Source organism: Marinoscillum luteum (assembly GCF_044005705.1).
Lineage (GTDB): Bacteria > Bacteroidota > Bacteroidia > Cytophagales > Cyclobacteriaceae > Marinoscillum > Marinoscillum luteum.
Genome location: NZ_JBIPKE010000014.1, coordinates 115,344 through 230,686 on the forward strand (window position 1 = coordinate 115,344; position 115,343 = coordinate 230,686).

Consider the following 115,343-nt stretch of genomic DNA (forward strand, 5'->3'; position numbering starts at 1 on the left):
GACACGAAATGGAATGCTGTGCCTAGCAATACCCACAAGTGAAAGATGGCGTGATTGTATTTTACCTTTCCTAAAGAATAGAATATGGCACCAATGGTGTAACTGACTCCTCCCAGCACCAGGTACAAAAGTGCCTCTGACTGTAGGCTCTCATATAGGGGCTTGGCTGCAAACACAGCCACCCAGCCCATCAGCACATAACCAATGGTAGAGAGTCGGTCATACTTTCCTGTGTAAAAAATCTTGAAGACAATCCCGGCCAAGGCCAATCCCCAGGTAACCCCAAAGAGTACCCAGCCAATGGTGCCATTGAGCGCCACCAGGCAGTAGGGGGTGTAGGTGCCCGCGATGAGCAGATAAATGGCGGAGTGGTCAAAGACATTCAGTTTTTGGCGAAGGGTTTTCCTACGGGCCGAGTGGTAAAGGGTGGACGCCAGGTACAGTACCACCATGGTGCTGCCAAATATGCTGAAGCTCACAATGTGCCATACCGTGCCATATATACTGGCAAACGTGACCAGCAGGGCCAGTGCTGCCACACTGAGCACAAAGCCCAAAAAGTGAGTGATTACATTGAGAACTTCCTCTTTATGAGGGTAATAAGTGATGGGAGACTTAGTCATTTCTATGCTTTCCCCGGTTAACGTATTTGGTAGAGATTTGGTGCGTGGGTTAATCCTTCTTGAGCAGAATTTTGATTCAAGTCTGTTATGAGAAGGTCTATTTCAAGTGTGAAATGAGTTTAAGAGCTTATGGATCATGCAATATTCGCGTGAGTTAACGAAGAAGAATTTTCTTAAAGGAATTCCTCTAAACCTAAAATAGACACTCCTGATTGGAAAGAGCATAAAAAAGGCCGGAAGACCGGCCTTTTTTATGCTACTTGATTTCAGGTCTGTTACTCTGAGATCAATATTCGCTTAACCTGATTTTCGCCATTCAAATTAAATCGTACAAGGTACATACCCTTGGGAAGCGGAGCTCCTGAGATGCTCGAAGCATCCCACTCCAGCGTGTGCACACCCGCCCTACGCGGACCGTTTTCCAACTGGGCAATTACCTGACCCGATAGGTTTAATACAGAGATCACCACATGTGAATCATCGGCCAGTTCATACTCGACCAGCATCTTTCCTCTGACAGGATTAGGATAGATCTTGGAAACACGGCTTTGTAACAATAGTGCCTGGGATGGTTCTGCCTCGGATGTGGTCCTTGAGGCCGATCCTTTGGCGGATATCACTATCTCATCCAAATAGACATCATCGCTATCATTGTTACCATCACATCGGAATCTCACACGAGTTTGATCGTTGAGACCATAACCGAGTAGTTCAACAGATTCCTGATAGAAATTATCGTTTTGATAATTCGAACCATCGATCACCCAGGATTGAACTGTGGTGTAATTGGATCCACCATCGGTAGAGACCTGCAACCAAAAATCATGTCCATTATTCATGCCTACGGGCATAAACCAAAAATCCACTTTTAGGTCTGCATATGAAGCCAGCGACAAATCATTTGTTGTAACCACAGACGAACTGCTGTTATTCTCAATGTTCAACGCTGCGGAACCCTGATGCGCATAAGTCCCACCGGTATAAAGGCTGGCGTCTGAGCCACCATCATTCCAGATGCCCCAACCTGATTCAAAATCTTCTGAAGAAATTACCGTCCAGGAGCCTCCACCGCTTGATTCCACGGTGATAACACTTGTATCTGTAAACGCTCCATCATCGGTGGTCACCGTGATTGTGGCACTACCGGCGGAAACTGCCGTGACCAAACCACTGGCGCTGACTGTAGCGACCGAAGCATTGCTGGAACTATAGGTAACATCCTGATTGGAGGCATTTGATGGACTGACGGACACGCTTAACTGCTGCGTATCGTTGACCAGTATCGTGGCGCTGGCAGGTGTCACAGAAACTCCGGTTACAGGTACACTCTGGCCTGCACCTTCTGTACCAAACACCCTCAACTCTTCCAAACTGACCCAAGAACCCGTGTAGCTTGCTGCACCGGATACGGTGATTCTGACGTACCTCGCATCTACTGCAGCGAAGTTATCTGTAATAGGAGCTGAATTGGTTCCTGGTGTAGTATTACTACTTCTGTCAACAATCGTAGAGTAGGAGCTACCATTCGTAGACACTTCTATAATAAACTGATACGCCCTGTCGCTAAAACATACCAATTCGGTGCTGCTAATTGAATGGGTTGAACCCAGATCTACTTGTACCCATTGCGGAAAACCTGATGCAGACCATCTGGAATCAGGGTCTCCATCTACCAGGTTTGATCCCGGGTTGCTGGCCTGCTCGCTGGATACAGTGACCGATTTATTCAATGCCACATTGGCGGGTGGTCCGGTAGCAACTGAAATGGAAACTACGGACGAAGCCCCTGTAGCGCCAACGTTATCTGTTACTACGGAAGTCAGGTCATAGCTACCGGCACTTACGTTGTTCCAGGTGTACGAATAGGGAGAGGTGGTATCTTCTCCCAGCTTGGTGGCTCCCTGATAAAACTCAACCTTAGCTATGGTGCCATCTGAATCCGAGGCGTCAGCATTAATGGTTATGTTGTCACCTGCAGTGAAACTTGTTCCATTGGCAGGTGCCGTAATGGAGGTCGTCGGGTTGACGTTTGGCCCACTGTTTACCGAAATGGATACAATAGCAGAAGTACCTGTGGCGCCCAGATTGTCAGTTGCCACAGAAGTCAGGTTATAATTGCCTGCTCCCACATTGTTCCAGGTAAATGAGTAAGGTGCCGACAGGTCTTCTCCGAGCTTGGTGGCTCCCTGGAAAAATTCCACTTTGCTGATCGATCCATCCGAGTCTGAGGCACTTGCGCTGATGGTGATGTTATCACCCGCATTGAAGCTTGCTCCATTGGCAGGAGCGGTGATGGAGGTCGTTGGATCAGCGTTTGGTGCACTGTTTACGGTAATAGATACCGCCGAAGATGAACCGGTCGCTCCCCCATTGTCGGTGGCAGTGGCCGTCAGGTTGTAGCTGCCAGCCGAGACATTGTTCCAGGTAAATGAGTAAGGGGATGAAGTGTCTTCGCCAAGCTTAGTTGACCCCTGAAAAAATTCTACCTTGGTGATAGAACCATCGCTATCAGAGGCATTGGCAGTGATGGTAATGTTGTCACCTTCATTAAAAGTTGCTCCATTGGATGGAGCCGTAACGCTGGCTGTCGGAGCGCTGTTGCCAGCACTTGAGTGCGTGTTACTCAAAGCAAAAAATGACACCTGGGCATAGTCTCCAGAGTTTCCGGAGTTGTTTTGATTATAACATCCTGCCTTGAAATACATCCAGTCATTGGCGAAACCGCTGTTACTCATGTCTACAATTTCCACCACATCGGGTTTGCCCGGTCGCGAAATGGTGACCGTAAGGGTGTTTCCCACGACTTTGATTTCATAGCTAAATTGTTCACCCAAAGCTATTCCATCTGCCGGGTCAGAGGCACTGCTGCTTCTGCTGCCGATCATGTCATACCATTGCTCAGGGTTACCGTTTCCTGGCTCATGGGCGATATAGATCGACCCTTTAGTATTGCCAGGGAGTTTACGGTAGTAAAGTCTGCAGGGCTCGTCGGTACCCGCATGGATTTGTCCGATGATCACCCGACCGATCATGCTGGAAGTTCCTGAAGTGGAGACATGATCCACCGCAACAGTAGCAGTGAGGGTACCATCCACTCCGCCAGATGCATCCTGGTTGGATTGACTGGAAGTCGAAAACACCCAGTTGTTCAGGCCTATGCCAGAAGTGCTGATGCTTGTGTTTCCGGCGCGAAGCATTTCACGTAGCTCGCTCCGGGGGTAAGTACTCCCTCCGGTTGCTCCATTATTGGGGCACCTGAAGACCATGGCTCCCGTACTGGGATCGGTATAAAACTCATTGGGGCTTTCAAAGCCACTGGAAAGTTGCTGTTCCTTTATTTCGGTTTGGTCAGGCAATGTGACTTTCCAGTCGATTAATTCAAAATTTCCACTCGGTGGCAGATTGGGATCCTGCGCCCTTAATTGTCCGCCAAAAAAAACGATTTGGATCAGCAGTAGCAAGGCTACCTTACCGAGTGATTTTGATTGTCTATGCATGTACCTGGACAGGCATGACAAGTTGATAGAAGTTTGGTTGGTTTTCATAATATGGTTTAGGTATATGGTTTTTTCGATAGTATTTCGTTCAAATAATTAGAACTATAGTCAAGAGGCCGTCTCAAAAGTGCTTTTAACGGCCTCTTGTCTTTTTGTAAGCGAGAGAATTGAGTGATACAAATCAGTTGATTTTAAGTGTGTTGACTGGTTAGTCGGCACACTCGAAAGGTTGGTCTGGTAGGTGTTGATTTTCATTGGTTTGATTTTAGTTGTTAAATGCTTCGACATATGATATCGTCAAGGTTTAACCTGGCATTCCCTACTCTCAACTGCTGCAAACTTCACCTGGCTCAACGCTTGGTGGCGCGATAACTAATTCATAACCTTTAAACCCCAAATTGGGATACAATAGCTTGGAACTCTAATAACTGGTTGACCAATTTATGAGATAAATTTATTGGAACCAAATGAAAATTTCAATTTTTTGAATAATCGGTAGGATTATGATCCTATTTTTATCAAATTTTTAAGAGGTGTGATTTCCCAAAAGAACCCTGATTTCTGTTGCCTGCTGTGAATTGATTAGAATAGCATGCCTTCTGAAGGCTTTGACATTTGCCTTTAGTCAAATGAATTGATTGATGACTGAAATAAATACGGAGGTTATTTAGAGGAATCCAGTAAAAATGACTTCCCGTATTGGCATACAGACTAATCAGATGCATATTTGGGATCGAGTTCAGCACAAAGTTTATCGGTTGGTCAGGGATGCATTAATGGGATGTGGCTTGAGCCCATCAACCCTTCTTAAAGTAAAAATGGCTTTGGCTAAATACAGACATCATGCCTTTTATCAAAGTATATGTCCACTTCGTTTGGAGCACTAAGAACAGAGAGCCACTCCTCACGTCTGAAAATGTGAGGAAAAAAGTATGGAATCACATACGTGAAAACGCCAGAGAAAAAGGAATATTCATTGATCACATCGGCGGATATCAGGAGCATTGCCATTGTCTAATCTCACTGGGTTCAGATCAAACTATCCAAAAGACCATGCAACTAATCAAGGGGGAATCATCCTTCTGGATCAATAAGCAGGGTTTGACAACCAAAAAATTTGAATGGCAGGAAGAGTATTTTGCTGCATCCGTTTCCGAATCCATGCTGAACAGAGTGCGAACATATATTAGAAATCAGGAAGAACATCATAGGAAAAAGTCCTTTCAGGATGAATATAATGATTTTATGATTCGGTATGGTTTTGAAAAGAATTCGGATTTAGGCTAAAGCCAAAATGAGAAGGAGGATTATATAATCCTCCGGATGAATCCAGAGGCAATTCAGAGGAATCAGGAGACAATTCAGAGGAAATCATTAAAGAAACTCCTCAAGGCTAAATTAAATAAGGCCTGCAAAACCGAGCTGGCAAGCAAAATTGGGATGGGCTTTAGCCCATCCTTCTGGGATAAAACATCTTGAGGGGCTTTAGCCTAATACCTTGGCTCAGGTTTTGGCTAAAGTCAATTTTGCTGATAAACTAATTGTAAGCCTCCGGATGAATCCGGAGGCAAATTAACTGAACCTAACAATTAGCTTCAGGCTTGAGCTCTTCAACTTTTCTTTATCAATTCCCAAACAACGCCAATAGTCCAATACTCATTAGCTCATCTTTGGAGGGGCTAATCGTCCGTTCCCCATTTTGGTAGGAAAAAAATGCCTTGAACTCTGTATTTGGCACATCATAGCCCATTGTTAGCTTATAGTAGTTCTTCAGCTCCTTATCAGCATTGATAGTCGTATTGAAGTCATAGAAAAGCTGGCCTTCCACGATTGCCGTAAATGAATGGTAAATGGGTATTACATAATATAGGTTGGCAAAGACCATTGCAGATTTCTCATTTTGCTGCTCCGATCCATCCGCGTTCTTTCTCCTATTGTCCCCTTCGGCATAAGCCTTTAGACCTGCCTGTAGTACGGGCTTGAGCCTAAGTCTATCGTATCCATAGCTCAGGTCAATCAAATTTGGCAGGAGCATATTCTTGGCCAAATTGATGGCTCCACGGTAAGAGGAAAGATCCTGATTCCCTTCTAAACCAGCAGTAATCAGCCACTCAGTTGTTTTCTCCAAATCCAAATTACTGTAGGATACCGGGTATATGGATAAATAGTTAAGTGAGTCTTTTGGATTAGTAGATACCTGGCCCTCAGCCATGAAATAAGCGGTGCCAGTAAAGATCTCCACACCTTTATAGGCATTGCGATATGCAAACTTTACACCATATTCTCCCTCATCTGTATCACTCTCTGCTGCAGGCACATAGAACATCTCAAAGTTGTTATTGATAAAGGAAAACTCCCCGCCTCTGGACACTGTGTATTGTTTCACCTGATCCTCAGTGAAAGTGATTTTCCCCTTAGATAATTCAGAGATCTTTGCCACGCTGTATTCATAATCTCCCTGGGTAGTCTTGATGGTCAGCGGACGATTAAAGACAATGGTGAAGTCACTCGAAGCAGTAGAAAGACCAAGCAACTTTTGTTTAGAAACATCATACATATCCAGATCAATGGACTTTCTGCTCACCGCCATGGAAATCCGCACATCGCTCCCAAAATAGTCAACCCCACCCTTATCCAGTTTAAAGGTATAATCCACGGGTGAGTTGGCATCCATGGTTTGTCCTGAATTCAGTTGAGGTAATATGGAAATTCTCAGGTAGGGTTTCCCTACAGTGTTTACATTAAGCTCAAAGGCCAACTCTGGGTTCTGTCCGAATGCAAACCCACCCCACAGCATCAATACACAAAATATTTTTATCGTTTTCATAGCCTGTTTCGGTTTGCAGTATCTTTTGAATTGTGCCTGTCATATATATATTGAATACAATCATCCATGGTCGCCCACTCGTCAATCAATGAATCATTCAGCAAAATATCATAGTACTTATTGGGTGTAGGGTGTTCATGAGCGTTGGTAAACAATTTCAGTGCGCTTAAAAAAACCTTCTTATGAAAGTCCGCGAAGTGCTGAAACGTGTATGAAGTAATGTCACCGTTAAAATCCGCTACCTTGTGAAGGGCCGGACTAACGATGTTGTCAATTATCTGGGGTCTAGTAAGAAATGACATATCTTTTAGTGTTTAGAATCATTATTAGAAATACAAATTGGTTAAAGCTCAAACCACTTAGCCAGTGCTTCTTTATTATCCTGAAAGAGCTTTTCTCCGAGCTTCTTCAGTGCAGCCATATTGGCTGGGGTCACATTGTCCATCTCCGGATCCACATCTCCAGGCATTTTGGAGTTGATCCGCATGTACTGGGCGGGATTCTCGGTGGTTTCAAATATTCGCTTCAAGTAAAAGTCGTCCACCTCCACACTGCCAGACATCATGATGTCGATAACCGGCCGCACCCACTGAGCCATACCCCATTTCCTGGCCTGGCGGTACAGATAGTGTTTTTTGGTAAACCCTGTACCCAGCGAAAGGATCTTCATGTCTTTGGCAGCAGCGGGCGCTCCTTCCACATTCTTAAAACCATCTCTGATCTCAGCATAGGCACACATGGCCGGATTGTTCACAAATACGCCCCCATCCACCAGGGTGAATGAATCCCCCAGCTTATTTTTCACACGGGCACAATTGAAATAGGTGGGTGCCGCAGAGGTGGCCCGGGACACCTCCCTGATCAGGAAGTCATAGGCCTCCTTTTCTTTGGCATCATGCTGGGCAAAGAAGTGCCCATTGCGATTGGTAATATCGTAGGAAGTAATCACTGTGGGCTTCAGCAGCTGACTCAGCCACACTTCCCCAAAGTATTCCTTCAATGCTTCATCGATACCCCGTTCTGGGAACTTGGCAGAGATAATCCCCCAAATGGACATGAGCTTATGCATGAAAGGGTCATCGAATATTTGCTTTCCTTTATTGAAGTATAGCCCCACCACCTCCTCGGCGCTGAATTTGGGTTTGGTGGCGTCAGTGTCAGATGGGCAGAGGTAGGCACAGGTGAGAATCCCTCCGGTGCTGGTGCCCGCGATGAGGTCAAAATAGTCGGCTACTTTGATTCCAAATTCTCTCTCGGCTTCTACCATGATGGTGCCCGGCACTATCCCGCGGATACCGCCTCCATCGATGGACAATACTTTTAATAGGCTCATGTTTTTGTTGGTTTAGGTGGTACGGATGGGTTGCTTCCTGCACCTCTCAGATTCACCAGCTTGTTGAGCGTCTCGAACCAAAAAGGCGCTCCCAGAGAAACCGCAAAACCGGTAATCAGCCAGCCCCCAATCTTTTTCAGCCAGGCCCCTACAAAATCCCAAAAAGTACTGAAGGTGGGCCAGGTGGTCAGCACAGCCTTTTTTACTGGCCAGCCAATGGGCAGCTTCAGGTCGATGAGTGATTGCTGAAGGCTATCAATTTCATTGACCTGAGTTTTGATTCTGGCGATTTCCTCCGCCACATCATAATTAGAATCCGTCGGGATTTTGGCCAATGACTTCTGGTATACACTGTCTTTAAGGGCCTGACGACTGGCCTCCACGAGACTCTCTCGTGCTTGTGGGTTTTCGTAAAGAAACTCAGCCAACTGAAACGTGTCTATGTTGAGAACTCCTGCCAGCACCAGGGAAACCACCAGTATAATCTGCTGGGTGTATTTCTTAAACTTCCCTCCGATTCTACTCATCGAATCATCAAACCAGCCAGAAATGGAAGCCCTGAATGCATCCAGGTCTTTTTCATTTTCACTCAGGTACTGGAGAAATGAGCGCTTCATATCCTCGGGAAGCAGCGTGGTAGATTCCAGACTTTTTTTCAGCGTTTTGGCGTCATAAGATTTGATCTCTTTGTCCTCCTGAGAGTGGATAAGATCTAGCAAAACACGCGAGAAAATGTCTGGAGGAATGTAAGAGGGGATGCGGCCACTGGTTGTCAGTTTTTTGATCAGGCTGTGCTCATGTATCAACTCGCCCACGGTCTTGTCTCCCACTTTTTCATTGAATGAATCCGTTAGCCACTTCTGAAGACTCTTTGCTCTAACATTTCGGGTCCGCGAAATGGTCTCCATAATCGATGACGCGGCAATGCTTAAGATGAAATAAATGAAAATAAGACCTATGACCAGGTCGAGAATTTGTAAAAACATAGGCTAGGCGTTTAATATGGTGTTCAATAAATTCTTTGTTTTAGGGCCATACACACCATCGGCCTTGAGTCCGCCATTGGCTTGCAGTAGTTTGATGGCAGCATCCATTTTGGCCCCAAATACCCCATCGGAAGTGCCCACCTCGTAGTTGGCAGCTTTCATAGCGTCTTGTAGCTGAACCACCTTCTCCCCGGTATCCCCTTTGCGCAGCACACCCTCCGGAAGAGAGATAATGGCGGATTTGGCGAGCCTGCGAAAGCCCAGCAACCGCTCGGCACTTTGTGCCGATATACTCACCTGATTGCCCTGATTTCCCCCAAGACAATAGATCCGTTTCAAATCCTGTGAATAGCCCATAAAGAAACCCACGTGACCGCTGGTGCCTAGCAAACTCTCCCTCCAGAAGACCACAACATCTCCGGGCTCCGGCACATTCACGGGCGTACCTATGTGCAGCCATGATCTGGCAAGGGCACTTTTGGAGTAGTTCAGTCCCGCTTTAAGGGCACACCACCCCACGAACACCGAGCACCATGGGGTCTCATCATCGTTGATCCAGGAGAGGCCAATCTCTTTGGCGTAGTTCACAATGGCAGGATTATCTTCGGGACCGGAGATTTCTTTTTGTCCAAGTTGGGACGTGGCGATTTTCAGTAATTCACTCATAGCTGCTTTTGTCTATGTTCAGTCATATTTTACTCAAAACTGAATGACAACATCTAAGCTAGTGATTTGAGAAGGCTAAGTCAATACCTCAAAAGAGTGATCACATAAAAAAAGGTGGCCCAATAGCACTATGGGCACGTTAAATAGAACTATTCCTATACGCCTAGTTGCGGCGGGTAATGCAGGTGAGTTGCTTCAGCCATTCGCGGCAGGTATGGTCGGCGGGTAGCTCGGTGAATGACAGACTCACTTCCAAAGGAAAATCCTCTAGCTGTATACCCTCGTTCACAAAAAAGTCTCTGAGGATGTCGTTGTACTGAATCCTGAGCGTATCCCTTTCGTCACTGCTGACAAACTGATAATTACCTCCACAAATCCAGTAAGTCTGATCCTGCGCTACAAGGGTATAGTCCACATCACAATTCACCTGAACGGTTTCCTTCTGACAGGAGGTCAGCACTACAATGAAAAATGGGATCAATAATTTTCTCACATCCCTATAGACCTGCATCCTCAGGAATTGGTTGTTTCTGTGGGATTAAAAAATGTTAAAAGCCACACTGGAAATTCTCAATTTGACTTTCAAAAAATCATTCTTAGAAAAAAGATCAATTCAGGCCTTTTTCAACCGACTGAAAAACAAGTGCTTAGATAAAAACACTGTTTTGGCAACACTTTTGTCTTATGCCATGCAGGCTGTGATAGGCCCCGCCATCTTTTGTTCACTGGCAGATTGATTTTTGGTATGGGGCCTATCTTTTTTACACTTAAAAAAAGATAATATGAAGACTCAATTTCTAGTAAGCCTCCTTGCGGGAGTCTTGATCCTGGCAAGCTGTGAAGAAGGTGCTAATGACTCTATGAAGTCCGTCCGAGGCAATGCCGCTATGCGAATAGTACTGGTGGATGACCCGGCAGCATACGATGCTGTACTGATAGACGTGGTTGGACTGGAGTACAAACATGAACTGGATTCAATAGAGGATGAGGACCTTGAAGATGAAGAAGGAAATTCCGAAGATCAGGAGGAATCAGAAAGTCACTGGGTAACGGTGGAGATAGAGCCCATGGTTTTTGACCTGCTGGAGCTCAACAACGGCAACGAGGCCCTGCTGGCAGACATTGATATTCCTGAAGGCGAACTCAAAGAAGTGCGGCTGATCCTGGGTGCCAATAATCACCTGGTGGTAGATGGGGACACCGTGGAGCTGAAAGTGCCCTCAGGAAACTCCTCAGGGCTCAAGATCAAAATAGATGCAGACATAGAAGAAGGAAAAGAATACAAACTGGTGCTGGACTTTGATGCCTCCAGATCCATTGTAAAAGCCGGCAACTCTGGCAAATACAACCTAAAGCCTGTCATTCATGCCACGCTTCTGGCGCTTGACGAAGAGGATGAGTATGGCGCGATCGAGGGTATGATCTGGCCTGACACAGTTTCTTCCGTAGTTTATGTCATTCACGATGAAGACAGTGTATCCACCATTCCCGAAGAAACGGGTTACTTTTTGATTGAGCTTTTGGAAGAGGGGGATTATGAAATAGTGGCTGTCCCTGAAGAAAACAGTGGATTTAACGTCACTACCATGAGCGGAGTGAATGTAATGAGCGGGGTGGTCAGCGACATAGACACGCTAACACTCGAACATCAATAGCACAGTTTTCCTTTATATAGATCAATTGAGTAAACCGGAGCGGCCTGTGGCCGCTCCGGCTTTTTTGTGTCTCGCTTAAAACTTCAAGTGCTTCACTGTTTGAGCGTTATTGATCAGCTGCTTCAGTGAATCGATACCTATCTTCAGGTGCTGCTCCACAAACTGAGCACTCACCTTCTTATCACTTTCGTCTGTTTTTACGCCCTCCGGAATCATGGGGATGTCCGATACCAGCAGCAGAGCTCCGGCCGGCATTTCATTGGCAAAAGCCGTGGTGAAGATGGTAGCCGTTTCCATGTCTATGGCCATGGCACGAATCTTCTTGAGGTATTTTTTGAACTTGTTGTCATGCTCCCACACCCGACGGTTGGTGGTGTAGACCGTACCTGTCCAGTAGTCCTGGCCGTACTCCCGGATGGTGGTGGAGATAGCCTTTTGCAGAGCAAAAGCCGGCAGAGCGGGAACCTCAGGTAGCATATAGTCATTGGAAGTACCTTCTCCCCTGATGGCGGCTATCGGCAAAATAAGGTCTCCCACTTCGTTTTTCATTTTGAGACCACCGCATTTCCCCAAAAACAAAACCGCCTTGGGTTCAATGGCCCCCAGTAGATCCGAAATAGTAGCAGCATTGGCTGAGCCCATCCCAAAGTTGATAATGGTGATGCCATCTGCTGTAGCGCACTGCATGGGGTGTCCAGTGCCCACTACTTCCACATGGTTCCACTCAGCAAAGAGCGTCACGTAGTTTTTAAAGTTGGTCAGCAGAATGTATTGGCCAAAGTTTTCCAAAGGTAAACCTGTGTATCTGGGTAGCCAGTTTTCGATGATCTCCTGTTTTGTTTTCATACTTTCAAATTTGGGTTATTCTGAATGAACTCTTATCTTAAACACAATGGATGAAATTACGCTGGTCAATTTACTGAATAAAATATGTGAGAAAAATCACGAACTGACCTGGAAGCTTAATTGCAAATATCATGATGAACTCCACACCTCCGTCATGCAAATCCATTTTCTCCAATCCAGCAATCTGGCGGAAACCACAAAGATCACCTTTAAAATGGAAACTGGTCAGGTCATCGAGGGCAAGCACCGAGGATTTCTGGGGTTCAAACAGCCGACCATGCTGATAGACGCGCTACTAGATATTTTGATTTACGAAGACAGCCGCATCGGCTCCCTCACCACCAACTAATCCCTCCGCTGTTCCTGATAGGCCGCTTCAAACAAATCTTTCCCCAGCTCTATCATCTCCTTGGCCTTATAAAACTCAAAAGTACTACACGCCTCACGGGAAATATTCACCAGCAGGTCAGGCTTATATTTTTCCAGCAGCAAGGAGGTAAGTTTATCCTGCATCAGGTCAATCGATTCATTCAGCAAATCGAAAAATCCAAGTTTTTTCTCCGTCTCAGTGTTCCCGGGAAGTAGCTTACCCCATCCGTTGATAAAGGCCTGGATTTTCTGATTGTAGGTAGCACTTTCCGCCTCCAACACCTTGTCCTCCTTTACCTTCACAAAAGGCATAATGGCGTTTACATTGGACACCACCAGTATATCTCCTTCAGTGCGGTGCACGTGCTCTATGGGAATGGGGTTGGTGACACCTCCGTCTATATACTCCCTACCATTGATCATCACCGGCTTGATCACCGTAGGAATGGCCACCGAAGCTTTGATGGCCTGATACATGCTTCCTGTCCTGAATACCTCCTGGGTTTTGGCTTTGATGTCTGTCACCAAAGCCGCAAAAGGAATCCGCATGTCTTCAATGTTCTGATCAGGGATGATGGTTTTCAAGGTCTTGAACACCCGCTCTCCTTTCACAAATCCCTGCACCGAAAAGGTAAAATCAATCAGTTTGAATACATCGTACCGATCCAGGTTCAGTGCCCACTCTTTATACTCCTTCAGCTTTCCGCAGGCGTAAAAAGCACCTACCACAGCGCCCATCGAGGAACCAGAGACGGACGTGATCTCATAACCTTTCGCCTCCAGGGCTTCGATCACCCCTATGTGGGCCAACCCTCTGGCACCACCACTGGATAGTACTAACGCTACTTTCTGAGACATTTTTTTACTTACAAGGATAAGTTGATGACTGTTTTGCAAAAAGAGGAGAAGACGGTCAATTCCCTGGTTAAAATGGCTTCCAAAATATCGAGATTGAGTGTTGCGTAATCATGTACTGCCAAATTTCTGAAGCCCACCATTTTTTTCATATTTTCAGAAATAGTCGAATCGATAATCCCTGCATTATTCAGAAGGTCAAATGCTTCACGGGTGATTTTGGGTAGGCCCAAATGCTTCTTTCTCACAATGTGCAAAGCACAATCAATAGCAGCCTGACACGCACGCTCCAGATTCAGAAGTAAGGCATCCTGATGGGTGAAATTATTTTTCCAGTCATGAGATGCCTCTTCTTGAATGCGCTTGAGGCATTTTTCGATTGTGGCTACTTTCGCCTGAATAACATCATCCATAAATGGTCTTGTTTTTTTCTATTTCTTCAAGAATTCCTTTACGGTCATCATTGAGGGTGAGATACATACTAAATATCAGCGTCTCATACCGCTCCGAAGCGAGCGGTTCGGAGGAGTAAATGCGAACTCCGCCTGAGACCACCTGCATAGCCAGCACCGTGTTAGCCACTGATAAATCCACCAGATCCACTTCACGTCGCACCAAATCGCTCAACTGATTTTTGAGTTCCCAAAGTACCTCCGTGGCTATCGGCTTTTGAGGCAATAGCGCCAGATCCACGTCGCTTTCATCGGTGTAGCCCGTCCCTGCGCCACTTCCAAAGACATAAATGCCTTTCACAACACCTATCTGTTCGGTGACCAGGGTAATTACCTTTTGTATTTGCTTGGGTTGCAAGATCATGTACCCCCTAAAATAAAGGAAAATACCATCATGCACGAATACTTTACTTCAAAGCCTCCCAGATAATCTCCACCGGATGTTTGGCCACTCTGCCGGTGCCATCCTTTACCTGATGACGGCAGCTGGTACCTGCAGCAGCAATGATCACCTCCTCTGGCTGCTTGCGCACGGTAGGGAAGAGCACCAACTCTCCAATTTGCATGGAGAGGTCATAATGCTCCTTTTCATACCCAAATGAACCGGCCATTCCACAGCACCCGGAAGGAATCAGATGGACTTCATTACTTCCCATTTTTGTCAATATTTTTTTGACAGGTGTCAAAGAGGAAAGCGCCTTTTGCTGACAATGTCCATGCAGTTTGATGAGTTGTTTTTGCTCCCTGAAAAGCGACAAATCGATGTGACCAGCCTCCAATTCCTTAGCTAAGAACTCCTCTACCATAAAGGTGTTAGCAGCAATAGTTTTGGCGGCTTCTTTATCCTCACCCCTCAGCAGGTCAGGGTACTCATCCCTGAAGGTGAGAATGGCCGAGGGCTCCACCCCGATCAGTGGAGTCTCTTCATCAATCAGGTTTTTGAATAAATCCACATTGGCCCGTGCTAATGATTTGGCCTTATCCAGCAGTCCTTTGGACAAGAAACTACGACCAGACTCCTGATGCTCAATGTATACCACTTCATACCCAAGCTTATCCAGTAGTTTGACGGTAGTGATTCCAATCTCCGCTTCATTGTAGTTGAGCAACTCATCAATAAATAGATAGACTTGTTTGATAGGCTCACTCACCGTAGGCTTAAATTCCTTTTTGAACCAGCGTTCCCAAGTTTGCTTGGAGAGCTTTGGCATGCTTCGTTTTTGGGCAAATCCCATCACCGACTTGGCCAGGGTAGAAGTGACCTGATTGCCAAAAGTGAACCGATAGCCCCAGGGCACCCATGATGCCAGCTTCATGCCTCCGGCGAAGTTCCCAATGAGTCGGCTCCTGAAAGGCACGCCCTTTTCTTTGTAGTATTGATACTGCCACTCCTGCTTGAGCTTACCCATGTCTACGTTGGAAGGGCACTCAGACTTGCAGCCCTTGCAGCTCAGGCAGAGGTCCATCACTTCCTTGATCTCCTCATGAGCAAAAGGATTGGCCTCCTCGGACCTGGTGAGCATCTCCCGAAGGATGTTGGCCCGGGCTCTGGTGGTCTCCTTTTCGTTGCGGGTAGCCATGTAACTCGGACACATCGTGCCTCCGCTGAGCTCGGTTTTTCTACAGTCTCCGGAGCCATTACACTGCTCTGCGGCCCGCAGATACCCCTCAGTATCAGAAAAATCCAACACCGTCTCAAACTCCCGGGTTACCTGATTCTCTTCATACCGCAGGCTGGTATCCATCGGAGGTGTGTTCACGATCTTACCCGGATTGAGAATGTTCTTAGGATCCCAGGTCTGCTTCACCTTTTTGATCAGCTCATAGTTGTGCTCACCGACCATCTGTGGAATAAACTCTCCACGCAAGCGTCCATCTCCATGTTCACCGGAGAGTGACCCCTTGTATTTCTTCACCAGCGTGGCGATCTCCTCAGCTATGGTTCTGAAAAGCCGTCTTCCATCTGCTGTTTTAAGGTCAATGATCGGGCGCAAGTGCAACTCCCCCGAGCCTGCGTGGGCATAGTGCACACAGAAAAGGTCATGCCTGGCCAGTATCTCATTAAATTCTGCAATGTATTCAGGCAGGTCCTGCACATCCACAGCCGTGTCTTCGATCACCGGAGCAGGCTTGGCATCTCCGGCCACATTGGACAATAGGCCCAGCCCAGCCTTTCTCAATCCCCATACTTTTTTGATATCCTCTCCGGCAATTACCGGAAAAGAGTATCCATATCCTGCGTCCTGCAAATCTTTGATCAGGGCGGCAGCAGCCACATCAGCGGCCTCCTCCGAATCGTGGGTGAGCTCTGCCACCAATATGGCCTGTGGATCACCTTCCACAAAAAAGCGATAATCGCGATAGGTAATATTTCTTTTGGTGGCCTCCAGCACATAGTGATCCATCAGCTCACAAGCCGTGGGCTGATGCTTAAGGGCTACCAGATTGGCCCGCAAGGACTCATCGATGGTATGGCAGTGGATACATACCAGCCGCCTATGTGGTGGAGCGATGGGCGTCAGCTTGATTTTAGCGGATGTGACAAATGCCAGCGTTCCCTCTGAGCCTGCTATCAGCTTTGAAAAATTAAAAACCGCACCATTTTCTTTGAATGGAACCATTTCTGCCAGCATGTCGATGGCATAGCCTGTATTTCTACGGGGGACAGAAGCCTTCGGAAAGCCCTCTTTGATGGCTTCCAGGTTCTCCTGATCCGATAACATTTCCTTGATCTGAAAGTAGATCGATGCCTCCAGTTCACCGGAGGTACTCATGCCGTTGCATCGCCCCAGGAAGGCATTCATATCCAATGGGCCAAACCACGCCTGGCTGCCATCTGCCAGAATCGTATTCACTTCCATCAGGTGTTCACGTGTACTGCCGTAGACGATGGAATTGCTGCCACAGCTGTTGTTACCGATCATCCCGCCGATCATGGCTCGGTTGGCTGTGGAAGTTTCCGGCGCAAAGAAATAGCCGTAAGGCCTCAGTGCGGCGTTCAAGTCGTCGCGCACGATGCCTGGCTGCACCCTGGCCCAGCCTTCTTTTTCGTTGATCTCAAGTATCTGATTGAAATGCTTGGATACATCCACTACGATGCCTCCGCCTACCACCTGACCGGCGAGAGAGGTGCCGGCCGTGCGGGGAATGACCGAGGTGCCATGCTCATTGGCAAACCGAATAAGTGCTATAATGTCCGCATCCGACTCAGGAATGGCTACAGCCAGAGGAATCTCACGGTAAGCCGAAGCATCCGTAGCATACAGCTTTCTGGTGGTCTCATCGGTGAAGAGTTCTCCCTCTAGTTGCTTTTCAAGCAGGTCAAAATTCATGATACAAGGTTAAAGAATACCAATTTTACATCCATGTGCCAGTCTCTGGCCAGTCGGATTAGTGTTGCTTTGGGCTTACCATTAATGCCAATCACTTTCCGGTCAAAATTAGGGAGTGTTACTTAGAAAGTGCGGGTATTCAAATGTCTTTTCGGCATGTCGGAAACATATTATTTCTGAAAGGCTTCACTTCGCAAGACAATCGCTCACTTAAATGCCAATTCACAGTATACTGCAAAGTGATCAGAAATATACTTTTGATCATTGGAGTCCGTAAGAACGGCATACTTCAGCGCATCAAACCGTTCGTTGATAGCGATGTAGTCTATTCTCTTCTGGGGGGTTTCTTCAAATTTAAAACCATTGAAGGTGGCATCCGGACCAAACGTCAGCTTGGCCACTGCACGTGTGTCGGCGAGCTTACTGGTCATCTCCAGAATGGGTCCCTCGGTGGGTTCTACATTCAAATCTCCCATCAATACAGCTGGCAGTTTTTGCTCGTTGAAGCGCTCCATCTGATCCAAAATCAACTTCATGGAATTGACCCGAGCCTCCACCCCAATGTGATCAAAGTGGGTATTGAACACCCAAAATTTTTGTCCGTCAGATTTCTTTTCGAAGAGCCCATAGGTACAAACACGAGGCAGTGCGGCATCCCACCCTACTGATGGTTTTTCGGGTGTGGTAGACAACCAGAAGGTGCCACTTTGAAGTAAATTGAATTGCTCTGCCTGGTAATAAATGGCACTAAACTCACCTTTTTCGGCACCATCATCACGCCCCACACCTACATAGGCATAGTCGGCAAGTGCCGAGTCGAGGTATTTCACCTGATGGGGTAGGCCCTCCTGAATTCCGAAAATATCAGGCTCATAAAATCCGAGCTGTGCCACCATGTTAGCCTTGCGCATGTCCCACCTATTTACCCCATCACCGGCATGGTCCAGGCGGATGTTGTAGGTCATGACGGAGAGATCCTGGGACCATCCTGTCCCTAGAATAAATGCGAAGCAGACTACAAAAAACGCTTTCATTATTTCACCTTTTTCAATACTATGGCCACTCTACTAGGCAGGTACACACTCAAAAAATGCTCCCCAAACAAAGCCACTGTAGGGTAGGTCATTTCATCATCAATGCGGTCATGGCCGCCAAACTCCCCTTTGTCAGAGTTCAATATAATTTTGTATTTGCCCGGTACTGGTACCTTGAACCGATAATCCGGAACGGAATTGGTAGGAGAAAAATTAAACGCAAAAATCAGGTTGTTGCGCTCGAAGATGATGGCCTTATTGTCCTCGTCCATATTGAGCTGCTGAGCAGGCAAGGAGCCCACAATTTTCTCGTCATTGGCCATCTGCACCATAGCCGCGCCAAAGTTATACAGCTGCTTGTACCTCAGATCAGGGTGCTCCTGCAGATTCCATTGTCGCCGCGCGTATTTGTAGCTCCAGCCATTGCCCTCCCTTGGGAAATCTACCCACTCGGGATGGCCAAATTCATTTCCGATAAAATTCAACCAGCCCTCTCCACCAAGACTCAGGGTAAAGAGACGAATCATTTTGTGAAGGGCAATGCCCCGATCGATAATCAGGCTGGGAGTATCCTTATGCATATGGGTATACATCTCCTTATCCATCAGCCAAAAGGCAATGGACTTATCCCCCACCAGTGCCTGATCGTGCGACTCGGCATAGGCAATGGTGCGTTCTCCGTATCGTCGGTTGGTCAGCGTATCCCACATTTCGTGGATATTCCACTGCTCGTCATGTTTGTGCTTCAGCAACTTGATCCAGTAGTCAGGGATACCCATACCCAGTCTGAAATCAAACCCCATTCCCCCTTCACTCACCGGTCGGCAAAGGCCAGGCATTCCGCTCATATCCTCCGCAATGGAAATGCCTTTAGGTTTAATCTCCTTGATGAGATCATTGGCCAACTGAAAATAAGTAAGCACATCCCAGTCTACATCCTTGAAATACTTTTCGTAGTGGTCAAAGGATATATCACCATGATGAAAATAGAGCATAGAGGTAACCCCGTCGTAGCGGAAGCCATCCATATGAAACTCTTCCATCCAGTATTTTACATTGGAGAGCAAAAACCTGAGCACCTCCTCTTTTCCATAATTGAAAAGCTTGGAGTCCCACAGGGTATGAAAACCACGTCCTCCCGGGTGGAAGTACTGATCGTCAGACCCGTCAAATTCATTCAGCCCTTCGGCCAGGTTCTTCACGGCATGCGAGTGCACAATGTCCATGATCACGGCAATGCCCAACTTGTGGGCAGTGTCTACCAGGTATTTCAAATCATGAGGCGTACCAAACCGACTACTTGGAGCAAAGAAATTGCTCACATGGTAACCGAATGACCCATAGTAGGGATGTTCCTGCACGGCCATCACCTGAATGGTATTATAGCCCTGTTCTTTTATTTTGGGGAGTATCTTATCCGCAAACTCACGGTAGGTACCCACACCTTCCTTCTCCTGAGCCATGCCCACATGACATTCGTAGATATAAGGATTGTCATAGGATTGATCCGGAGCAAATTTCTTATCTGTCCACTTATAGGGCTTCTCGGGATGCCAGAGGCGGGCAGTAAAATCATAGGTTTTCTCATCCTGAGTGACATACCTGGCATACGCAGGAATCCGGTCCACCCCGCCTTTGTCGGACACCACGTGTACCTTCACCGCAGCCTCATGGGTGAGTTTGGAGCCATATAGTTTGTCCTCCAAAAAAATCTCCCAGATTCCCCGATCGTTTTTTTGAAGTGGGTGAGCAGATCTGTCCCAGTTGTTAAAGTCACCGATCACACTGAGAGCGCTGGCATTTGGGGCCCACTCTCTATACCACCATCCTTTTTTCTTAGTATCGTAGTTAAACCCCAGGTAGTTGTAACCACTGGCAAAAGCATCAATGCTACCATATTCTGACTCCAGCTGCTTTTTGCGAGCTTCAAATCGCTTCATCCTGTCCTGAATATCTGACTCAAAGGGAGCAAGCCAGGGATCATTTTTGACTAAAATGGGTGTGTTCTTTGAAGGCATACCTCTGTATTAAAATAAGTGCGCATGCAAGTTAGTGATCAGACCTTGCGGAAGCAAATATTTTAAATTAATACGCTGTTTCATTAAAATATTCACAAATAATAGGGAATAAATTTATGAATAGTGGTGTTTTTGTTAGGTTATAATGAGTGATCTGTCAGCGAAAAAATGGAGTATGGAGCAGAATAATTTCTTAAATTCCTTTGTAACCTATTACATATGGGTCGGTTTGCCTCATTGAAACTATGACTTGATGTTGAATTCACTGGATGATCATGCAATCATGCTGAAAGTAAAGGCCGGGGACGTGGAGAAACTCGGCTTGCTTTATCACCGCTATAGCCGGAGGTTATTTGGTTTTTTTTACCGGATGACCAGCGACTCAGCGACCAGCGAAGACCTGGTGCAAAATGTCTTTATGCGGATGCTAAAGTATAAACACAGCTATTCGGAGCGTGGCAACTTTGAAGCATGGACGTTTCATATGGCCCGCAATGTGCACAAAGATCATTTGCGAAAAAACAAGCGCTACACCTGGCAGGAGGACATGTCGGGATGGGAGGCTCACCTGAAACACAACGACACACAGGAGGCCTTCCACCAGAAAACCGACGAACTGGAATACCTGTCCCGGGCGATGCAAGCACTCTCTGAAGACAAACGGGAAATTCTGGAGCTCACGCGTTTTCAGAAAATGAAATATGAAAAAGTGGGTGATCTGCTGGGGATCACCGAGAGTGCTGTGAAAGTACGTGTCCACCGGGCACTCAAGGCGCTCAAGGAAAATTACCTGAAGCTGGATGGGCCGGCTCTGGGCTCCATGAGTAACCAGGCAGGTGCAGATTAGGTGAAAGTTTTAAGATGAATAAAATCGCAGAAAAATGAAACTGAATAAGGATTTAGCTACAGAATGGTGGATGGACAACCTGGAAGGTCAACTGGATGCTGAGCGCAAGCTTCAGCTGGATGCCTACCTGAAGGAAAATCCTGAACTGGCCATAGAGCTCCGGGAGACCACCGCTTTTTGGATGCAAATGGAAAACCTGGAAAGCCCGGCTCCCAGTGAGGCGATGGACTTGAAGTTTGAAGCGATGCTCTCGGGGTATCAGTCTGCTGCCAACAGAAGGGTTTTTGATTGGGCACCATTGACGCAGTGGTTTCGTGCCAACTGGCAGGTGGGCTTTGCCGCGCTCATCATCGGGCTGGTTATTGGCACGCTGGTCATTCCCAAACCCACTCAGGAGGTTGACCAACTGGCGGCCGAGGTGCAGGATATGAAAAAAATCTTAATGCTCACCCTCATAGAAAAACCACAGGCCCAGGAGCGGATCAAGGCCGTGAATATGGTCAGTGAGATGCCCCGCTCTGATGAAAAAGTAATCGAGGCCCTGGTATTCACCCTCAATCAGGATCCCAGCAACAACGTCCGGCTGGCGGCGCTGGAAGCGCTGATGGTTTATGGCAGTAATTCGAGCGTACGTGAAGCTTTAGTGTCGTCCATTGCCACACAGGAATCTCCACTCCTGCAGGTAGCCCTGGCCGATGCGATGGTCCTGCTACAGGAAAAATCCGCTGCAGCACAGTTCTCCAAAGTATTGAGCTCACCGAAAGTTGACGACAGCATCAAGTCAAAACTGGAATCAACTATTCAAACACTAAAAGAAATCTAATCATGAAAATATCATTATTTAGTTTAATCATACTTGGTGGCCTGCTTTGTCAGGCACAGGTGAAAGAGGTACAGCTGAAGGATCGGCTGCCCATCACACCAGACAGGCCAATCACCGTGGTGATAGACAATGTATTTGGCGCCATAGAAGTGACTGCCTCCAGTACGCCCACAGTGAGTTACGAAGTGTTAAAAACCATCAACGCAGATCATGAGAAGGCACTGGAAAAGGGTCTCGCGGAAGTCAACATGAAGGTTGTTCAGAGAAACGACTCCATCATCTTCTATCTCACCGCGCCATTCATCTGTGATCACTGGAGTGGCTGCTACCAGCGCGGCAGGTGGATGGATGGCCCGGAGGATTACAGTTTTACCTTCGACTACCAGCTACAAATCCCGGCTTCCGCCAACCTGAAAGTGCAGACAGTGGATCAGGGAAATGTGACCATCGCAGGGATCACAGGGATGGTAAGTGCCGAAAATGTCAACGGGGATGTGGAAATCAAAGGGGCTCATTCAGTCACCAGAGCTACTACAGTCAATGGAGATGTGGAAGTCACCTTTCAGAAGCGTCCCAATCTGGATGGCAGGTTCAGCACCATCAATGGTACGATCAATCTGTATTGTACATCGGATCTGAGCGCATCGGTCACTGCTAAGACTATGCACGGAAGCCTGTACAGTGCCTTTGACTTTGAAACCAAAAAACCCGAACTCAAAAAGGTGGTTTCCAAAAAAGGGACTTCCACCACATATCAACTCAACGAAACTTTTGGGATAGAAATAGGAAAAGATGGGCCTACACTCAGCTTTGAAACCCTCAATGGGGACATCTACCTAAGAAAACTTTAAACCAGACTCATAGACATTAAAAAAATAGCATCATGAAAAAATCAATCATTATATGCATAGGCCTCTTCGCAGCAGTAGCCGCTTTGGCCCAGGAAAAATTCTCAGAGCAGTTTACCATCCCACTGAGTAAGCCGGGCGCTCCCGCCCGCATCGAGCTGGATCATCTGAATGGGGACATCACGGTGACAGGCTACAGCGGAAGTGAAGTGATCATCACCGCCTCGGCTTCCGGTAGTTCACTACAGCACGGATGTGACGACTGTCATGAAGATCAGAAGTCAGCGCCTCCCGGAATGAAGCGGGTCAATGCCAACCCAATGGAACTCCGCGCCAAGGAAAGCAACAATGTCGTGAGCATAGAGTCCGACTCGTGGAAGCGTCGAATGAACATTGAGATCAAAGCGCCCATCAAAGCCGACCTGGACCTGAACACTGTACATGGTACCATCACGGTGAAGGGCATCAACGGCACCATGGAAATCTCCGGCGTGAATGGTGGCATTGCCCTGGAAAACATCTCCGGGTCAGTAGTGGCCAATACAGTGAATGGGGACGTAAAGGTCACCTTCAAGTCTTTGACCGCCGGTGAGCCCATGTCTTTTGTCACACTCAATGGGGACGTGGATGTGACCCTGCCGGCCAATGCCAAAGCCACCACCAAGCTGCGCTCGGAACGTGGTGAGATCTACACCGACTTTGACATGGCGCTGGAGCGATCCAAAACCAATGTGAAAAAAGAGAGTGGCGAGTATGAAGTGTCTATCAATAGCTGGGTCTATGGCAAAATCAATGGGGGTGGCCCTGAGTTTACCTTCAAAAACATGCACGGGAGCATCATTGTGCGGAAAGGAAATTGATTGAAAAATGATCCCGACCCGTGAGGAGCGGGATCATCTTATTCACTTAACACTTTGTTAGATTTAAATTGTCCACCTTCAAGAACGATACTGCTATAAGCATATTTACAAGCTTCACTTACCAATTCGCATCAAGGTTTACAAAAGAATACTAACTGCGTGCTTCTCTAGCCTTTTCCGCAACGATATGATTACCGAATACTTCAATTCCTACGGAATCACCTCTACCTAGAACAGAAGGAAAGAAGCAATTTGGATCACACGTATGAGACTTATTTCGCTCCAACTCTCCAGTAACAAAGTGAAAAGTCTGTTGACCAATATTTGATAACCCGGAAGGTGCTAATACTAAACTTAACAACTGTAAAACCTCAAGTGATGCGACATTACTACTGAACGGAAAAACATTTTCATGAACTTCCTGAAACTGAGATTTATCCAACCCTTGTAAGTAACTAGGATCATCAAGCTTTCCATCCTTTTCCAAAATCGCATTAGATGTCTTATACTGTCCAAGACATTCTAAGCAAGGACGTCCTTTTCCAACTGTATGAACTTTCCAGTCTGCCCCAATTAAACGAGTATTGTCTTTGTTACTTCGAACTAAAATTCCCCCATCAATTGCGGGGATTAAGTGACCATAGCTAATAAAATTAATCACTTGCCTAGGCCAAGGTCTATCAACACAACTGAATATAACATCGCAATCCAATGAGGCATAGAATCCCTCTTTTTCACAAATACTGTATTCAATACATCGAACGTCCAAACTTGGTGAGGTTGCGGATCTGATTATCGCATCCTTCATTGCAAAAACTTTTGCCCGTCCAACATCCTCTTGAAGAAAGGTTGTTCGATCAAGGTTTTTCTCCTCAACAGCATCAAAATCGATAAGAACAAATTTTGAGAATCCAGTTCTTGCTAGAATCTCTGCAACAATGCTCCCCACACTTCCCAAGCCAACTATTCCAATTCTCAAACGAGAAAGGTCTTCTTGTGTCTTTTGACCCCATGCAGAAATTGTGCGAAGTTGCTTTCCGGCATCAAAGGATGGTAACAGAAGATTATCATTGAATGTAACCGATAATCTATCGCTTAGAACTCTAACACTTTCGCACCAGTTTCTATCATATTTCCTCTTTTCGGTTTGTGATTTAGTCCAAAATCTTGCGCTCCAAGCCTGATCCGTACCAATTGTCATTCCTAACAAAGGAAAACCCGTTGCCGCCTTAGAAGCAGGGGCCATTCTTTTCTCTGCAACAATGTCATCGTGACTCATGTCCTGCCATCCTGGAAACGGGTGAGAGTGAAGAAACACCAATCCTTCTTTTCTGGAGCGAGCAACCCGAATAGCTCTTTCAAAATAATTGGCTTTGAAGCTCACATTACCATGAACTTCCCTTTCATCTGCTTCAGGTAATATTACTGTCGAGATTATTCCAGTCAAACGTTCTTCACCAGAACTTTGATTGTACGTTGCAAAACATAAATCCTCCTGGCCATCTAGTCGAAGAAGATGTTTTTGCAATACCTGATGACTGTCATCAGGTACCACAACACTATACTGCCTCTTCATAAATTTGCCAAAAGATTTTTAAGATGAGCAAAATATGATTTTACTGTTTTCTGTGTGCGATTCCAATCTGGAAACGGACGACTCCAGTATCGCCACCCAGTACCTAATGGACTCGCATGGATATTTCGATTCGGCTCAATCCAACCTGAAATTTCCGTTGACTTAAAGTGCGGTCCTGGTGGGCAGTTCATAGGAAAATCTCCAGGAGGCTGTAAAGCCAGCTCCACAGACCTACCAGAATTCTTACCAATTGGAACAATGTATTTAATTCCAATCATCTCATGAGGGAGCTCTTGGGTACTATACCCAAGAGCTTTCAACTGTTCAACAAATTCAGTCCTTCCCATGATTAAGATACTGGCATTTCACCTCTAAAAACTGAAACAAACTTTGAACCAGGACACTTCATTTCAATTGGTGTATCTGGATTTTCCTTGTGAGGAATCTCTCTTCCAGAATTATCAATCTCAATGAGGTAGTAATCCTCTACAGGCTCTATTCCGCCATTCTGCAAAATCTGATTAGCTGACAGAGTTTTACTATCCGTAGTTTCAGGCTCTTCATCCAGTGTATAATGAAATACTTCAGGAGGTTTAATTGTGAATTTTTCAATTCCAGGATTAGCCAAATCAACCACTTCATCCAGACTTATCTTTTCAAAGTCACAGCCTTTCAGCTTTTGATAAAGTGTATGACATTCCGGTGGAGTCTTCCCGACTTTTATCAGAATTTCCTCACCAGTTACTACTGATTTATTAAACTCAAACTTGTCTCCATCGACAAGTACTTTGTATGATTTGTTTTTGGGGGGTTTCTCTCCCCTCTTATTAATGGTACTCATGATAAACTATATTTATTAAGTTAAACCCCAACTAACTTGGGAATCGCTTGGGATACGATTCTAGCAGGTGCGGAAGCTTGCATAGTTCATCACAAACACATACTTTTACTTCACTAAAAAGGGAGGTACTGAGATGATCAGTCTCAGTGAAGTCGTCCAAAACTTTATCCCTAAGGCCCAATCGACGAGCACCACTTGCAGATTGGGTTTTTTTTGATCAGCCTTTCATTTAAGTTTTAACCATCCTTTAATACTTCTTGTCTCTTGGAGGATTCGGATCATTACCATAACTATCCTTATCCCGAATTTTGCCATCTCGTCCATGTATTACCACTTCTGATTTCTGATTCTTCGCTATCTCCCTAGCTACCTGAATCGCTTGCTTTTGGGTAGATGTGGTCTTGGTCGCTTTTTGATTACCAGCTCCCTTAACAGACCATCCACTACCAGTTTTAACTACATGTTGGTTCTTCCCCATAATTCTAGTTTTTTAATCTGCACTACAAATATACAAAAAATCTAATTATATCAAGCAACATAGTAAATTCATCAAGTAAGTATTTAGAGTCCTGCTTGATATTCTTAGATTTTTGCGCTAAATTTGCCCTGAATCAAGCCTTAAGAAAAATGAAATCTTTAGGAATTACTCTAAAAGAAACCAGAGAATCAATATCCTTGACTCTTAGGCAAGTAGAAGAAGCAACAGGGATTTCCAATGCATACCTTAGCCAACTTGAAAATGATAAAATCAAGAGACCTTCAGCGAATATTCTGTATAAGCTTGCTGATGTTTACAAAATTGATTTGAATGTGCTTTTAAGCGCTGCTGGTATCATTAAAAAGTCCTCTCTGGTGAAAAGCTCGGTAAACAACGAATGGTCTAACCGAATCGCATTTTATGCCGAAAACCTTGGGAAGAATGAGAAGAAGGATGTTTTAAAATACATTGAATTTCTTGTAAACAAGAAAAAATGATTGAGCTGGCTTCAAAAGAGGATATTGAAAAAATTTCGCTTGATCTGTTGAAGCAAAGTAAATCATTGGATGTATTCCCTACCCCAGTTGATCGATTAATAGATTTCTCTGAGCTCGTTGTTAGCAATGAGGTGGATCTCGGGGTTGTTGAGGAGAGTTTCTTCTCAAAAACTTCACAAAACGTTTTTGATTTTATGCAGAAAGTGCGAGGCTTTCTCGACCGAAGAGAGAAGATCATCTACCTAGATTTAGCACAATCGGTTAACAGGCAGAACTTTGTTAAGCTTCATGAAACCGGACATGGAGTTTTGCCTTGGCAAAAGCAAACAATGGAGTTCCTTGATGATGATGACTCACTGGATCCATTAACGAATGAAGAATTCGAGGCAGAGGCAAATTACTTTGCCTCGATTACTTTATTTCAGCAGGACAGATTTGATTCTGAAATTTCGAAACTACCGCTAAGTCTCGAAACAGTCACTCACTTGTCTAAACAGTTTGGAGCTTCTGTCCATGCCACTTTCAGAAGATATGTTGAACGCTCAAACAAAAGATGCGCATTATTGGTCCTTCAAAACATCACTCCCCAAGGTGATAAACCAAATTGTGAGCCTCGGAATTACTTCCATTCAGAACCTTTCAGGCATGACTTTGGAAATCTACAATGGAAGAATAATTTGGGCTACAAATGGTTATTCGTCCAAGATTATTATTACGGAAGGAGATTCAAAACAAACGGTGAAATCACATTAGACACGCAAAACGGCAAAGTTGAGTTCAACTATCATTTTTTCAACAATACTTACAATGCATTTGTGTTTTTCTTTCCGAAAGGGGAACGTATAAAGTCGAGAACAAAATTTATTATTTCTGGAGCATAGCGCCCACACCCGGCAGTTTCCTTCTGAGAAATTTACCATGGTCTGGGATTGTCTGAAAATGGACGGATTCGAGCTATCTGCGCGGCGAGAGTGGGTCGCCTGTATGCAAAGTGAAAAGGGACAAATACTCAAAGTCATTGTCATTTCGGATAATATAGCCATTCGGGGAGCCGCCTACCTCATGCTCAAATTATTCACCTTCGAATCCCTGGTAGTCAAATCGCTGACGGAGCTCGCCCAGCGAATGTAGCGCTCCGATATCCTCTGGCCATAAATTTCTTTCGGTACCCTTTGCAACCTTTCTGTACTTGCCAAGTACTTTCTCTATCTAGTGTCCAACAAAACCCTGACCACACATGATACGGAATTTCCTGAAAGTAGCACTCAGAAGCATCCAACGAAACAAAGTTTACAGTCTGCTGAATATCCTCGGACTGGCCATTGGACTGGCCTGCGCCATGCTCATCCTTCTATGGGTGCAAGACGAAATGAACTACGACAGCCACCACCAAAATGTCAAAAGTATTTACCAGGTGATGGAAAACCAGCATTATGCAGATCGCATAGGCACCACCTTTTCTACCCCCGGGCCACTGGGACCCTACCTCAAAGAAACGTACCCTGAGGTGAAGTATTCCAGCAGGCTCACCTGGGAGTCTGAGAATCTTTTCACTTATCAAGAGCAGTCATTTTACGAGCAGGGCCGATTCGTAGATGCCGACTTCTTCCACATCTTCACCTTCGAGTTTTTGGAAGGAAACCCACAATCACCCTTCACCGACAAAACCTCCATGGTGCTCACAGAGAAGCTGGCGCAGAAGTACTTTGGCAACGAAAGCGCTGTGGGCAAGGTGATCAAAATGAACAATGAGACCAACTTCACTGTGACAGGCGTCGTGAAAAGCTGGCCAGCCAATACCACCAATGGCGATTTTGATTACCTGATCAATTTTGACTACTTCTGGGAGGATAACCTCACCTGGCTGGACCGCTGGGGCAACAACAACGTTCGCTGCTTCATACAGCTGCAAGAAAACATTGAATCAAGTGACTTTGAGGGCAAAATCGCCCACCTGCTGGATGAAAAAAATGAAGACAATGCCATTGTACTCTTTCTTCATCCACTCGAAAAGATACACCTCTATTCCAGCTGGGACAATGGAGTGGCAGACGGAGGCCGTATTCGCTATGTGCGCATTTTTACCATCGTCGCCTTCTTTATTCTCCTGATCGCCTGTATTAACTTCATGAACCTGGCCACCGCACAGGCCGTCAAACGTGCTAAGGAGGTGGGCTTGAGAAAAGTAGTCGGCGCCTACCGAGGCAACCTGATCGCTCAGTTTCTGAGTGAGTCGGTGATCTTTGCATTTTTAGGTGGTGTCCTCGCCCTGCTGCTGGTATTGCTGCTGCTACCGGCCTTTAACACCCTCACAGAAAAAGCCATCCCCTTCGTACTCAACCCAAGCGCCCTTGTCCTCCTCACCACCCTGGTATTTGTCACCGGGCTGCTGTCGGGGAGCTATCCCGCATTCTATATCGCCAGCTTCCAGCCAGCCAGCGTGCTGAAAGGTCAGATGAAAAGTGGGAAAGGAGCTTCCCGGTTTAGAAAAGTATTGGTCACTACCCAATTTGTGCTTTCGATCATCATGATTTTCTGTACCATAGTGGTCTATCAGCAGTTGGTCTTTGTGCAAAACCAGGAAACAGGATTTGACAAACAAGGCTTAGTCTACGTGGAAATGCACCAAAACATGCGTGACAAATTCCAGGTCATCAAGCAGCAGTTGTCGCAAAACCCGGCCATCCAGTCTGTAGCGGCTATGAGTCAGGCACCGCTGGGTTTCAATAGTTCCACCTGGGGTTTTGACTGGCCCGGTAAAGACCCACAGTCTAAAATTCTCTTTACCAACCTCTCCATTGATAACACCTTTACTGAGACCTTCCGGATCCCACTGGCAGCGGGCAGGAGCTTCGACCCACAGTTCACCACCGACACCCTCCACTTCATGATCAACGAAGCCTCTGCTGTAGCCATGGGTTTCAAGCCTGAAGAAGCGGTAGATCAACCAGTCACCCTCTGGGGCGACCGCAAAGGGAAGGTCATTGGAGTATTCAAGGATTTTAATTTCAGCTCATCAAAGAGCAAAATCAGACCGCTCCTCATGCTGCACGATCCCGACTGGTACAATCACATCGTGGTGAGGGCCAATGAAGGGCAAAATGCTGCAGCCATTCAGGCATTGGAAGAAATCTATCAGGAATTCGCTCCGGCATATCCTTTCGAATACCAGTTTGTCGATGACAAATGGAAGGAGTTTTATGACAATGAAGCCCGCACGGCCAGCCTGTTCAACACCTTCGCGCTGGTGGCTATTTTCATTTCATGCCTTGGCCTGTTTGGCCTGGCAGCTTTCACCATCCAGCAGCGCACCAAAGAAATAGGGGTGCGAAAGGTGCTGGGAGCATCGGTGTTGTCCATCATTCAGATCACCACCCGCGAGTTCACCATACTGGTTCTAATGGCAGCGCTCATTGGGTCACCGGTGGCCTGGTACCTCATGGACATGTGGTTGGAAGATTTTGCTTTTCGGATAGACGTCACCTTCTTCATTCCGTTGGTGGCTACGGCCATTGCCATCAGTGTAGCCATCGTCACCGTGGCCTATCATGCCTTCATGGCCAGCCATACCAATCCGGTGGAGGCACTTAAGTACGAATAATCTATTTTGACAGAATAGACACTTTTTCTGGGTATCCGTTAAGATAATTTCAACGATCAGTCTGATTATTTGTGTTTATCTTGAATGATTAATGATTATTTTTGTTAATCTTCAAATAGCATAAATCAGCAGGCATGTCCATAAAAGTAGCAGTCAGGCATTACACCAAATACACCTACGACAAGCACATCGAGCTGAGCCCGCAAGTGATCCGTCTTCGCCCTGCTCCGCATTCGCGTACTTTCATCAAGGGGTATTCGCTCAACATCAAGCCGGAGGGGCATTTCATTAACTGGCAGCAGGACCCCTTTGGCAACTACCTGGCTCGGATTGTCTTTCCAGAAAAGGTAGACCACTTTGAAGTGGACGTGGAGGTGATTGCTGACATGGTGGTGATCAACCCGTTTGACTTTTTCATTGAAGAGTATGCGGAAAAATTTCCTTTTCAGTATGAAGAATACCTGAAAAGGCAACTCTCTCCCTACCTGGAGGTCACTGAAAATGGGCCCCTCCTGATGGAACTGGTGACACGCGCCAAAGAGAAAAAACTGGAAGAGATGAACACCGTGGATTATCTGGTCGCCCTCAATCAGATGGTCAATCAGGCGCTCTCCTATAACATACGCATGGAGCCCGGGGTACAATCCTGTGAAGAAACACTCCAGTTGGCTTCCGGTTCTTGCCGGGACTTTTCATGGGTTCTTGTGCAGCTCCTGCGACATGTCGGACTGGCCTCCCGGTTTGTATCTGGCTACCTCATCCAGCTCAAAGCTGATCAGAAAGCCCTGGACGGACCTTCGGGCACCGAAGAAGATTTTACCGACCTGCATGCCTGGGCGGAAGTATACCTGCCGGGTGCCGGGTGGGTAGGGTTGGACTCCACTTCAGGTCTCTTTGCGGGAGAAGGGCACATACCCCTCGCCTGCACCCCAGAGCCGCAAAGTGCAGCACCCATTTCAGGATTTGCAGAGCCCGCCAAAACGGAATTCTACTTTGAGAATACCGTCAAACGAATTGAAGAGACACCCAGGGTGACGAAGCCCTATTCCGAAGAGCAATGGGCCCAGATCGTGGCAGTAGGAGATCAGGTGGATGCGGATCTGAATGCGAACAACGTGAAAATGACAATGGGTGGCGAGCCCACCTTTGTGTCCATAGATAACAACGACGCCCCTGAATGGAACTCAGAAGCAGATGGTGAGCACAAGAGAAAGCTCTCCAATCAGCTATTTCACCAACTGAAAGAATCCTATGGAAAGGGAGCCTTGATGCAGTACGGACAGGGTAAATGGTATCCCGGAGAGCCACTTCCTCGCTGGAAACTGGCCTGCTACTGGCGCCTGGATGGCCAACCCATCTGGCACAATGACGCCCTGCTGGCAGATATCTCTAAAGATTATGACCTCAAACACACAGATGCCGCTAAATTCATAGAAGCACTCACCTCCGAACTGAACGTCGACAAAGCCAACATCACTCCGGCCTATGAAGACCCCTTCTATTTCATCTGGGAGGAAAGCAAAGTGCCCGTGAATGTGGATCCCCTTAAAATAGACCTGAAATCTCCACTGGAAAGGCAAAAACTGGCCCAGCTACTACAAGATGGACTGGACAAACCAGTGGGATACGCGGTGCCTTTGTCATGGGATTTGGAGCACACATCCTGGCAGAGCTGCAAGTGGAGCTTTCGCAAAAAGAACCTATTCCTTGTACCCGGAAACTCACCCATCGGGCTCCGGCTACCACTGGACTCTATCCAATATACCGACTCGGAAGACGAGGAAATCCGTCCGGAGCGAGACCTTTTTGAAGAAACCGACGCCTTGCCCTTATCAGGTGAAGCTGCTTCTTTCGAACCCGACAGCAGGCCGTTCAACAACTCCGACAAAATCTTTAAAACCTCATTGCTTACTGAAATTCGGGGCGGCAAACTCTTTGTCTTTTTCCCACCGGTCACTCATTTTGAGCACTACCTGGACCTGGTAGGGGCCGTAGAGCGAACAGCCGAAAAGCTGCAAATTCCGGTTTTGATAGAAGGGTATGACCCGCCTGCCGACAACCGGGTGCAAAAGCTCATGATCACACCCGATCCGGGAGTGATAGAAGTCAATATCCATCCGGCCAAAACATGGCGAGAGCTCCTCAGCAACTACGAAATCCTTTATGACAAAGCCCGCGAGTCGCGCCTGACTACTGAAAAATTTAACCTGGATGGAAGGCACACCGGCACTGGTGGCGGAAATCATGTAACCATTGGGGGCAGCAAGCCAGCAGAAAGTCCAATCCTTCGCCGACCCGATGTGTTGAAGAGTTTTATCACCTACTGGCAGCACCATCCGGCACTTTCCTATCTGTTCTCCACGCAATTTATTGGGCCCACCAGTCAGGCCCCACGTGTGGATGAAGGCCGGGATGATATCCTTTATGAGCTGGAGTTGGCTTTTCAGCAAGTACCTAACCACAAAGAAGACGATGTGCCATATTGGCTGGTAGATCGCATTTTCAGAAACCTGTTGGTGGACATCACAGGCAATACCCATCGGGCGGAGTTCTGTATAGACAAACTCTACTCACCAGACTCCAGCACGGGGCGTTTGGGAATTTTGGAGTTTCGAGGCTTCGATATGCCACCACACTACCGCATGGGGATGGTGCAGTTTCTGCTGATCAGAGCCCTGCTTAGTTGGTTTTGGAAAAACCCATATGATCACAAGCTGGTCAGGTGGGGCACGCAGCTCCACGACCGGTTTTTACTGCCGCACTATTGCTATAAAGACATGACCGAGGTGGTCAATGACCTGCGCAATGCCGGGTATGACTTTGACATCTCCTGGTTCGATCCGTTTTTCAGTTTCCGCTTTCCCTTTGTTGGGGAGCTACAGGTAGATGACATCCATATCGAACTGAAAATGGCGATAGAGCCCTGGCATGTACTGGGTGAGGAAATGTCCAGCTCAGGTACAGCCCGCTTTGTGGACAGCTCTCTGGAGCGACTGCAAGTGAAAATTTCGGGGATGACAGACTCGCGCTACCAGCTCATGTGCAATGGCCTGAGGATTCCACTGAAAAACACTGGCGTGCAGGGAGAGTATGTGTCGGGTATTCGCTATCGGGCATGGCAACCACCATCTGCGCTCCACCCCACTCTGGGTGTGGATACTCCGCTGGTCATAGATCTGTACGACACCTGGACCAAGAAATCTGTGGCCGCCTGCAAATATCATGTGGCCCATCCGGGGGGTAGAAATTACAACACCTTCCCAGTCAATAGCTTTGAGGCAGAATCACGAAGGATCTCCAGATTTTTTGACTTTGGTCATTCTATCAACCTGGTGGAGCCCACAGTGGAGCAACCCACTTCGGTAGGCAGGTTTATCACCAAAGTGAATATCCTCACCAACTATGAGGCGACGGGTGAAGTAGTGAACCCGGAGTTTCCACACACCATGGACCTCAGAAGATACAAAAGCGTGAAGTAGCCTTTTATATTCAGGAAAAGGATAATTTTACTGGTATGATCGAATCATATCTTGTTGATCGCATGTTCAACAATGAGCCGTTTCTGGACGAGCTGGCTACATCTGAAAATAAAGTCTCCTCACAGTGGCAAAAACTGGCCATGTATTATGAGCGGCTCGGCCCTGAAAAGCTCGGTCAGTATCATGAGGAGGTGAGCAGGCAGCTCCGTGAAAATGGTGTGACCTATAACATCTATGGCGATCCGGAGGGGATGAACAGACCCTGGACGCTCGATCCCGTTCCAATGATTTTCAGTGGACAGGACTGGGCTGTGATAGAAAAAGGGCTCATTCAGCGTGCCGAGCTCCTCAATCATATCCTTTCGGATATCTACGGGAGCCGAAGCCTCATCAAAGACGGATTCATTCCCTTCGAGCTAATCTACAATCACCAGGGATTTTTGCGGCAAGTCGATAAAATCAAGCTGGACGGCGAACAGCAACTGATCCAGTACGCAGCGGACCTGGCCCGCGGACCAGATGGTAAAATGTGGGTACTACACGACCGAACAGATGCCCCGTCAGGTGCAGGCTATACTTTTGAAAACCGGGCAGCCATGACACGTGTTTTCCCGGATCTGATCAGAGAAAATGAGGTCAGGAAGATTTCTACCTACTATCAGACCCTCAAAAATACACTGGTCAATCTTTCATCCCGAAACAAAGAGAACCCGCGAATCGTGCTCCTCTCCCCCGGGCCAACCAACGAAACTTATTTTGAGCACGCATACCTTTCTTCTTTCATGGGCTTCACACTGGCCCTGGGTGAAGACCTCACGGTGAGTGATGGGTATGTATGGCTAAAAACCATCAAAGGATTAGAAAAAGTAGACGTGATCATCCGGCGGGTGGATGATGTGTTTTGTGATCCGCTTGAGTTTCGAAGCAATTCACACCTGGGCGTAGTGGGACTCATGGAAGCCGTACGTCAAAAAAAGGTGATCGTGATCAACCCCCTGGGCTGTAGAATACTTGAAAATCCTGGTTTAATGGCCTTTTTGCCAAGGCTTTCCCGACATATCCTGGGTGAAGAACTTATCCTCCCCTCTGTGGCCACGTGGTGGTGTGGGCAGGACAAAGAGAAAAAATATGTGCTCGATCACCTGGAGACGCTGATTATCCGCAAGATTTATCGGAGTGCAGATAACCGGTCGATATACGGAGGCTCCCTTTCCAAAGAGGAACTAAACCAGCTAAGAGCACAAATAGACAGGAGCCCCTACCTCTACGTGGGGCAGGAGTTGGTCAACTTCTCCACTACTCCGTCCTGGATCAATCAGAAGATGGAGGCGAGAAACGCGGTGTTCAGAAGCTACATTGTGGCTGATACTCAAAACAGCACGTACTCGGTGATGCCGGGTGGCCTTTCTCGTAGCTCTGCGCAAAAAGGAGCCTTTATTGTATCCAACCAGCAGGGGGGCATCAGCAAAGACACCTGGGTACTCGGCAAGCGGGAAGAATCCAAAGTCACACCTGTGACAGAGGCTGGTCTACGGCCCGAACTCAAAAGCGTGCTTCCCAGCCGAACTGGTGAACACCTTTTCTGGATCGGGAGATACATGGAGCGCTCCGTATACACTGTAAGACTGATGAGGATGGTGCTCATGACTTACAATGAGGTAGATGAAGACATTCATATTAAAGAAAACCCTGTAGTATCCACCTTACTGAGAACCCTGACCAAACTTACCGGTACACAGCCGGGGTTTAAAGACAAAAAAATCCTCAGACATCCTGAAGAGGAACTGATTTCGCTGGTCCTCGACTCCAGTCGTGTAGGCAGCCTGGCTTACTCACTCAATGCTTTTCTATCTAATGGCTATGCCGTGCGTGACCGGCTGAGTCTGGATACCTGGAGAATCCTCGACAGCATTTCTGAGGAGCTTTCCCGAATGAAAAAGATGGGCTCCGATCTTACTCAGATATATGACGGACTGGACAGTATGGTCATTAAGCTCATGGCATTCTACGGGCTCAACATTGACAACATGACCAGGGAACCTACGTGGCATTTGCTGAATGTGGGACGATTCATAGAGTCCGCCATCAACAATTGTAACGTCCTGGGGTCGATGCTTGGCAAGCGTTTTGGAACAGAAACTGACAAATCCCTGTTGGAGGATACCCTCCGCTGTAGCGAAAGCCTGGTCACCTATCGGTATCGCTATCGATCTGTGATGGAAATGAAAGGGGTGCTCAGTCTGCTCATTTTGCACGAGGAGAATCCACGATCTGTCATCTACCAGATCATGCGGATAGAAAAACACCTAAGTAGTATGCCTCCACAAGACCAGGAGGTGGAGGAATTTCTCAGCCCGGCACGCAAAAAACTACTGGAGGCTGTGACCAAAATTCGCCTGTGCGACATAGACCTGCTGGCCACTGCCGATGGAAAGAAAGGGAATTACACTCATTTGAAAACCTTTCTGGATGAAATCACCGCACTACTAAGCGACACTTCAGACCTGATCTACCAAAAGTACTTCAGCCATACCAGCAATCGCTACCACATGATTCAAACCTCTCTCCTCCCGGAAATATGAGATATCAGGTCACCCACATTACCGACTACATTTATCAAAACACTGCCTCTCTGTGTCACAACATCATGGTGCAGCTACCAAAAGACTCAGAGTGCCAGACCGTAGAGGAAAGCAGTTATGAGATAGATCCGGAACCCAGCTTTCTGGGCGAGCGAAAGGATTTTTTTGACAATCAGTACCTCTATTTTTCCATAGAAAGGGCGCACAAAAAACTTACGGTAACCTCCAGAACCAGAGTAACTCTGAAATCACCAAAATGGATGGGAGTGGATCCGGCGAGCACCAGCCCGTGGGAAGAGGTGGTGAAATGGCTGCGAACCACAGATGCCCTGAATGACATTCGCCAGTTTTATCTGGAGTCCAAGCATGTGCATTTCGTAGAAGGGATTAAAGCCTATACCCTTCAGTCCTTCACCCCCGGCCGACCCATCATGGAGGCCATGATGGAACTCAACTCCAGGATCTTTCATGATTTCAGTTTCACTCCTGGGTTTACTGATATCAGTACTCCCCTTGAAAAAGTTTTTGAAACTAAAAAAGGGGTTTGTCAGGACTTTGCGCATTTTGCACTGGCCTGCCTGCGCTCCATCAACCTGGCCGCCAGGTATGTGAGTGGCTATATCGAAACACTGCCTCCTCCAGGCAAGCCTAAACTGGTAGGTGCAGATGCATCTCATGCCTGGGTAGCCCTCTACATTCCAGAGTTGGAATGGGTGGAGTTTGATGCCACCAATAACCTGCTGGTAGACGACAAGCATGTGCGGGTGGCCGTAGGCAGAGACTTTGCAGACATTACGCCCCTCAAAGGGATTGTCTACAGCGTGGGTAAACAAACCATGAAGGTCAGCGTGGATGTACGTAATCTGGATAGTGTGTAGGATCTTATTCAACAATTCTGTCTAATCCACCCGCCAAACCTGACCGTCTCTGACTATTTTAGAATAAATTTCAGGCTATGGCAGACCAAAATCCTCAGACTCCCCAGCTTATGAAAACATTAGGTCCGCTGATGCTCTGGGGACTGGGCGTAGGCTATGTGATCTCCGGCATGTATTTTGGCTGGAACCTCGGCCTGGCAGAAGGGGGCACGCTGGGGCTGGCTATCGCCACGTTCTTCATTATCATCATGTACCTCACCTTCACCTTTAGCTACACGGAGCTGGCTTGCGCCATTCCCAAAGCCGGAGGAGCTTTTGATTATGCGGACAGAGCCTTGGGTAAGAAACTGGGATTTCTGGCCGGTATGGCTCAGAATGTAGAGTTCATTTTTGCACCTCCAGCCATAGCCGCAGCCATTGGTGCCTACTTCAATATCTTCTTCCCGCAGATCGATACGCTCTACATCGCCATTCTGGCTTACCTGCTGTTTACCGGCCTGAATATCCTCGGTGTGAGGGCTGCCGCCATCTTCGAGCTGGTCATCACCGTCCTTGCCGTGCTGGAGCTGTTGATCTTTGCTGGGGTTTGTCTGCCTCACATGAAAGTTGAAAACCTCACCCTCAATGCCCTACCCAATGGGTTTCAGGGGGCGTTCGCAGCCATCCCGTTTGCCATCTGGTTTTTCCTGGCCATAGAGGGAGTGGCCAATGTGGCTGAAGAAGCCAAAAACCCACAACGAAGTATTTTGATTGGTTTTGGTTCAGCCATCTTCACATTGGTGGTGCTATGCCTGCTCACCTTCGTATCGGCAGTTGGCGTGGATGGCTGGGAATCTATTGTCTACCCTCCAGGGAGCACTGAAGCTTCCGACTCCCCTTTGCCTTTGGCTCTGGCCAAAATAGTCGGCGACAGCCACCTGCTGTATCACCTGCTGATCACCGTAGGCCTGTTTGGTCTGGTAGCTTCCTTTCACGGGATCATCCTGGCGGCAGGGCGCTCCACGTTCGAGTTTGGCCGGGTAGGCTACATCCCCAAATCGCTGGGCAAAGTGCATCCTAAAACCCTCACTCCGGCCAATGCCCTGGTGGTAAATATGCTCATAGGGATTGTGGCCCTTCTAACCGGAAAAACAGGCGAAATCATCACCATTGCCTGCTTTGGAGCTTTGACTTTGTATATCGTGTCCATGTTCTCATTTTTTGCGCTGCGCAAAAATGAGCCCGACCTGGATCGTCCGTTTAAGGTGCCACTTTACCCCTTTTTCCCAGCTTGTGCCCTCATCATAGCCAGTCTGGCGCTGGTGGCTATGACCATTTATAACCTGAAGCTGGCATTGATTTACGGCCTGATTATGTTGGCCGCTTACTTATGGTTTCTCTTTACAGAGAAAAAGAATTAATTTGATCTATGTCATTTCATCCAATCGAATTACGAAGCTTTCTTTATGCAAAACAGGCTGAACTTTAACTTTCCTACACCCATCCGGTTTGGGGCCGGGGTAATCGATGAACTACCCGATCACCTGCTGGCTCAGGGGCTGAATCACCCACTTCTGGTGACTGACCCGGTGGTGTCTGAGCTGGAGTTTTTTCAGGATATCCTGAATGGGTTGAGGTCAAAAAACATGACCCCTGAGGTGCATACTGAAATGCACAAAAATCCTATCGAATCAGATGTACTCAAAGGTGGGGATCATTATCACCGCTCGGGATGTGATTGTATTGTAGGCATCGGCGGGGGTGTAGCATTGGATGTCGCCCGGGCCATTGTGCTCCGCATTCATCATCATCGGCCCCTCTTTGACTATGATGACCTGATAGGTGGCGACCAGTATGTAACCGAAGAAGTGCCGTATTTTGTGACGGTTCCCACCACGGCCGGTACCGGAAGTGAAGTGGGCCGCAGTGCCATTATTTCGGAGGATATTTCCAAGAAAAAAAGAATCCTCTTTGCTCCTAAACTGATGGCCCGACAGGTGTTTGCCGATCCTATGCTCACCATGGAGTTGCCCCCCTTTGTTACAGCAGCTACAGGCATGGATGCCCTCACGCATAACATGGAGGCTTACCTGGCCAAAAACTACCACCCGATGTGCGATGGAATCGCCCTGGAGGGCATGGCCCTCATAGCCAAATCCATAGAAAAAGCTACACACCACCCCGACCTGGAAGCCCGCTCCAATATGCTCCTGGGATCCCTCATGGGTGCCGTAGCTTTCCAGAAAGGCCTGGGTGTGGTGCATAGCCTGGCACATCCGCTTTCCAGTCTGCTGGACACTCACCATGGACTGGCCAACGCCGTGAATCTGCCCTATGGCATGGAATTTAACTATGCTGGTTTGGAGTCCCGATTTGATAAAATGGCGGAGTTTTTGGGTGTGGTGGATGCGGACGGAGCGCGCGTAGTAGATTTCCTCTTTGAGCTCAATCAGCGGCTGGAACTGCCAACCAAGCTGAGTGAAATTGGCGTACGACCAGAACATATCGAAGAACTTTCAAACCTGGCGGTGGCAGACTTTGCTCATCCCAACAATCCCAAGCCTGTGAGCTGGGATGACTTTCATACCTTGTATCAAAAAGCACTTTGAGCATGTTAAAAATCGGCATTTCTGCCTGCTTTCTTTATCCTGACCCCAAACGTTCGGTTTTTGGACCAAAGACCCTGAGTTATCTTGAAAATGACATGGCCCGGTACCTTACAAAAGAAGGTGTGATCCCTGTACTCATTCCCGATGTGGACGATGAACTTCTCCTTGCACTCGTAGAGGAAATGGATGGCTTCATTTTCCAGGGCGGCACTGATCTGGCACCAGAGTCCTACGGTGAAAAGCCGATAGAAAATGGTCGTTGGAAGGGTGATCCCGTAAGAGACAAGTATGAACTCAAACTCATGAATTTGGCTATGGAAAGTGATAAACCCATCCTGGGTATCTGTCGTGGGATGCAGCTCATGAATGTGTATTTCGGTGGCACGCTCTATCAGGATACCAAAACCCAGCGACCAGAAGTACTGGTACACCGTGATGCAGAACAGTACGATACCGTCTCCCATGAAATTTCCTTTACGGAAAAAAAGATCCTGTCCAAAATCTACAAAAACGCCCAAAGCACCCGGGTGAACAGTGTACACCACCAGTCCATCAAGAATCTGGGCAAAAATCTGGAGGTCCTGGCTGAAAGTCCTGAAGATGGGGTGATTGAGGCCATTGGCTATACCAAAGCCCCGGACGGCTGGGTAATGGGGGTGCAATGGCATCCTGAGTTTTCTCATACCCTGGGTAGTCAGGTCATCAATGCCGACAAACTTTATCTCTATTTTCTGGAACATGTAAAATCGCTGAAAAGCTAACCCTATGAACGTCATCAATCCTGCAACGGAAGAAGTCATCTCCGTGCTGACACCAGACACGGCCGCTACGGTCGCTGCAAAACTCAAGGCACTCAGGGCTGGTCAAAAGAACTGGCAAAATCATAGTGTGGAAGAGCGGCTGGCCATCATTGAGCGATTCGGTGAACTGGTCGTGGAAAACAAACCCGAACTGGCCCGGATTCTGACCAGTGAAACGGGCAAGCCCATCTCACAATCCATCAATGAGATCAATGGCTCACTGGGCCGAATCCAGCACCTGAAGATCAATGCCGAAAAATGGCTGGAAAGTGAAATGATCACGCCAAAGGATGCTACCGTGGAGTTCATCACCCACGAGCCACTGGGAGTCATTGCTAATATTTCTGCATGGAATTTTCCTTACAATGTAGGCTACAATGTATTCCTATATGCCCTGGTGGCTGGCAACGCCGTGCTCTATAAGCCTTCGGAGTTCGCATCCCTGACAGGATTAAAATTTGGAGCACTCTTACACGAAGCGGGAGTCCCCGCCAATGTGTTTGAAGTAGTCATCGGCTCAGGCGCTGTGGGCCAGTACTTGCTGGAAGCCGATCTGGATGGGTATTTCTTCACGGGCTCATACAAAACCGGAGTACACATCACTCAAACTGTCGCGCACAAGCTGGTACCGGTGCAGTTGGAGTTGGGTGGCAAAGATCCTCTTTATGTGATGGATGATGTGGTGGATGTTCGGCAGGCGGCTATCAATGCGGCAGAAGGTGCTTTCTACAACAATGGCCAGAGTTGCTGCGCCGTAGAGCGCATCTATGTACAGGAAGACATTTATGAAGAGTTTGTGCAGCACTTCACTGAAGAGGTAAAATCTTACAAACTGGGTGATCCCATGGAGGAAGACACCTTCACCGGGCCACTGACCAGGCCACAGCAAATAGCGGTCCTCGCAGACCAAATTAAAGATGCTGTTGCTAAAGGTGCCCAACTGGTACTGGGAGGAGAGTCCCTCAACAGGAAAGGATATTTTATGAGCCCGGCTGTACTTACCGGTGTAAATCACACCATGGAACTCATGCGGGAGGAATCTTTCGGGCCGATCATCGGAATCCAGAAAGTAAGCTCCGATGAAGAGGCTACCGACCTGATGCGAGACACCCCATATGGCCTGACTGCAGCGGTGTTTTCCGAAGATGAGGCCAGGGCCCGCAAAGTATTGGATCAGATGAATGTTGGCACCGTATACTGGAACTGCTGCGACCGTGTGAGCCCGAATATACCCTGGTCGGGTCGTAAAAACTCAGGGCTTGGAGCCACCCTTTCGTATATGGGCATTCGCGCTTTCACCCAGCCCAAAGCGTATCACTGGCGGGGGTAGACCATTTTCACCAAAACCATTATCTTTCGAGGCTGAAATATGGAATCAATAGACAACATCACCCTCAACTTCTCAGACCAAAACATTTTTATCCTCAACCTCAGTTTAGGGTTTATCATGTTTGGTGTGGCACTAAAACTAACTCCTGCTGATTTTAAAATGGTGCTGGCACAGCCGCTGGGCACCCTGGCCGGAGTGCTTTCACAGTTCATCATCCTGCCTTTTCTCACGTTTGTGCTGGTATGGATCCTGGAGCCGCACCCCACTTTTGCCCTGGGAATGATGATGGTGGCGGCCTGCCCTGGTGGCAACATCTCCAACTTCTTCTCCGCCCTGGCGCGTGGCAATATCGCCCTTTCAGTCAGCCTTACAGCTATTTCCAGCATTTTAGCCATCTTCATGACCCCCATCAACCTGTCTTTTTGGGCCAGTATGTATGCACCCACTGCCACGCTACTCACTGAGGTGAGTCTCGACTTTTGGGATGTCTTCAAAACCATTGTTACCATTTTGGGGATTCCGATTGTACTGGGCATGAGCTTTCGACACAAGTACCCTAAGACCGCTGAGAAACTTCACCCGTACATGCATTTTGGGTCCATCGTTATTTTCGCAGCGATCGTCATCCTGGCTTTTTCTGCCAACCTGGACATCTTCCTCAATTACATTTATCTGGTGGTCTTTCTGGTCTTTCTTCACAATGCCATCGCCCTCATTTCCGGATATCAGTTGGGGAGAATTTTCGGGCTGCCAGAGGCCGACCGACGCTCTCTGGCCATAGAAACCGGCATTCAAAATTCAGGACTCGGATTACTCCTTATATTTGCGTTTTTTCAGGGCCTGGGTGGCATGGCCATTGTCGCCGCCTGGTGGGGCATCTGGCACATACTGTCAGGCTTGTCCCTGGCTTATTGGTGGAACTATAGGGTAGCAGTAGCATTAAAATGAGAGCACACTGGTTTTATTATTTAGTAAAGATTGCGAGTTGGATTGGGTTAAAATTATTCTTTGGCGGGGTAAAAATCTATGGCGCTAAAAACATCCCCAGGGATGCAGCGCTAATCTTCACCCCCAACCATCAGGGTGCCTTCATGGATGCGGTGCTGGTGGGTACATTCAACAGAGTGCCGGTCTCTTTTCTCACCCGATCTGATGTGTTTAACAAATGGTCCATGCCCTTTTTGAAGGCGCTGAACATGATGCCGATCTATCGCATTAGGGATGGAATTGCCAGTCTTTCTCAAAACGATGCAGTTTTTGACACCTGCTTCAGGATGCTCTCTGAGAAACGTGCGATCCTCATTTTCCCGGAAGGAAATCATGGAATAGAGTACTATCTGAGACCTCTCTCCAAAGGAACTGCACGACTGGCGCTGGATGCGCGGGCGCAGGTGGATCCCAATACCAAAATATACATCATCCCTACGGGCGTCAACTATTTTTCCCACTACCATCCACTGGCGAAAGTACTGATCAAGTTTGGTGAGCCCATCGAGCTGGAGGACTACATGACACAGTACCACGAGCATAAGCAAAAGGGATACAATCAGCTGAAGCAAGACCTGGCTGAGGCGATGAAAAAGACCCTGATTCTGGCTGAAGATGGAGCGGACTATACCCAGAAAAGAGACTGGATTTTCCAACCCAAACATGAGCATCTGTCATTTGATGAGCTAAAGGCCATGGCCGAGGGGGATCACTTTGAAGCACGTGAGCCAATGAAAAAAGGGCCTGTGCGAAAGGCGCTTATCTGGATATTATCCATATTCAATCTGCCTCCGATGCTGGGCCTCAGCAAAATCATCCGTGGCATCAAAGATCACGTGTTTTACGTCTCCATCAAGTACATGGTAGGGTCGTTCCTCCACATCTTATGGTGGTCGTTTCTCTTTGCCGCTGGTGTTATATGGATTGGCTGGGAGGCAGGACTTCTGTTTGCCTTTACGGCCATTATGGTGGCCATGGCGCGTCAGTCGCTCATCAAATTCTAGTTGACCCTTGCCTCGTATTTTTTGCGGTCATAGATGATATGCCCCTCCCTGTCCCACTCTTTGGTGATGACGGGTTTGGCTTTCTTATCAAAGGCCTCCAACGGGTAAGTCACTTCTCTTTTCACGCGCTCATTGTCATAATATTCGCGCCAGACACCTACCCGGTGGTCAAACTGATAATGACCCACCACTGCAAGCTTCCCATTAGGATGGTAAGCGTAGTACTCCCCTTCTCTTTCGCCAAAATGCACCGGGATCATTTCCTTAAGCTGCGTACGATCAAAGTCATAGTAGGCCAGAAGTGACTCTTTTGGCCACCCCTTCCAGTAAATTTCCTTTTCTTGCAGGATATCGTGTCTATTGTATCTAACCCATCGGCCGTGCTTCATTCCCTTGTAGAAGTAGCCCTCCTCAATCACCTGATCACCCATCTTCTTTTCGTAATGGCCATGCAGCACCCCTGCATTCTCACGCTTCACACGTAGTGAATTCACGATCTTCTTTTTCTTAAAATCATACCAGTAGAAGTCCCGGGCATATGGATCAGGACCTTCATAGTCTTTGTCTTTGAGGTAGTAAAAAAGCTCCACCACGGTTCGGTCGCCAAAGCCCTGCTTGGCAAAACCACGCTTGGCTTTGATCTTATAATAGATTTTAGGGTTTTTCTTCTTTTCCTTCTTCTTGGTCTCGGCCTTATCCAGCGGATCTTTCTCCAGATCGGCTTTCATATCCAGAGTCAGTGGAGTTTCGTAATTCACTTTGAAAAGCTCATCGATGGACTCGCCATCTTGCCCCATCAAGGCAAAGGCCATAAAAAAGAATACAAGTAGCGATAATATTTTCTTCATTTCGGGATACTTCTTGCTCACTTCAACGATCAAACCTACCAAAAAATTTCATTCTTCTGCCGCTCCGCTGCTGATGGTTTGTCCAAAGAAAAGTGCATTCAGAAAAAGCTTATTGGTTCCGTACCAAAAGGCTCTGAAATTGGGGTTGTCAGCAAAGGTGATAATCCGCCCCTTTCTCAGTGCTGAAATGGTCACTGCCGGAGTAGCAGAGATTTGCTTCAATCTTTCATCAGAAATATAGCCACTTAGCAGCGGGGTATCCAGGTAGACTATAGGATAAGCATATGGATTTGATGCTTTTTTCATCATAAGGCTATGGTCTCTAAAAAGCGGAATTTGAGCAGATTCGAGTCCGTAGCTGAGGGGGTGCCCCAGATCCACACGGGCCTCAAAAATAGCTCCGCCAACCACCTGTGCTCCACGATTTTGATCCAGCTCCAGGTACTTTTTGTAGCCTGTGGTATCCGGTACGGCCTTCGCATACTGGACTTTGGACATTTCCTTATCCGACAGCCATTTACCTCCTCGTTTCCATGACACTATTACTCCACCTCTTGTGACCCATTGTTTCAGGTTTTCCACTCCCGTGTCAGTTATGGCACGGTAATTACCATCTGTCATCACGATTCTATTGTATCGGCTCAGATCGGTCCGGTTGAGCGCTTCTACTGGCAAAAGGGTCACCTGCATATCCATTCGCTGGTCCAGCAAATGCCATACCTCCCCGGCCTCATTACTATCCACGCCATCTCCAACCAGTACAGCTACCTTCGGCATGGTCAACACTTCGGCCTGCCTGGTGCCCAGATCCGATCCTCCAATGGCTAAGCCGGTATTAAGCCCATAAACATTGATGCCATCCAGTACGGCAATCTCCTGAATAATCGCTTCTATGATATCCCTTTTGTCACGCTGCACGCCCACAGGAATAACAATAGATCCCCGGGCATATGATCGGTCGCGATCTGTGTGTATGGAATGATTCACTTCTGTGACAATTCCCGCCTTTAACAACCGCATGATCGCCCTTGGAGTATAGTATCCATTGGGCTCAAACAGGTAAGCATAGTCTGAACTACCAACGACCCGTCCCTTAGGAAACTGAGGCGTGGCAATCACCTCACCCAACTGGGTCTGCACGTAATCCCTGGCGCCGAGCTCATCATACTTGAGGTTGAAAGCCAGGGGCAGCGTCCAGGTAGACACGTCATAGAACAGGCTGTCCTGAAATGAAGTGCGGGTCTCAAATAGTGCCTTGATCAGCCGGTACTGTGGCTGATTAGTGGGGATCACGTAGCTACCAGTGCTGTATGCCTGTGTTCCTTTTTTAATGTTTTTTTCTACAGGATAAATGAGGATATCGTGCCGATGGAGTACTTCCATTAGATGAAATGCCCTGGCAGGGTCACCCTCGGAGCCAAAAATATAGGCCTTTACCGGGTCAGCTCCCGCCAGCTTTATCGACTCCTGGTAGAAAAGACTCTGGTGTTTGAGCAGGTCCGCTCGCAGATCGTTGGCTGCTTTGAGGGTGGACAATGATGTGACAAAATGATTCCTGATGGCCTCAGGAAATCCTATGCTCCCGAACTGATTCTCCTGCAGATGGCCTCTGGCACTGGCCTGCTCAAACAATATACCCACTGCTCCATTCATATCCGGATATGTGGATCCCTTGCCTACATAAAAATCATCAAATCCCTCCTTGGAGTAGTATAGTGAACCAACGCTATCCAGCGCGGCGGCATGGTATTGTGCGATTTTTTCTGTCAGGGTAACATTGTTCTGAGGAGTCAGGGGATACTTCCGGGAGGGTACACCCGGCTGAAAAAAGAAGGTACTATTACTCCCCATCTCGTGATGGTCTGTAAGAATGTTAGGTTTCCACCGATGATAGAGAGAGAGCCTGCCCTTTGACTCGGGGTGCTGCACAGGCATCCAGTCTCTGTTCAGATCAAACCAGTAATGATTGGTACGTCCTCCAGGCCAGGCCTCGTCAAATTCCCTTGAGCTGGGATCAGACACCAAATTGGCAGATTTATGCATGTTCACCCAGGTGGAAAATCGCTGAAGCCCATCCGGGTTAAATGAGGGATCGAGTAAGATGACCGTTTCAGAAAGGAGGCGGTCCACCCATGGGCCCTGAGCTGCTGCCAGGTAGTAGGCGGCCAACAAAGCAGCATTGGAGCCACTAGCCTCATTGCCATGGACACTGTAGCCCATATAATGGACGAGTTTTGAGTCATCACTGGGGGAGCCTTTTGTATTCGCCAGCTGAACATGCTCGGAGCGAATGGCCTCAAGATTCAGATGGTTTTCAGGGCTGGTGATTACTAGTACCATCAGTGGTCTGTGCTCATAGCTGTGGCCGTATTCCTGTAAGGCGATGCGATCAGATACCCGTGCCAGTTCGCGCATGTATGAGACCAACTGGTCGTGACTCACATGCCATTCCCCCACCTCATAACCCAATATTTCTTCCGGTGTGGGGATCGCCAAATCATAGCTTACGTTTTGCGGGAGGTAGTCTTCGATGGGTGTCTGTCCCAGCGTAATCCAGGCCAGGAAAAGAAGCACCAATGACAATATTAATTTCTTCATACTAATGAATTTCCATGGTGTAATGGCAGCTAAAAATGGCAGAAGCCTCCAGTTTCCTGATCCCTTCTTTGGCGCTTAGCTCTCCCGAGTGATTCCCATAGTCAGCCAACCCATACCAGGGCTCTATACACACAAAGGGGGATTCCTGGCTTTTCGACCAAATCCCCAGGTAGGGAAATCCTTCGAAATGAAAAGTCAGCCATTTCTGAGAGAGACTGGACAGGCTAACCCGGGTAGAATTGAGCTGCTTAAAGACGAGCGCATCTTTGTCAAAAAGATGATCTGTAATATGAAGACGTTGCCCATCCAGCTCAATGGCTTCCTTCTTGCCTGTAAATAACCCCCCATCAAGCCTGTGTGTAAATAAAGTTTCTTGCTGATCAAACTCCAGCCAGTAGTCGGAACGAAACTCCTCCGGATTAAGAGGGCAATCGAAGGCCGGGTGTCCACCAATGGAAAAGTACATGACTTGTTTTCCTTTATTTTTTACTTCATAGGTGGTTCGCAAAGAGTGCCCCTCCAACTGGTAGATGATCCTTAATTCAAATTTGAAAGGGTATTTCTTCAAAGTATTTGAATCCGCATCCAGCTGAAAAATAATTTGATCTGAAGTGTGTTCTACAATTTCAAAATCCAAATCCCGTGCGAATCCATGCTGTCCCATCTCATAGGTTTTACCCTCATGCCGATACTGATCCTTTTTCAACTTGCCCACAAAAGGAAAAAGCACAGGAGCATGCCGTCCCCAATATTTGGTTCGAGCCTGCCAGATATATTCCCGGCCGGTGGCATTATGTGTCAAACTCGTGATCTCTGCTCCCCTTACATTAAAAGTCGCTTTGAGGTGATTGTTTGAAATCTTCATTCACTAAAAATAAAAAAAGGTAGCTTCTTGAGCGCTATTTTAAGGGTTTATCTCAAAAGTATCACTAGCCCTCAAATCCATAAAAAAAGGCACCCCTGAGGGTGCCTTTTTCTTTACACTATGTTTTTTCTATTAATAGAGGTAATTAAGTGCTGTTCTATCGTCGTTGTTAAAAGGTCTGTCACCACCATCTGTACAGGCCAGCATCCATGACTTAGCAGAAGCGGTAGCTCCAGTGGGCGTGCCAGGGATGTGGTTGGCACCTACTCCACCATCACCTTCATTGGAGGTTCCTCCTCCACAAGAGATGCTTCTGTCAAAATAATCTGTATGACGGAAACCAACACAGTGGCCCATCTCGTGCGCAATAATGGTAGCAATACCAGCAGTACTCAAGCCATAAGAAGACTCCAGCACACCACTCATTTTGATTTCTCCGTAAGGATCACCGGAAGCTGTTGGGAATCCGGCAGATCCCAAAACACCTCTTCGCTCATCTCCCTTGCTCAGTCTGGTCATTACGATGTCCGCATTGCTAGACGAAGTGACCCTTTGAAAAGAAATCTCCAGGTTTTGAGCATTGTAGCGAGAAATGGCCAAATCCAAGCCCGCGATCATTCCGGGGCTATAGCCCGAACCGCCACCTTTTTTGCCTTTTCCACCTCCAGAGCTTGCCTCCGGTGCGTAAACCGTGATCACTCTGTTACCACCAGTAGTCACCAGGTTGTTAGTGCTGTACTGCTCTTCTACAGGTACACGCACTCCCGCTTTCATTCTAGCCAAATCAGCGTCAGTCAAATAAATATCTCCTTCTACCAAATAACCCTCTTCAAAAATCAGGGGAGCCTGGTCGGTGACGTCAAATCCAAGGTCGGTCAATCTGGCCATTACTTCAGGTGAAACAGTTTCTTCTTTCATCACTTGATCGGACTCACATGCAAAGAATGTTGCGCTTGCAAGAAGCATACATGCTGTGAAATAATTGAGTTTCTTCATTGTTGTAAGATTTAAGTGTTTAAAATAAGTAAAATCAGCCAGTTGGAATAGCTATAAAACGGAAAGGACATCCTTTTGAGATGTCCTTCCAATATGTCATACTAAAAATATCAATACAGGTAATTAAGTGCTGTTCTATCGTCATTGTTGAAAGGTCTGTCACCTCCATCTGTACAGGCAAGCATCCAGGACTTGGCAGCTGCTGTAGCGCCAGTAGGTGTGCCAGGGATATGGTTGGCACCTACAGTTGAAGCACCTTCATTGGAAGTACCTCCACCACATGAAATACTTCGATCAAAGTAATCTGTGTGACGGAAACCTATGCAGTGACCCATTTCGTGAGCGATGATGGTAGCGATACCTGCAGTGCTCAGACCGTAAGAAGACTCCAAAATACCACTCATTTTGATTTCGCCGTAAGGATCGCCTGAAGAAGTAGGAAACCCAGCTGAGCCAAGGATACCTTGACGCTCTTCTCCCTTTTTAAGTCTCGTCATCACAATGTCAGCATTGCTTGAAGAAGTCACTCTCTGAAAAGAGATGGCCAGGTTCTGAGCATTGTAACGAGAGATGGCCAAATCCAAGCCAGCGATCATTCCAGAGCTATAACCATTTCTTCCGCCCTCAGGAGCGTACATGGTGATGGTTCTTGATCCGCCAGTAGATACCAGATTGTTGGTACTGTACTGCTCTTCTACGGCCAGTCTTGAACCTTCATTTAAAGAAGCAAGATCAGCTGCAGGGATGTAGATATCTCCCTCTACCAGATAACCGTCATCGAATTTGATGGGTGCTTGTTGTGTTACATCAAATCCAGCATTGGTTAGGGCCGCAAGTACTGATTCAGAAACTTCATCCTGAGTAACCACAGCATCGTTCTGCTGCTCACAAGAAACAAATAGCACGCTCACTGCCAGAGTAAACACCGCTAGGTAATTAGTTTTTCTCATTGTGTAAATAAGTTTGAATTAGGTTTGAAAGATTCTTGAAACCTCTTCAAGAATTCCCCTAAAGTATCCAAAAAGTTTATTTGAGCAAAATATTCTTTCGAATTAGAATGTATTCATGAATTTATGTTCTTTTACAAAATATAATTCCGTCAAAAAATAGAATTTTGTCCAAAAATTCTGTCGCGCGATGACTTTGTCGAGATAAACCCTCAAAACAAGCCCTCAGAGCCGAATTACCTCGCAAATCTGGCCGGATGCTCACTCACATTATCTTAATTATATTCGCTGCTATGAAGTGGCTGTTTTGGGTGCTTTTGGTCTCCCTGATGTGTGTGAATACTGTTTTGGCTCAGTCCAAGCTCTCTCCTAAACTGATGGGAGAGTCTCAGAGGCGCGCGCACCTCAGCACCATGGATACATTTACAATAGCAGTGCAGAACCGGCCTCTTTTTGTGAGGCAATATGGGGATCAGGTGAAGATCCTTACCTGGCATTCGGCTTCATCCACGCTCACTTTCTATGCCACTCAAAGTCTCATCTTCGGTGAATTGATAGAGGACGAAAATATTCTCTTCATTGATGCACCCAATCAGCCCAGGGAAGAATCGGTATTGGATGTGCCGAACTTTCAATACAACAGAATCCGAAAAGCACAACATCAATATCCCGACAACAGCGGCAGCGGTCTCAGGCTGTCGCTCAAAGAGCGAAAATTTGATGAAGCAGATATCGACCTGACTGGCAAGACCTTTAGCATAGGTCTGGAAGCTGAAGACGTGTCGCAACATGCCACCGACATGGCTACAATCATCCTGGGTGCAGGCAACACTTCTCCTTTTTATAAAGGGATTGCTCCGGGGGCCCTGGTGGCCTCCTCAGACTTTAACAACCTGCTTCCCGATGATGAAACGTTACTGACTGAGAATGGCATTTATCTTCAAAATCACTCCTATGGAGTAGGCATTGAAAACTATTATGGGGTAGAAGCCTACGCCTATGATCGGTCCATCTTTTCCGAACCTGAAATCGTGCATGTATTTTCGGCGGGTAATGCGGGAACCTCCAGCTCTGAAGATGGTACTTACAGCGGCCTCTCTTTTGCCAATCTCACTGGTACATTTAAGCAAGCCAAAAACACACTGATCGTAAGCGCTGTAGATACCAGTCTGGCCATAAGCCCCTACAACTCCAGAGGGCCTGCCTTTGACGGACGTATCAAGCCTGAGTTGACGGCCTATGGTGGTGGGGGCACCTCAGATGCTGCAGCGATTGTCTCGGGTATTGTAACATTGCTTCAGGAATCCTTTCAAAAAAAGACCCTGCACTTGCCTTCTTCGGCTTTAATCAAAGCAGTGCTCATAGCTGGTGCTGATGATATAGGGCCTGAGGGGATTGATTTCTACTCCGGATATGGTAGTGCAAATGCCTCCAAATCGCTACAAATTCTGGAAAGCGGCTGGCACGATGAAGTGGTTGTCACCAAAGGAGAGAATACCACATTGGAAATAGAAATCCCCACAGGTGTAAAACAAATCAAACTGGCAGTCAGCTGGGTGGACCCGGCTGCTGAACTTAATGTCACCCGGGCCTTGATCAACGATGTGGACGCCCAACTCTCTCTTAGTGGTGCTACCTGGCTGCCATGGGTGCTCAATCATAGTCCCTCGGAGGCCGCGCTGAATGAACCTCCCCAAAGAGCAATGGATCACCTGAACAATGTAGAATTCATCTCTCTGGAGTCTCCAGGGCCCGGAACCTATCAGCTGGAATTATCCGGCGCAAATCTTAGTTCGGCCAGTCAGGAAGTTTCTGTCGCCTGGTATTTCGAAATGGCCGACACGTTTGAGTGGGACTTTCCAACCTCCAGTGATATTCTGGCTGCCAATACTGCTGAATGGCTCAGCTGGAATTCAACTTTCAATGCCAACGAAGGCCTGATGGCTTATCAGCTGAACGATGGGGGGTGGGTGGACATTGGCACGGTGAAGCTGAATGAGCCCTTCAGGTGGGCAACTCCAAAAATCTCTGCCGCGGCCCGGCTGAAAATGACCGTGGGCGTCAACGAGTTTGTTTCCAACTATTTTTCCATATCCGAATTACCAAGGGTGTCTGTAGCATTTAATTGCGAAGAAACTTTTGGGCTTCAGTGGCCCCAAATCGAGGCAGCACAGTCTTATGAAGTGTATGAGATGGGGGCCACTTCCCTCGACCTGATCGGGACAACAACAGACACTATCTATACCATCGAGAAGTCTGCCAGTGTATATTATTCAGTAGCTCCGGTGATCGGCAATGCCGGTGGTTTGCGGAGCCAGGCACTCAATTACACATTTCAGGGGACCTTTTGCTATTTCAATTTCTTTGCGGCAGAGCGTGCAAATGAAGAAACCGTACGGATCACACTCAACCTGAGCACGTCGGCCAACATAGAGCACGTGGAAGTGCTCAAATCCGTGAATGCTTCCGAGGAATTATTGACCGATATTGTACCCGAGGGGCAAACTTCTTTTGTGCTTTCAGACCCTGATTTGGATCCTGGCCTCATGACTTATCAGGCGATATTGTATTTCAAAGACGGAACTACCTTAAGGTCGGACGAGAGCTCACTTTATATAGAGATTCCCGGGAAGCTGCTCCTGTTCCCAAATCCCGCGACCGACCCCTATATCAACCTGCTGTCCTCTGGCACTGGTCAACTCCTACAGATCACAGACGACCAGGGCAAATTGGTGCTGGAAAAGAAACTGGAAGAGTCCTTTGAATACATCATCGTGCAGGACTTTCGGGAGGGCCTGTACCTCTACAGACTTCTGGAAGGGAAAAAAGTAGTGGATACAGGAAAATTTATCAAATACTAGCAATAAAAAAGCTGTCCCGAAATGTAATCCGCGACTGGAATTAGCCGGGATTTATTCAGGACAGCTTTCTGATTCTACCTAGGCAGCAATTTATTTTACGGCCAGCTCCACACTCCTGTTGATGAAGTTGGTCAGGTTTTTACCACTCAGCATCCCCTGTGAGAGGAGCGCCCAGTCATAAGCTTGCTTGGCCAGCGCAACCTGATCTTCTTCACTTTCGGCTTCTACAATCTTGCGGGTAAACGCATGGTTGGCATTCACCGATACCGCAAGGTTGAGCGGCATCTCACCGAACATCATTGGGCCTCCACCGCCCTGCGCCTGCATGTCTCTCATCCTTCGGATAAACTCAGGCAGGGTGATCGTCACTGGCATGTCATCGGTGGCCATAGGCTCCACGGTCACATTGTTTTTATCATCCCCGATGGCTTTCTTGAAGGCCGCCGATACTTTCTCTTTTTCAGCATCAGATAGTACAGATTCCTTTTTCTCATCTTTATCGATGAGTTTGTCTATCACGTCCGCATCCACCCGCTTGAGGGTAACGCCTTCATATTTCTGCTCCACGTGGTTGATAAAGTGGCTGTCCACCGGTCCGTCCAGTACCAGCACATCATAGCTTCGCTTCTTCGCAGTTTCGAGGTAGCTGTGCTGCTTTTCTTCATCCGTGGTATAAAGGAAAACCACACTCTTGTCCTTATTGGTCTGGTTAGTGGCTACCTCTGTTTTGTACTCCTCTATGTTGAAGAACTTGCCTTCCACGTTTTTCACCAAAGTGAAATCCTTGGCTTTTTCTTCAAATTTCTCCTCGGAGATCATTCCGTATTTCACGAAAACACCGATATCACTCCATTTTTGCTCATAGCTAGGTCTGTCTTTTTTGAACAAGTCACCAAGCTTATCTGCTACTTTTTTGGTAATGTACCCGTTGATCTTCTTCACGTTGCTATCTGACTGCAGATAGCTACGAGATACGTTTAGCGGGATGTCCGGAGAGTCAATCACCCCATGGAGCAACTGCAAAAAGTCCGGCACAATGTCCTTCACCTCATCGGTGATAAACACCTGACGAGAGTATAGCTGGATCTTATTTCGCTGCACCTCGAAATCCTTTTTCAATTTTGGGAAATAGAGGATTCCGGTAAGGTTGAAAGGATAGTCCACATTCAAATGAATCCAGAATAGTGGCTCTTCTGAAAAAGGATACAGCTCCTTGTAGAATTCGAGATAATCTTCATCCTTCAGTTCGCTTGGTGACTTGGCCCAGAGCGGCTCAGGATTGTTGATAATGTTATCTTCCTTGACGGTTTTCCATTTTTTCTTGCCGTCTTTGTCCTCTCCATCCTCTACTTGTCTGTCCTTTTGTCCGAATCGGATCGGTACAGGCAAAAATTTGGAGTATTTGTCCAGAATCCCCTGGATTCTGTGTTCTTCTAAAAATTCCTCTGAGTCATCAGCAATGTGCAGGATAATGTCTGTGCCGCGTTCCTTTTTCTTGCTGGTTTTGATCTCAAACTCTGTGTTTCCATCGCACAGCCAGGCGGCGGGCTCTGCGCCTTCCTGATAAGAGAGTGTCTGGATTTCCACCTGCTTAGCCACCATGAATGCTGAGTAAAAACCCAACCCAAAATGACCAATGATCTGCTGCTCATCGCCCTTGTCTTTGTATTTCTCCACAAACTCTGTGGCGCCAGAAAAGGCAATCTGGTTGATGTACTTCTTGATTTCATCGGCAGTCATACCGATCCCTTTGTCAGAAATCGTGATCGTTTTTTTCTTTTTGTCAACGCTGACATCAATGGTCAGGTCTCCAAGCTCACCTTTGTATTCTCCCAGGGAAGCCAATCTCTTGATCTTCTGGGTGGCGTCTACGGCGTTGGAGGTCAGCTCGCGTAGGAATATCTCATGATCGGAGTATAAAAACTTCTTGATGATCGGGAAGATATTCTCCGTGTGGATTGAAATAGTACCTTTCTCTTGCATATCGTTATTGTAATTTTTTTAATTCTGAGAGTCCTTGAAATCAAATACTATTCCAGAGGCTAAACACTGTCAAGATGGCAGAACGTTGACAGCTCCAGGTGACCTGGCTCCAAACAAAAAATCCGTCTGAAGACGGATTTGGAATGTTACTATGTCGTGAAATATTATCTGATCCTATCAGCACTTCTCACCAGCTTCTCATCCTTACGAATAAAGCGGTTGGCCAAAGAGTTGAACAAAAGCGCTGCAGCGATAATATAAAAGCCAATTTCAAAGTTGCCTACCGTATTCGGATTCAGCATTTGGTCACCCTTGGTGGAGTAGTAATATGTCATACCAAGGCAGCCCCCCATGATCAGGGAATTCAGCGCACCGAGCTTCATCTGTCTCAGTCTGGCTTTGTATTGAAAAATAGAAAACAAGGCAATACCAGCCGCTAAAACAGCCAGCGCCGAAATCCAAAAAGTATCCACAGAAGCCATCACTGTAGGTTCCCCAGCCTCATCATAAGAGGAGTACACCATTTTAAAAGCATTGAGGGTCACTTTCTCCTGGGCGTCAAGATCCAGTTTGTTCCAGATAGGTAAAAAAAGTACGGTCACCATGATAGCGGCTACCAGAAACAAAAAGATAGATTGGATTCTTTGAATCATAATTTCTAATATTTCCCGCAAAAATGCCGATACCTCCCCACAAAGCCAATCGAATCCTTACAAATTCTTTACAAGGTAAAGTCTTACTTTTGCAGCCATGAGATATTTCCTGGACATTTCATATCGCGGCACGGCATTTCATGGATGGCAAATACAGCCGAATGCTCATACTGTGCAGGAAGAAATCAACCGGGCGCTGAGCATCATCTTACAGCAGGACATCAGCTGTCTGGGCAGCGGCCGAACGGACACTGGCGTGCATGCCCTCCAGCAAATTGCACACTTTGATGCCGAGCTTTCTGATTCGCTGGATCAACTTCAGTACCGACTGAACGGATTACTCCCGGCTGAGGTCAGCATCAACTCCATCCGGCCGGTAAAACCGGAAGCACATGCGCGCTTTGATGCCGTACGGCGCACTTATCATTATCATCTGCACCGTCAGAAAGATCCCTTCAAAACGGGGGTCTCCTATTTTTTTTCAAGAAGCCTGGAAGCCGCGCCCATCCAGGAGGCCATTGGCTTGATGAAGAATTGGAAGAACTTTCAGGCTTTCAGCAAGGTTCATACTGATGTCAATCATTTTGATTGTGATATTTACGAGATAAACTGGCAAGAAACCAACGAGGGTTACGTATTTTCCGTAAGTGCCAATAGATTTTTGAGAGGCATGATCAGGGCCATGGTGGGCACATTGCTCGAAGTAGGGCAGGGCAGACTTAACCAGACAGACCTTAAGAACATATTAGAAAGCGGTGAAAGATCACGCGCAGGGCGGGCTGTGCCTGCCGAGGGGCTTTTCCTTACTGAAGTAAAATACCCCGAATCCATATACCTAGACATTTAAGCATTGGAGAAAGAAAAGACGATTAGTGGGAATATATTGGATTTGCAGATATTGAGGAGACTCTTTGTCTTCGCAAAACCCTATCAAAAGCAATTTTATCTGGTGGTGTTTCTCACCATTGCCCTGGCGGTGCTCACACCTTTGCGTCCGTGGATCATCCAGTATACCATAGACAATGACGTGGCAATCGGAAACTACAACGGCCTGGTATTTTGGGTCATTGTACTGATTGTGCTGCTCGTTGCTCAGGCCATTGTACAGTACTTTCACACCTATATGTCTGGATGGCTGGGGCAGTACATCATCAAGGATATACGGGTTAAACTTTTCAACCACCTCCAAAACCTTCGTCTTCGTTTTTTTGATAAAACGCCCATCGGCCGACTGGTCACCAGAAGTGTAAGTGATATCGAAACCCTCTCAGAAGTATTCAGTACGGGTATTGCAGGCATCATTGCCGACATCCTCCAGTTGCTCGTCATCCTGGTGTTTATGTTTGCTCTGAGCTGGCAACTCACGCTCGTCAGCCTGGCCCTATTGCCGATTCTCCTCTTTGCCACTTATGTTTTCAAGGAAAAAGTGAAGGTATCTTTCAATGAAGTGCGAACTGCCGTTTCCAACCTTAACGCTTTTGTGCAGGAGCACATTACCGGGATGAACATTGTGCAGATTTTCAATGCGGAGAAGAGAGAGCTGGAAAAATTCAAAGAAATCAACCGCGAGCACCGCAAAGCCAATATCAAAGGGGTCTTTTATTATGCCACCTATTTCCCGGTGGCAGAAATCATTCAGGCCGGAGGTATCGGACTCATCGTGTGGTACGGGGCGGGCAGTGTCATCCAGGAGCAACTGACCCTCGGGGTGCTCATTGCCTTCATCATGTACATTCAGATGTTTTTCAGACCTATCCGAATGATTGCGGATCGGTTCAATACCCTGCAGATGGGGATAGTGGCCTCCAACAGGATTCTGGATCTCATGGATAGCAAGGAGTACATAGAAGACAATGGAAGCCACCACCCGGAAGACATAGAAGGCACCGTGAAATTTGAAAATGTCTGGTTTGCCTATAACGATGAAGACTGGGTCTTGAAAGACATCAATTTTGAGGTGCAAAAAGGCGAGGCGTTGGCGCTGGTGGGAGCTACAGGTGCGGGCAAGTCATCGGTGATCAATCTACTCACCCGGTTTTATGAGATCAACAAAGGAACGATCGCCATTGATGAGACCAATATCCGTGAGTTTGAACTGGGAAATCTCAGAAATCACATTGCGGTGGTGCTGCAGGATGTGTTCCTGTTTTCTGACACCATCTACAATAACATCACCCTGCGCAATCCTGACATCACCCTGGAAAAGGTGAAAGAAGCGGCTGAGCTGGTGGGCGCCAAGTCATTCATCGAACGCCTTCCAGGTGGATTTGACTACAATGTCATGGAACGTGGCGCCACCCTTTCGGTAGGCCAGCGACAATTAATTTCATTTGTACGCGCCATGGTATATGATCCGAAAATCATCGTGCTGGATGAGGCTACCAGCTCTGTGGATACAGAGACCGAAGAGCTCATCCAGGAGGCCATACAGAAGCTGATGAAAGGCCGGACGTCCATCGTGATAGCCCACAGGCTCTCTACCATCCAAAACGCTGATAAAATCCTGGTGCTGGATAAAGGAGAGATTGTAGAAGAAGGAACCCACGAAACTCTGCTTGAATTAGACGGCTTTTATACGCAACTTCACCAAATGCAGTACAAAGAAGTAGTATCATGAATGTGACCCTGACCAGGTATTTCTATCTGAGCCTAATCATTTTATTTCTCACCATCATTATCGGTTCCGTGTATTATATGCTGGGCGGTTTTGAAGAGGTAAAAGTGTATAAGCTAGACCCCATCAACCGAACTGTGGCTGGCAAAATGTTTGTCACCCACTATACCGACCAGGCTCCGATAGACTTTGGCACCAAATGTAGGGAAATGGTTGCCAATGGCGACATAGACGGAACACTTACCATCATTACTTTTCAAAACGACACACTGCCAAAAAATAAGATCGCCAGGTTTATAGGCATTAGTTTGGCCGCAGAGATGTCAGAGATTCCTGAGAATTTCGAAGTGCGTCAATTTCAATCAACCTCACGCTATGCGGTGTTTCTCAGCATGCACGTGCTGGTACAGCCAAGGCCGCATAAAATTGAGGCGATGCTTCATGCAAAGGCACAGGAAGAAGGCGATGAACTTGATGATTTCTTTATGGAGATCCGTTTTCCGGACAATTCACTAACTGTGGAAGGCTGGGCCAGGTAGATCAGATTTCCAGCTTTTCCTCAGATTCACTGACCAGCTGCTTGTCATGCAGCTCTCTGTAGGCGCCTCCTCGTGCAAGAAGTTCTTCATGAGTGCCACTTTCCAGTACTACCCCGTCATCCAGCATAATCACTTTATCAGCCAGCTTGGCAGACGATACCCTGTGAGAAATAATCACAGAAGTACGCCCCTTCATGATTCGGGCCATGGCGTTCAGGATGGCATTCTCTGTTTTGGTATCCACCGCAGAGAGGGCATCATCCAAAATCAGAATTTTGGGTTCCCTGGCGATAGCCCTGGCAATAGACACCCTTTGCTTTTGTCCTCCGGAAAGAGTGATCCCTCGCTCGCCCACTCTGGTGTCAAAGCCATTGGGGAAACGGTCAATGTTTTCCAGCAAATCCGCATCAGCAGCAGCTTTGTGAACATCCGCTGTCTCCATGGAGTCAGCCCCAAAAGCAATATTTTCAGCAATGGTATCCGAAAACAGGAAAACGTCCTGTGGTACATATCCTATCTGGCTCCTGACAGAGTCAAGGGAGTATTTTCGAATGTCCTCTCCATCTATGGTCAGAGTGCCATCCGTAGTGTCGTACATCCTACAGATAAGGTTAGCAATGGTGCTTTTGCCAGATCCCGTGGTACCAATAATGGCCAATGACTGACCCGGACTGATCTCAAAGGATACATGCTTCAGGGCGGTGATACCCGAGTCGGGGTAGTTGAAAGAAACATCTTCAAACCGGATGTGGCCTTCAATTTCTCTGGAAAGATTCTCTGTGGAAACAATCTCGCTCTTGGTATTCAAAAACTCATTGATCCTGCGCTGAGAAGCTGCGGCCCGCTGTATAATACTGGTGATCCATCCCAGAGAAGCCACCGGCCAGGTGAGCATATTCACGTAAATAATAAACTCAGCGATCACTCCGGTACTGATGGAGCCATTGAAAACCTCCACTGATCCGATGTACACCGTCAGGATCACACTCAGACCAATCAGCCCCATGATGAGGGGGAAAAACAGCGCCTGCACATTGGCCAGCTTCAGCGATTTGTCTTTGTAATTTTCGCTCGCTTTATCAAACTCCTGATCCATGTCGCGCTCACGCACAAATGCCTTCACCACCCGGATACCTGAAAAAGCCTCCTGTACATAGGTCGAAAGGTCTGACAAACTCTTCTGAATCTCTTCAGACCGCTTGTCGATGATATTATTGACAAAATAAATACTCAGTGACAGCAGCGGTAGTGGAATCAACGAATAAAGTGTGAGCCTTGGGTTGATGGAAAACATAAAGGGGATCACCATAGCAAAAAGGGTGAACAGACTGATTCCGTACATGATGGCCGGCCCCACATACATTCTCACTTTACTCACATCCTCTGAAATACGTGCCATCAGGTCACCCGTGTTGTTTCTTCGGTAGAAACTCAGCGGTAGCGACTGATAATGCTCATAAATTTCATTTTTCAGGTCATACTCGATATGCCGAGACATCACAATGATGGTCTGACGCATAAAAAACATGAACACACCTTTGAGGAGCGCCGAGATCAAAATGAGCAGACCGAGTATAAAAATACTGGACGCAAACACGTCATACGTCTCAGACTGGAGCTCAAAACCACTAAAGGCTTTAAAAATATCATAGCTGCGCTGGAGCAGATCAAAAGAATATCTGACTACCACGGCAGGCACAATGCCAAATAAGTTGGAGACAATGATGAAAATTGTCCCAAGAATCAAATGCCATTTGTATTTTCGGAAGTATTTATTGAGATGAGCTAAGTCTTTCACTAGGAATAAAACGGTGAGTACACCAAATGGTTATTTACTTAAAAACAACTAATTTTGAGGCCCCATAATTCCGGGTGCTCCGTTTTTTAGTCGGGGCAACAAAAGTAGCTAAAACAACAAGAATGATAGATACCCAGCCCCAAGTAAAAAACAGTGAGATTTTCAGCACAATGGCTCGAATGGAACACGAGCAGCTTGTGTTTTGCCACGATGAAGTATTAGGCCTGAAAGCCATCATAGCGGTGCACAATACCGTACTCGGCCCTGCCATGGGCGGCACACGAATGTGGAATTATCAGTCAGAAGAGGAAGCCGTAAAGGATGCCCTGAGACTTTCGCGTGGGATGACTTTCAAAAATGCCATCGCCGGACTGAATATCGGGGGAGGAAAAGCCGTAATTATCGGGGACGCCAAGAAAATCAAAACTGAGGCCCTGATGCGCAGGTTTGGCAAGTTTGTGCACAGCCTGAATGGAAAATACTGGACCGCAGAAGATGTGAACATGAGTGCCCGCGACATGGAGTATATCCGTATGGAAACCCCGTATGTCACTGGTATCCCAGAGAGCATGGGTGGATCAGGAGACCCCAGCCCCGTGACGGCTTATGGTGTATACATAGGCATGAAAGCCAGTGCCAAAAAGGCCTATGGATCTGATAACCTGAAGGGCAAGAAAATAGTGGTGCAAGGTGCCGGAAATGTGGGCACCTACCTCATTGAGCACCTCCTCAAGGAAGAAGCCACAGTATTCGTCTCCGACATTTTCGAAGACAAACTTGCTGCGGTGACCAAGAAATTTAACGTGTCGGTAGTAGATCCCAAGGACCTCTACACCATGGACATGGACATCTATGCGCCATGTGCCCTGGGTGCCACACTGAATGATATCACCATCCCTCAACTCAAATGTGCCATAGTAGCCGGAGCGGCCAATAACCAACTGGACGAAGAGGATCAACACGCCGAAATGCTGAAAAGCAGGGGGATTATTTATGCTCCTGATTTCCTGATTAATTCGGGAGGGATAACCAACGTATATTACGAACAACAAGGCAACTACAACCGACAGAGAGTCTACGAACAGACAGAGCGGATTTATGAAGTTTGCCAGGAAGTACTCGAATACGCTGAAAATAACGAAACAACAACACACCAGGCAGCTTTGCAACTAGCCCTCAACCGGATCAAGGATGTAGGGAAAGTAAAGCTCGCTTACTAAAATAAAGTCAATATATGCTTAATCGTAGGATTCTTCGTGTCAAAGCCATGCAGGCACTTTACAGTTATTTCACGGCACAGGAATCGCTGAAAGATGTAGTCAGAGAAAGACTGGAAAGTCAGTTTTACCCGGACCCGGCCAAGGATGACTTTGCCGAATCAGATAAGTTCACTGCTCGTCGAAAGACAGCGGCGCGCCTTTTCACTGAAAACCTCCAGCACAGATCTGTGACTGAAGAGACCGAAGAAGATGTGAAAGATGCCGCTGAGAGAAGCATAGAGGCTTACCATACAGAGCTCAGAAAGGAGCAAAGAAATATTCGCAACGTCATGATCAATGACATTGCGGATATTCATAAGCTTTATTTCAAGCTGGTGGCTCTCCCTCTGGAGTTTGCCCATCAAGAAAAGCTGGAGAAGGATAAGAAGGAAAAAGCCCACATTCACAAAGAGAGTGCATGGAGGTGGCACTTCATTCAAAATCCGGTCATCGATGCGCTTACCAAGCACGAACCCTTCACCAAAGGGCTGATCGACCTGAAAATCTCCTGGGACGAGGATGCGGATCAGATCAGAACCTGGTACAAGGACATTCTGAAAGCAGACCCTGTTTTGATCGAATACCAAACCAAGGAGCAGCCGACGGACGATGAGCATAAAGAAGCCATTCTGCATCTCTTCAAAAAAATCATTTTCAAAAATGAGTCCATCAATGAGTTCTTGTCAGAGTCTGACCTTCGCTGGACCGAAAACAAGGCGGTGCTCAAGAGCCTCGTCGTGAAGACTTTTCAGGATTATGAAAAAGACCTGGATCCATCCTATGAGATGAAAGAAGTCATCACCAACAAAGAAGATGACATGGAATTCTTTGAGGTTCTTTTTGACGAAACACTCAAGAAGAGCAAGGAATGGGATGATTTGATTGTGAAAAAAGTGAAAAACTGGGACATCTCCAGAGTGGCTCTGATGGATAGAATTATCCTGAAAATGGCCCTTACGGAAATGATGCAGTTTCACAGCATTCCAGTGAAAGTGACCATCAACGAGTTCATAGAAATATCCAAGTTGTACAGCACCCCGAAAAGCAAACAATTTGTGAACGGCATTTTGGATGTATTGGCAAACGAACTAACTTCGGATGGCGTTATAAGAAAAAGTGGTCGTGGACTTATCGACAACAAATAAATTCAGAATAATATGAGCAGTCGAGGAAATTCATTTTTTGCATTCATCTTAGGAGCCATCACAGGAGGTGTTCTGGGTGTTCTTTTTGCCCCAGACAAAGGCACCAATACCAGAGATAAACTTACCTATCGTCTGGACAAGTATAAGAAGCGGCTTGAAGAGATCGTGGAAGATCTGGTAGAAGGTGCAGACATGGTGGAAAACGAAGCAAAGTCAGAAGGTGAAAAAATCGTGAAGGACGCCAAGGTAAAAGCCGAAAAGCTTCTGGATGACGTCAACGGACTCATCGATCAGATCAAAACCAAATAATCAAGTGGCTAAAGACCCAGGTTTAGGGGTCATCGTTAACAAATCATTAGGAATTATTAGGGCCTGAAAATCCTTATTGTTCTTTAAGTTTGTAATGATTTTAGCAATAAAAACTAAGTTTTATTATTATGAAAAGACATACCATTAACATTTTACTCGTTGCCATATTGGGCGTAGTAGCACTGAGCTGTGGCAACAAAGAATTGGAATCGAGAATCGCCAAGCTGGAAGGAAAAATTGCAGAATTGGAATCTAAAGGCTCTCCTGCCCGTCCTGCAGCCAACCCAGCTCCGGAAGCTGCCGAGCCTGAGGTAAAACCAGAAGGTCCACTACCTGCTATCGAGTTTGCTGAAGAAGACCACGACTTTGGTACCATCAAAGAAGGTGAGATCGTTGAGCACATGTTCAAATTCAAAAACACCGGAGATGCTCCTTTGATCATTTCTTCTGCTACAGCTTCATGTGGTTGTACTGTACCAGTTTGGCCTAAAGAGCCTATTGCAGTAGGTGAGGAAGCAGAAATTCAGGTAAGGTTCAACAGTATAGGCAAGCCAGGTATCCAGAACAAAACGGTAACCATTACGGCCAATACCTATCCTAAAATCAACAGGGTAAAGATCAAAGCGAACGTAACCAAAGAGGCTAATCCCTCATAATCTCGAATAAACTGAAATGATAAAAGCACTTTTACTCCAGGTAGATGCTGGAGGTACCAATTATACGCAATTCATCATGCTGGCGGGCATGATAGCTATTTTCTATTTTTTCTTCATCAGACCTCAGCAAAAAAAGCAAAAGGATCAGAAGAAGTTTATAGAGGCTGTTAAAAAAGGAGATCAGGTAATCACAGTAGGTGGGATTCACGGAAAAATTGTTTCTGTAGAAGATACCACTGTTACCCTGGATGTGGATAAAGGCAATAAGCTGACCATTGAAAAGTCATCCATCTCTCTCGATGCCAGCAAAAGATTGGCACAATAAACAAGTATATAAAATATACCAATAAGTGTTAAAGGCATTCAACAACTGGAAGGTAGTCCTGCTCTCAATCATTGGGGCGACTACCTTTTGGTTTTTTAATGCCCTGAACAAAGATTACGACGCAAGGATCAGCTACCCCATAGAGTTCCAGTTTGACCGGGACAGTGTAGTGATCATGCAACCACTCCCCACTACTTTGTCCATAGATGTATCCAGCGGAGGGTGGAATCTTCTTAGAAAAACCTTTTGGTTCAATGTCACGCCTATCCAGATCGTACTGGAAAACCCTACGGAAATAGGATTTTACACCCGCAATTCGCTCATGCCGATTGTGTCTGATCAGCTCGACGAGCTCAAAATCAACTACCTGGCCACTGACACGATCTACATCAACATCGAAAGAAAGCGACAGAAAAAAGTGGCGCTCTTTATCGATTCCCTGGGTATAGACCTGGCAGAAAATCACCGGATCACCTCACCCATTTCTCTTGCCCCGGATAGCGTCATCCTGGTAGGACCACAGAGTTTCTACGATACGCTGGGTACATCCCACCAGGTCTGGATAGAAAGCCGTGGAATCAGTAGCAATTTTAATCGGGAGATCGATGTGAAACTAAAGGGTGGCAGACTCACCTCCAGTATTCCTGATCAGGTTAGAATTCAGTTTCAGGTTGATAAATTCGAGCGACGAAGTATTCAAATTCCCATCGAAAAGGAAAATTTCCCTGAGGATTCATCCGTGGTACTCTCCACCGATTTTGTGCAGATTTTCTATACCATACAGCAATCAAAAGAAGAGGACTACAGCACCCGCGATTTTGCCATCACGGCGGACCTCCACATGCTGGATCGGGCTGACTCCACTGTACTCGCCATCCTGGTTTACCAACCGGAGGAAGCCATGGATATAGATGTGATCCCAGAGAACATAAAAGTGATTCATGTCCGGAAATAGACCCGCTCTCGTTGGTATTACTGGCGGGATAGGGGCAGGAAAAAGCACAGTAGCCCGCATATTCAAGACCCTCGGAATTCCTGTGTATGATGCAGACAGCCGCGCCAAGTGGCTCATGAACAATGATCGGGAATTAAAGGAAGGCATTGTGTCCTTATTCGGGACTGAAGCCTATGATCACCAGCAAATCAATCGAACCCACATTGCCCGGCTGGCCTTTTCTGATCAGTCTCTACTATCAAGCCTGAATGCCCTGGTACATCCGGCAGTAGCCAAAGATTTTGACCAATGGGCTGGAAAGCAAGCCACTCCGTATGTCCTGAAAGAAGCTGCTCTGCTTTTCGAATCGGGATCGTACCAATCGCTGAGTGCCATAATCACGGTGACTGCAGACGAATCTCTGAGGATGCGTCGCGTACTCAAAAGAGATGCCCATAGAACCGAACAGGATGTGAAAAAAATGATGGCCGCCCAATGGGCAGAAGATAAAAAAGCAGCACGCTCTCAATACATCATCACCAATGATGAAAGTAAGGCTGTCATCCCTCAGGTCTTAAAAATACATGCGCAATTATTGAGTAAGATCTCTGGGTAATTTGATCTGATCTGCATAAAAATTCATCCTCTTGGACCGCACATCCAAGGGCTCTATCCGATCCACACGATCCTCGCTGTTGTTGTAAAATACCTCCACATATACCCTGTCCAGCAGGTACAAATTGATTTTGTGCCGATAATATCTGATGGAAGTAATCAACTGTCCATTAAAGTAAAGCCACTTGGCCCTTTCAGGGAATGAAAGTCCGAGAAAACGATTTTTGGTCATGCATTTAAGTTACTAAAGAATTTACTGATCACAGTAAATCCGCTCATATTCTTCCGGGCGAAAGGCCTGAGACCGAATGGGCTCACCGGCCAGGTCAAAATAAGTTACCACGAAAAAGGCTGCCGTTTTAAGATGTTGCTCAGCAAAAAACAAAGGAGCCTCCTCTGTTCCTAGGTTGAGAATGTCATTGTATTGCATAGGAAGCAAAATGCCCCTGGTATCGGTCATCAACCCATGGCCGTCTTCTCCCACCACGATGGCCAAAGACTGACCATCCACCGAAAACCATGGACGCACCGACCGAATGGCATCCAGTACCACTTCATTTTCAAAGGTCCTAAGCGACCAGATGGTCCCTGACCGCACCCAGCAGGTGGTATCATTCCACTTCAAAAGCTGATCAAATTCAGCCGGAAGCATCCATTTATTGGCCCCATTCACCAGCCCCACTTTGCCCCCTTTTTTAACCTCATAGTACTGACCGAATGTCTGGATTCGCATCTCATACTCAGAGGGCAGGAGTACGCCATTGTTCAGATCCAGGCATCCGATCTTTCCATCTTGCAAGAGAAAAACGAGGCCATTCTTTTCATCAATCACTTCATATTTGAAAGGAAGGACTTCCTTGCCTTTGGTATTCATGAGGCCTATCTTTTTTCCCTTTTTCACACGAAACAATGAATCCGTCAGCAGAGCCACTTCGTCCAGTTGTGTTTCCAGAATCACCTCTCCTGAGGCACCAATCACTGATTGTTTTTTGGCCTGACTCAGTAGCAGATAGCTCGCCTTTGATTCCCGTGCCTGCGACCCAATGACCCTAATGGCATCACCTGCGCCCAACGTCCTTGTTAAACCATTCTGAAACAAAAGCTGACCCTGATCTCCTCTTTGTACATAGGCAGCATGCTGCAATAGCAGTTTGACCGAATCGAGACCCGTCAGCAGATCCACCGACTCCTGACCTAGGCGTGAGAGCAACATCCAGGCATCCGGCTTTCTGAGAGCCAGCCACCCATCGTTTACCTCGATTTCAGCAAATATGGGTGCTTTCCTCTTGTGAAATTCATCCAGGAGGTAATACCCCTCGGAATCCTTCACATACCAAAACGAACCGTCAAAATAGATCTGGTGAGCCGCCAAAGGCACCAATACCTCCAGGTTCCGGCCAATTAAACTTTCCTGATCTTCCCGAAACACCTGCACCAGACTATCACCAATCATTTCATAGTCATCATATACAAATGACAATCCGGAAGAGATTCCCTGTGCCACCTCGCTCACGTCAGAAATAGCAAAAAGGCCGTCCGATTCAAATAGGATGAATGATCCCTGAGAGGCAATAGAAGTATAGCCAGGCTTGGCCAAAAGATAACCGCCAGGCGTAATCAACCCCCACTCATAATTATGTTTAAAAGCGATCCATCCATTGGACAGTTCTTGTGCATCATCAACAGTCAATCCTGAAATTTGATAGCCCGAACTGTGGTACAAAAACCCTTCGCCATCACGATACACAATCCTGACAGCTGCGCTGATCTCTTTAATGTCCTCAACGTCAGAGACAATCACCTGCCCCAACCTATTGACCACAGCAGTTGTCTTGTCTGCCCGCACCTGCAGCCAATCGCTGGTGATACCCCCGCATATATAGTCTTCAGAAATCTCATGATAAGCAGGCGGGATAATGGTTACTCCCTTCAGATCCATTAGTCCAAATTTATTCCCTTCCAAAAATGGCAACAGAAGCCTATCCTGCAGACTAGCGATGCTCCGTAATGAATCAGGTTGCGGATGCAAACTCGTGAGCCGTTGAAGGGAGTCAGGAGCGCCCAGGTAATACAGCATGTCCACTGCTTTTTTTCTCAGGTGGGAGGCCGGATAAGTCTTCACAAACCAGCTGTAATCCGACCACTGATTCAGAATGGTACGCCGCTCAAAAATGATCTCCTCTGCCATTTTCCGAAAGGGGGTATCCGGATGATCCTCCAAAAACTTGATGTAGCTCCCCAGCTTATCATCTTTGGTATAGTCTTTAAAAATTAAGGACTGGTACCTGCTGCGTGCGTCCGGCACAAAGGTGGATTGTGGATATTCCTCAAAAAATCGCTCATAAGCCTGCCAGGTGTCCTGCTCAGAAGCCTGTCCAAACGCCAGGCTATCACGCATGAAAATGGCCCTTCCCTTCTTTACTGCCTCAGGGAATTTCGCCAGGTATTGTTCAAAAGCCGCAATTGACATCTCGCTCTCCGTCCGTGCAAAAGCAGCCAATTCTACCTGCTGTCTTTGGGCTACAAATCTTGAGGAATCCAACCCGGCCTCCATGAGTTCCTCCCTGGCCTCCTCAGTCGCCACCGCCAGATCAGACAATGCATTGGTGATGTAGGCATATGCTGAATCCACCTGATAAAGGTGATACCTCTCCTCCAAAAAAAGGAGCGACATATAGTATCTGGATCCGGGATTCACACGCTCCTTCTCCAGGGATTTACGCGCCACCTTTTCGGCTTTTTCGTAATCCCCCTTTTCCATCAGTTTTTGGAGTTTTTCCAAAGGACCAGCCCAAAGAGTTGCCCCAAAATGAGCCGTCAATAAAACAATAATTAAAATTTTCTTCGCCATCTTTCTATGCTGCCAGCTGCGCAAAATAATAACAAATATTTACGACCTCCCTCAAAAAATTGAGTCCCTGTTTATTGAGTCAAAGAATATTCCCGTTTAAACGCAATTTGCTCCGTTTATTCATTTGACTTATTGCTTTTTAAGTGTTTTCCATACATTTACCTAATTAATTCGCAAAGGCGAGTAAATTTTAGGCGGTGATTGATCTGGCGAAAGCCAGATCCTAAGATTCGATTCCAACCAGTTATGGATCGATCTTAAACTGGGGGCAAGTTTCTTGCCCCCTTTTTTTGTGCCCGTCTAAATCCGATCAAACGGAAATTAGGATCAAGCGGAATTCCTGTGGGGAGATTGTATTAAAAGTGGATAGTGACCCGTAATCTGGCACCTCATGTGACTCAATCCAACTGATTGGCTACCTATCTTCATTTCTTTGCTTGCCCTAGGCGGCGTAGACAAAGAAAGCATTTAGTGGTAGTACAGAAGGGCACCAACCTAGCCGGTCGCACGCAAAAAATCATTTTAACTCATCGTGTTTCAGCCTTTTTTTGGAATTTTATTGGAGTCAAAATGATTCACACTTGTCCCGGCCGGGCAAGGCTTGGATGCCCCACCCTCCTGAGCGTTCCTACTTTTCGAAATTCACAGTCCATTAATTGGGCTTTACAAAATATAACTATATAGAGTTACCACACACCAATATTGCTTGATCCTAGTGATCCCAAAAAAGCACTAACCTCACTGGTCCGACAAGGCCTGGCACCAATCCTCCTTTATACCTGTACATTCCTGAATTACGACGTACACCGTAACCTTTTGCAAGTATTTTAGAATACGTTTTGTCCCTTTCGGATATTCAGGCCTTCTGGTACTGCTCGTTCACTTTGGGTTCTCCCAACAGAATGTCCGCTCCGGTATTCCCTCTGAATTGGTCAAAGTTCTTATGGAACTTCAAGACCAGCTTATTAGCCATTTGGTAAAATGCCTGGTCGTTCTTCCAGGTTTCTCGTGGACTTAGAATTTCTGCCGGCACACCAGGGCAGCTGGTAGGAATCTCCGCACCAAATAGCGAGTGGGTTCTATATCCGACATTGTCCAAAATGCCAGAAAGCGCAGCTGAGATCATGGCTCGGGTATATTTGAGTTTAATTCTGGAACCCACTCCATAAGGCCCTCCTGTCCATCCTGTATTGATGAGCCACACGTTAGTATGATTTTCCTCCAATTTGCGCCCGAGCAGCTTGGCATACTCAGCTGGGTGGAGGGGCATGAAAGGTGCACCGAAGCAGGCAGAAAACACAGGCGTTGGCTCTTTCACACCATCCTCAGTACCAGCTACTTTTGAGGTATACCCGGATACAAAATGATACATCGCTTGAGCAGTTGACAATCGCTGGATAGGGGGCATTACCCCAAAAGCATCGCAAGTCAGGAAAAAAATGTTTTTCGGAATACCTCCTATAGAGGGCTCCACTGCATTAGGAATGTAACTAATAGGATAAGAAACCCTCGTGTTTTCAGTAACCTCTACATTGTCATAATCCACCTCGCGTGATTCTGGCAAAAATCGGGTGTTTTCCAAAATGGCTCCGAACTTTATGGCATTGAATATTTCGGGTTCCTTCTCATGACTCAAACCAACTGTCTTGGCATAGCATCCTCCTTCGAAGTTGAATACATTGCGCATAGTCCAGCCATGCTCGTCATCACCAATCAATAGTCTTTCCGGATCAGCCGAAAGGGTGGTTTTACCGGTTCCGGACAGTCCAAAAAAGATAGCCGTATCCCGATCCTTTATACCCATATTGGCAGAGCAGTGCATGGGGAAGACTCCCTCCTCAAGGGGCAGGAGAAAATTGAGCACAGAAAAAATTCCCTTTTTCATTTCTCCAGAGTAGCCTGTACCTCCAATAAGGATGATCCGACGGGTCAGGTCAATGACTGAAAAATTTTCCTGTCGTGTCCCATCTGTTTCGGGATCTGCCAAGAACCCCGGGCAGTTGATGATGGTAAAGTTTGGTACGAAAGTCTCCAGTTGGTACCGCTCTGGTCGGATAAACATGTTGAAGCAAAAAAGATTATGCCAGGCCACAGTATTAATCACCCTCAATTTGATGCGATGGGTCTTATCTGCTCCAGCATAAGCGTCTCGTACATAGACTTTCTTATCAGCCAGATAGCCAAGCATTTTGGCATACAATCGGTCAAAACTATCCGGAGGGATTGGAATGTTAATATCCCCCCACCACACGGCATTTTCAGTTTTAGAATCCCTGACTATAAATCTGTCTTTGGGTGAGCGCCCGGTAAACTGACCCGTATCGCACATGAGGGCACCTGTGTCCGAAAGTGTCCCTTCGCGGTTTTGTAGTGCGATTTCGGTGAGTTGAGAGGGATCCAGATTCCACCAGGCCTCTTTTACCTGTTTGATTCCTGATTCTGTGAGCCCCGATTTTTTGGACTTAATACCAAACTCTAGCATGGTTATATAAATTATTAGTGGTTGATTAATTGAGTTTTTCGCTCAGAAGTATGGAGAATTCCTGTGACAGGAACATCCCTTGTCCATCGTGTCCTATCCCGTCCACAATGCTACGGGTATGTGCATGCTGACCCGGATAATAAGCATTCATAAAAGTGAAGATATTCTCTCCACGCTGATACCTGGTGGACCCAAGCAGTGTTGCGCTGCAGTCAGAGGTGTTTAGGGCGCCATCGTTGCTCGTGTTATTGCCCAAAAAGTAAACCACTTTTCTGCCAGCAAACTGACCATTGAAGTCTTCTGGGGAAAGTCCATTCAGATAAGATGGAGCACTCTGAAAGCCAAGCGGCCAGTAATTGTATCCTGCACAATCTGACGGCTCAAAAAAGGTTCCGGCCTGTTCATTGTATCGATAGTTATTGGGATAATACAAGTACTGACTGTTAGCTACCACATATTCGAAATCGATGGCGCTATGAATGCTTTGTGAGAAATTGGCCCCTGCATAAACATGGGTGAAAAGGCCCCCGGAAGAATGACCCGTAACCAGTATTTTTTCCAAAACTGGAAACCGTGACTTGTCCACTAAGATATTGATCAAGCTATCTACTAAAGCAAACGAGCTGATCCTTACATGGCCATTGGAGGGTTGCCCTTCCCGCCAACTGGAAGTATTCCAGTAAAAATCCTGATCATTAGCGTCGGATTCTCCTTTGAACCATGGAGCCAGGAGTACCGTATTGTTTTGAAGTTCCGTATTTCTGAGTGCAGTTGTGAGGTAGGTGAAGTAATTATCAGCATCCCTGTTTTGTCCATGCACCACAATGACAGCATTTCGAAGTGTTTCCCATTGAGCGTTTTCCAGAAGGATGGGGTGGCTGCTATAAAAGTCAAAGCTTGCCGATTGTCCCTGATCCTCTACCTCCAATGTCTCGATACACGAGAGGTTAGTACAGGGAGCCAATTCGCGGATGATTTCGTCTTCGGCTGTGGTGAAGTTGACCATGAACCCTTCCTGAAGTGATTCGCCGCTGGCTCCTATTTCTCCTACTGACAGTGTGAGCGTATATTGAGTCTTGTAGCTCAGATCTGCGGTGATCTGAGCCTTTGACTGTGCATTGGACAGTAAAACCTCCACCGGAACCATCGTGTCCTCTGCCTCCAGGGAAAGGTGAGCCTTCAGCTGGTCCAAATCCACAGAAGCATCAAACACAAGTGAAATCTCAGAATCTATCTGCACCCCTGACAACCCATCCGTCAAAGCTGCTCCATTTATAGTGGCAGAAATAATGATGAGGTTCTTCGGTGCAGGAGTTTGATCTCCGCAAGACACTAAAGCCATGCTCAGTATCACTAGCAGCATTAATTTTAACTTCATCGAACGTTTTTTAGTAAAAAAAACCAAGGGTGTCTCAATTCACACTTAATGAGACACCCTTAATTTCATTTTAATCACAAAAAGTATATGGACAGGCAGAATTTTGAGTGGTGGTGGATGTTGCTGCACAATCCACCCCTCCATGGGTCCATTTACTGCCTACTTTGTAAGCCCATGATCCGGCATACTCCCAAGGCTGACCTGTGCCATCCACATCAGAATCTCCGAATACCTCAATAATCGTAGATCCCTCAAATAGCTCAATGGCATCATCTCCATTTTGATTCATGGCATCCGTCTCAAAGACATGATTGAATCCACTAAAGCAGGTGCCAAAATAGGTGCTCAGCGTGTTTACTTCCCTTGCCAGAAGAATGTGATCTCCCTCAGACACAGACATGGATGTTAGAGAATACTCCAGCCCATCGGTGCCTCCGCCATTATTTGCTACACCTACACCATATACTCCCAGATCGGCTATATCTCGATTTGCCAAAAGGTGCACGGCCTTTCCTCCATTGGTACCAGAACCATCCCACGAAATGGCCAAAACCCCCTTGAGAATAAGTGGATTGTCACACAATGGATATATGCAGTCCGACTCCAAGGTACTGGAAGACCCCTCGCTGCAATTAACTAATCCTGTAGTCCAATTGCCACCCAACTTATATGCCCATGACCCGGCATATTCCCAAGACTGGTCTGTTCCATCTATATCAGCATCTCCGTAAGTCTCTATCACCGCTGTACCCTTGAATAACTCAATGGCATCATCCCCGTTCTGGCTCATTTCATCGGTTTGAATGGTGTGCTCAAACTCCCCATAACATGTAGTTTCAAAATAGCTCTCGAGCGCCGATGGTTCACGAGCTATCAGGATATCCTCACCCGCCAATACCGACATAGTGGGTAGGTTGAACTCTATGCTGTCGGTTCCACCTCCATTATTGGCGACCCCCAGGCTATACAGGCTAAGATCGGCAATATCCTCAACGGCCTTCAGGTGTACAGCCTTACCGCTGTTGCCGTCAGTTTCAGTAGCCCATCGCAACGCCATCACCCCTTTAATGATCAAGGCTGGCAGTTCATCATTGATCGTCAGGTTGATATGTTGTGTTGCACTCTCTACGGCATTGATGAGCTCACCAATGGTAACCTGAACACTCTCCTCTCCCTCAATGTCCGAATCGTTAATGGCTGTAAGGGTCACAGTGCTACTTGTGCTCCCTTTGGGGATACTTAAACTTTCAGCACTGAGAGAATAGTCCATACCGTGTATCGCATTCCCTGCAAAAGACAAACTCACCGTCACATCCACTGTGGTAGGTTGATTAATTGTAGCGCTGATCGATGCAGACTCTCCTTCAAGAAGGCCTGTTTTATCCACCGATAGCGTGACCTGCGATGGAACAAATGCTTTGGTGGAAAAAGTAAGAGCATAGTCGTCTACCAGAGCCTCTCCGCTGGCACCATAGCTTCCTCCAGGCAAACTGAGGGTATAACTTGTCTCATAATCAAGAGGTGAGGAAAATGCGATGGTGACAAATGAATTGGTTTCGTCGTAACTGAACACATAGTCAGTCACATTGCTAATGGACAAAGCCTCCTCCAGAGCCGTAGTGTTCAATGAGTGTGAAAAGACCATTTCAATCTGTGGGTTTTCTGTTTCCACTTCACTACCCTCCTCCAGTGCCGTAGCATTATAAGTAATAGAAATCACCCGCAGGTCGTTCGAGATGGCTGGGTTTTCTTCCTCTGTGCAGGCAGTCAGCAAGGTCATCGAGACTACCAGCAAAGCAATCAGGTATTTGATATTAGAGTTTATATTTTTCATGATCATCAACGATTGAGGTTAGTACTATTTAGATTTTGAAATTGCTTAAACCCTTCCGGGAAAAGGTTGGGATCAATGTCCCACAAGTAAGGCAGCGCGAAATAGGTAGCTATGGTGATCAGCATTATGGAAATGAGGTTCATCCAGAACCCTGAGCTGATCATATCAGGAATTCGGAGGTAGCCAGACCCGAAGACCACTGCATTAGGGGGTGTGGCCACCGGGAGCATAAAAGCACATGAAGCTGCCAGAGTTACAGGTACCATGATCATAAATGGATGCAAATTGAAAGACAGAGCCATAGGGGCAAGTACTGGTAAAAGCATGGCCGTAGTGGCCAGGTTGGAGGTGATTTCCGTCAGAAAATTCACAATGGTCACCAGTACCAAAATCAACACAATCAATGTAAGTCCATCCATTCTGGTCATTTGATTGGCAATCCACTCAGCCAGACCGGTAGAAGTAAATCCTTTGGCCAGAGCCATTCCACCACCAAAGAGCAAAATGATGCCCCAGGGCAGTTTCACAGCCTCTTTCCATTTGATCAGTTTTCTTGACCTTGTTTTGTCCGGGATCATAAAGAGGACCACCGCAGAAGTCATGGCAATGATGGTATCATCAAGTCCGGGAATAACCTTTTGGAGCAGTGACCTGAAAATCCATGCGAACGCTGTACAGATAAATACCACCAAAACGGCCTTTTCTTCAAAGCTGATTTTGCCCAGTGCCCGAATCATGTCTCTAATCTCCCCTTTGCCTCCCGGAAACTCGATTTCATCAAATCGAAAAGCATATTTGGTAAGATATCTCCAGCAAATCACCGTGAGAATAGCGGAAGTCGGCAAACCAAACATCATCCATTCAAAGAAGCTCAGTTTCACATTGTAGATTTCCTCCAAAATGCCGGCCAACACCAGATTGGGAGGTGTGCCGATCAATGTGGCAATGCCACCGATCGATGCACTGTAAGCAATCCCCAGCATTAAAGCTTTTCCCAGAGCATTTCCATCATGTGCCGAGCCATTGGTATTTTTCTTAAACTGAGAAACAATGGCCGTGCCTATCGGGAGCATCATCACAGAAGTCGCTGTATTGGATATCCACATGGAGAGGAAAGCCGTAGCTACCATAAATCCCAGAATGATGTTGGAAACATTTGAACCTATAATCCGAATGATGTTCAAGGCTATTCGTTTGTGAAGTCCCCATTTTTCTATGGCAATGGCCAAAATAAACCCACCCATATACAGGAATATGTACTTGTGCCCGAATGACTCTGTGGTACTGCCAATATCCAGTGCGCCGGTCATTGGGAAAAGTAAAATAGGCAGCAGGGCTGTCACCGCTATCGGTACAGCTTCCATCACCCACCAGATAGCTATCCAGACGGTAGAGGCCAGCACATGATAGGCTTCTATATTCATGGACTCCGGTGGCCCCACCATCTCCATGATCAGGAAAGAGAGCGGCCCCAAAATCAAAGCAAATGTTTTGTTATACTTTCTGATCATTTCTTAATGTGTTCTGGGTTGAGGATGTGAGCTTCCACTACCGCTTGCAAAAACTCAGCGTTCTCTTGACTCATCATCGCCAGGTACAGCTCTTCTCCATTTTTATCTGTTATTTTGATCCGATCTGCTAAACCGATAGGGCTCTCGCCAGTGAGCATGGCGTAAAAAACGCAGGCCGTCAGATATGTCCCCGCTGTAGATGGATGACTTCCATCTTCATGAAACAACTCCAAATCCGGTCGCAGACTTCTCACCTGTGCCCACACCTGCCCAACAGGCGCGACCTCCGTAGTGCTCACCTTACCCAGATCGCTATAACCTGCAGAAATCTTTTCCTGCATCAGTGGGTTATATGCTCTGGCCCACGTTTCATACAGCATCGGCCTGGCACCTGACTCTCTGATCAGATCAATAAACTTTTGGCCATAGGATAAAAATTCTTCAGGTGTATCGATGCTGCTCAGGCTGTGGTTTTGAATGACCACCACGTCCCATTGACTTTGTGTTATGAGTTGTCTGGTTTTTAGTCCCTTTTCACCATCCCAGTGTTGCCTAAGTGAAGCGCCACCGGCAGTGGATTTTCTTGCCATCATCGGGAAATCCCGCGATGCTCCCATCGCAGCCACCATCTGGGGAAGGTTCCAGAAGTAGGTATAACTATTGCCTACAAAAAGCACTCGGAGGGTATCCTTAGGCTGAGCATCCAGACGGCTGGCTACCAGACAAAAGAAAAAGACCAACAAAACAGAGAGATTCTGCCTATATCGAAACTGCATCATAATATTATTGATTTACCATTGTGGCCTCAAAAAACCCGGGAATGGGATTCGGCACATTTTTATTTCTATCTATTTCTGACTGTGGATAAATAAACCTCTGGGGCAATTCATTGCCTGTATTGGGAGCCACCGGCACCCGCACCGTACCCTCACCCAAAGTGCGCCGAGTATCACAAAAGCCCTCTATCTGCCCAAAAAGGGTTACATATCGCTCCTGCAGAATTTCCCGTAGCAAAGCATTTTCTGAAGACAGTCCATCAGGATTTTCCATGCCTCCATTATCAAAGTCAGCAGAAACATAAGGATCGTAAAGGATGTCGGCAGGGCTCGCACTAGTCAGGTAACCACCTGTAGACATAAAGGCCCTGAACTCGTTGAGATGACTAAGGCCAATGCCAAAATTCTGGGATCTAAGGCCCGCCTCAGCCAGGATCAATAGGTTTTCTTGATAGGTGACCATCGGAGCGGAGGCCTCTTGGGCGGCCAACCCACTAATGGTATTAGGTTGGGTACCTACATCACTAATTTGGAAATAAAATTTATACCTCCCCGTTTCGTTGGTCTTGGTATTGCCCCGATAGTTAGCGATCTGCGGGTTTGTAGCAGGGTCTGGTGCCACCAGACTAGTCATAAAGTCTGAGGTGATCAGGTCGGCTCCTCTCACCTGCACGGCAAAAAACTGATAAGTGAGATTAGACTCATCGGCACCACTCCCATGCGGGGCATAGAGTGAGCTGGCCATAGACTGAATGCCATTGGCTGCCGCCGCATAAGCTGCTTCATAATTCTTCACATGCAGGAAATATCTCGCCTTAAGCGTATATGCCACCTCAGTCCAGGCATCAGGGTTCCCATCGAAGAAGATGTCGGATCCGCTGGTAGGCCTGCCTGTACCAGTGGATAGGTTGAGAATGGCTTCATTCAAAAGCAATTGTATTTTCTGATAAACCTGAACCTGTGCTTCAAACTTTGGATGCTCTATGGAAATGTCCGCTGCTTCATCAAAAGGGATATCACCAAATAGAGATGCCTCTGTACCATAGGCCATGGCCTGGATAACCTGAGCAATCCCGGCAGTAACGCCCTCTATGCCCTCCTGAGCTGCTGCTTCCTGAGCCTCCTTGGCATTCCGAAGTGTGTTCACAAAAGCATCATCCCACAAGTTGTCAAAGTCACTGGTAGTGACAGTATAGGAGTCAAACCCCTGGTGCTGCCGCTGTATCCCCGTATAATATCCACAGAAGATACCAGCCCTTCGTGCTGTTTCACCTGTCTGTAAAATGATGTTTCCCACTTCCGCACCTGTAAGGATGTTTTGATAAGATGCTGTTGTAGGGTTATTGGGGTCATCGTTTAGGCCTTCCACCAGTCCTTCACATGAGATCAGAATGCCCACGCCCAATAGTGATAATATGAATATGCTAGGTAATTTCATGTCTTTATCGTTTAGAGGTTGAGAAGTAGGGTGAATACATAGGATTTTGTGCTGGGGTTATTGAAGTAATCAATTCCCCTGGCAGCGCTCACTCCGTTCAAATTGGTATCGGGATCATTTCCTTCAAACTTGGTCCAGAGGAAGAGATTTCTTCCTGTAGCCGAGATTTCTGCGGATTTCACCCCGAGTTTTTTCAGAAATGAATTAGACATTTGATAACTCAGGCCAAGCTCTCTTAACCTGGTCCACGAACCATCTTCGATGTAGAGTTCATCATTTCCATTGCCAAAGAATCCGCCATCTCCCAGATACCAGGGTTCTGTGAGGGCCACAGGCCCTGCGCCGAAATCATGTACCACTCCCCGGAAGGTTGTCCCCATCGGAATAACGTTACCGTTGTAATCCAGCAAATTCTGTGTTGACATTGATTCTTTTGCCGACCCTTCCCATCGGCCCAGGTCATATAAGACAGATTTGGTGCCTGCATAGATATCTGCTCCCTGAAATGTCTCAAAAAGTGCAGAAAGTGCGAAGTTTTTGTAGCGAATGGTGGTGGACACAGATCCTTGCCAGTCTGGATTAGGATCACCGATCACGCCTTCCAGTTGATCCTGCTCTGGAAATCCGTTTTTGTCATAGACGATATTTCCGGCATCATCTCTGAGCGTTCTGGATCCCCAGAGTACTCCGAGTGACTTGCCTTCCACCGCTCGGTTGTTTACAGCATCCAATCCTCCTAGTGCGAGGGACTCCACACCGGCCAGATCTGTCACTTTGTTTTGCACATCCGTGTAGATTACATTGGCTTGCCAACCAAAATCCTTCGTCTCAATAATGGTATAACCCAGGTCAAGTTCTACTCCTTTATTTTCAATTTCAGCGCCATTCGAATAAATCCGATCGTAGCCTCTTGAATTTGCAATAGGAAAATCGAGGAGCACATTTTCGGTAGTGTTTTGAAAATAAGTTGCACTCAGGGAAAGTCTGTCTTTGAGGAACCTCAGGTCGCCTCCCAGTTCAAATTCCTTTTTTCTTTCTGGCTGAAGGTTAGGGTTTCCACGAGAAGTGCTTGGAACAAAACCTCCGTTGCCATAGAGTCCCAGGTTGAGCCCACCACCGAATTGATCAGAGTAAGTAGGAGACACAAATACATTGCTGGTATTATACCGGGCAGGCTGCACACCCACCTCACCATAAGATGCGCGAAGCTTACCAAAAGAAACGCCTTCCACGTCCAACAGTTGATGAAACTGCCATGCCGCCGATACTGAAGGGAAAATAAAAGTATTATCTGCCTGGCTACCGAAAGTTGACGCAGATTCTGCCCGTATGGTTCCATTGATAAAGAGGGCATCAAATGCAGAAAACGTCATGGAGGAATATAAACCCACCGTTCTTTCCTGTCCAAAGGAGCTCTCTACCGTTCTGTTCTCAGGCAGGGCGTTGTCTATATCTCTGGTGGGGCTGGCCACATCAGTAAATTGTATAAAGTTAGAAATCTCACTGCCATCTACTTTCAGCTGCTTATGGTTAAAATTGAAACCAACCAGAAGGGACAAATCAAAATCACCACCAATGGATTTGGTTGCCTTGGCGATATAATCCATATTAAAAATAAGGTTGGAGGCAAGGTTGGAACTGAAAGTGCCTGTGCGGTATTCTCCGGCCGCAGATCCGGGCGTATTGAACTCCTGTCTTTCCTCACTATAATGATCTATGCCCACCCGACCGATGAGATCAATCCAGCTTGTGGGTGAGTAAGTCAGCTTCAGGGTATTGATAAAACGATTGACGGTAGCCAGATTCTCTTGTTCATTAATGGTCCAGAGCGGATTATTATAGGTAGGAGTAGCGTCTGCGGCTAATGGCTCCCGATACGACCTGTGTCTGTTAGACACTGGTGCCGCATCCGGCCCTGCATAATAATCTCCTCGGTACCCCGAGATATCAAAGTCTGTGGGATTCCGCAATAGGCCGAGATAAAGACCTGATGAGCTCGCCCCTCTTCTTATCCTGTTAGAATTAGTTTTGGCGTAAGTCAGGTTAGCATTTATTCTAAATTTTTCATTGAGCATGTGCTCACCATTGAATCTTACGCTCGTTCTCCGATAATCAGAATTATTGCGAATAATTCCCTCCTGATTCAGATCGCTCACGCTAAAGAACGCAGTGCTGTTAGCATTCCCTGCGGACAAGCTAATGTTGTTTTCGAGAAAATGACCATTTTGAAAAACCTGATCGAAATTGGAGTCATCGTATGTTTCCTGAGATTTTTTGTCACTGATCGGGTACCAGATTTTGCCATCCTGATCCACAAAGTACTCGCCAGAAGTTTCAAACTCGTCTTGTCCGCCAGCCCTTTCAGATATTTTGTCTCCCCAGGAATCCCGTGCCCGACCATTATACACACCATCGTTGCCCTGACCAAAAGTGTTTTGGAGCGGGTATTTCCGATTGATTTGATCTACTGAATAGCTCGACTTAATAGTCACTTTCAGGTCTTGATTGTATTTGCCACTCTTGGTCGTAATCATGATGACCCCTCCAAGTGCCTGAGTGCCCCATAGTGCTGCCGCCGATGCACCTTTCAACACCGTAATATTCTCAATGTCGTTGGGGTTGATGTCATTCAGCCTCGACTGCTGGGCTATTCGACCAGCACCGTTGCCACGCACATCGTTGCTAATAGGCACTCCATCTACAACGATCAGCGGCTGGGCATCACGCGTGATCGTAGACAGTCCACGTATCTGAATGTACGCCCCGGCACCCGGGTCTCCAGAGTTTCGGGAAACCCTCACCCCAGAAGACTTTCCTGAGAGCGAATTCAGCAGAGTGCTCTCAGCAGCTTTGCTCACGGATTCACTATTGACCACCGAATTGGCATACCCGAGGTTATCACGATTTTCCTTGAAACCCAATGCTGTCACAATCACCTCATCCAACTCTTCCAGGTCAATCTCTAAGGATACATCAATCGATTCAGGCCCATTGACCGTTTTCCTGAGGGTTTCAAATCCCACAAAACTAAAAGTGAGGAATGAACCATTCTGCGCCTTGATGCTAAATCTGCCATCAACATCTGAAGTGGTTCCGTAGTTGGTGCCCTCTACCATAATAGTGGCCCCTATGATAGGCTCACCATCCGGGTCCTTCACAGTACCACTGATGGTCTGCTGCGCAATTGCCCCCAGACTGGATAGCCACAAGGCGCAGAGGATTAGAATTAGTTTGTTTTTTGGCATAGGTGTCATTTTTTGGTTGATAAAAAGTATAAAACCACTCGCCAGCAGCCCTCGAAAGCAACATATTCATAATATATCGCATTCGCATAGGTCTGAAAATGAGTGATTCGTAATTATAGGGGCATTTTTTTGCGAAATACATACTTTGAGAGATTATATCCTTTTTCAAGGAATTTTATGCGATTTCAACAAATCCGGCCAAAAAGAATCGGAGCCTATTTGCAGGAATTTATTAGAATTACACCATAATGACGGAACTCTACAGTGATTTCATCCATAAGCTCAAGAAACTCTTTGGAAAATTTGATGAAAGCCATAAGAGGTTCGAGAAATCGAGCAATTCTGAAATTGCACGGGAGCTTGGATATAGTGATGCACAGTTTTCCAGATTGATCAACGAATCGGCCACCGCAGGGGAATATCAGCGTGCCATCCAAAGCATAGACAGGATCTTGATGGTGGTGCAACTAGAATCTGAGCTTGGACGCAAGCTGGGTGGCACCCGAGATTGGAAAAAGCACCCCGGTTGGCTTGGTGCCACCGTGCTTGTCGTACTCTTACTCATCCTGACAATCATTTGGCGACCTGGCAGCTATCAGGAGCTACCAGACTCTGAGAAGTCTCCCAGGGACAACATGCTCAAATGGACTTTCGAAACGGCATTTATCAATCCATATGTTAAACTGGATGACTTACCGGAAGACTGCAATTATCCATGCTATAAGTATCAGGGCAAATGGGAACTGAAGGAAGGATATAAAATTCCTTTTTTCAGGGAAAGAAATGGATTCCACTACTCTGCTACCGAAGTGAATATGTATGCCCGCTGTATGAGTGAGAAAGACCCCAAGGGAAAAATCATAGAAGGCTACGAATACCAAAAACATGAAATCTGGTATGACAGAAGGGAGCTTCCGATTGATTCTTTCATCAGGAAAGACCTGGCCCTCAAGGACTTTTATAAGCAACTAGACTTCAGCCTTGACAATAACTTTGTGAAAGTGGCCACAGTACATACCTTCTTTAGAAATGAATTTGAAATTGACTCACTGGTCATCCATCGTTCAGGAAAGGTGATCGGACGCGATCTCGAATTTACCGATCAGGAGGAGTTGGAAGAGCTCTTTTCTAGTAAAAACTTGATCAAAGATATTTTAAGTGAGTTAAACAGAATAGCTACCAACCGGCTGGAAGATTTTTCCAGACCAATAACCTGTGAGCCCGCACAAGTACCCTCTTCAAACATACATTTGATCAAGGATGGAGATGAAATGAGCTTCAATTGTCAACTGACCACCAGCCGACTGGCGATGAATTACACCAAGACCTTTGTCCTCAAAGATCAGTACATTAAAAACACCTGTAGGGTGAGTAGTAATTAGGAGAACACCTCCCTCCGATTTCGAACCGACCCCCCGCTGGTTCTCATCCAGGTCATAAAACACAAAAAGCCAACCTAAACAGGTTGGCTTTGCTGGTCGAGGTGACTGGATTACTCATACGCACAGCCATGCGCGCAACCCCCTCGTGAATCTACGCTGCGCTCCGATTTCGAACCAACCCCCCGCTGGTTCTCAGCCAGGCCATAAAACGCAAAAAGCCAACCTAAACAGGTTGGCTTTGCTAGTCGAGGTGACTGGATTCGAACCAGCGACCCCCACGTCCCTAACGTGGTGCGCTAACCGGGCTGCGCTACACCTCGATCTTTTGAGAGGGCCAAAATTATACAATTATTCCTCGCATTTGAATCACTGGTTTTAAAATTTGAATGAAAATCTACAATTAGACTCTAACTCCCGCGTCCTAACTCGATTATTAAGTTGATCGTCGGTGTATATCATTGGCAATATTTAGCTATTTTGAATCATCATGAGAAAACTGATGAAAGATCAGGAGGTCGGTCTGGATCCTTATTTCAGATACAGAGGAAAAAATCAAACGCGGGTAGAAGCCTTCACAGACGCTGCTTTTGCACTGGGCATCACCCTCATCGTCCTCTCAACTTCCGCTCCCAATACTTTTGAAGAGTTGTGGCTATCCATGCGCGACGTGGTCCCCTTTGGACTGTGCGTCATACTGGTAATGGTCATCTGGTACCAGCATTATATCTTTTTTCTTCGCTACGGATTGCAGGACTCACGCATCATTACCCTCAACACTTTCCTGATTTTTCTGATCCTCATTTACGTCTATCCACTCAAATTTCTCTTCAAGATCCTTTTTGATCTGTATGTCGGGCTATTCACCTCGGATCGAGAAATATTCCAACAACTTTTCACCTCCGTAATTAAACTAGAAGACACACCCACCCTCATGATGCTGTATGGATTAGGAGCAGCATGCATATTCTTTACCATCAGTCTGATGTATCGTCATGCGCTGAAAATAAGCTCTGAGCTGGAACTGGACGAATATGAAATTCACGAGACCAAAGCGGCACTCCGTACCAACCTCCTAATGGGCATCATTCCACTCCTGTCTGCGCTTATTGCCTTATCCGGCCTATTCGGAATGCACAACTTTACAGTATCGGGCTTCATTTACATGCTCTATCCACCCGTGATGATCACTCATGGAAAAATGGCTCAAAAGAGGCGGGATCAGCTCCTAAAAAAACTCAACCTTCAACCCGACAAGTAGATTATAAAACTTTGGCATCCACGAAAAAGACGCTTTTGATGGTGACTGTGATGTCATTGTTGATGGTCTTATCGGTTTTGGTAGTGGTCTTAAATGTAAACTGATCACTGGTCACATAATCCTTGAGATTGACCGATCCTTCCACGTCCATTTCGAGCGAGGTGAGTCCTTCTTCCGGAATGTTAGTTTTGGTGGCAATCACCTTTTCGCTGAGCCCGTCTGCATTGATAGAAATGGTGATTTCATTCAAAAAGTCAAAATCAGCGTCAGCCGGGGTTTTAATCTCGAGTCTCATCGACTGTAAGTTGACTTCCTCCACCTTGTCCTTCCTGGTATTGTTAGCAGAAAAGGTAGAAGAAGAATTAGAAGAAATTTCCGGTGTGCGGGCAGTAAATGGAATGGCGGTGCCCAACCCCCCACTGTAGGTGAATTCTGAGGTATAATCCATGGTGAACTGAGTGAAATCCAGTTTCTCGCACCCAAAAAACACCGTGGAAAGGAGCAAAAAAACAATAATTGATCTTATTTTTCTCTTCTTTTTCATACCATAGCAACCTATTCAGGTACATATTGTTCCTTTAATACAACATTTGATCTTCCAATTAATTGTGCGCTTTTAAACGGTCTTATCAAATAGCGTGTCTATAAAGCAAATACAACTAATGAAACCTATTCTTCTTTTGCTACTGAGTGTGATGTTTTGGAGCTGCCTGGAAAGCACTCTGGATACAACTGACAAAATCACGGATAATGCCATCAATTATCTGGGGCCGAATCATGACGTGGGAGATGTCCCCAATGATTCGTACCGGATCATAGGCATCACTCCGTCTCAAAACACCTGGAAAGTAATCGTGGAATATTCCGGAGGTTGCAACGAGCATCTTTTCTATACCTGGTGGAACGGAAATACGACGGGTGATAATGTGTCCGTCTATCTTTTTCACAATTCAAATGGAGACAATTGTGAGGCCGTAGTGAGAGATACCATCAACATCGATATCCATGCAGCATTGATCAATTCCGTAGCTCTAGAAGAAACAAGCGTTTCTGTCATCAACGCCAAGAGTCTCAAAAGAATACGGGTAGACCCGTACCTGGCCCTCCTTCCTCAGGGAACTGAATGTCTCCAGGTAGTTTCACTTCTTGGCACCTCATGTGGCGATGGTATCTGGGATAACCAATGGATGCTTTTGGCTGACACTTTTCTCACACACCAAAAGGTGTGGTTTCAGCCTGTAAAAAACAGTACCAATGTGGAAATCAGGAAACCTGAGGCTGGCAGCTATTCCATAGCGATTACACTCCTCTTTGGGTTCAAATATGACTCCTCCTCAGATGCCACTTGCCAAAGTCTGCCCGAGGGCGCCATCGTACCTGTGGCCATCAACTGCCTGGACAAACTGTAAAACTTAATCTCTGTTTTTGAAAAGCCCTTTTTTGAGGTTCAGCTGAGACCATCCTTCCAGATAAAAAATCCATTGAATGGCATCCTCTGTGAGCCGCAGCTGGTAAGAAGTCACTTCATCAAAACCAATCTGCAGATCCAGTTTCTCTGCCAGATGTGATTTGTCCAGACCTGTCATAATCAGTTCATCCAGATCTTCCAAAAAGGGCTGCATATCCATTCTCACCTGCTCGGCTACATATCGCTCCGCAAACTCGTGCACTGCCCAGTCGGTCATGGCCACCCACTCATCATCCGCATCTATCTCGTAAGCAAATCCCTCCAGCACCAGCTCCCGATCCTCATTCAGTACTGGCCGCCCCGTGGCATACACTATCCCATTCAGATCACCGGTAGTGGTCAGCTTCACCTTGAGCTTTTGACCTTCACGCATGATTTGTGCATCTGTTACCCGCACTTTGTATGCCTCATAAATAAACTCATGCTGGGCAAGTTCTCGCTTCAGAGTTTGTGAGAGTAGGTCATAAGGCAAATTGATCTCAGGGTACACCAGCAATGCCGCCCGGGTGTTGAGTGGCTCCCCTCTGCTGGTCAGCGGCACCTTTACTTCCACATCTCGTTTGATCGGCGAGATGTTGATTTTGGTACGGAACTCCACATGTACCGATAGCGTGTCCTTCTCCAGCGGCACCAGTGTGCCATTCAGGGCAACCGGGTTAGAGTACAACCACAACTCCTGAGGCCGCTTCGCTATGCGCTGGGGCTTTTGCAAATCCATCCATACTTTCTCCACAGTACCTCTGAAGTCCACCGCCTTATTCAGGGCCCCACAAATAATATCAGACAGCTGATCTTCGTGCTCCTCCAACGCCTTGTCGATGGTTCCCTCCACATTAAAGGTCATCCCCATGATGGATATTTTGGAGCTCTCCCCCAAATCAAAACCCTTGTACTCACAAGTGACATTCATATCCCAGTTCTCATCTATGCCTACAGTGGCCGATGCCTTGAGTAACCCACTGAATTTTACAGGCGCATCGGCATTGGAAAAAGTCACACCAAGTACTTTCTTACTAATGCCGGCTTCCACATCCAGAGGGATCGAGGCAAAGACTTCATTCTTCCTTATGGCCAGGTTAAGCTTCCCTTTGCGCTCCACTTTCAGAAAAAGGGTATCTCCCTTTCCTTTCAGGGGAAGGGCATCATCCAGAATGAGCTTGGGGAGCACTCGGTTCACACCATCCTCCAACTCACCCACCGGGAAATTGACCCGGAAACTCAGGTAGGAAGGCAGGGTCTGAAGGGGTGGGAGGGCCGCTTCGCTTTCCTTTTTGGTACTCCTGTCACAAGCCATCAGTGCACCTAAGAGCACCAGATACAGACAAATTTTTCTCATCCTTTGGTTTTGAAAGTGAAAAAAGAAAGAAAGGAATTCAATCACAACAATTCTCCCTCTTTTAGCGCCATTTATCTCAAAGTATCAAGCACCGTGTCACACCATTGTGACATTTATTTACATTAAAAAACACCATATTTCTTCATTTCAGCGTTAATTAGATCATTCATCCAAACCTAACCCGAATGCTGACTCTGGAAAATATCCATAAATCTTACCACTTGGGTAAGCAATCACTCCACGTCCTGAAAGGGGTGAATGTCAATGTAGAAGAAGGGGAACTGGTCTCCATTATGGGGTCTTCCGGATCTGGTAAATCCACCTTGCTCAACATCCTTGGCATCCTGGATAGCTACGATGAAGGAAGCTACACCCTGGGCGGTCACCTGATCAAAAACCTGTCTGAAGGAAAAGCCGCACAACTCAGAAATGAACTCATCGGTTTTGTCTTTCAGTCCTTCAACCTGCTCAATTTCAAAAATGCCATTGAAAATGTAGCACTGCCTCTTTACTACCAGAAAATTGGCAGAAAAAAGCGAAACAAAATTGCCGAGGGCTACCTGGAAAGAGTGGGGCTCAAAGACTGGTCTCATCACCTGCCCAACGAAATGTCCGGCGGGCAGCGGCAGCGTGTGGCGATAGCACGGGCCCTCATCACCAACCCCAAGATCATTCTGGCTGATGAACCTACCGGTGCGCTTGACAGTACTACATCACATGAAGTGATGGAAATTTTTAAGGAGGTAAATGCCAATGGCAAAACCATCCTGATCGTGACGCATGAAAATGACGTGGCAGCTGCCACCCAAAGGGTGATCATGATCAAAGACGGAACAATTCTCAGCGAAAACTACGACATGAGCCATGTTTGACCTGGATAAATGGCAGGAGATTTTTCAAACCATCGCCAAAAACAAGGTGCGCACGTTTGCTACGGCCTTTGGCGTGTTTTGGGGCATCCTCATGTTGATTCTTCTCCTTGGAGCGGGACAGGGCCTGCAAAACGGAGTGCAGCAGAGTATGCTCCTGGATGCCATCAATAGTATCTGGGTGATCCCTGCCCGCACGTCCATCTCCTACGAAGGGATGCCAGCAGGCAGACAGCACCCCTTTCAGGAGGAAGATCTGGAATCCGTCTTCACGGAAGTGTCCGGCATAGAGTTTATGTCTCCCGAAAACTGGCTCATGGGCAACTACATCGTGAAGTATAAAAACCGAGGGAGTGCCTTTGGGGTGTATGGCACCAAATCAGACTATTTTGACATCAAGGTGACCATGAAAATACAGTCTGGCCGATCCCTCAATTTGCTGGATGACAGGGAAAAAAGGAAGGTTTGCTACATCGGCAACCGGGTCGCTGAGTCCATTTTCCCGGAAGGGGTAGACCCTGTGGGTGAATACCTGGATATCAAAGGCAGTATGTTTCGGGTAGTTGGTGTTTTCAAGTTTGAAGCTTCCAACGGAATGGATCAGGCCCAGAGAATCTACGTGCCGTTTTCTACTTACCAGCAAATTTTCAACCCAGACAAGTCAGTGTCGCTTTTCGCCGTGACCACAGCACCGGGCACCATGGGCAAGCAGCTGGAAGGAGACATCCTGGAGCTCCTCAAAATAAGGCAAAGCATCCACCCGGATGACGATCAGGCTTTTTGGGTTCACAATCAGGAAGAGAATTTTCGGCAGGTTCAGAACCTCTTTAACGGAATTAAAGCCTTCATCTGGCTCGTGGGTATAGGCACGCTCACAGCAGGCATTGTGGGAGTGAGCAATATCATGATTATCGTAGTGAAAGAACGCACCAAAGAAATCGGAATTCGTAAGGCGATGGGTGCTACACCTAACTCCATTGTGGGGCTCATCCTTCAGGAGTCCATCTTTATCACTGCCGTGGCTGGGTATTTTGGATTGTTCATGGGGGTGGTGCTTTTGGAATCCGTGAACTATGCTCTGGAAGCTATGGGTGCGGATTTGGATTTTTTCACCCGCCCGGAGGTCAATTTTCGTGCAGCCATTACCTCTCTGATCATTTTAGTGGTCTCAGGGGCCCTGGCCGGCCTCTTCCCGGCGCTCAGAGCTGCACACATTAAACCCGTAGACGCCCTAAAAGACGAATAAGATGTTTGATCAGGATAAATGGGAAGAAATATGGCAAACCATTATGAAGCACAAGCTCCGTACGGCGCTCACCTCTTTTGGTGTTTTTTGGGGCATCTTCATGCTGGTACTGCTGCTGGGAGCAGGTAACGGACTGCAGAACGGTGTGATGCAAAATTTCGACATTGCCAAAAATGCCGTGTTTGTATGGACGGAAGTTACCTCGGTGCCATATGCGGGATTTCAGGCAGGCCGATCCATTGACCTCACCAACGATGATTTTAAGGCACTGCAAAATATTAAAGGGCTCCACACAGTCTCACCGAGGATTCCTCTGAACTCCCGATGGAGTGGTGGTCAGGTCACCATCAGTTATGACAACCGTGACGTCTCCTATTCGATCATGGGAGACTACCCGCAATACCTCGATATTCAGCCTCTTTGGATCACTGAAGGCCGGTTTGTCAACAAATTTGACATTGAGCAAAAAAGAAAAATCGCTGTGCTCGGGCGTCGGGTGAAGGATGATCTCTTTCAGGAACGCAGGGCACTCGGTGAACACATTAAGATCAATGGCGTACCCTTCAAGGTGGTTGGGATTTTTGACTCCCGCGCTACGGGCGAGGATGCCAGAAATGACATTCAGATTATTCACATCCCAGGTACCACTGCCCAGCAAACCTTCAATATGGGCGAGAGCATTGGGTGGTTTGGATGCATCCCTGCGGATGGTATTTCAGGGCTGGAAGCCGAGGAGATTATCAAAGCTGAGCTTCGAAAACGTCATAAAATAGCCCCAAACGATCGTCAGGCGCTCGGAAGCTTCAATGTGGAAGAAGAGTTCAAACAAATGCAGGGGCTCTTTACCGGAATAGCCGCCTTTAGCTGGCTGGTGGCCATAGGCACCATACTGGCAGGTATGATCGGTGTGGGCAATATCATGCTCATCATCGTGAAAGAACGCACCAAGGAAATAGGCATTAGAAAATCGATAGGTGCCAAACCATGGTCCATCATCAGCATGATCGTGCAGGAGGCACTGGTCATCTCTGGAGTTTCTGGTTATCTGGGCCTGGTCTTCGGCGTAGTGCTGGTAGAAGGCATTGCCTATGCCATGGCAGAATTTGGCATGCAAAGTGAGTTTTTTGTGAATCCGGAGATAGACTTCAAGGCAGCTTTTTCAGCCATCTCCGTTTTGCTGATTTCAGGGGTCATTGCCGGTCTGATACCGGGCATCAAAGCTGCCCGGGTAGATCCCGTCATTGCCTTGCGGGATGAATAATTTTTGAATAGACACTAACCAAACTTATCAACAGAAATGAAACGTTTTTTCATTGGACTTACCATCGTCATCATACTCGGGCTATTCGTGGGCACAGGGTATTTTCTCTATCAAAAATCAGAGGAACCACCGATTATCTACGAAACTGACACCCCTTTCAAAACTGACATCATCAAAAAGACCATTGCCACGGGTTCGATCGTGCCTCGAAAAGAGGTGGCCCTGAAATCGCAGGTCTCAGGGGTAGTGGAAAAGCTCTACCTGGAGGAAGGAGCCCAGGTAAAAATTGGAGATCTGGTGGCCAAGATCAAAATCATCCCCAATGTGGTAGCGCTCAACAATGCTCAGGCGCAACTGCAAACCGCCAAAATCAACTTTGATAATTCCGAGAAAGAACTCAAAAGGCAAAAAGAACTTTTTGACGAAAAAGTAATCTCAGAGTTTGATTACAATCAGTTTCTTCTGGACTTTAACCTGAGAAAACAGGAAGTAGAGGCCGCAGAAAACAATCTGGAACTGATCAAGGAAGGCTCGTCACAAAAGACCGGCAACGTCTCCAATCTGGTGCGCTCTACGGTGAATGGCATGATCCTGGACATCCCGGTGAAAGAAGGAACCTTCATCATCGAATCCAACACCTTCAATGAAGGTACAAGCATAGCCTCCGTGGCAGATATGAGCGAGATGATTTTTGAGGGAAAAGTAGACGAATCTGAAGTGGGGAAAATTAACGTAGGCATGGATCTTTCGCTATCGGTGGGGGCCATAGAAGGGGTCATTTTCAACGCCAAACTGGAGTTTATTTCCCCAAAAGGGGAAAGCGACGAGGGAGCCATTAAGTTTGATATCAAGGCAGCGGTAGATCTCAAAGAGGAATACTTTCTCCGGGCAGGATATAGTGCTACAGCAGACATCATCCTACAAAAGGCCAGTGATGTGCTCGCCATCAAAGAGAGCAATCTCATTTTCGAAGGTGACGATATCTTTGTAGAAGTGCGTACCGGCGAACAACAGTTTGAGCGGCGCCAGGTCAAAACGGGGCTTTCTGATGGTATCAATATCCAAATTGCCGAAGGGCTGACAGAAGAGGAAGTCATCAAGAAACTTTGATTCGGCTAACCTTTTCAATGTCCCGCCCCATACACTTCGCCGAAAAATGACAACAGCCAGGAGTTCTATGCGTATGGTAACACATGCGAAAAATTACCGTATGTGTTGCGCTCATCGGACTTGTGGTGAGCTGTACCAACAGAGAGCCGGATAAGGCCAATAATGTGGTATCACAGGCCGTCAAGGCCCATGGCCAGGGTCGTCTTGCCAATAGTCGTGTTTCATTCACCTTCCGTGATAAGTCGTACAGCGTCAGCAGAAGTGAAGACAGCTACGAATATACCCGGTCATTCAAAGAAGATTCGAGTTGGGTTGAGGATGTCCTGATCAATAGTACGGACTTCACTCGTAGGGTGAATGGCGAGTTGATCTCCGTGCCGGACACCATGCAGGTGAAGTACACCAGTTCGGTGAATTCTGTACTCTATTTTGTGCAATTACCTTACCTGCTCAATGACCCTGCTGTGATCAAATCCTACGAAGGCACTCAAAAGGTTCTTGGAGAAACCTACGAAGTGCTGAAAGTTACCTTCCGCCCCAGTGGTGGAGGTGAGGATTTCCAGGACGAATACCGCTACTGGTTTCATGAAAAAACCCGCCTGCTGGACTTCCTGGCCTATAACTACGAAACAGACGGTGGTGGGGTCCGGTTTAGAAAGGCCTACAATCGCTCCGAGCGAGGTGGCATCCTCTTTCAGGATTACGTAAACTACGAGGTGCCAGTAGGCACGGCTCTTCCGAAAATTCCTGCCCTCTTCGAGGCTGGAAAACTCAAAGAGCTATCCCGTATTGTCAATACAGACATTCAGGTAGAAAGTCTTTAGCTTATCTTACGGTCTTCTCCACTCATCGTTTTCTTGCTCTTCTGATGGAAGTAGATCATCATGCCTATCCCCGAAAGTACAAGCGGAATACTCAGCAATTGCCCCATGTTTAGGGTCATCCCTTCTTCAAAGGCCTCCTGGTTGAGTTTGAAGAACTCATCCACAAACCTCAATGACCATAGCAGGGTCATAAACAAAGCGAAGCTGAACCCCTGTGGCAGAACAAATCGCTTCTCTTTCCAGAGCCAGAAAAATAGCAACATCAGCAAAATACAATACCCTGCCTCATAGAGCTGAGCAGCGTGCCTGGATACGCCCAGTCCATAAATTTCAGCTACCGAGCGGTTATCTTCCTGATAAAACTTATAGGCTAGTGGCTCATCCTTTCCAAAATCAATGTGCTCCACCACATCGTCATACCTCAGCAGGGCACTTCTCAGCTGATTTTCGAAAAACACCTTGTCCTGGGCTGTAAGCTCCACTCCGCGCTGGTAAATTATTTTTGCCGTGATAGGATGTATCCCGGGGGTATTGCTCACCTTTTCACCTCCTTTCAGGAAAATCACATCCTCCACCTTTCGATCGTCATATCGCAGCACGTCCTCGGTAAATCTTGCATAGACCACACCATAGTTGGCATTGGTCATTTTTCCTTCCATCTCTGAGTTGAAAAAATTACCTGTGCGGATCATTGCTCCGGTGATGGCCACCACTATCACCAGCCTATCCAGCATCCACAGCATGGGATATTGGGGGTATTTTTTTGAAAAGAGGAAAATAGCCAGAATAATGCCAAGCGCACCACCATGACTGGCCAGACCACCTTCCCAAATTTTCAAAATCTCAATAGGGTTAGACAGGTAGAATCCCGGATTGTAAAACAAACAATGCCCAAGCCTGGCACCTACCACCACTGCTACCACCATATAGACGGTCAGCTTTTCTACATCCTTTTCAGGCCTGCCTTCCTGCTTGAAAAGCCAAAACATGATCTGCTGAGAGACGATGAATCCTCCCGCAAAGAGCAACCCATACCAGCGCACAGGGTGATCGAGAATGGGAATGACAAAAATATCAGGGTCTGAGCTCCAGATGAGAAAATTAAGGATGAATTCCATGGATTAATTTGTTTTCCAAAAATAAGGAGTGAACAGCATTAGAACGGTAAAGAGTTCCAACCTGCCTAAAAGCATCAAAAAAGCCAGCACCCACTTACCAGGTGCAGAGATAGAAGCAAAGTTATCAACCGGGCCCACATCACCAATACCCGGGCCAATATTTCCAAGGCATGTGGCTACCGAGCCTATGGCGGTATTGAAATCTGCACCCAACATACCCATAACCACAGAGCCGAGGGCAAAAATGGAAATGTAGATCATGATAAATGCCAGTATGTTATAAGTAATCTCCCGCGATACCGCCTTCCCATTGAGTCGAATAGGGATAACCGCATTGGGGTGTAGCTGGCGTTTCAGCTCCATCAGACTATTTTTAACGAGAATAATATGTCGCACGATTTTCACACCACCGGCTGTAGAGCCCGCTGAAGCTCCGAAAAACATCATCACCACAAAAAGGATAGTTATAAACGGAGTCCATGAAGTGTAATCGGCTGTGATAAATCCTGTTGTCGTAATAATGGACACCACCTGAAAAAGCGAATCCCGAATAGATTTTTCAAACGTATCATGCCCCTGGCTGAAAATCACAATACCAATGACCAGCCCGGCCACTAAGCAAAAACCGGAATAAAACCTGAACTCTTCGTTTTGAAATACCTTCCGGAATTTCTTGTGTAAAACCAGGTACGTCATGGTGAAGTTGGTGCCGGCCAGAAACATGAACAATATGATCACATACTGAATATAAGGAGACGCATAATAAGCGATGCTGGCATTTTTGGTAGAAAAGCCACCCGTAGCCATGGTGGTCAGTCCGTGGTTGATGGCGTCATAAAAAGTCATTCCGCCCACCCACAACAGCACCGTTTCGGTAAGGGTCAGCCCCAGGTAGATAAACCAGAGTCGCTTGGCCGTTTCTTTGATTCTCGGCTGCAGCTTATCAGGAGAAATCCCCGGAGCCTCCGCCACAAAGAGCTGCATACCCCCAATGCCCAAAATGGGGAGTATGGCCACCGTAAGTACGATAATCCCCATTCCCCCAATCCATTGAGTAAGGCTCCTCCAAAACAGAATCCCCTTGTGTACCGCTTCTATATCGGTAAGGATGGTCGCACCAGTAGTCGAAAACCCACTCAGGGTTTCAAAAAATGCATCGGTAAGGTTGGGAATAGAACCACTGAGGATATAGGGTAGAGACCCAAAGAAAGACATAATGAGCCATCCAAAGGTCACCACCAGATACCCATCCCGCTTTCTCAACTCTTTGTTTTTGCTGTTTTTGGTGAAAAACCACATCAAAAACCCAAAAGATGCCGTGATGGTGGCGGAAAGGATGATAGAAAAAAGATCTCCCTCCTTGTAATAGAGACTAAACGGGATACAGGAGAGCATAAACATCCCATTCAGCATCAGTAAAGTGCCTAAAATGTTGATGATGACCCGGTAGTTGAAAAGCATGCTATTTGAAGAATCCCTCTACAGTATGAATACACTCGGACCTGGACAATACCACCACCCGATCTTTAGGCTGAAAGTGAAAACTTCCGCGAACCGTATGTCCTATTCCTTTTCTGATTACGCCACCAATAATGGCCGTTTTCGGAAAGTCAATGTTTCGAAGCTCATGTTCCAGGATTTTGGAATTTGGCTGTACTTCAAATTCCAGTATTTCGGCATCCACACCGTGAATACTGGTCAGGTTGATCACCTGGCCCTTTCTGATATACCTGAAAATAAAATTCGCAGCAATGAGTTTCTTGTTGATCAGGGTATCCACGCCAATATTTTGAGAGAGATGGATATAGTCCATGTTTTCCACCGCTGCAATGGTCTTCGCTACCCCATTGTTTTTTGCCACCAGGCAGGAGATGATGTTGGTTTCGGAGTTTCCAGTCACCGCTATCACGGCATCCATCCGGTCAATCCCTTCTTCCTTAAGCAAATCAATATCCCGACCATCGCCATTGATGATCATGGTATCGGGCAGCTCGTCGGCCAGGTTGAAACACTTTTCCTTATCCTGCTCTATCAGCTTGATGTTGTATTTTTTGCTGAGTTGTTTGGCGGTATTGATTCCTACTTTACTGCCACCCAAAATCATAATGTTTTTGATCTCGATCTGCTCTTTTCCGGCCAGCGCCATCACCCGGTCTGTACCACTGGGCTCGGTAATAAAATAAGCGTGATCATTGATCTGAAATTTGTTTTCGCCGTGCGGTATGATGGTCTGATTTTCTCTCAAAATAGCCACCGTAGTGAAATTATGATCAGGATTGAGGTAGGCTGTTTCGGTAAGGGTCTTGTCCAGGAGTTCGGACTTCTCATCTACTGTGATTCCGATGAGGGAGAGCATTCCCTTCTCAAACTCGAAGGTGTCAGTAAGGGCCGATTGCTTAAGCAATCTTTTAATCTCCTTGGCTGCCAGCGATTCGGGGGAGATAATTTCGTCGATTCCAATGGTCTTCAGGTCCAGCTTTTCACGCTGATGCAAAAACTCAATATTGGAGATGCGCGCCACAGTTCGCTTGGCTCCAAGAGCCTTTCCAATGATGGCTGTGGTCAGGTTGGTCTCTTCTATGGAAGTCACCGCGATCAACAGGTCCGCCTTGGACACATTGGCCTCTTCCAGTATACTTATTGATGTACTGCTGCCTCGAATCGTGTGCACATCCAGATGATTGGAGGCATGCTCCAGAACAGCGTTATCCTGATCTATGAGTATGATGTCTTGTTCCTCATACGCCAGAAGTCTGGCAAGGTGAAACCCCAAATCCCCGGCACCAGCAATGATAATTCTCATAGCATTTCCATATAGGGTGGCAAATATAAAGTAAAGATCAGGCAGAGAAACAAACTTAGCCCCCTTATTCGTCGAGCAGTGAATAATCCACGATGACCCGGGTGCTCATACATGTCAATTGGCGGTTTTTTGATGAAGTAATCTCTCATTAGCTATCCAGAAGTCTTCACACCTGAAAAATAAACCTTAGCAGCTTTCAGTGCTTTTGGTGCTAACACAATGGTTCCTATCATAGTCGGGAATGCCATCAACCCATAGGCCACATCGATAAAAGCCACAACCCCCTGAAGGGTAGCCACGGACCCCACCAAAATCAAAAAAACATACCAGTAATTAAACAGGGAAGCATATCGCGCTCCAATCAGAAATGACAAACATTTTTGCCCATAGTACGCAAAGCCAAAGAGCGTGGTAAAAGCAAAAATCAGGACACACAGAGCCAGAATATAGGGACCCACTCCTGGCAGGCTGTCTCCAAAGGCTTTGGCAGTGAGTGATATCCCATTGAGGTCTCCGGATTTCCAGGCGCCGGTCACCAGTATGCATAGCCCCGTCATGGTACAAATCACCAGGGTATCAATGGCTGGCCCAAGCATGGCCACAAGGCCCTCCCGTACGGGCTCTTTGGTTTTGGCCGCCCCATGCATCATAGGAGCAGTACCAATACCTGCCTCGTTCGAAAAAGCCGCACGACGAGCTCCGGTGATAATGAGCGCTCCCACGGCCCCTCCCAGTACGGAGTTGGCGGTAAAAGCATCGGTAAAGATCAACCCTAATGAACTCCACACTTCTCCATAATTGACGATCAGGATGATGATGACGCTGGCCACGTACAGAAGAACCATAGAAGGCACCAGTTTGCCGGCTACACTGCCTATCCTGGTAATCCCACCAAAAATCACCAGCCCCACCAAAATGGCAATAAACACACCCAAACCCAGATCCAGATAAATGTTGTCCAGTGCAATTCCATTCGGCACAAATAAGATGTCCTTGGTGGCCTGCACGATCTGGTTGGCCTGAAAGATGGGTGTGGCCCCAAAAAAGCCAACCACGGCAAAAAAACTTGCCAGAGGCATCCACTTTTTGCCCAATCCTTCGCGGATATAATACATCGGTCCACCCTGAAGATTTCCCGCAGAATCTTTGCCCCGGTACATCACCGACAGGGTGCAGGTGAAAAACTTGGTGGCCATTCCGAAGAAAGCACTTACCCACATCCAAAAGATGGCCCCGGGACCACCCATGGCAATGGCCACTGCCACACCTGAGATATTGCCCATGCCGATAGTAGCAGCGAGAGCTCCCGACAGGGCCTGAAAGTGATTGATATCTCCGGGATCCGACGGATCGTCATATTTGCCCCTGAGCACATTGATGGCATGTCCGAAATACCTGAACGGTAAGAAGCGGGAGTAGAACATAAAAAACACCCCGCCACCCAATAATAAAATCAACAGGGGCGTACCCCAGATAAAATTGGCTGCATCCTGAAAAAAACGTTCGAGTACACTCATAGGGTCTGAAATTCTTCAAGGATTGGCCTGAGCACCCGCCAGACGTTTTCCGCTAATATCTTATGCCCTTCCACGGTGGGGTGAATCCCATCCGGTAAATTAAGCTCTGGGTTACCAGCCACCCCGTCCAAAATAAAGGGAAGTAAAGAAGCTCCCGTTTCTGAGGCTACCGCAGGAAATATTCCATTAAACCTGGTGGTATAGTCCTTTCCCAGGTTAGGAGGCACGCGCATTCCCGCCAGGAGGATTTTTATCTCCGGATTGGCCTGTTTTACTTTGTCTATAATCAATAGTAGATTCTTTTTGGTCTCCTCCAGATCGAGTCCTCGCAGACCGTCATTTGCACCCAGTTCCAGCACAAATACATCCGGAATGGTTTGCAGCACCCAATCGATCCTATTGAGCCCTCCAGAGGTCGTTTCGCCACTAAGCCCGGCGTTGATCACCTTAAACTGATATCCTAATGAATCCAGCCGATCCTGAATAAGCGCCGGAAATGCATCCTCCACATCCAGCTGATACCCGGCGGTGATGCTATTGCCAAAAAACAAAATAACCGGAACTTCTTTTTGATCTACTTTGGTATCAGCAGATTGATTTTCTACTGCAGAAGCCCCCTCATTGGTAGCGGGTTTATTCTGACTATCGCATCCGCTCATCAGCCAACCAATTATACTCAGCGTACATAATATTTTTCCTTTCATGCCTACAAAACCTCTGGTCTGATCTGCCGAAAATATTTAATATCCCCACAGCAAGCTCCGAATTTAATAAACATGATGGAAGCCAATTCGTTTTTATGAATTAAACTGCATAAATGTCAACAATACTTCAGGTAGAATCGCTCACCAAAACCTTTCAAAGTGGCCACCGCCAAATTAAAGTTCTGGATAACATCAACTTCACGATAGCGGAAGGCCAAAGCATGTCAATCGTCGGGCCTTCTGGCAGTGGAAAAACAACCCTTCTTGGTCTTTGTGCGGGCTTAGATCGCGCTACCGAAGGTCGAATACTGATCAATCAGGTATTACTGAATCAGCTTTCTGAAGACGAGCTGGCTCAGCTTAGAAATCAGCAGGTTGGTTTTATTTTCCAAAACTTCCAGCTGATACCCACCCTCACGGCTCTGGAAAATGTAATGGTGCCACTGGAGCTGAGGGGCGAAAAAAACATAATCAGTGCCTCCAAAGAACTGCTAAACAGGGTGGGTCTCAGCGACCGGCTCGATCACTATCCAAGCCAGCTATCAGGTGGGGAGCAGCAGCGTGTGGCCATTGCCCGGGCTTTTTCCAACAGGCCGAAAATATTGTTTGCCGATGAGCCTACCGGAAACCTGGACGAAGAAACGAGCCATTCGATAGAATCCCTGCTTTTCGAACTTAACCGAGAGCAGGGTACCACGCTGGTCATCGTCACCCACGATCCGGACCTGGCCCAAAAGACAGACAGCATTATCAAACTCAAAGGCGGAAAGTTGATCTGATGATGAATAACACTCAAATGACTTCACCAATAGACATTCATGGATCATAAAATAAGAGTTAGCGGAACAAAATATTCCATGATCTGGCCCCTGAAAATGGCCTGGCGTGACAGTCGCAAGAGTAAGGGCAAACTTTTGCTTTTCGTTCTGGCCATTTCTCTGGGCATAGCGGCGCTTGTGGGTATTACTTCATTCAGAGAAAACCTGCTGCAAGAAATCAATAATCAGGCGAAAACGCTGATTGGTGCAGATATAGAGATCAAAGGCAGCGAGCCTCTGCCTGACAGCCTCATGCTGGCGCTCTATGAGCTGGCCCCTGAAATGTCCCGTGAGGTATACTTCGCCTCCATGGTGTACTTTCCCAGTACCGATGGCACCAGGCTTGCACAAGTGCGGGCTTTGGCAGGAAAATACCCATATTATGGAGAAATAGAAACCATCCCGGCGGCAGCCTCCAGAAAATTTCAGCAGGGGGAGTATGCGCTGGTAGATGAAAAGCTCATGATCCAATACAATGTGGAAATTGGGGACTTTGTAAAGGTCGGTCAGCAGCAGTTTGAAATCATCGGCCGGCTACAGAAAATTCCCGGCCAAACAGAAATTGGGGCCACAGCAGCACCAGTAGTATACATCCCTTATAACCACCTGGATCAAACGGATTTGCTTCAAAAAGGCAGCCGGGTCAACTACCTGCAGTACTTCCAGTTTCACCCTCAGGTGGATACCACCGGTAAGTGGTCACAGCTGGTGACCCTGGTCGATAAAAAGGGCTTTCGGGTAGATGACATAGAAGAGCGAAAGGAAGAAACTGGTCGTGCGTTTAAGGACCTCTCCAATTTTCTGGAGTTGGTGGCCTTCACGGCCCTGCTACTTGGCTGCATAGGCGTGGCGAGCTCCATTTACGTGTATACCAAAGAAAAAACAGGCATTGTAGCTACCCTCCGATGCCTGGGAATGAAATCAAGTCAGGCCATTTCCATTTTTCTGATTCAGGTAGGCTTCTTCGGGCTGATCGGCTCCATCATCGGGGCACTTTTAGGCGTGGGCATGCACTTGTACTTGCCCGTACTGGTCAAAGATTTTATTCCTGTGGAACTCACCCCACAGCTTTCCTGGCTCTCCGTGCCGAGCGGCGTGGGAATTGGTGTGGTGGTCTCTATTCTTTTTGCCTTGATCTCGCTGGTCTCCCTGCGCAAGGTTAGTCCATTGCAAGCTATCCGGTCAGATTCTGAACCTACCAGGTTTCAGTTGGACTGGCTGCAAATCACTGTTGGCTTCAGCATTCTGGTGTTTCTAATGGCGCTGATCTACCTACAAATAGGATCCCTGCAGGATGCTGCTATTTTTACTTTTGGTTTACTCCTTACCATCATCATCCTGGGGCTCATCGGAAAGGGACTGGCTTTTGGAATCAAAAAATTGTTACCCAACAGTATTCCCTATGTGTGGCGGCAGGGGCTTTCTAACCTCTATCGCCCACATAATCAAACTTCATTGCTCATTACCACCTTAGGACTGGGTACTGCATTCATTGCCACCCTTCTCTTCATGCAAAGTTTGCTGGTTGACAGGGTCTCCATAGCTGGTGCAGAAGACCGGCCAAATACGATCCTTTTTGATATCCAGACACCACAAAAGGAAGAAGTGCGCCAGCTTACGCTAGACTATGACCTGCCTGTGATGCAGGAAGTCCCCATTGTAACCATGCGCCTGGTAGAGCTCAATGGAATCTCGAAAAATGAAGCTGAGCGAGACACCACCATCACCACTCCTGACTGGGCCTACAACAGGGAGTACAGAGTGACCTATCGGGACAGCCTGATCGAATCAGAAACCCTGAAAGAAGGCAAATGGATAGGGAAAGTAACCAACCCCTCAGACAGCATTTTTGTGTCGGTATCGAGCGGCTATGCAGAGAACCTGGAATTAAAAATTGGGGATGAGATGGTTTTCAACGTACAGGGCGCCTTGCTTAAAACCTATGTAGGTAGCTTTCGGGAGGTAGACTGGCGACGCGTGCAAACGAATTTTCTGGTACTTTTCCCGGCGGGGGTCCTGGAGAAGGCTCCGCAATTTCATGTGCTCATCACCCGGATAGATAACAATCAGCTCTCCGCACGATACCAGCAGGCTGTGGTGAGGAGTTACCCCAATATTTCCATCATCGACCTGGAACTGATTCTCAAAACGCTGGAGGAAATTTTGGGGAAAATCGCTTTTGTGATTCGGTTTATGGCTTTCTTTAGTATTGGCACAGGCATTATTATGCTCATCAGCTCCATAGTGCTCAGCCGCTTTCAGCGCATGCGCGAAAACGTACTTCTGAGAACCATTGGCGCCTCCAGTCGCAAGCTTTGGAAGATCATCTTTGCAGAGTACTTCTTCCTGGGCGGACTTGGAGCACTCTCAGGCATTCTCATTGCCATCCTTACCACCACTCTGCTAGGCAAATTTGTATTTGAATTCACCTTCATTCCAGACTTCTCGCAAATGATCTATGTGGGGCTCACCATTACATTTCTTACGGTAATTATCGGCCTTCTCAATAGTAGTGATGTGATCAGTCAAAGCCCTCTGGAAGTACTCAGAAATGAAGGCTAAAGCAGATTAAGATTTTAATCCTGTCGGTACCAAACCCTAAGCAGCTGATACCAGTGCGAACTAGATTCTCCGCCGGTCCAAAGCTCCGTATCCATACTTCCCTCCTCATCGCTTTCATGGATATTGGGGAGGACCACTGTTTCCACGTTCAGTACATCAATGGCCGGATTCTCCTTGATCCAGATGTTGGCAGCCTCCAGTACTTCCTGAAAACTCTGAATACGACCTGACTTGAACATGCCCCCTTTGCTTTTTTCGGGGACGAAATCTTTAGCTAATAATGGCATTTTAGTACGGCTTTAGGTTAATTATTCTTCAAAATATTAAATTTTTACCACATTAAACAGGACTTTAATAAGTCTCAACATCTTTGGTTGGCATTATTTCTGGTATCCCTATCTTTAGTCCCAAATCAGCAGCACATGAAAACTTTCTACAACCTCCTCATCATTTCTCTTATCATTTTCTTGATCAGCGCCTGCTCAAGTGGCAAAAAAGCACTTCAAAAGGGTGACTATGACAAAGCTGTGGCACAAGCGATACACCGCCTGCGCGGAAATGATGATCACAAGAAAGCTGCGTCTACATTGGCCAAAGCCTATAAATATGCGGTAGAGTCTCACCTCAGTAATGTGGAGCGCGCAAAGCTCTCCATGGATCAGCTCAAATGGGAGCCAGTAGTGAGCAATTACCAAAGCATCAATTACCTCTACGATGAAATCCTGCGGTGTCCTGGCTGTAGGGAGGTAGTACCAAACCCCGTGAAATATGATGCAGAGTTAGCCACTGCCAAAAGAAACGCTGCAGAAGCGCGCTATCAATTGGGCATGGCTGCGCTGAACCAAAAGCAAAACCGTCAGAAGGCCATTGAGGCTCACCAACACTTCTCCAGTGTGCAGTACTTTGTGCCGAGGTATAAAGATGTGGAGGATAAGCTGCAGGAAGCCCTATACCACGCCACCCTCAAGGTGGTGGTAGAGCCTATCCCCACCCCCGCACGGATGTTCAGTATCCGCCATGAGTTTTTTGTGAATAAAATCAACGAGTACCTTCACAATCATGTAATCAGCGAGTACGTCAGGTTTTATACCCCCGATGAGGCCCAGGCTCAGCAGCTGGAGTTTGTAGACCACATCATTCGCATGGAGTTTGATCAGTTTGCTCTGGGAAATGTATTTAGCAACAAAGTCACCCGTGAGGTGAGCCGAGATAGTGTACTGCTGAGCGATGAGGGCAGGGCGCCAGTCTATGGCACCGTGAAAGCGACCGTGACCGTACATGAGAAAGCCATCACTGGAACAGGCCTGCTGGACTTTAAAATACTTGACAATGACCTCAACAAAGTCATCAGTCAGGAGAAGTTTCCAAGTGAATACACATGGGCTGTGCGATGGGCTAGCTTCAATGGTGACGAACGAGCCCTCACTGATGAAGACAAAGCATTGGTCAATAAGATAGAGCTCCCAATTCCTAACCCACAATGGATGTTTGAAGAATTCACTGCCCCCATCTACGACCAGGTGATCAACAAGATGCGGGTGTATTACCGCAATTTTTGAGGAATTGCCGATCGTGTAAACCTAATGCCACTCAGATATTTTTCGCCCTCTATTTGTTCTGAACCGGGTCTTTTTTACTGATTCTGGCATTTGGTTTGCCAGACCAATGCGGCCTTCACCTGAAGGTCAAAAACTCAAATTAATAGAACAAATGAAAAAATGGTTTAACCTGGGAGCACTTCTGCTGATGGTCAGTGGATCGCTCGTGTTTACGTCCTGTAAGGATGATGATGATGACAATGAACCTGAATCTCCGCTGGTAGGAGTATGGGCTTATGAGTCTTTAGACATTTCAATCACCATTAACGAGGTGGACTTTATCGATTACATTATTGAAGCTTTCGACCTTACTCAAGCCGAAGCTGAAGAATTCGAAGAGGAGTTCATCGAAGAAATGAATGAATTTGATGGAATGAAGTGGACTTTTACCAAAGATTCTAAGTTTACCGTGACCTCACCAGAAGGTAACGAAAACGGCACCTGGAGCCTTAGCGCAGACAATAAGAAATTGTCTTTGACTAGTGGTACAGAAACCGACGTGATCACTGTGAAGTCTCTAACATCCAGCAAAATGGAGCTTTTCTATGCTGAAGAGTACGAAGAGGACATGGACGAGGATGGCGAAGATGACGTATTCGCTATCTCTATGACCCTTAAACTGAAGAAATAATACCCTCTTCATACAATCAAAAAATCCTGCCCGAGGAATCGGAGCAGGATTTTTTTTGTTTTATACCATTAAAGAGGTGATCAAAAACGGACAGTTGTTCTTCAGAAATGGACAGCCCTTCATTTTTGATTGTTCATAGGGCGCATCCCCTTACCAGTTATCTCTCAGTGTGATGGTACGGTTGAAAACGAGCTTATCTGCTGTGCTGTCCTCATCCACCCTGAAATACCCAACACGCTCAAACTGCACCAGATCATCCACCTTGGCGTTCTTCAAAGAACCTTCCAAAACCACCTTGTCATTGATCTCCAGTGAATTGGGATTTAGGTGGTTTTTAAAATCATCTTCGATATCATTTAGGTTCTCTGTATGAAAGAGTCGGTCATAAAGCCTGATCTCTGCATGCACCGCATGCTTCACAGACACCCATCCCAATGTTCCCTTTACTTTCTTTCCGCTGGTGTCCTGGCCACTTCTGGTTTCAGGGTCATATTCGGCATAGATAGTGGCGATCTCACCATCGGCCCCTTTGTCAAAGCCTGTGCATTTGATGATGTAGCCATACTTAAGCCGTACCTCACGGTCCGGGCCCAGGCGGTACCATTTCTTCGGGCTTGGCGGGTCTTCCATGAAGTCTGCACGGTCTATGTACAGTTCTCTTGTGAAAAGCATTTCGCGGGTTCCTGCAGCCTCATCCTCCGGATTATTCACAGCGGTCATCACCTCTTCCTTATCCTCTGGCCAGTTGGTAATCACCAACTTCACTGGATCAAGAATCCCAAAAACCCGATTACATCTTCTGTTGAGGTCCTCACGTACGGCATGCTCTAGCAACGCCACATCGGTAATACCATCCCTGCGGGCCACACCCACTTTTTTGATGAAAGTCTTCACAGCCTCAGGTGTAAAGCCTCTTCTTCTGATACCTGATATTGTAGGCATTCGGGGGTCATCCCAGCCGGCCACATATTTTCCTTCCACCAACTCCAGCAATTTTCTCTTACTCACTACTGTATAGCTCAGATTGAGCCTGGCAAACTCCGTCTGCTTAGATGGAAAAATTTCCAATTCCTTAATCAGCCACTCATACAGTGGCCTGTGCACCTCAAACTCCAGCGTACAAAGTGAGTGTGTCACATGCTCAATACTATCTGACTGGCCATGGGCAAAGTCATAAGTAGGATAAATGCACCACTCATTGCCAGTGCGATGATGCTCCGTGTGCCTGATCCTGTATAAAATAGGATCACGCATGTGCATATTGGGAGAAGACATGTCAATTTTGGCACGAAGGACTTTCTCACCATTTTTATACTTTCCATCCTTCATCTCTTCAAACAAGAGAAGGTTTTCTTCCAGGCTTCGTTCGCGAAATGGGCTATGCTTTCCGGGAACTGTCGGTGTTCCTTTTATTTCGTTGAAGGCCTCCTGACTCAGGTCATCCACATAGGCACTTCCTTTTTTGATCAGCGCCTGAGCAAAGCCATAGAGGGTGCCAAAGTAGTCCGAAGCATAATGCTCCCCATCCCACTCAAAGCCCAGCCATTTGATGTCTTTCTTGATAGAATCCACATACTCCACATCTTCCTTTTCAGGATTGGTGTCATCAAAACGCAGATTGCATTTTCCGTTGAATTTTTCCGCCAGACCAAAGTTGAGACAAATGGATTTGGCATGACCAATATGCAAATAACCATTGGGCTCCGGAGGGAAACGTGTTTGAATCGCCTGGTGCTTGCCGCTATTCAGATCATTCTCGATCAGTTGCTCAATGAAATTCAGTGATTCTCGCTTTACAGTTTCCATACAATTGAAAAATTTGACGCAAATTAAATAGAAACGACAAAGAAAAGAGAGTGTTTTGGAAGAGTAACCAAAAAGTCTCGGTCATCGGGAATTAACCCAGCGTTTCTGACCCGAAAGAAAAGGGTAAAAGTTGTCTTGTATCAGCCAAAACAATAAAATGACCCGTTCGGTCTCCCATGATCACTCTCAGACCTTCCTGCTGCTGACCTGCATACTCCAGCATCACCTGACGACAGTTGCCACATGAAAAGGCATCCGCCATTTCTCCTTGAGCATTTCTGGCCACCACTGTAATCGCCTGTATGGGTTGCTTCGACTGTGACTTGGCTGCAAAAAGGGCTACTCGCTCGGCACACAGACCGGAGGGATAGGCCGCATTCTCCTGGTTATTACCCGTCACCACGCTACCATCAGCCATCAATACCGCACTACCCACCTGAAAGTGGGAGTAAGGAGCGTGTGCCCCGTCCAGGGCCTGCATAGCGGCATCTATCAACTGCTGATCAGCCGGGGTGAGCTCATCGTAGGTAAGTCTTTGGTATTCGAAGGTAAAAGATTGATTCATCGGCTTTCATTTTTGGGAAAAGAATAACGCCCGCGCCAACCGGGGGTTTGTCAACAGGGCTAAAAAATACGATAGGTTTTAATCTGATCTATGAAGCTTATGGCGGAGTGAGGGTTTACCACAATCCCAAAAATAGCTCCATAAATGGCTCCATACAGGTGCGCCTCGTGGTTGATATTATCACTCATATTGCGCCCCTGGTAGTAAGAATAAACGACATATATAATCCCCAGAATAAATCCGGGAAGGCAAAAAATACCATAAAGGCAGATGTCATTCAGCGGATAGTAAAGAATACTGGCAAAAACCATGGCCGAAACTGCCCCGGAAGCTCCCAGGCTGTTGTAATGAATGTCGTTCTTTCTTTTGAAAGCCACGGGTAGGTCGGAAACCACTATAGCGGAGAGATAAAACAGCACAAAAACAATGGTACTGCTACCTCCGAGCACCTGGCCAAAAACCTGCTCTACAACTCTTCCAAAAAAATAAAAAGTGAACATGTTGAATCCGAGGTGAATGTAGCTTCCATGGATAAAGCCAGAAGCAATCAGTCTCCAGTATTCCTTTTTATGAAACACCAAATAAGGGTTCATGAGCGACTTTTGGAATACCTCTGCTTTGTTGAAAGCTGCCAGACTAACCAGCACCGTCACTATAATAATAAGGGTAGTAAGTGAAATCATTTATTTTTCTCTTTTCATCAACTGCCCGGCAAAGCCTCGCAAAAGCGATTTTCCCTCGGCATCAGCGGCTAAACTATCCAATAATGTGAAAGATTCATCAAAATACTGATTCATAAGCTGAGTGGTCAATGCCTTTATCCCCAACTCATCATAGATTTTGGTCACAGCAGCCACCTTTTCTGCGGGATCAAACTCCCTCATGGACAGCCAGTTGCTTAGCCGCGCTTTCTGATCACCCACCGCCAATTCCTGAGCCTTGATCAGAAGAAACGTTTTCTTATTAGAAATAATGTCTCCCCCCACCTGCTTGCCAAATTTGGCCTGGTCGGCATATACATCCAGCAGATCGTCCATCAGCTGAAAGCCAATACCCATCTTCACGCCCACCTCATATAGTTGCTTGCGTACCTCCACGGGCATACCAGCCATAAGGGCGCCGTACTCCAGACTAAAACCCAGTAAAACGGCCGTTTTCAATCGGATCATGCCAATGTATTCTTCCACACTCACACGCTCCTCAGACTCAAAGTTCATATCTATCTGCTGCCCCTCACACACCTCCACAGCGCATTGATTGAACAAGCGCAAGGCCTCCGGCAAAAGCACCGGATCCAGCTCCAGCAGCAAGTCATAGGCTTTCACCAGCATGGTGTCACCGCTGAGGATCGCCACTGTATTGTTCCATTTTTCGTGCACGGTGGGTTCACCTCTCCGAAGGGGAGCTTCATCCATGATGTCATCATGCATCAGTGTGAAGTTGTGAAAAACCTCTACGGCCAATGCTGGTCTGACGATTCGCTCACAGTCCCCTTTCCCCAGCTGGTAACCCAGCAAAGTCAAAAGCGGACGCATACGCTTTCCCCCCAGAGACATGATGTATGAAATGGGTTCGTAAAGGTTTCTTGGCTCATGGCCAAAGTCTAACCCGGCAATGCCTTTGTCTAGAAGTTCCTGAAGTTCAGGGATTGATTTCATGAGGTGATATTTCTGTAGCAAATAAAAGCAAAACTCCCACAAACAGACGATTGTTGACCAAAGTCAGGCATGGCAAGCTTCGGTTCTCTGAGTGTTCCTCTGTTTGACCAGCGCAATGCGCCTGGGTCAGTCCTCCTGAACCAGGTCCAGATCGATGGTCCTTCGGTCGATATCAGTTTTCACGACCTTCACCATCAGCTTATCACCGAGTGTGATGATCCGTTTGTTTCGCTTGCCAATGATGCGGTAATTTTTCTCATCAAATTCATAGAAATCATCATCCAGATCGGCCAACCTCACCATGCCCTCGCACTTGGTCTCTACTATCTCCACGAAAATTCCCCATTCGGTTACTCCGGAAACAATGCCTTCAAAATCCTCGCCCAGCATGCTCTGCATAAATTCCACCTGCTTGTATTTGATAGAGGCGCGTTCAGCATCCGCAGCATTCTTCTCGCGTTCGGAAGAGTGAACACATTTTTTCTCTTCAGGTTCTACCTCCACGGATTTTCCTCCTTGCAGATAGTGCCACAACAAGCGGTGCACCATCACATCAGGATACCGGCGGATGGGAGAAGTAAAGTGTGTATAATGATCAAAGGCCAGGCCGAAATGACCTTTAGGCTCTGTGGTATACTTGGCTTTGGCCATGGAGCGTATGGCCAACTGCTCCAGCACATTCTGCTCCGGCTTGCCAGTGATCTCATCCATGAGCTTATTAAGGCTTTGGGAGATGTCTCCGGATACATTCATTTTGTGACCAAACTTGGCCGCAAACTTGGAAAAGTTTTCAAGCTTTTCCGGGTCCGGGTTGTCGTGGGTTCTATACACAAAGGTGTACTTCCCATTTTCCCCTTTGCCCCACTTATAGATATAGGTAGCCACCTCTCTGTTGGCCAGGAGCATGAATTCCTCGATCATTTTGTGCGCATCCTTACGCACTTTTGGCACTACTGCCAGGGGCTTTCCTTTTTCGTCCAGCTGGAATTTTACCTCTGTGGTTTCGAAGTTGACAGCACCATTCTTAAATCGCTTGTCTCTTAGTTTGTGAGCAATGCTGTTGAGCAGTTGCAGCTCGGCGGCATAGTCTCCTTCTCCGGTCTCTATCCCTATCTGGGCATCCTCATAGGTAAACCTTCTGTTGGAATGGATAATGGTACGCCCAAACCATTTTTTCTTCACTTTACCCTCTGTATCCATCACGAATGAGGCCGAAAATGTCAGTTTATCCTCATTGGGTCGGAGTGAACAGAGTCCATTGGAAAGCTTTTCTGGAAGCATAGGGATGGTTCGGTCCACCAAATAGACCGATGTAGCCCGCTGTACTGCTTCTTTCTCCAATGCCGATTTGGGTGTGACATAGTGAGACACATCGGCAATGTGAATGCCTATCTCATAGTCACCATTGTCCAGTTTTTCAATCGACAATGCATCATCAAAATCTTTGGCATCCTCCGGGTCCACAGTAAAGGTGGTGATGTTTCTAAAGTCGCGGCGATCCTTGAGATCTTCAGCAGAAATCTCCGTAGGGATTTTAGCTGCTGCATCTTCGATGCTCTCGGGAAATTTGAATGGCAACCCAAACTCCGCCATGATGGAGTGAATTTCGGCTTCATTTTCACCGGCAGCACCCAATACGGCCGTCACCTCACCCATCGGGCTCCGATTTTTGGCGTCATGCCATCGGGTGATTTTCACCATCACCTTATCGTTGTGTTTGGCCTTCATGATTTTCTCAGGGTACACAAACACGTCAAAATGGATGTTTCTACTATCTGGCACCACAAAGGCAAACTTTGGTGATAGCTCAATACGTCCGACAAATTCTTCTTTGGCCCGTGAAACGAGCTCTACCACCTTACCCTCTGGCCTGAAGCCATCATTGCCGGGTTTGGTTATCTGGACTTTTACAATGTCCTTGTCGATGGCAAACTTGAGATCGTCGGTTTTGACCCAGATGTCATCCTCTGACTGGTCACTAATGATATAGGCAAAGCGGGCATTCACATGATCCACCCGACCTTCTATGGTTTCGGGCTCATACGCACTGATGAAGCGCCCGTCGGGTGCTTTGGCCAGTTGGCCTTTGGATTCCATCCCGAAAAGGATGTCTTTGAGTGATTCTTTAGACTTCTTGTCACGCAGACCCAGCTCTTTGATGAGCTGTCTGTAGCTGAAACGCTCACCTATGTGATGAGCAAATACACCTCTTACCTGGTCTTTTATGCGCTTTACATTAGATGATTTCTGCTGGGGTTTTTCTGTTTTTTTCTTTCTTTTCTTACTCATATAGAGCTTATGTAACTATTGTAATGTTTTTGGGATCCACTATGGGAAGTGCATGCATTTTTAAAAATAATTGTGCGGTAGCTATCACATCTCCCTGGCAGTATTTTTCTATTCGTTCCAGGCCTTTTTCTTCAGTGTAATATACTTCATTCACCATGGATCCGTCTATGTCTGTTTTACTTGAGGGGATGTCAAAAATGGTGGTGAGCAGATCCAGAGAGGTGAAATTTTTCCGATCACCAAACTTCCACATTTCCAGGGTGTCCAAAAAATTGACCTCCCATGGCTTCTTACCGGCATTGTCCAGTACGTAGGGCAGCTTGATCCCATTGATCAGCATGCGGCGGCTAAGATACGGAAAATCGAACTCCTTTCCATTATGTGCACATAGACGTAAGTACTCTGGGTCAAATTTTGTTTCCAAAAAGTTTTTTACCTCCGTAAGAAGCTGCTGCTCGTCGTGACCAGATATGGACTTAATCCTGATGTTCAGCTCACCCTGGTCTTCATGAAAAATACCAAATGCCACGGTAATCACTTTACCAAACTCGGCATAAATTCCCGCCCGTTTTTCATAAAGTTCCTCAGCGGTAAGCTCTTCCTCATTCCTGAGAAAGTTAGCTTTTTTCTCCCAGAGCCTCTGGAGATCCGTATTAAGCTTGTGATATTCTTTTGAGTTGGCTACTGTTTCGATATCGAGTATCAACAGATTCTTCAGACGCTGATCCATAGAACGACAAATTGGTGAACTTAAATTACAAAATACGGAGCTATGAATCCAAATATCGGTGCTTACTGATGCAGCACGCCCTCTGTCTGTAGTTCGTCTATATAGCTGAGGTTCTCTTTGATGATGGTTTCGGGCACAAAGATGTACTTCTTATCATAGAGTTGGCCATCGATAAAAAAACTCACCCAATACTCGTTGTTCAGGTGAAAGACCTGCTCATCTATAGGCTCTATCAGGGCATACTCGCCAGACTCTATCCTGGGAATCATATGGCGAAGAACAGAGGTTTTCTGCTCCTCTCCCCCTTTGATGCCATAGCCCTTGCTGGTCACCATCACGGTATCCAGGTGTTTTTCGCTTCTGTTGAGCAGATACACTCGCCATTGCTCTGCATCTTTTTCTCTGACCACAGAAACGAATACCTTTTCAATCTGTGGAAATTGGATGTCTTTTTTCATTCTTCCAGTTCCATTTCAAATAAATCAACCAAATGCCCCTTGAGTCTGTGCTCCACTTCGGCCATCTCAGGCTTGTACCCAAGCTCTTTGTCAAGGGAGGTTACGGCCTTATCGTCAATACCACACGGCACGATGTAGTCAAAATAGTTCAAGTCCGCATGCACATTGAAGGCAAACCCATGCATAGTCACCCAACGGCTGGACTTAACACCAAGGGCACAAATTTTTCGGGTGTTTGCTTCGTCTTCATGATCTATCCACACACCGGTGAGCCCGGGGATTCTTCCTCCCACCACCCCATAATCCTTCAGGGTGAGAATAATAGCCTCCTCCAGGTATCGCAGATATTTATGAATGTCGGTAAAAAAGTTATCTAAATCCAGTATGGGGTACCCCACAATCTGACCCGGGCCATGATAGGTAATATCCCCACCCCGGTTAATCTTGTAATAGGAGGCTTCTTTCTCGTCCAATCCGTGTTCATCCAGTAACAAATGCTCCGGTTTGCCACTTTTACCGAGGGTAAATACATGCGGATGCTGACAAAAAATAAGGTAATTGTCCACCGCTTTCTGCTCCGATTCCGGAAGTTTTCGGTTGGCGATTTTCTGATCTACTGATCTCTTAAAAACAGCCTCCTGGTAGTCCCAGGCCTCTTGATAATCCATGAGCCCCAGGTGAATAAACTTGGTTTTTTTGTTTTGAATAGCCAACTATTTGCGGATATATGACTCCAACATGGTAACGCCCCCAGAAGTTTCAAACTTATATTTTTCCAAAGCAGCAGGCACCAGTATCACTTCCCCCATCTGCAAGTTTTCAACTCCTCCGGGATAGATCAGCTTTGCGTTTCCTTCAAGACATATGTAGATTTTGAAACAATCCAGGCCAGAATGATCCAGCTCAAAATCCCCTGTCAGGGTCAACTTGTTAGTAGTAAAATACTCGCAAGACACTATGTCTACGCGAGTGTCCGCCTGATCCTTATACGGCGTTTTGTATTGGTCGTACTTTTTGTAGTCAATGGCATCCAGTGACTCCTCTATGTGCAACTCGCGCAAATTGCCCTCGGCATCCCGGCGGTCAAAATCATAAATGCGATACGTCACGTCAGAAGTCTGCTGAATCTCCGCCAGCAACAGTCCCTTGCCGATGGTATGCACCCTGCCCGCAGGTAAAAAAAACACATCTCCGCTTTGTGCCACTTCGCGGTTCAGAATTTCGTTGAGTCTGCCTTCATCAAATGCCTTCTGATAAGATGCACGGTCCAGGTCCCGACTAAATCCGCTGATCAGGGTAGCTCCCGGGTCAGCCTGCATGATGTACCACATCTCCGTTTTTCCTTTGGAGTTATGACGCTTTTGAGCCAACTCATTGTCCGGATGCACCTGTATGGACAAATCATCATTGGCATCTATAAACTTGATCAATAAAGGGAATTCTTCTCCATACTCCCTGCGTATGCGCCTACCGAGCAACGCATCACCTGCCGCAGCTATCACCTCTGTAAGTAACTGGCCCGTGAGTGCCCCGTTGGCCACCTCTGAGATATTTCCCTGTACACCTGAGAGCTCCCAGGTCTCCCCGCAGTTGGGTAGCGGAGAGAAGTCTTTACCCAGTATTGTTTTGATCTTTTGTCCTCCCCAGATCTTATCTTTAAATATGGTCTTGAATTTCAGCGGATATAATTCCAATGTTGTAGCTTTTGATGGATACTAAAAATAAGGGCAAATATGGGGAAGATTTGGCGGTTTCTTACCTCCGTAAGAAGGGATTTGAAATCGTGGAAAGGAACTACCGCTTCCGCAAAGGAGAAATTGACCTGATCACCCTCCTGAATAATGAGGTGCTTGTTTTCGTTGAGGTAAAGCTCAGGAAAGGAGACGCCTATGGGGATCCGGAAACCTTTGTGAGTCGCAAGCAAGAGCGACTCATCATTCAGGCCGCAGAGGATTACATTTTTGCCATCAACTGGCAAAAGGATATCCGCTTTGATATTATTTCGATCACGGGAAGCAGGGTGGAGCACATAGAGGACGCTTTTTATTGAATCACATTTTAAACGAACCTCACCTTTCTTATCTTCGTATTATAATCTATATTATAAACATATGGAAAAATCTAAAGTAACTACCGTCGGCTCATCCGTTGGAATAGTTCTCCCAAAGTCTATCCAGGCCAAGCTACATGTGAAAAAAGGCGACACGGTTTCCTTTATTGAAACGGCGCATGGAGTAGAAATAACTGCCTACGATCCTGAGTTTGAAGATCAAATGAATGCGGCAAGGAAAGTAATGGACGACTTCAGAAACTCATTAAATGAGCTCGCCAAGTGAATTTAGATGGGTAAGTGAGCCTGTGGTTCACGCCATCCACAATGAACAAATTTCAAGACATGGGGGTCTTCCAGGCATCAGAGATAATGCCCTGTTGGAATCTGCTTTGGCACGTCCGAAAAATGTGTTTGCATATGAAAATGGAAGCATCACTCAATGTGCCGCCAGCTATATGTATGGTATTGTTCGTAATCATCCATTTCTGGACGGAAACAAAAGAACAGGCTTTGTGGTAGGTGTGACCTTCCTGATTTTAAATCAACATTATGTGGAAGTCTCCGAGGCAGATGTAGTCATGGAAATTTTGAACCTGGCAAATGGAAATACCTCAGAGGAAGCCCTTGAGTTATGGCTAAGGAGAATCATAGTCCCCCTCAAATAACCTCACTTCTTCACCTTTTTCTTCAGGTACTTCACTACTGCGTCATATTCCGTATTCTCCCTGTTGGAAAGCTTAAGGATCTTCTTTTTTGTATACAGGATTTTTACTTCTCTGAATTCCCCGTTTTTGGTCTTAATCACCTCCTCGCGCCAACCCAAAATGTCCGGCACTTTGATGTCCACTTTCATTCGGGTAAATGGATAAAAAACTGCGATCCGATTATCTCCAATCTTCACGATTTTTATGGCCGCGAGTAACTTTCCCAGCACCAGTAAACCTATGACCAAGGTCAATGGGGCGAGAATCAGCTTGAAAATAAAATAGGAGTCTCCAGACAGCAGGCTATTTAAAAGCATAAAAAATGATCCGAAAATCAGGATCAGGAAAATACTCAGCGCCGTTAACGTTTTGGTAATTGGCTTTGAAACGATCATCGATAAGTAGCTATTCTCTTTTCCAAATTTGCTTTAACCTGCGGCCACTCATCCTTCAAAATGCTGTAATAAATTGTATCTCTTCTTCTCCCTTTGGCCACGATTCTGTTGCTCCGGAGTATCCCGTCCTCCTTTGCTCCCAATTTCTCTATCGCTCTTCGGGAGCGCACGTTGAGCACATCTGTCTTGTATTCCACCCGGTAAAAGC

The 115,343-nt window shown here is 46.8% G+C and carries 101 protein-coding genes and 1 tRNA gene (2 of these 102 cut by a window edge); 47 read left to right on the forward strand and 55 right to left on the reverse strand.

The genetic code is table 11. The features are described 5' to 3' along the window. A protein-coding gene (gene trhA / locus ACHKAR_RS06510; protein WP_395416656.1) for a PAQR family membrane homeostasis protein TrhA crosses the window boundary here: on the reverse strand, positions 1-623 show its 5' portion. It extends 25 nt beyond the left edge of the window; only the first 623 of its 648 coding nucleotides appear in the window; the start codon lies at positions 621-623; the stop codon falls past the left edge of the window. A gap of 275 nt (positions 624-898) precedes the next feature. After that, a complete protein-coding gene (locus ACHKAR_RS06515) occupies positions 899-4,168 on the reverse strand; it encodes an Ig-like domain-containing protein (RefSeq protein ID WP_395416657.1) in 3,270 nt (1,089 codons plus the stop codon). A gap of 795 nt (positions 4,169-4,963) precedes the next feature. Between ACHKAR_RS06515 and tnpA the strand changes: the two genes are divergently transcribed. Beyond that, positions 4,964-5,407, forward strand: coding sequence for an IS200/IS605 family transposase (tnpA, locus tag ACHKAR_RS06520; RefSeq protein WP_395416658.1), 444 nt, complete (start codon positions 4,964-4,966; stop codon positions 5,405-5,407). A 337-nt stretch (positions 5,408-5,744) separates the two neighbouring features. Here tnpA and ACHKAR_RS06525 read toward each other — a convergent pair whose 3' ends face one another. The 6 genes from ACHKAR_RS06525 to ACHKAR_RS06550 form a co-directional block, all read right to left on the reverse strand. Then, positions 5,745-6,947, reverse strand: coding sequence for a hypothetical protein (locus ACHKAR_RS06525; protein ID WP_395416659.1), 1,203 nt, complete (start codon positions 6,945-6,947; stop codon positions 5,745-5,747). Further along, positions 6,944-7,249: a hypothetical protein gene (locus ACHKAR_RS06530; RefSeq protein WP_395416660.1), complete on the reverse strand. Its 306-nt coding sequence runs from the start codon at positions 7,247-7,249 to the stop codon at positions 6,944-6,946. Before ACHKAR_RS06530 ends, ACHKAR_RS06525 begins: the two co-directional genes overlap by 4 nt. Positions 7,250-7,290: 41 nt before the next feature. Then, positions 7,291-8,280, reverse strand: coding sequence for a patatin-like phospholipase family protein (locus ACHKAR_RS06535; protein WP_395416661.1), 990 nt, complete (start codon positions 8,278-8,280; stop codon positions 7,291-7,293). Continuing rightward, positions 8,277-9,266 carry a hypothetical protein gene (locus tag ACHKAR_RS06540; protein ID WP_395416662.1) on the reverse strand — a complete coding sequence of 330 codons (990 nt, stop codon included), beginning with the start codon at positions 9,264-9,266 and terminating at the stop codon, positions 8,277-8,279. Before ACHKAR_RS06540 ends, ACHKAR_RS06535 begins: the two co-directional genes overlap by 4 nt. 3 nt (positions 9,267-9,269) lie before the next feature. Further along, positions 9,270-9,932, reverse strand: coding sequence for a C40 family peptidase (locus ACHKAR_RS06545; RefSeq protein ID WP_395416663.1), 663 nt, complete (start codon positions 9,930-9,932; stop codon positions 9,270-9,272). A 163-nt stretch (positions 9,933-10,095) separates the two neighbouring features. Continuing rightward, on the reverse strand, positions 10,096-10,443 hold the full coding sequence (locus ACHKAR_RS06550; RefSeq protein WP_159584160.1) for a hypothetical protein: 348 nt from the start codon (positions 10,441-10,443) through the stop codon (positions 10,096-10,098). Between the two features lie 271 nt (positions 10,444-10,714). Here ACHKAR_RS06550 and ACHKAR_RS06555 point away from each other — a divergent pair, with 271 nt between their 5' ends. Next, complete coding sequence (locus ACHKAR_RS06555; protein ID WP_395416664.1) at positions 10,715-11,587, forward strand: DUF4382 domain-containing protein; 873 nt, start codon at positions 10,715-10,717, stop codon at positions 11,585-11,587. Positions 11,588-11,662: 75 nt separating this feature from the next. Here ACHKAR_RS06555 and ACHKAR_RS06560 read toward each other — a convergent pair whose 3' ends face one another. Further along, the gene (locus tag ACHKAR_RS06560; protein WP_395416665.1) at positions 11,663-12,433 is read right to left on the reverse strand and encodes an AMP nucleosidase; all 771 of its coding nucleotides are present in this window, start codon (positions 12,431-12,433) and stop codon (positions 11,663-11,665) included. Positions 12,434-12,479: 46 nt separating this feature from the next. On the opposite strand from ACHKAR_RS06560, the gene ACHKAR_RS06565 reads away from it, so the two are divergent. After that, a complete protein-coding gene (locus tag ACHKAR_RS06565; RefSeq protein ID WP_395416666.1) occupies positions 12,480-12,782 on the forward strand; it encodes a hypothetical protein in 303 nt (100 codons plus the stop codon). Here ACHKAR_RS06565 and ACHKAR_RS06570 read toward each other — a convergent pair. The 6 genes from ACHKAR_RS06570 to ACHKAR_RS06595 form a co-directional block, all read right to left on the reverse strand. Then, positions 12,779-13,660: a patatin-like phospholipase family protein gene (locus ACHKAR_RS06570; protein WP_395416667.1), complete on the reverse strand. Its 882-nt coding sequence runs from the start codon at positions 13,658-13,660 to the stop codon at positions 12,779-12,781. The genes ACHKAR_RS06565 and ACHKAR_RS06570 overlap by 4 nt on opposite strands. A gap of 8 nt (positions 13,661-13,668) precedes the next feature. Further along, positions 13,669-14,070 (reverse strand): type VII toxin-antitoxin system HepT family RNase toxin, encoded by a 402-nt coding sequence (gene hepT, locus ACHKAR_RS06575; protein WP_395416668.1) that lies wholly within the window; start codon positions 14,068-14,070, stop codon positions 13,669-13,671. Beyond that, entirely contained in the window at positions 14,063-14,473 is a 411-nt protein-coding gene (mntA, locus tag ACHKAR_RS06580) for a type VII toxin-antitoxin system MntA family adenylyltransferase antitoxin (RefSeq protein WP_395416669.1), read from the reverse strand. The genes hepT and mntA overlap by 8 nt, the downstream gene beginning before the upstream one ends. 43 nt (positions 14,474-14,516) lie before the next feature. Continuing rightward, entirely contained in the window at positions 14,517-17,441 is a 2,925-nt protein-coding gene (locus ACHKAR_RS06585) for an FAD-binding and (Fe-S)-binding domain-containing protein (RefSeq protein WP_395416670.1), read from the reverse strand. A gap of 206 nt (positions 17,442-17,647) precedes the next feature. Continuing rightward, a complete protein-coding gene (locus ACHKAR_RS06590; protein ID WP_395416671.1) occupies positions 17,648-18,475 on the reverse strand; it encodes an endonuclease/exonuclease/phosphatase family protein in 828 nt (275 codons plus the stop codon). Continuing rightward, positions 18,475-20,493: an alpha amylase C-terminal domain-containing protein gene (locus tag ACHKAR_RS06595; protein WP_395416672.1), complete on the reverse strand. Its 2,019-nt coding sequence runs from the start codon at positions 20,491-20,493 to the stop codon at positions 18,475-18,477. Before ACHKAR_RS06595 ends, ACHKAR_RS06590 begins: the two co-directional genes overlap by 1 nt. 253 nt (positions 20,494-20,746) lie before the next feature. On the opposite strand from ACHKAR_RS06595, the gene ACHKAR_RS06600 reads away from it, so the two are divergent. The 4 genes from ACHKAR_RS06600 to ACHKAR_RS06615 are packed head-to-tail and all read left to right on the forward strand — an operon-like array spanning position 20,747 to position 23,871. Further along, on the forward strand, positions 20,747-21,340 hold the full coding sequence (locus ACHKAR_RS06600) for an RNA polymerase sigma factor (RefSeq protein ID WP_395416673.1): 594 nt from the start codon (positions 20,747-20,749) through the stop codon (positions 21,338-21,340). A gap of 34 nt (positions 21,341-21,374) precedes the next feature. Then, positions 21,375-22,163: an anti-sigma factor gene (locus ACHKAR_RS06605; protein ID WP_395416674.1), complete on the forward strand. Its 789-nt coding sequence runs from the start codon at positions 21,375-21,377 to the stop codon at positions 22,161-22,163. Positions 22,164-22,165: 2 nt separating this feature from the next. Next, complete coding sequence (locus ACHKAR_RS06610; protein ID WP_395416675.1) at positions 22,166-23,014, forward strand: DUF4097 family beta strand repeat-containing protein; 849 nt, start codon at positions 22,166-22,168, stop codon at positions 23,012-23,014. Positions 23,015-23,046: 32 nt separating this feature from the next. Further along, positions 23,047-23,871, forward strand: a complete 825-nt coding sequence (locus ACHKAR_RS06615; protein ID WP_395416676.1) for a DUF4097 family beta strand repeat-containing protein — start codon at positions 23,047-23,049, stop codon at positions 23,869-23,871. A gap of 151 nt (positions 23,872-24,022) precedes the next feature. On the opposite strand, the gene ACHKAR_RS06620 is transcribed toward ACHKAR_RS06615, so the two are convergent. After that, a complete protein-coding gene (locus tag ACHKAR_RS06620; protein WP_395416677.1) occupies positions 24,023-25,447 on the reverse strand; it encodes a HesA/MoeB/ThiF family protein in 1,425 nt (474 codons plus the stop codon). Between the two features lie 34 nt (positions 25,448-25,481). On the opposite strand from ACHKAR_RS06620, the gene ACHKAR_RS06625 reads away from it, so the two are divergent. Further along, positions 25,482-25,613 carry a hypothetical protein gene (locus ACHKAR_RS06625; protein WP_395416678.1) on the forward strand — a complete coding sequence of 44 codons (132 nt, stop codon included), beginning with the start codon at positions 25,482-25,484 and terminating at the stop codon, positions 25,611-25,613. Between the two features lie 183 nt (positions 25,614-25,796). Here ACHKAR_RS06625 and ACHKAR_RS06630 read toward each other — a convergent pair whose 3' ends face one another. Both ACHKAR_RS06630 and ACHKAR_RS06635 read right to left on the reverse strand, forming a co-directional pair. Next, complete coding sequence (locus tag ACHKAR_RS06630) at positions 25,797-26,288, reverse strand: multiubiquitin domain-containing protein (RefSeq protein ID WP_395416679.1); 492 nt, start codon at positions 26,286-26,288, stop codon at positions 25,797-25,799. A gap of 247 nt (positions 26,289-26,535) precedes the next feature. Continuing rightward, positions 26,536-26,766: a DUF2188 domain-containing protein gene (locus ACHKAR_RS06635; RefSeq protein WP_395416680.1), complete on the reverse strand. Its 231-nt coding sequence runs from the start codon at positions 26,764-26,766 to the stop codon at positions 26,536-26,538. A 149-nt stretch (positions 26,767-26,915) separates the two neighbouring features. On the opposite strand from ACHKAR_RS06635, the gene ACHKAR_RS06640 reads away from it, so the two are divergent. The 13 genes from ACHKAR_RS06640 to ACHKAR_RS06700 all read left to right on the forward strand — a co-directional run bounded on the left by ACHKAR_RS06640 (position 26,916) and on the right by ACHKAR_RS06700 (position 44,512). After that, positions 26,916-27,263, forward strand: a complete 348-nt coding sequence (locus tag ACHKAR_RS06640) for a helix-turn-helix domain-containing protein (protein ID WP_395416681.1) — start codon at positions 26,916-26,918, stop codon at positions 27,261-27,263. Beyond that, positions 27,260-28,144: an ImmA/IrrE family metallo-endopeptidase gene (locus ACHKAR_RS06645; RefSeq protein WP_395416682.1), complete on the forward strand. Its 885-nt coding sequence runs from the start codon at positions 27,260-27,262 to the stop codon at positions 28,142-28,144. The genes ACHKAR_RS06640 and ACHKAR_RS06645 overlap by 4 nt, the downstream gene beginning before the upstream one ends. A gap of 58 nt (positions 28,145-28,202) precedes the next feature. Continuing rightward, positions 28,203-28,394, forward strand: a complete 192-nt coding sequence (locus ACHKAR_RS06650) for a hypothetical protein (protein WP_395416683.1) — start codon at positions 28,203-28,205, stop codon at positions 28,392-28,394. A gap of 106 nt (positions 28,395-28,500) precedes the next feature. After that, entirely contained in the window at positions 28,501-30,864 is a 2,364-nt protein-coding gene (locus tag ACHKAR_RS06655; protein ID WP_395416684.1) for an ABC transporter permease, read from the forward strand. A 134-nt stretch (positions 30,865-30,998) separates the two neighbouring features. Beyond that, entirely contained in the window at positions 30,999-34,343 is a 3,345-nt protein-coding gene (locus ACHKAR_RS06660) for a transglutaminase family protein (protein WP_395416685.1), read from the forward strand. A gap of 35 nt (positions 34,344-34,378) precedes the next feature. After that, on the forward strand, positions 34,379-36,925 hold the full coding sequence (locus ACHKAR_RS06665) for a circularly permuted type 2 ATP-grasp protein (RefSeq protein ID WP_395416686.1): 2,547 nt from the start codon (positions 34,379-34,381) through the stop codon (positions 36,923-36,925). Further along, positions 36,922-37,803: a transglutaminase family protein gene (locus tag ACHKAR_RS06670; RefSeq protein ID WP_395416687.1), complete on the forward strand. Its 882-nt coding sequence runs from the start codon at positions 36,922-36,924 to the stop codon at positions 37,801-37,803. The genes ACHKAR_RS06665 and ACHKAR_RS06670 overlap by 4 nt, the downstream gene beginning before the upstream one ends. A gap of 110 nt (positions 37,804-37,913) precedes the next feature. Continuing rightward, the gene (eat, locus tag ACHKAR_RS06675) at positions 37,914-39,203 is read left to right on the forward strand and encodes an ethanolamine permease (protein WP_395416688.1); all 1,290 of its coding nucleotides are present in this window, start codon (positions 37,914-37,916) and stop codon (positions 39,201-39,203) included. 45 nt (positions 39,204-39,248) lie between these two features. Beyond that, positions 39,249-40,391, forward strand: coding sequence for an iron-containing alcohol dehydrogenase (locus ACHKAR_RS06680; protein WP_395416689.1), 1,143 nt, complete (start codon positions 39,249-39,251; stop codon positions 40,389-40,391). A 2-nt stretch (positions 40,392-40,393) separates the two neighbouring features. Then, positions 40,394-41,152 carry a gamma-glutamyl-gamma-aminobutyrate hydrolase family protein gene (locus ACHKAR_RS06685; RefSeq protein ID WP_395416690.1) on the forward strand — a complete coding sequence of 253 codons (759 nt, stop codon included), beginning with the start codon at positions 40,394-40,396 and terminating at the stop codon, positions 41,150-41,152. Positions 41,153-41,156: 4 nt separating this feature from the next. Next, on the forward strand, positions 41,157-42,521 hold the full coding sequence (locus ACHKAR_RS06690; protein ID WP_395416691.1) for an aldehyde dehydrogenase family protein: 1,365 nt from the start codon (positions 41,157-41,159) through the stop codon (positions 42,519-42,521). A 39-nt stretch (positions 42,522-42,560) separates the two neighbouring features. Continuing rightward, on the forward strand, positions 42,561-43,469 hold the full coding sequence (locus ACHKAR_RS06695) for a bile acid:sodium symporter family protein (protein WP_395416692.1): 909 nt from the start codon (positions 42,561-42,563) through the stop codon (positions 43,467-43,469). Continuing rightward, on the forward strand, positions 43,466-44,512 hold the full coding sequence (locus ACHKAR_RS06700; protein WP_395416693.1) for a 1-acyl-sn-glycerol-3-phosphate acyltransferase: 1,047 nt from the start codon (positions 43,466-43,468) through the stop codon (positions 44,510-44,512). The genes ACHKAR_RS06695 and ACHKAR_RS06700 overlap by 4 nt, the downstream gene beginning before the upstream one ends. On the opposite strand, the gene ACHKAR_RS06705 is transcribed toward ACHKAR_RS06700, so the two are convergent. From ACHKAR_RS06705 to ACHKAR_RS06725, 5 genes are all read right to left on the reverse strand, one after another. Further along, positions 44,509-45,360 carry a toxin-antitoxin system YwqK family antitoxin gene (locus tag ACHKAR_RS06705; protein ID WP_395416694.1) on the reverse strand — a complete coding sequence of 284 codons (852 nt, stop codon included), beginning with the start codon at positions 45,358-45,360 and terminating at the stop codon, positions 44,509-44,511. The genes ACHKAR_RS06700 and ACHKAR_RS06705 overlap by 4 nt on opposite strands. A 48-nt stretch (positions 45,361-45,408) precedes the next feature. Next, entirely contained in the window at positions 45,409-47,958 is a 2,550-nt protein-coding gene (locus ACHKAR_RS06710; RefSeq protein ID WP_395416695.1) for a M14 family zinc carboxypeptidase, read from the reverse strand. A gap of 1 nt (position 47,959) precedes the next feature. Next, the gene (locus ACHKAR_RS06715; protein ID WP_395416696.1) at positions 47,960-48,823 is read right to left on the reverse strand and encodes an aldose 1-epimerase family protein; all 864 of its coding nucleotides are present in this window, start codon (positions 48,821-48,823) and stop codon (positions 47,960-47,962) included. A 132-nt stretch (positions 48,824-48,955) separates the two neighbouring features. Further along, positions 48,956-49,819: a M57 family metalloprotease gene (locus tag ACHKAR_RS06720; RefSeq protein ID WP_395416697.1), complete on the reverse strand. Its 864-nt coding sequence runs from the start codon at positions 49,817-49,819 to the stop codon at positions 48,956-48,958. A 110-nt stretch (positions 49,820-49,929) separates the two neighbouring features. Next, the gene (locus ACHKAR_RS06725; RefSeq protein ID WP_395416698.1) at positions 49,930-50,769 is read right to left on the reverse strand and encodes a M57 family metalloprotease; all 840 of its coding nucleotides are present in this window, start codon (positions 50,767-50,769) and stop codon (positions 49,930-49,932) included. Positions 50,770-51,023: 254 nt separating this feature from the next. Here ACHKAR_RS06725 and ACHKAR_RS06730 point away from each other — a divergent pair, with 254 nt between their 5' ends. After that, positions 51,024-53,627, forward strand: coding sequence for a S8 family serine peptidase (locus ACHKAR_RS06730; RefSeq protein ID WP_395416699.1), 2,604 nt, complete (start codon positions 51,024-51,026; stop codon positions 53,625-53,627). Between the two features lie 90 nt (positions 53,628-53,717). Here ACHKAR_RS06730 and htpG read toward each other — a convergent pair whose 3' ends face one another. Then, entirely contained in the window at positions 53,718-55,610 is a 1,893-nt protein-coding gene (htpG, locus tag ACHKAR_RS06735; RefSeq protein ID WP_395416700.1) for a molecular chaperone HtpG, read from the reverse strand. A gap of 164 nt (positions 55,611-55,774) precedes the next feature. Continuing rightward, a complete protein-coding gene (locus ACHKAR_RS06740) occupies positions 55,775-56,263 on the reverse strand; it encodes a DUF4293 domain-containing protein (RefSeq protein ID WP_395416701.1) in 489 nt (162 codons plus the stop codon). 97 nt (positions 56,264-56,360) lie between these two features. On the opposite strand from ACHKAR_RS06740, the gene truA reads away from it, so the two are divergent. From truA to ACHKAR_RS06755, 3 genes are read left to right on the forward strand one after another with little or no spacing between them, the layout of a single operon-like run. Further along, positions 56,361-57,110, forward strand: coding sequence for a tRNA pseudouridine(38-40) synthase TruA (gene truA, locus ACHKAR_RS06745; protein ID WP_395416702.1), 750 nt, complete (start codon positions 56,361-56,363; stop codon positions 57,108-57,110). A 3-nt stretch (positions 57,111-57,113) separates the two neighbouring features. Further along, entirely contained in the window at positions 57,114-58,880 is a 1,767-nt protein-coding gene (locus ACHKAR_RS06750) for an ABC transporter ATP-binding protein (protein WP_159584092.1), read from the forward strand. Continuing rightward, positions 58,877-59,416 carry a hypothetical protein gene (locus tag ACHKAR_RS06755; RefSeq protein WP_395416703.1) on the forward strand — a complete coding sequence of 180 codons (540 nt, stop codon included), beginning with the start codon at positions 58,877-58,879 and terminating at the stop codon, positions 59,414-59,416. The genes ACHKAR_RS06750 and ACHKAR_RS06755 overlap by 4 nt, the downstream gene beginning before the upstream one ends. Position 59,417: 1 nt before the next feature. On the opposite strand, the gene ACHKAR_RS06760 is transcribed toward ACHKAR_RS06755, so the two are convergent. Further along, complete coding sequence (locus tag ACHKAR_RS06760; protein WP_395416704.1) at positions 59,418-61,214, reverse strand: ABC transporter ATP-binding protein; 1,797 nt, start codon at positions 61,212-61,214, stop codon at positions 59,418-59,420. A 122-nt stretch (positions 61,215-61,336) separates the two neighbouring features. On the opposite strand from ACHKAR_RS06760, the gene ACHKAR_RS06765 reads away from it, so the two are divergent. The 7 genes from ACHKAR_RS06765 to coaE all read left to right on the forward strand — a co-directional run bounded on the left by ACHKAR_RS06765 (position 61,337) and on the right by coaE (position 66,458). After that, a complete protein-coding gene (locus ACHKAR_RS06765) occupies positions 61,337-62,434 on the forward strand; it encodes a Glu/Leu/Phe/Val dehydrogenase dimerization domain-containing protein (protein ID WP_159584086.1) in 1,098 nt (365 codons plus the stop codon). A 14-nt stretch (positions 62,435-62,448) separates the two neighbouring features. Next, on the forward strand, positions 62,449-63,618 hold the full coding sequence (gene nusB, locus ACHKAR_RS06770; protein ID WP_395416705.1) for a transcription antitermination factor NusB: 1,170 nt from the start codon (positions 62,449-62,451) through the stop codon (positions 63,616-63,618). A 12-nt stretch (positions 63,619-63,630) separates the two neighbouring features. Continuing rightward, a complete protein-coding gene (locus tag ACHKAR_RS06775) occupies positions 63,631-63,927 on the forward strand; it encodes a YtxH domain-containing protein (protein ID WP_159584082.1) in 297 nt (98 codons plus the stop codon). A gap of 128 nt (positions 63,928-64,055) precedes the next feature. After that, entirely contained in the window at positions 64,056-64,583 is a 528-nt protein-coding gene (locus ACHKAR_RS06780; protein ID WP_395416706.1) for a DUF1573 domain-containing protein, read from the forward strand. A gap of 16 nt (positions 64,584-64,599) precedes the next feature. Next, entirely contained in the window at positions 64,600-64,908 is a 309-nt protein-coding gene (yajC, locus tag ACHKAR_RS06785; RefSeq protein ID WP_159584078.1) for a preprotein translocase subunit YajC, read from the forward strand. 25 nt (positions 64,909-64,933) lie between these two features. Then, positions 64,934-65,863 (forward strand): YbbR-like domain-containing protein, encoded by a 930-nt coding sequence (locus ACHKAR_RS06790; protein ID WP_159584076.1) that lies wholly within the window; start codon positions 64,934-64,936, stop codon positions 65,861-65,863. Continuing rightward, positions 65,850-66,458, forward strand: a complete 609-nt coding sequence (gene coaE / locus ACHKAR_RS06795; protein ID WP_395416707.1) for a dephospho-CoA kinase — start codon at positions 65,850-65,852, stop codon at positions 66,456-66,458. The genes ACHKAR_RS06790 and coaE overlap by 14 nt, the downstream gene beginning before the upstream one ends. Here the strand turns inward: coaE and ACHKAR_RS06800 are convergent. From ACHKAR_RS06800 to ACHKAR_RS06840, 9 genes are all read right to left on the reverse strand, one after another. Further along, on the reverse strand, positions 66,435-66,689 hold the full coding sequence (locus tag ACHKAR_RS06800) for a hypothetical protein (RefSeq protein ID WP_159584072.1): 255 nt from the start codon (positions 66,687-66,689) through the stop codon (positions 66,435-66,437). The genes coaE and ACHKAR_RS06800 overlap by 24 nt on opposite strands. Positions 66,690-66,710: 21 nt before the next feature. Continuing rightward, a complete protein-coding gene (locus ACHKAR_RS06805; protein ID WP_395416708.1) occupies positions 66,711-69,218 on the reverse strand; it encodes a WG repeat-containing protein in 2,508 nt (835 codons plus the stop codon). 946 nt (positions 69,219-70,164) lie between these two features. Further along, on the reverse strand, positions 70,165-71,790 hold the full coding sequence (gene pckA, locus ACHKAR_RS06810; RefSeq protein WP_395416709.1) for a phosphoenolpyruvate carboxykinase (ATP): 1,626 nt from the start codon (positions 71,788-71,790) through the stop codon (positions 70,165-70,167). 25 nt (positions 71,791-71,815) lie between these two features. Further along, a complete protein-coding gene (locus ACHKAR_RS06815) occupies positions 71,816-73,168 on the reverse strand; it encodes an Ig-like domain-containing protein (protein WP_395416710.1) in 1,353 nt (450 codons plus the stop codon). Positions 73,169-73,238: 70 nt separating this feature from the next. Beyond that, entirely contained in the window at positions 73,239-75,002 is a 1,764-nt protein-coding gene (locus tag ACHKAR_RS06820; protein WP_395416711.1) for an Ig-like domain-containing protein, read from the reverse strand. A 5-nt stretch (positions 75,003-75,007) separates the two neighbouring features. Further along, positions 75,008-76,513 (reverse strand): SLC13 family permease, encoded by a 1,506-nt coding sequence (locus tag ACHKAR_RS06825; RefSeq protein ID WP_395416712.1) that lies wholly within the window; start codon positions 76,511-76,513, stop codon positions 75,008-75,010. After that, on the reverse strand, positions 76,510-77,292 hold the full coding sequence (locus ACHKAR_RS06830) for a hypothetical protein (RefSeq protein WP_395416713.1): 783 nt from the start codon (positions 77,290-77,292) through the stop codon (positions 76,510-76,512). The genes ACHKAR_RS06825 and ACHKAR_RS06830 overlap by 4 nt, the downstream gene beginning before the upstream one ends. A 4-nt stretch (positions 77,293-77,296) precedes the next feature. Next, the gene (locus tag ACHKAR_RS06835) at positions 77,297-78,727 is read right to left on the reverse strand and encodes a SusD/RagB family nutrient-binding outer membrane lipoprotein (RefSeq protein ID WP_395416714.1); all 1,431 of its coding nucleotides are present in this window, start codon (positions 78,725-78,727) and stop codon (positions 77,297-77,299) included. Between the two features lie 11 nt (positions 78,728-78,738). Beyond that, the gene (locus tag ACHKAR_RS06840) at positions 78,739-81,972 is read right to left on the reverse strand and encodes a SusC/RagA family TonB-linked outer membrane protein (protein ID WP_395416715.1); all 3,234 of its coding nucleotides are present in this window, start codon (positions 81,970-81,972) and stop codon (positions 78,739-78,741) included. A gap of 248 nt (positions 81,973-82,220) precedes the next feature. Between ACHKAR_RS06840 and ACHKAR_RS06845 the strand changes: the two genes are divergently transcribed. Continuing rightward, a complete protein-coding gene (locus tag ACHKAR_RS06845; RefSeq protein ID WP_395416716.1) occupies positions 82,221-83,354 on the forward strand; it encodes a hypothetical protein in 1,134 nt (377 codons plus the stop codon). Between the two features lie 245 nt (positions 83,355-83,599). Here the strand turns inward: ACHKAR_RS06845 and ACHKAR_RS06850 are convergent. Further along, positions 83,600-83,674: transfer RNA gene (locus tag ACHKAR_RS06850), tRNA-Pro, on the reverse strand. A 167-nt stretch (positions 83,675-83,841) separates the two neighbouring features. On the opposite strand from ACHKAR_RS06850, the gene ACHKAR_RS06855 reads away from it, so the two are divergent. Next, complete coding sequence (locus ACHKAR_RS06855) at positions 83,842-84,612, forward strand: TMEM175 family protein (RefSeq protein ID WP_395416717.1); 771 nt, start codon at positions 83,842-83,844, stop codon at positions 84,610-84,612. A 1-nt stretch (position 84,613) separates the two neighbouring features. On the opposite strand, the gene ACHKAR_RS06860 is transcribed toward ACHKAR_RS06855, so the two are convergent. After that, entirely contained in the window at positions 84,614-85,156 is a 543-nt protein-coding gene (locus ACHKAR_RS06860; RefSeq protein ID WP_395416718.1) for a hypothetical protein, read from the reverse strand. Positions 85,157-85,274: 118 nt separating this feature from the next. On the opposite strand from ACHKAR_RS06860, the gene ACHKAR_RS06865 reads away from it, so the two are divergent. Further along, the gene (locus tag ACHKAR_RS06865; RefSeq protein ID WP_159585555.1) at positions 85,275-86,021 is read left to right on the forward strand and encodes a hypothetical protein; all 747 of its coding nucleotides are present in this window, start codon (positions 85,275-85,277) and stop codon (positions 86,019-86,021) included. Between the two features lie 3 nt (positions 86,022-86,024). Here the strand turns inward: ACHKAR_RS06865 and ACHKAR_RS06870 are convergent, their stop codons facing one another. Beyond that, positions 86,025-87,416, reverse strand: a complete 1,392-nt coding sequence (locus ACHKAR_RS06870) for a DUF4403 family protein (RefSeq protein ID WP_395416720.1) — start codon at positions 87,414-87,416, stop codon at positions 86,025-86,027. 185 nt (positions 87,417-87,601) lie between these two features. Here ACHKAR_RS06870 and ACHKAR_RS06875 point away from each other — a divergent pair, with 185 nt between their 5' ends. The 5 genes from ACHKAR_RS06875 (at position 87,602) to ACHKAR_RS06895 (ending at position 92,726) form a co-directional block, all read left to right on the forward strand. Beyond that, positions 87,602-88,288 (forward strand): ABC transporter ATP-binding protein, encoded by a 687-nt coding sequence (locus ACHKAR_RS06875; RefSeq protein ID WP_395416721.1) that lies wholly within the window; start codon positions 87,602-87,604, stop codon positions 88,286-88,288. Further along, entirely contained in the window at positions 88,281-89,531 is a 1,251-nt protein-coding gene (locus ACHKAR_RS06880; RefSeq protein WP_395416723.1) for an ABC transporter permease, read from the forward strand. The genes ACHKAR_RS06875 and ACHKAR_RS06880 overlap by 8 nt, the downstream gene beginning before the upstream one ends. 1 nt (position 89,532) lies before the next feature. Further along, on the forward strand, positions 89,533-90,792 hold the full coding sequence (locus ACHKAR_RS06885; RefSeq protein ID WP_395416724.1) for an ABC transporter permease: 1,260 nt from the start codon (positions 89,533-89,535) through the stop codon (positions 90,790-90,792). Positions 90,793-90,828: 36 nt separating this feature from the next. Beyond that, entirely contained in the window at positions 90,829-91,902 is a 1,074-nt protein-coding gene (locus tag ACHKAR_RS06890) for an efflux RND transporter periplasmic adaptor subunit (protein WP_159585545.1), read from the forward strand. Between the two features lie 83 nt (positions 91,903-91,985). Then, a complete protein-coding gene (locus ACHKAR_RS06895) occupies positions 91,986-92,726 on the forward strand; it encodes a DUF6503 family protein (RefSeq protein WP_395416725.1) in 741 nt (246 codons plus the stop codon). Here the strand turns inward: ACHKAR_RS06895 and ACHKAR_RS06900 are convergent. The 5 genes from ACHKAR_RS06900 to ACHKAR_RS06920 form a co-directional block, all read right to left on the reverse strand. Further along, on the reverse strand, positions 92,723-93,844 hold the full coding sequence (locus tag ACHKAR_RS06900) for a prolipoprotein diacylglyceryl transferase (protein WP_395416726.1): 1,122 nt from the start codon (positions 93,842-93,844) through the stop codon (positions 92,723-92,725). The genes ACHKAR_RS06895 and ACHKAR_RS06900 overlap by 4 nt on opposite strands. A gap of 3 nt (positions 93,845-93,847) precedes the next feature. Continuing rightward, positions 93,848-95,305 (reverse strand): TrkH family potassium uptake protein, encoded by a 1,458-nt coding sequence (locus ACHKAR_RS06905; RefSeq protein ID WP_159585539.1) that lies wholly within the window; start codon positions 95,303-95,305, stop codon positions 93,848-93,850. A gap of 1 nt (position 95,306) precedes the next feature. After that, positions 95,307-96,647, reverse strand: coding sequence for a Trk system potassium transporter TrkA (trkA, locus tag ACHKAR_RS06910; protein ID WP_159585537.1), 1,341 nt, complete (start codon positions 96,645-96,647; stop codon positions 95,307-95,309). 152 nt (positions 96,648-96,799) lie between these two features. After that, positions 96,800-98,164 carry an alanine/glycine:cation symporter family protein gene (locus tag ACHKAR_RS06915; protein ID WP_395416728.1) on the reverse strand — a complete coding sequence of 455 codons (1,365 nt, stop codon included), beginning with the start codon at positions 98,162-98,164 and terminating at the stop codon, positions 96,800-96,802. Then, complete coding sequence (locus ACHKAR_RS06920) at positions 98,161-98,868, reverse strand: arylesterase (RefSeq protein WP_395416729.1); 708 nt, start codon at positions 98,866-98,868, stop codon at positions 98,161-98,163. Before ACHKAR_RS06920 ends, ACHKAR_RS06915 begins: the two co-directional genes overlap by 4 nt. A gap of 113 nt (positions 98,869-98,981) precedes the next feature. On the opposite strand from ACHKAR_RS06920, the gene ACHKAR_RS06925 reads away from it, so the two are divergent. Together ACHKAR_RS06925 and ACHKAR_RS06930 are read left to right on the forward strand one after the other, a co-directional pair. Then, complete coding sequence (locus ACHKAR_RS06925; protein WP_395416731.1) at positions 98,982-99,647, forward strand: ABC transporter ATP-binding protein; 666 nt, start codon at positions 98,982-98,984, stop codon at positions 99,645-99,647. A gap of 39 nt (positions 99,648-99,686) precedes the next feature. Then, positions 99,687-102,248, forward strand: coding sequence for an ABC transporter permease (locus ACHKAR_RS06930; RefSeq protein ID WP_395416732.1), 2,562 nt, complete (start codon positions 99,687-99,689; stop codon positions 102,246-102,248). Between the two features lie 14 nt (positions 102,249-102,262). On the opposite strand, the gene ACHKAR_RS06935 is transcribed toward ACHKAR_RS06930, so the two are convergent. Continuing rightward, positions 102,263-102,535 carry a hypothetical protein gene (locus tag ACHKAR_RS06935; RefSeq protein ID WP_159585531.1) on the reverse strand — a complete coding sequence of 91 codons (273 nt, stop codon included), beginning with the start codon at positions 102,533-102,535 and terminating at the stop codon, positions 102,263-102,265. Positions 102,536-102,670: 135 nt separating this feature from the next. On the opposite strand from ACHKAR_RS06935, the gene ACHKAR_RS06940 reads away from it, so the two are divergent. Further along, positions 102,671-103,807 (forward strand): hypothetical protein, encoded by a 1,137-nt coding sequence (locus ACHKAR_RS06940; protein ID WP_395416734.1) that lies wholly within the window; start codon positions 102,671-102,673, stop codon positions 103,805-103,807. A 151-nt stretch (positions 103,808-103,958) separates the two neighbouring features. Continuing rightward, positions 103,959-104,477: a lipocalin-like domain-containing protein gene (locus ACHKAR_RS06945; protein ID WP_395416735.1), complete on the forward strand. Its 519-nt coding sequence runs from the start codon at positions 103,959-103,961 to the stop codon at positions 104,475-104,477. Between the two features lie 150 nt (positions 104,478-104,627). Here ACHKAR_RS06945 and ACHKAR_RS06950 read toward each other — a convergent pair whose 3' ends face one another. The 9 genes from ACHKAR_RS06950 to ACHKAR_RS06990 form a co-directional block, all read right to left on the reverse strand. Then, positions 104,628-106,283: a glutamine--tRNA ligase/YqeY domain fusion protein gene (locus ACHKAR_RS06950; protein WP_395416737.1), complete on the reverse strand. Its 1,656-nt coding sequence runs from the start codon at positions 106,281-106,283 to the stop codon at positions 104,628-104,630. Positions 106,284-106,374: 91 nt separating this feature from the next. Then, the gene (locus tag ACHKAR_RS06955; RefSeq protein ID WP_159585523.1) at positions 106,375-106,848 is read right to left on the reverse strand and encodes a cytidine deaminase; all 474 of its coding nucleotides are present in this window, start codon (positions 106,846-106,848) and stop codon (positions 106,375-106,377) included. A 59-nt stretch (positions 106,849-106,907) separates the two neighbouring features. Beyond that, entirely contained in the window at positions 106,908-107,531 is a 624-nt protein-coding gene (locus ACHKAR_RS06960; protein ID WP_159585521.1) for a rhomboid family intramembrane serine protease, read from the reverse strand. Beyond that, on the reverse strand, positions 107,532-108,506 hold the full coding sequence (locus ACHKAR_RS06965; RefSeq protein ID WP_395416739.1) for a polyprenyl synthetase family protein: 975 nt from the start codon (positions 108,504-108,506) through the stop codon (positions 107,532-107,534). Positions 108,507-108,632: 126 nt separating this feature from the next. Continuing rightward, the gene (rnr, locus tag ACHKAR_RS06970; protein WP_395416740.1) at positions 108,633-110,795 is read right to left on the reverse strand and encodes a ribonuclease R; all 2,163 of its coding nucleotides are present in this window, start codon (positions 110,793-110,795) and stop codon (positions 108,633-108,635) included. A gap of 7 nt (positions 110,796-110,802) precedes the next feature. Continuing rightward, positions 110,803-111,525 (reverse strand): 3'-5' exonuclease, encoded by a 723-nt coding sequence (locus ACHKAR_RS06975; protein ID WP_395416741.1) that lies wholly within the window; start codon positions 111,523-111,525, stop codon positions 110,803-110,805. Between the two features lie 62 nt (positions 111,526-111,587). Then, on the reverse strand, positions 111,588-111,983 hold the full coding sequence (locus ACHKAR_RS06980) for a hypothetical protein (protein WP_395416743.1): 396 nt from the start codon (positions 111,981-111,983) through the stop codon (positions 111,588-111,590). Then, positions 111,980-112,696 (reverse strand): lipoyl(octanoyl) transferase LipB, encoded by a 717-nt coding sequence (lipB, locus tag ACHKAR_RS06985; protein WP_395416744.1) that lies wholly within the window; start codon positions 112,694-112,696, stop codon positions 111,980-111,982. Before lipB ends, ACHKAR_RS06980 begins: the two co-directional genes overlap by 4 nt. Next, complete coding sequence (locus ACHKAR_RS06990) at positions 112,697-113,677, reverse strand: type I phosphomannose isomerase catalytic subunit (protein ID WP_395416745.1); 981 nt, start codon at positions 113,675-113,677, stop codon at positions 112,697-112,699. 14 nt (positions 113,678-113,691) lie between these two features. Here ACHKAR_RS06990 and ACHKAR_RS06995 point away from each other — a divergent pair, with 14 nt between their 5' ends. From ACHKAR_RS06995 to ACHKAR_RS07005, 3 genes are all read left to right on the forward strand, one after another. Further along, positions 113,692-114,033: a YraN family protein gene (locus ACHKAR_RS06995; RefSeq protein ID WP_395416746.1), complete on the forward strand. Its 342-nt coding sequence runs from the start codon at positions 113,692-113,694 to the stop codon at positions 114,031-114,033. Positions 114,034-114,094: 61 nt separating this feature from the next. Then, the gene (locus tag ACHKAR_RS07000) at positions 114,095-114,319 is read left to right on the forward strand and encodes an AbrB/MazE/SpoVT family DNA-binding domain-containing protein (RefSeq protein ID WP_159585505.1); all 225 of its coding nucleotides are present in this window, start codon (positions 114,095-114,097) and stop codon (positions 114,317-114,319) included. Next, positions 114,303-114,701, forward strand: coding sequence for a type II toxin-antitoxin system death-on-curing family toxin (locus ACHKAR_RS07005; RefSeq protein WP_159585503.1), 399 nt, complete (start codon positions 114,303-114,305; stop codon positions 114,699-114,701). The genes ACHKAR_RS07000 and ACHKAR_RS07005 overlap by 17 nt, the downstream gene beginning before the upstream one ends. A 2-nt stretch (positions 114,702-114,703) precedes the next feature. On the opposite strand, the gene ACHKAR_RS07010 is transcribed toward ACHKAR_RS07005, so the two are convergent. Both ACHKAR_RS07010 and ACHKAR_RS07015 read right to left on the reverse strand, forming a co-directional pair. Continuing rightward, positions 114,704-115,135: a hypothetical protein gene (locus ACHKAR_RS07010; RefSeq protein ID WP_395416747.1), complete on the reverse strand. Its 432-nt coding sequence runs from the start codon at positions 115,133-115,135 to the stop codon at positions 114,704-114,706. Beyond that, positions 115,132-115,343, reverse strand: partial view of a GNAT family N-acetyltransferase gene (locus tag ACHKAR_RS07015; RefSeq protein ID WP_395416748.1) — the 3' portion only. Its footprint extends 376 nt past the window's final position; only the last 212 of its 588 coding nucleotides appear in the window; its start codon lies off the right edge, out of view; the stop codon is at positions 115,132-115,134. Before ACHKAR_RS07015 ends, ACHKAR_RS07010 begins: the two co-directional genes overlap by 4 nt.

Bases quoted from the DNA above. Each gene is read 5' to 3' on its own strand.
- ACHKAR_RS06515 (WP_395416657.1), bottom strand. From the start codon at position 4,168: ATGAAAACCAACCAAACTTCTATCAACTTGTCATGCCTGTCCAGGTAC.
- tnpA (WP_395416658.1), top strand. From the start codon at position 4,964: ATGCCTTTTATCAAAGTATATGTCCACTTCGTTTGGAGCACTAAGAAC.
- ACHKAR_RS06525 (WP_395416659.1), bottom strand. From the start codon at position 6,947: ATGAAAACGATAAAAATATTTTGTGTATTGATGCTGTGGGGTGGGTTT.
- ACHKAR_RS06530 (WP_395416660.1), bottom strand. From the start codon at position 7,249: ATGTCATTTCTTACTAGACCCCAGATAATTGACAACATCGTTAGTCCG.
- ACHKAR_RS06535 (WP_395416661.1), bottom strand. From the start codon at position 8,280: ATGAGCCTATTAAAAGTATTGTCCATCGATGGAGGCGGTATCCGCGGG.
- ACHKAR_RS06540 (WP_395416662.1), bottom strand. From the start codon at position 9,266: ATGTTTTTACAAATTCTCGACCTGGTCATAGGTCTTATTTTCATTTAT.
- ACHKAR_RS06545 (WP_395416663.1), bottom strand. From the start codon at position 9,932: ATGAGTGAATTACTGAAAATCGCCACGTCCCAACTTGGACAAAAAGAA.
- ACHKAR_RS06550 (WP_159584160.1), bottom strand. From the start codon at position 10,443: ATGCAGGTCTATAGGGATGTGAGAAAATTATTGATCCCATTTTTCATT.
- ACHKAR_RS06555 (WP_395416664.1), top strand. From the start codon at position 10,715: ATGAAGACTCAATTTCTAGTAAGCCTCCTTGCGGGAGTCTTGATCCTG.
- ACHKAR_RS06560 (WP_395416665.1), bottom strand. From the start codon at position 12,433: ATGAAAACAAAACAGGAGATCATCGAAAACTGGCTACCCAGATACACA.
- ACHKAR_RS06565 (WP_395416666.1), top strand. From the start codon at position 12,480: ATGGATGAAATTACGCTGGTCAATTTACTGAATAAAATATGTGAGAAA.
- ACHKAR_RS06570 (WP_395416667.1), bottom strand. From the start codon at position 13,660: ATGTCTCAGAAAGTAGCGTTAGTACTATCCAGTGGTGGTGCCAGAGGG.
- hepT (WP_395416668.1), bottom strand. From the start codon at position 14,070: ATGGATGATGTTATTCAGGCGAAAGTAGCCACAATCGAAAAATGCCTC.
- mntA (WP_395416669.1), bottom strand. From the start codon at position 14,473: ATGATCTTGCAACCCAAGCAAATACAAAAGGTAATTACCCTGGTCACC.
- ACHKAR_RS06585 (WP_395416670.1), bottom strand. From the start codon at position 17,441: ATGAATTTTGACCTGCTTGAAAAGCAACTAGAGGGAGAACTCTTCACC.
- ACHKAR_RS06590 (WP_395416671.1), bottom strand. From the start codon at position 18,475: ATGAAAGCGTTTTTTGTAGTCTGCTTCGCATTTATTCTAGGGACAGGA.
- ACHKAR_RS06595 (WP_395416672.1), bottom strand. From the start codon at position 20,493: ATGCCTTCAAAGAACACACCCATTTTAGTCAAAAATGATCCCTGGCTT.
- ACHKAR_RS06600 (WP_395416673.1), top strand. From the start codon at position 20,747: ATGTTGAATTCACTGGATGATCATGCAATCATGCTGAAAGTAAAGGCC.
- ACHKAR_RS06605 (WP_395416674.1), top strand. From the start codon at position 21,375: ATGAAACTGAATAAGGATTTAGCTACAGAATGGTGGATGGACAACCTG.
- ACHKAR_RS06610 (WP_395416675.1), top strand. From the start codon at position 22,166: ATGAAAATATCATTATTTAGTTTAATCATACTTGGTGGCCTGCTTTGT.
- ACHKAR_RS06615 (WP_395416676.1), top strand. From the start codon at position 23,047: ATGAAAAAATCAATCATTATATGCATAGGCCTCTTCGCAGCAGTAGCC.
- ACHKAR_RS06620 (WP_395416677.1), bottom strand. From the start codon at position 25,447: ATGAAGAGGCAGTATAGTGTTGTGGTACCTGATGACAGTCATCAGGTA.
- ACHKAR_RS06625 (WP_395416678.1), top strand. From the start codon at position 25,482: ATGATTTTACTGTTTTCTGTGTGCGATTCCAATCTGGAAACGGACGAC.
- ACHKAR_RS06630 (WP_395416679.1), bottom strand. From the start codon at position 26,288: ATGAGTACCATTAATAAGAGGGGAGAGAAACCCCCCAAAAACAAATCA.
- ACHKAR_RS06635 (WP_395416680.1), bottom strand. From the start codon at position 26,766: ATGGGGAAGAACCAACATGTAGTTAAAACTGGTAGTGGATGGTCTGTT.
- ACHKAR_RS06640 (WP_395416681.1), top strand. From the start codon at position 26,916: ATGAAATCTTTAGGAATTACTCTAAAAGAAACCAGAGAATCAATATCC.
- ACHKAR_RS06645 (WP_395416682.1), top strand. From the start codon at position 27,260: ATGATTGAGCTGGCTTCAAAAGAGGATATTGAAAAAATTTCGCTTGAT.
- ACHKAR_RS06650 (WP_395416683.1), top strand. From the start codon at position 28,203: ATGGACGGATTCGAGCTATCTGCGCGGCGAGAGTGGGTCGCCTGTATG.
- ACHKAR_RS06655 (WP_395416684.1), top strand. From the start codon at position 28,501: ATGATACGGAATTTCCTGAAAGTAGCACTCAGAAGCATCCAACGAAAC.
- ACHKAR_RS06660 (WP_395416685.1), top strand. From the start codon at position 30,999: ATGTCCATAAAAGTAGCAGTCAGGCATTACACCAAATACACCTACGAC.
- ACHKAR_RS06665 (WP_395416686.1), top strand. From the start codon at position 34,379: ATGATCGAATCATATCTTGTTGATCGCATGTTCAACAATGAGCCGTTT.
- ACHKAR_RS06670 (WP_395416687.1), top strand. From the start codon at position 36,922: ATGAGATATCAGGTCACCCACATTACCGACTACATTTATCAAAACACT.
- eat (WP_395416688.1), top strand. From the start codon at position 37,914: ATGAAAACATTAGGTCCGCTGATGCTCTGGGGACTGGGCGTAGGCTAT.
- ACHKAR_RS06680 (WP_395416689.1), top strand. From the start codon at position 39,249: ATGCAAAACAGGCTGAACTTTAACTTTCCTACACCCATCCGGTTTGGG.
- ACHKAR_RS06685 (WP_395416690.1), top strand. From the start codon at position 40,394: ATGTTAAAAATCGGCATTTCTGCCTGCTTTCTTTATCCTGACCCCAAA.
- ACHKAR_RS06690 (WP_395416691.1), top strand. From the start codon at position 41,157: ATGAACGTCATCAATCCTGCAACGGAAGAAGTCATCTCCGTGCTGACA.
- ACHKAR_RS06695 (WP_395416692.1), top strand. From the start codon at position 42,561: ATGGAATCAATAGACAACATCACCCTCAACTTCTCAGACCAAAACATT.
- ACHKAR_RS06700 (WP_395416693.1), top strand. From the start codon at position 43,466: ATGAGAGCACACTGGTTTTATTATTTAGTAAAGATTGCGAGTTGGATT.
- ACHKAR_RS06705 (WP_395416694.1), bottom strand. From the start codon at position 45,360: ATGAAGAAAATATTATCGCTACTTGTATTCTTTTTTATGGCCTTTGCC.
- ACHKAR_RS06710 (WP_395416695.1), bottom strand. From the start codon at position 47,958: ATGAAGAAATTAATATTGTCATTGGTGCTTCTTTTCCTGGCCTGGATT.
- ACHKAR_RS06715 (WP_395416696.1), bottom strand. From the start codon at position 48,823: ATGAAGATTTCAAACAATCACCTCAAAGCGACTTTTAATGTAAGGGGA.
- ACHKAR_RS06720 (WP_395416697.1), bottom strand. From the start codon at position 49,819: ATGAAGAAACTCAATTATTTCACAGCATGTATGCTTCTTGCAAGCGCA.
- ACHKAR_RS06725 (WP_395416698.1), bottom strand. From the start codon at position 50,769: ATGAGAAAAACTAATTACCTAGCGGTGTTTACTCTGGCAGTGAGCGTG.
- ACHKAR_RS06730 (WP_395416699.1), top strand. From the start codon at position 51,024: ATGCTCACTCACATTATCTTAATTATATTCGCTGCTATGAAGTGGCTG.
- htpG (WP_395416700.1), bottom strand. From the start codon at position 55,610: ATGCAAGAGAAAGGTACTATTTCAATCCACACGGAGAATATCTTCCCG.
- ACHKAR_RS06740 (WP_395416701.1), bottom strand. From the start codon at position 56,263: ATGATTCAAAGAATCCAATCTATCTTTTTGTTTCTGGTAGCCGCTATC.
- truA (WP_395416702.1), top strand. From the start codon at position 56,361: ATGAGATATTTCCTGGACATTTCATATCGCGGCACGGCATTTCATGGA.
- ACHKAR_RS06755 (WP_395416703.1), top strand. From the start codon at position 58,877: ATGAATGTGACCCTGACCAGGTATTTCTATCTGAGCCTAATCATTTTA.
- ACHKAR_RS06765 (WP_159584086.1), top strand. From the start codon at position 61,337: ATGATAGATACCCAGCCCCAAGTAAAAAACAGTGAGATTTTCAGCACA.
- nusB (WP_395416705.1), top strand. From the start codon at position 62,449: ATGCTTAATCGTAGGATTCTTCGTGTCAAAGCCATGCAGGCACTTTAC.
- ACHKAR_RS06775 (WP_159584082.1), top strand. From the start codon at position 63,631: ATGAGCAGTCGAGGAAATTCATTTTTTGCATTCATCTTAGGAGCCATC.
- ACHKAR_RS06780 (WP_395416706.1), top strand. From the start codon at position 64,056: ATGAAAAGACATACCATTAACATTTTACTCGTTGCCATATTGGGCGTA.
- yajC (WP_159584078.1), top strand. From the start codon at position 64,600: ATGATAAAAGCACTTTTACTCCAGGTAGATGCTGGAGGTACCAATTAT.
- coaE (WP_395416707.1), top strand. From the start codon at position 65,850: ATGTCCGGAAATAGACCCGCTCTCGTTGGTATTACTGGCGGGATAGGG.
- ACHKAR_RS06800 (WP_159584072.1), bottom strand. From the start codon at position 66,689: ATGACCAAAAATCGTTTTCTCGGACTTTCATTCCCTGAAAGGGCCAAG.
- ACHKAR_RS06805 (WP_395416708.1), bottom strand. From the start codon at position 69,218: ATGGAAAAGGGGGATTACGAAAAAGCCGAAAAGGTGGCGCGTAAATCC.
- pckA (WP_395416709.1), bottom strand. From the start codon at position 71,790: ATGCTAGAGTTTGGTATTAAGTCCAAAAAATCGGGGCTCACAGAATCA.
- ACHKAR_RS06815 (WP_395416710.1), bottom strand. From the start codon at position 73,168: ATGAAGTTAAAATTAATGCTGCTAGTGATACTGAGCATGGCTTTAGTG.
- ACHKAR_RS06820 (WP_395416711.1), bottom strand. From the start codon at position 75,002: ATGAAAAATATAAACTCTAATATCAAATACCTGATTGCTTTGCTGGTA.
- ACHKAR_RS06825 (WP_395416712.1), bottom strand. From the start codon at position 76,513: ATGATCAGAAAGTATAACAAAACATTTGCTTTGATTTTGGGGCCGCTC.
- ACHKAR_RS06830 (WP_395416713.1), bottom strand. From the start codon at position 77,292: ATGATGCAGTTTCGATATAGGCAGAATCTCTCTGTTTTGTTGGTCTTT.
- ACHKAR_RS06835 (WP_395416714.1), bottom strand. From the start codon at position 78,727: ATGAAATTACCTAGCATATTCATATTATCACTATTGGGCGTGGGCATT.
- ACHKAR_RS06840 (WP_395416715.1), bottom strand. From the start codon at position 81,972: ATGCCAAAAAACAAACTAATTCTAATCCTCTGCGCCTTGTGGCTATCC.
- ACHKAR_RS06845 (WP_395416716.1), top strand. From the start codon at position 82,221: ATGACGGAACTCTACAGTGATTTCATCCATAAGCTCAAGAAACTCTTT.
- ACHKAR_RS06855 (WP_395416717.1), top strand. From the start codon at position 83,842: ATGAGAAAACTGATGAAAGATCAGGAGGTCGGTCTGGATCCTTATTTC.
- ACHKAR_RS06860 (WP_395416718.1), bottom strand. From the start codon at position 85,156: ATGAAAAAGAAGAGAAAAATAAGATCAATTATTGTTTTTTTGCTCCTT.
- ACHKAR_RS06865 (WP_159585555.1), top strand. From the start codon at position 85,275: ATGAAACCTATTCTTCTTTTGCTACTGAGTGTGATGTTTTGGAGCTGC.
- ACHKAR_RS06870 (WP_395416720.1), bottom strand. From the start codon at position 87,416: ATGAGAAAAATTTGTCTGTATCTGGTGCTCTTAGGTGCACTGATGGCT.
- ACHKAR_RS06875 (WP_395416721.1), top strand. From the start codon at position 87,602: ATGCTGACTCTGGAAAATATCCATAAATCTTACCACTTGGGTAAGCAA.
- ACHKAR_RS06880 (WP_395416723.1), top strand. From the start codon at position 88,281: ATGTTTGACCTGGATAAATGGCAGGAGATTTTTCAAACCATCGCCAAA.
- ACHKAR_RS06885 (WP_395416724.1), top strand. From the start codon at position 89,533: ATGTTTGATCAGGATAAATGGGAAGAAATATGGCAAACCATTATGAAG.
- ACHKAR_RS06890 (WP_159585545.1), top strand. From the start codon at position 90,829: ATGAAACGTTTTTTCATTGGACTTACCATCGTCATCATACTCGGGCTA.
- ACHKAR_RS06895 (WP_395416725.1), top strand. From the start codon at position 91,986: ATGCGAAAAATTACCGTATGTGTTGCGCTCATCGGACTTGTGGTGAGC.
- ACHKAR_RS06900 (WP_395416726.1), bottom strand. From the start codon at position 93,844: ATGGAATTCATCCTTAATTTTCTCATCTGGAGCTCAGACCCTGATATT.
- ACHKAR_RS06905 (WP_159585539.1), bottom strand. From the start codon at position 95,305: ATGCTTTTCAACTACCGGGTCATCATCAACATTTTAGGCACTTTACTG.
- trkA (WP_159585537.1), bottom strand. From the start codon at position 96,647: ATGAGAATTATCATTGCTGGTGCCGGGGATTTGGGGTTTCACCTTGCC.
- ACHKAR_RS06915 (WP_395416728.1), bottom strand. From the start codon at position 98,164: ATGAGTGTACTCGAACGTTTTTTTCAGGATGCAGCCAATTTTATCTGG.
- ACHKAR_RS06920 (WP_395416729.1), bottom strand. From the start codon at position 98,868: ATGAAAGGAAAAATATTATGTACGCTGAGTATAATTGGTTGGCTGATG.
- ACHKAR_RS06925 (WP_395416731.1), top strand. From the start codon at position 98,982: ATGTCAACAATACTTCAGGTAGAATCGCTCACCAAAACCTTTCAAAGT.
- ACHKAR_RS06930 (WP_395416732.1), top strand. From the start codon at position 99,687: ATGGATCATAAAATAAGAGTTAGCGGAACAAAATATTCCATGATCTGG.
- ACHKAR_RS06935 (WP_159585531.1), bottom strand. From the start codon at position 102,535: ATGCCATTATTAGCTAAAGATTTCGTCCCCGAAAAAAGCAAAGGGGGC.
- ACHKAR_RS06940 (WP_395416734.1), top strand. From the start codon at position 102,671: ATGAAAACTTTCTACAACCTCCTCATCATTTCTCTTATCATTTTCTTG.
- ACHKAR_RS06945 (WP_395416735.1), top strand. From the start codon at position 103,959: ATGAAAAAATGGTTTAACCTGGGAGCACTTCTGCTGATGGTCAGTGGA.
- ACHKAR_RS06950 (WP_395416737.1), bottom strand. From the start codon at position 106,283: ATGGAAACTGTAAAGCGAGAATCACTGAATTTCATTGAGCAACTGATC.
- ACHKAR_RS06955 (WP_159585523.1), bottom strand. From the start codon at position 106,848: ATGAATCAATCTTTTACCTTCGAATACCAAAGACTTACCTACGATGAG.
- ACHKAR_RS06960 (WP_159585521.1), bottom strand. From the start codon at position 107,531: ATGATTTCACTTACTACCCTTATTATTATAGTGACGGTGCTGGTTAGT.
- ACHKAR_RS06965 (WP_395416739.1), bottom strand. From the start codon at position 108,506: ATGAAATCAATCCCTGAACTTCAGGAACTTCTAGACAAAGGCATTGCC.
- rnr (WP_395416740.1), bottom strand. From the start codon at position 110,795: ATGAGTAAGAAAAGAAAGAAAAAAACAGAAAAACCCCAGCAGAAATCA.
- ACHKAR_RS06975 (WP_395416741.1), bottom strand. From the start codon at position 111,525: ATGGATCAGCGTCTGAAGAATCTGTTGATACTCGATATCGAAACAGTA.
- ACHKAR_RS06980 (WP_395416743.1), bottom strand. From the start codon at position 111,983: ATGAAAAAAGACATCCAATTTCCACAGATTGAAAAGGTATTCGTTTCT.
- ACHKAR_RS06995 (WP_395416746.1), top strand. From the start codon at position 113,692: ATGGATACTAAAAATAAGGGCAAATATGGGGAAGATTTGGCGGTTTCT.
- ACHKAR_RS07000 (WP_159585505.1), top strand. From the start codon at position 114,095: ATGGAAAAATCTAAAGTAACTACCGTCGGCTCATCCGTTGGAATAGTT.
- ACHKAR_RS07005 (WP_159585503.1), top strand. From the start codon at position 114,303: ATGAGCTCGCCAAGTGAATTTAGATGGGTAAGTGAGCCTGTGGTTCAC.
- ACHKAR_RS07010 (WP_395416747.1), bottom strand. From the start codon at position 115,135: ATGATCGTTTCAAAGCCAATTACCAAAACGTTAACGGCGCTGAGTATT.